At 69.1% G+C, this 110,993-nt stretch carries 108 protein-coding genes and 1 pseudogene (2 of these 109 running past the window's edge); 37 read left to right on the top strand and 72 right to left on the bottom strand.

Features of this window, described 5'->3' with window-relative positions:
- On the top strand, positions 1-105 hold the end of the coding sequence (locus tag KPL78_RS06025; protein ID WP_219762019.1) for a Bug family tripartite tricarboxylate transporter substrate binding protein. Its footprint begins 930 nt before the window's first position; the window shows 105 of its 1,035 coding nt (coding positions 931-1,035); the start codon falls outside the window, past its left edge; it ends in the stop codon at positions 103-105.
- A 156-nt stretch (positions 106-261) separates the two neighbouring features.
- Here KPL78_RS06025 and KPL78_RS06020 read toward each other — a convergent pair whose 3' ends face one another.
- Complete coding sequence (locus KPL78_RS06020; RefSeq protein ID WP_219762018.1) at positions 262-1,893, bottom strand: arylsulfatase; 1,632 nt, start codon at positions 1,891-1,893, stop codon at positions 262-264.
- 245 nt (positions 1,894-2,138) lie between these two features.
- On the opposite strand from KPL78_RS06020, the gene KPL78_RS06015 reads away from it, so the two are divergent.
- Positions 2,139-3,110, top strand: a complete 972-nt coding sequence (locus tag KPL78_RS06015; RefSeq protein ID WP_219762017.1) for a LysR family transcriptional regulator — start codon at positions 2,139-2,141, stop codon at positions 3,108-3,110.
- Positions 3,111-3,277: 167 nt separating this feature from the next.
- On the opposite strand, the gene KPL78_RS06010 is transcribed toward KPL78_RS06015, so the two are convergent.
- The 9 genes from KPL78_RS06010 to rpoZ all read right to left on the bottom strand — a co-directional run bounded on the left by KPL78_RS06010 (position 3,278) and on the right by rpoZ (position 13,550).
- Positions 3,278-4,405: an alpha/beta hydrolase gene (locus KPL78_RS06010; protein WP_219762016.1), complete on the bottom strand. Its 1,128-nt coding sequence runs from the start codon at positions 4,403-4,405 to the stop codon at positions 3,278-3,280.
- 68 nt (positions 4,406-4,473) lie between these two features.
- Positions 4,474-6,696, bottom strand: coding sequence for a DNA topoisomerase IV subunit A (gene parC, locus KPL78_RS06005; protein ID WP_219762015.1), 2,223 nt, complete (start codon positions 6,694-6,696; stop codon positions 4,474-4,476).
- 32 nt (positions 6,697-6,728) lie between these two features.
- Positions 6,729-7,466 carry a DNA repair protein RecO gene (recO, locus tag KPL78_RS06000; RefSeq protein ID WP_219762525.1) on the bottom strand — a complete coding sequence of 246 codons (738 nt, stop codon included), beginning with the start codon at positions 7,464-7,466 and terminating at the stop codon, positions 6,729-6,731.
- A gap of 54 nt (positions 7,467-7,520) precedes the next feature.
- Positions 7,521-8,411: a GTPase Era gene (era, locus tag KPL78_RS05995; RefSeq protein WP_255568670.1), complete on the bottom strand. Its 891-nt coding sequence runs from the start codon at positions 8,409-8,411 to the stop codon at positions 7,521-7,523.
- Positions 8,412-8,856: 445 nt separating this feature from the next.
- Positions 8,857-9,525, bottom strand: coding sequence for a ribonuclease III (gene rnc, locus KPL78_RS05990; protein ID WP_219762013.1), 669 nt, complete (start codon positions 9,523-9,525; stop codon positions 8,857-8,859).
- Entirely contained in the window at positions 9,522-10,274 is a 753-nt protein-coding gene (lepB, locus tag KPL78_RS05985; protein WP_219762012.1) for a signal peptidase I, read from the bottom strand. Before lepB ends, rnc begins: the two co-directional genes overlap by 4 nt.
- Before the next feature lie 89 nt (positions 10,275-10,363).
- Positions 10,364-10,771, bottom strand: a complete 408-nt coding sequence (acpS, locus tag KPL78_RS05980) for a holo-ACP synthase (protein ID WP_219762524.1) — start codon at positions 10,769-10,771, stop codon at positions 10,364-10,366.
- Between the two features lie 94 nt (positions 10,772-10,865).
- Positions 10,866-13,145: a RelA/SpoT family protein gene (locus KPL78_RS05975; protein WP_219762011.1), complete on the bottom strand. Its 2,280-nt coding sequence runs from the start codon at positions 13,143-13,145 to the stop codon at positions 10,866-10,868.
- Between the two features lie 12 nt (positions 13,146-13,157).
- Positions 13,158-13,550, bottom strand: a complete 393-nt coding sequence (rpoZ, locus tag KPL78_RS05970; RefSeq protein WP_219762010.1) for a DNA-directed RNA polymerase subunit omega — start codon at positions 13,548-13,550, stop codon at positions 13,158-13,160.
- Between the two features lie 445 nt (positions 13,551-13,995).
- Between rpoZ and KPL78_RS05965 the strand changes: the two genes are divergently transcribed.
- Entirely contained in the window at positions 13,996-15,648 is a 1,653-nt protein-coding gene (locus KPL78_RS05965; protein ID WP_219762009.1) for an arylsulfatase, read from the top strand.
- A 100-nt stretch (positions 15,649-15,748) separates the two neighbouring features.
- On the opposite strand, the gene folK is transcribed toward KPL78_RS05965, so the two are convergent.
- Entirely contained in the window at positions 15,749-16,258 is a 510-nt protein-coding gene (gene folK, locus KPL78_RS05960; RefSeq protein ID WP_219762008.1) for a 2-amino-4-hydroxy-6-hydroxymethyldihydropteridine diphosphokinase, read from the bottom strand.
- A gap of 72 nt (positions 16,259-16,330) precedes the next feature.
- Here folK and KPL78_RS05955 point away from each other — a divergent pair, with 72 nt between their 5' ends.
- Together KPL78_RS05955 and KPL78_RS05950 are read left to right on the top strand one after the other, a co-directional pair.
- Positions 16,331-16,984 (top strand): LabA-like NYN domain-containing protein, encoded by a 654-nt coding sequence (locus tag KPL78_RS05955; RefSeq protein WP_255568669.1) that lies wholly within the window; start codon positions 16,331-16,333, stop codon positions 16,982-16,984.
- Positions 16,981-17,613, top strand: a complete 633-nt coding sequence (locus KPL78_RS05950) for a uracil-DNA glycosylase (RefSeq protein ID WP_219762007.1) — start codon at positions 16,981-16,983, stop codon at positions 17,611-17,613. The genes KPL78_RS05955 and KPL78_RS05950 overlap by 4 nt, the downstream gene beginning before the upstream one ends.
- Before the next feature lie 4 nt (positions 17,614-17,617).
- Here the strand turns inward: KPL78_RS05950 and KPL78_RS05945 are convergent, their stop codons facing one another.
- Together KPL78_RS05945 and KPL78_RS05940 are read right to left on the bottom strand one after the other, a co-directional pair.
- Entirely contained in the window at positions 17,618-17,824 is a 207-nt protein-coding gene (locus tag KPL78_RS05945; RefSeq protein ID WP_219762006.1) for a hypothetical protein, read from the bottom strand.
- A gap of 163 nt (positions 17,825-17,987) precedes the next feature.
- The gene (locus tag KPL78_RS05940) at positions 17,988-19,181 is read right to left on the bottom strand and encodes a phosphoglycerate kinase (RefSeq protein ID WP_255568668.1); all 1,194 of its coding nucleotides are present in this window, start codon (positions 19,179-19,181) and stop codon (positions 17,988-17,990) included.
- 30 nt (positions 19,182-19,211) lie between these two features.
- On the opposite strand from KPL78_RS05940, the gene KPL78_RS05935 reads away from it, so the two are divergent.
- The 3 genes from KPL78_RS05935 (at position 19,212) to KPL78_RS05925 (ending at position 20,885) form a co-directional block, all read left to right on the top strand.
- On the top strand, positions 19,212-19,598 hold the full coding sequence (locus KPL78_RS05935) for a DUF6636 domain-containing protein (protein ID WP_219762005.1): 387 nt from the start codon (positions 19,212-19,214) through the stop codon (positions 19,596-19,598).
- Positions 19,599-19,718: 120 nt separating this feature from the next.
- A complete protein-coding gene (locus tag KPL78_RS05930; RefSeq protein WP_219762004.1) occupies positions 19,719-20,039 on the top strand; it encodes a hypothetical protein in 321 nt (106 codons plus the stop codon).
- Between the two features lie 192 nt (positions 20,040-20,231).
- Positions 20,232-20,885, top strand: coding sequence for a LysE family translocator (locus KPL78_RS05925; RefSeq protein ID WP_219762003.1), 654 nt, complete (start codon positions 20,232-20,234; stop codon positions 20,883-20,885).
- Between the two features lies 1 nt (position 20,886).
- Here the strand turns inward: KPL78_RS05925 and KPL78_RS05920 are convergent, their stop codons facing one another.
- The 14 genes from KPL78_RS05920 to KPL78_RS05855 all read right to left on the bottom strand — a co-directional run bounded on the left by KPL78_RS05920 (position 20,887) and on the right by KPL78_RS05855 (position 38,269).
- Entirely contained in the window at positions 20,887-21,423 is a 537-nt protein-coding gene (locus tag KPL78_RS05920) for a flavin reductase family protein (protein ID WP_219762002.1), read from the bottom strand.
- A gap of 265 nt (positions 21,424-21,688) precedes the next feature.
- The gene (locus tag KPL78_RS05915) at positions 21,689-22,480 is read right to left on the bottom strand and encodes an FAD binding domain-containing protein (protein WP_219762001.1); all 792 of its coding nucleotides are present in this window, start codon (positions 22,478-22,480) and stop codon (positions 21,689-21,691) included.
- Positions 22,481-22,566: 86 nt separating this feature from the next.
- Entirely contained in the window at positions 22,567-24,957 is a 2,391-nt protein-coding gene (locus tag KPL78_RS05910; RefSeq protein ID WP_219762000.1) for a xanthine dehydrogenase family protein molybdopterin-binding subunit, read from the bottom strand.
- Between the two features lie 102 nt (positions 24,958-25,059).
- On the bottom strand, positions 25,060-25,563 hold the full coding sequence (locus KPL78_RS05905; RefSeq protein ID WP_219761999.1) for a (2Fe-2S)-binding protein: 504 nt from the start codon (positions 25,561-25,563) through the stop codon (positions 25,060-25,062).
- A 97-nt stretch (positions 25,564-25,660) separates the two neighbouring features.
- Positions 25,661-25,897, bottom strand: coding sequence for a hypothetical protein (locus tag KPL78_RS05900; protein WP_219761998.1), 237 nt, complete (start codon positions 25,895-25,897; stop codon positions 25,661-25,663).
- A 34-nt stretch (positions 25,898-25,931) separates the two neighbouring features.
- A complete protein-coding gene (locus KPL78_RS05895) occupies positions 25,932-26,963 on the bottom strand; it encodes an ABC transporter ATP-binding protein (RefSeq protein ID WP_219761997.1) in 1,032 nt (343 codons plus the stop codon).
- Positions 26,960-27,949 (bottom strand): ABC transporter ATP-binding protein, encoded by a 990-nt coding sequence (locus KPL78_RS05890; protein WP_219761996.1) that lies wholly within the window; start codon positions 27,947-27,949, stop codon positions 26,960-26,962. Before KPL78_RS05890 ends, KPL78_RS05895 begins: the two co-directional genes overlap by 4 nt.
- 6 nt (positions 27,950-27,955) lie before the next feature.
- On the bottom strand, positions 27,956-28,885 hold the full coding sequence (locus KPL78_RS05885; protein WP_255568667.1) for an ABC transporter permease: 930 nt from the start codon (positions 28,883-28,885) through the stop codon (positions 27,956-27,958).
- On the bottom strand, positions 28,885-29,826 hold the full coding sequence (locus tag KPL78_RS05880) for an ABC transporter permease (protein WP_219761995.1): 942 nt from the start codon (positions 29,824-29,826) through the stop codon (positions 28,885-28,887). The genes KPL78_RS05885 and KPL78_RS05880 overlap by 1 nt, the downstream gene beginning before the upstream one ends.
- A gap of 23 nt (positions 29,827-29,849) precedes the next feature.
- Positions 29,850-31,454, bottom strand: a complete 1,605-nt coding sequence (locus KPL78_RS05875; RefSeq protein ID WP_219761994.1) for an ABC transporter substrate-binding protein — start codon at positions 31,452-31,454, stop codon at positions 29,850-29,852.
- Between the two features lie 170 nt (positions 31,455-31,624).
- A complete protein-coding gene (locus KPL78_RS05870) occupies positions 31,625-33,211 on the bottom strand; it encodes an ABC transporter substrate-binding protein (RefSeq protein WP_219761993.1) in 1,587 nt (528 codons plus the stop codon).
- Positions 33,212-33,225: 14 nt separating this feature from the next.
- Positions 33,226-34,818, bottom strand: coding sequence for an ABC transporter substrate-binding protein (locus KPL78_RS05865; RefSeq protein WP_219761992.1), 1,593 nt, complete (start codon positions 34,816-34,818; stop codon positions 33,226-33,228).
- A gap of 70 nt (positions 34,819-34,888) precedes the next feature.
- Complete coding sequence (locus KPL78_RS05860; protein WP_219761991.1) at positions 34,889-36,487, bottom strand: ABC transporter substrate-binding protein; 1,599 nt, start codon at positions 36,485-36,487, stop codon at positions 34,889-34,891.
- 189 nt (positions 36,488-36,676) lie between these two features.
- Positions 36,677-38,269, bottom strand: a complete 1,593-nt coding sequence (locus KPL78_RS05855; protein WP_219761990.1) for an ABC transporter substrate-binding protein — start codon at positions 38,267-38,269, stop codon at positions 36,677-36,679.
- Positions 38,270-38,532: 263 nt separating this feature from the next.
- Here KPL78_RS05855 and KPL78_RS05850 point away from each other — a divergent pair, with 263 nt between their 5' ends.
- Positions 38,533-38,979: a GtrA family protein gene (locus KPL78_RS05850; RefSeq protein WP_219761989.1), complete on the top strand. Its 447-nt coding sequence runs from the start codon at positions 38,533-38,535 to the stop codon at positions 38,977-38,979.
- 118 nt (positions 38,980-39,097) lie between these two features.
- Here KPL78_RS05850 and argC read toward each other — a convergent pair whose 3' ends face one another.
- Together argC and KPL78_RS05840 are read right to left on the bottom strand one after the other, a co-directional pair.
- Positions 39,098-40,075, bottom strand: a complete 978-nt coding sequence (gene argC / locus KPL78_RS05845) for an N-acetyl-gamma-glutamyl-phosphate reductase (protein ID WP_219761988.1) — start codon at positions 40,073-40,075, stop codon at positions 39,098-39,100.
- A 376-nt stretch (positions 40,076-40,451) separates the two neighbouring features.
- Positions 40,452-41,651 (bottom strand): glycosyltransferase family 2 protein, encoded by a 1,200-nt coding sequence (locus tag KPL78_RS05840; RefSeq protein WP_219761987.1) that lies wholly within the window; start codon positions 41,649-41,651, stop codon positions 40,452-40,454.
- Positions 41,652-41,914: 263 nt separating this feature from the next.
- On the opposite strand from KPL78_RS05840, the gene KPL78_RS05835 reads away from it, so the two are divergent.
- The 3 genes from KPL78_RS05835 to KPL78_RS05825 are packed head-to-tail and all read left to right on the top strand — an operon-like array spanning position 41,915 to position 45,382.
- Complete coding sequence (locus tag KPL78_RS05835; protein WP_219761986.1) at positions 41,915-43,678, top strand: type I secretion system permease/ATPase; 1,764 nt, start codon at positions 41,915-41,917, stop codon at positions 43,676-43,678.
- Positions 43,675-45,081 carry an HlyD family type I secretion periplasmic adaptor subunit gene (locus KPL78_RS05830; protein WP_219761985.1) on the top strand — a complete coding sequence of 469 codons (1,407 nt, stop codon included), beginning with the start codon at positions 43,675-43,677 and terminating at the stop codon, positions 45,079-45,081. The genes KPL78_RS05835 and KPL78_RS05830 overlap by 4 nt, the downstream gene beginning before the upstream one ends.
- A gap of 13 nt (positions 45,082-45,094) precedes the next feature.
- Positions 45,095-45,382, top strand: a complete 288-nt coding sequence (locus KPL78_RS05825) for a hypothetical protein (RefSeq protein WP_219761984.1) — start codon at positions 45,095-45,097, stop codon at positions 45,380-45,382.
- A 433-nt stretch (positions 45,383-45,815) separates the two neighbouring features.
- On the opposite strand, the gene KPL78_RS05820 is transcribed toward KPL78_RS05825, so the two are convergent.
- Genes KPL78_RS05820 through KPL78_RS05810 form a run of 3 tightly spaced genes read right to left on the bottom strand, consistent with a single transcriptional unit; the run spans position 45,816 to position 47,578 of the window.
- Complete coding sequence (locus KPL78_RS05820; RefSeq protein WP_219761983.1) at positions 45,816-46,448, bottom strand: hypothetical protein; 633 nt, start codon at positions 46,446-46,448, stop codon at positions 45,816-45,818.
- Positions 46,445-47,017 carry a hypothetical protein gene (locus KPL78_RS05815; protein WP_219761982.1) on the bottom strand — a complete coding sequence of 191 codons (573 nt, stop codon included), beginning with the start codon at positions 47,015-47,017 and terminating at the stop codon, positions 46,445-46,447. The genes KPL78_RS05820 and KPL78_RS05815 overlap by 4 nt, the downstream gene beginning before the upstream one ends.
- Positions 47,018-47,029: 12 nt before the next feature.
- Positions 47,030-47,578: a gamma carbonic anhydrase family protein gene (locus KPL78_RS05810; protein ID WP_219761981.1), complete on the bottom strand. Its 549-nt coding sequence runs from the start codon at positions 47,576-47,578 to the stop codon at positions 47,030-47,032.
- Between the two features lie 157 nt (positions 47,579-47,735).
- Here KPL78_RS05810 and KPL78_RS05805 point away from each other — a divergent pair, with 157 nt between their 5' ends.
- A complete protein-coding gene (locus KPL78_RS05805; protein ID WP_219761980.1) occupies positions 47,736-48,791 on the top strand; it encodes a TRAP transporter substrate-binding protein in 1,056 nt (351 codons plus the stop codon).
- 61 nt (positions 48,792-48,852) lie between these two features.
- Here KPL78_RS05805 and KPL78_RS05800 read toward each other — a convergent pair whose 3' ends face one another.
- Both KPL78_RS05800 and KPL78_RS05795 read right to left on the bottom strand, forming a co-directional pair.
- Entirely contained in the window at positions 48,853-50,163 is a 1,311-nt protein-coding gene (locus tag KPL78_RS05800; protein ID WP_219761979.1) for a TRAP transporter large permease, read from the bottom strand.
- The gene (locus KPL78_RS05795) at positions 50,160-50,765 is read right to left on the bottom strand and encodes a TRAP transporter small permease subunit (protein ID WP_219761978.1); all 606 of its coding nucleotides are present in this window, start codon (positions 50,763-50,765) and stop codon (positions 50,160-50,162) included. Before KPL78_RS05795 ends, KPL78_RS05800 begins: the two co-directional genes overlap by 4 nt.
- A 111-nt stretch (positions 50,766-50,876) precedes the next feature.
- Here KPL78_RS05795 and KPL78_RS05790 point away from each other — a divergent pair, with 111 nt between their 5' ends.
- Positions 50,877-51,359: a YaiI/YqxD family protein gene (locus KPL78_RS05790; RefSeq protein WP_219761977.1), complete on the top strand. Its 483-nt coding sequence runs from the start codon at positions 50,877-50,879 to the stop codon at positions 51,357-51,359.
- Between the two features lie 136 nt (positions 51,360-51,495).
- On the opposite strand, the gene KPL78_RS05785 is transcribed toward KPL78_RS05790, so the two are convergent.
- The 7 genes from KPL78_RS05785 to KPL78_RS05755 form a co-directional block, all read right to left on the bottom strand.
- Complete coding sequence (locus KPL78_RS05785; RefSeq protein ID WP_219761976.1) at positions 51,496-52,029, bottom strand: M23 family metallopeptidase; 534 nt, start codon at positions 52,027-52,029, stop codon at positions 51,496-51,498.
- 128 nt (positions 52,030-52,157) lie between these two features.
- A complete protein-coding gene (locus KPL78_RS05780) occupies positions 52,158-52,895 on the bottom strand; it encodes a thermonuclease family protein (protein ID WP_219761975.1) in 738 nt (245 codons plus the stop codon).
- A gap of 53 nt (positions 52,896-52,948) precedes the next feature.
- Positions 52,949-53,917, bottom strand: a complete 969-nt coding sequence (locus KPL78_RS05775) for a tripartite tricarboxylate transporter substrate binding protein (protein WP_219761974.1) — start codon at positions 53,915-53,917, stop codon at positions 52,949-52,951.
- Between the two features lie 90 nt (positions 53,918-54,007).
- Positions 54,008-54,841: a type VI secretion system protein TssA gene (locus tag KPL78_RS05770; RefSeq protein ID WP_219761973.1), complete on the bottom strand. Its 834-nt coding sequence runs from the start codon at positions 54,839-54,841 to the stop codon at positions 54,008-54,010.
- 94 nt (positions 54,842-54,935) lie between these two features.
- Positions 54,936-55,673 (bottom strand): proteasome-type protease, encoded by a 738-nt coding sequence (locus KPL78_RS05765; protein WP_219761972.1) that lies wholly within the window; start codon positions 55,671-55,673, stop codon positions 54,936-54,938.
- A 441-nt stretch (positions 55,674-56,114) separates the two neighbouring features.
- On the bottom strand, positions 56,115-57,056 hold the full coding sequence (locus tag KPL78_RS05760; protein ID WP_219761971.1) for an alpha-E domain-containing protein: 942 nt from the start codon (positions 57,054-57,056) through the stop codon (positions 56,115-56,117).
- Positions 57,050-58,525 carry a circularly permuted type 2 ATP-grasp protein gene (locus KPL78_RS05755; protein WP_432761274.1) on the bottom strand — a complete coding sequence of 492 codons (1,476 nt, stop codon included), beginning with the start codon at positions 58,523-58,525 and terminating at the stop codon, positions 57,050-57,052. The genes KPL78_RS05760 and KPL78_RS05755 overlap by 7 nt, the downstream gene beginning before the upstream one ends.
- 183 nt (positions 58,526-58,708) lie before the next feature.
- On the opposite strand from KPL78_RS05755, the gene KPL78_RS05750 reads away from it, so the two are divergent.
- On the top strand, positions 58,709-60,337 hold the full coding sequence (locus KPL78_RS05750; RefSeq protein ID WP_219761970.1) for a thiamine pyrophosphate-dependent enzyme: 1,629 nt from the start codon (positions 58,709-58,711) through the stop codon (positions 60,335-60,337).
- A complete protein-coding gene (locus tag KPL78_RS05745) occupies positions 60,334-61,020 on the top strand; it encodes a hypothetical protein (RefSeq protein ID WP_219761969.1) in 687 nt (228 codons plus the stop codon). Before KPL78_RS05750 ends, KPL78_RS05745 begins: the two co-directional genes overlap by 4 nt.
- A 354-nt stretch (positions 61,021-61,374) precedes the next feature.
- Here the strand turns inward: KPL78_RS05745 and KPL78_RS05740 are convergent, their stop codons facing one another.
- A complete protein-coding gene (locus tag KPL78_RS05740; protein WP_219761968.1) occupies positions 61,375-62,799 on the bottom strand; it encodes an amidase in 1,425 nt (474 codons plus the stop codon).
- Positions 62,796-63,002 carry a hypothetical protein gene (locus KPL78_RS05735; protein ID WP_219761967.1) on the bottom strand — a complete coding sequence of 69 codons (207 nt, stop codon included), beginning with the start codon at positions 63,000-63,002 and terminating at the stop codon, positions 62,796-62,798. The genes KPL78_RS05740 and KPL78_RS05735 overlap by 4 nt, the downstream gene beginning before the upstream one ends.
- Before the next feature lie 166 nt (positions 63,003-63,168).
- On the opposite strand from KPL78_RS05735, the gene KPL78_RS05730 reads away from it, so the two are divergent.
- Positions 63,169-64,305: a mandelate racemase/muconate lactonizing enzyme family protein gene (locus KPL78_RS05730; RefSeq protein ID WP_219761966.1), complete on the top strand. Its 1,137-nt coding sequence runs from the start codon at positions 63,169-63,171 to the stop codon at positions 64,303-64,305.
- Between the two features lie 13 nt (positions 64,306-64,318).
- Here KPL78_RS05730 and KPL78_RS05725 read toward each other — a convergent pair whose 3' ends face one another.
- Complete coding sequence (locus KPL78_RS05725; RefSeq protein WP_219761965.1) at positions 64,319-65,020, bottom strand: DUF1194 domain-containing protein; 702 nt, start codon at positions 65,018-65,020, stop codon at positions 64,319-64,321.
- A gap of 119 nt (positions 65,021-65,139) precedes the next feature.
- Complete coding sequence (locus tag KPL78_RS05720; protein WP_219761964.1) at positions 65,140-66,843, bottom strand: gamma-glutamyltransferase family protein; 1,704 nt, start codon at positions 66,841-66,843, stop codon at positions 65,140-65,142.
- A gap of 121 nt (positions 66,844-66,964) precedes the next feature.
- Here KPL78_RS05720 and KPL78_RS05715 point away from each other — a divergent pair, with 121 nt between their 5' ends.
- The 7 genes from KPL78_RS05715 (at position 66,965) to phoB (ending at position 73,213) form a co-directional block, all read left to right on the top strand.
- The gene (locus KPL78_RS05715; RefSeq protein WP_219761963.1) at positions 66,965-67,750 is read left to right on the top strand and encodes an enoyl-CoA hydratase-related protein; all 786 of its coding nucleotides are present in this window, start codon (positions 66,965-66,967) and stop codon (positions 67,748-67,750) included.
- A 190-nt stretch (positions 67,751-67,940) separates the two neighbouring features.
- Complete coding sequence (gene pstS, locus KPL78_RS05710; RefSeq protein ID WP_219761962.1) at positions 67,941-68,957, top strand: phosphate ABC transporter substrate-binding protein PstS; 1,017 nt, start codon at positions 67,941-67,943, stop codon at positions 68,955-68,957.
- A 63-nt stretch (positions 68,958-69,020) separates the two neighbouring features.
- Positions 69,021-69,989 (top strand): phosphate ABC transporter permease subunit PstC, encoded by a 969-nt coding sequence (gene pstC / locus KPL78_RS05705; RefSeq protein ID WP_219761961.1) that lies wholly within the window; start codon positions 69,021-69,023, stop codon positions 69,987-69,989.
- Positions 69,990-69,993: 4 nt separating this feature from the next.
- Positions 69,994-70,887, top strand: a complete 894-nt coding sequence (pstA, locus tag KPL78_RS05700) for a phosphate ABC transporter permease PstA (RefSeq protein ID WP_219761960.1) — start codon at positions 69,994-69,996, stop codon at positions 70,885-70,887.
- A gap of 17 nt (positions 70,888-70,904) precedes the next feature.
- On the top strand, positions 70,905-71,744 hold the full coding sequence (gene pstB, locus KPL78_RS05695; RefSeq protein WP_219761959.1) for a phosphate ABC transporter ATP-binding protein PstB: 840 nt from the start codon (positions 70,905-70,907) through the stop codon (positions 71,742-71,744).
- A 19-nt stretch (positions 71,745-71,763) separates the two neighbouring features.
- Entirely contained in the window at positions 71,764-72,480 is a 717-nt protein-coding gene (phoU, locus tag KPL78_RS05690; protein ID WP_219761958.1) for a phosphate signaling complex protein PhoU, read from the top strand.
- 16 nt (positions 72,481-72,496) lie between these two features.
- Positions 72,497-73,213 (top strand): phosphate regulon transcriptional regulator PhoB, encoded by a 717-nt coding sequence (gene phoB / locus KPL78_RS05685; RefSeq protein ID WP_219761957.1) that lies wholly within the window; start codon positions 72,497-72,499, stop codon positions 73,211-73,213.
- 282 nt (positions 73,214-73,495) lie between these two features.
- On the opposite strand, the gene KPL78_RS05680 is transcribed toward phoB, so the two are convergent.
- The 7 genes from KPL78_RS05680 to KPL78_RS05650 all read right to left on the bottom strand — a co-directional run bounded on the left by KPL78_RS05680 (position 73,496) and on the right by KPL78_RS05650 (position 79,377).
- Complete coding sequence (locus tag KPL78_RS05680; protein ID WP_219761956.1) at positions 73,496-73,939, bottom strand: cupin domain-containing protein; 444 nt, start codon at positions 73,937-73,939, stop codon at positions 73,496-73,498.
- An 11-nt stretch (positions 73,940-73,950) separates the two neighbouring features.
- On the bottom strand, positions 73,951-74,652 hold the full coding sequence (locus KPL78_RS05675) for an ABC transporter ATP-binding protein (protein WP_219761955.1): 702 nt from the start codon (positions 74,650-74,652) through the stop codon (positions 73,951-73,953).
- Complete coding sequence (locus KPL78_RS05670) at positions 74,652-75,404, bottom strand: ABC transporter ATP-binding protein (RefSeq protein ID WP_219761954.1); 753 nt, start codon at positions 75,402-75,404, stop codon at positions 74,652-74,654. The genes KPL78_RS05675 and KPL78_RS05670 overlap by 1 nt, the downstream gene beginning before the upstream one ends.
- Complete coding sequence (locus tag KPL78_RS05665; RefSeq protein ID WP_219761953.1) at positions 75,397-76,323, bottom strand: branched-chain amino acid ABC transporter permease; 927 nt, start codon at positions 76,321-76,323, stop codon at positions 75,397-75,399. The genes KPL78_RS05670 and KPL78_RS05665 overlap by 8 nt, the downstream gene beginning before the upstream one ends.
- Positions 76,320-77,240: a branched-chain amino acid ABC transporter permease gene (locus KPL78_RS05660; protein ID WP_219761952.1), complete on the bottom strand. Its 921-nt coding sequence runs from the start codon at positions 77,238-77,240 to the stop codon at positions 76,320-76,322. Before KPL78_RS05660 ends, KPL78_RS05665 begins: the two co-directional genes overlap by 4 nt.
- Positions 77,241-77,334: 94 nt before the next feature.
- The gene (locus KPL78_RS05655; RefSeq protein ID WP_219761951.1) at positions 77,335-78,516 is read right to left on the bottom strand and encodes an ABC transporter substrate-binding protein; all 1,182 of its coding nucleotides are present in this window, start codon (positions 78,514-78,516) and stop codon (positions 77,335-77,337) included.
- A 51-nt stretch (positions 78,517-78,567) separates the two neighbouring features.
- A complete protein-coding gene (locus KPL78_RS05650) occupies positions 78,568-79,377 on the bottom strand; it encodes an alpha/beta hydrolase (RefSeq protein WP_219761950.1) in 810 nt (269 codons plus the stop codon).
- 49 nt (positions 79,378-79,426) lie between these two features.
- Here KPL78_RS05650 and KPL78_RS05645 point away from each other — a divergent pair, with 49 nt between their 5' ends.
- Complete coding sequence (locus KPL78_RS05645) at positions 79,427-79,987, top strand: nucleoside 2-deoxyribosyltransferase (RefSeq protein ID WP_219761949.1); 561 nt, start codon at positions 79,427-79,429, stop codon at positions 79,985-79,987.
- A 47-nt stretch (positions 79,988-80,034) separates the two neighbouring features.
- Here KPL78_RS05645 and KPL78_RS05640 read toward each other — a convergent pair whose 3' ends face one another.
- From KPL78_RS05640 to KPL78_RS05625, 4 genes are all read right to left on the bottom strand, one after another.
- Positions 80,035-80,808 (bottom strand): enoyl-CoA hydratase, encoded by a 774-nt coding sequence (locus KPL78_RS05640; protein WP_219761948.1) that lies wholly within the window; start codon positions 80,806-80,808, stop codon positions 80,035-80,037.
- A 67-nt stretch (positions 80,809-80,875) separates the two neighbouring features.
- The gene (locus KPL78_RS05635; RefSeq protein ID WP_219761947.1) at positions 80,876-81,085 is read right to left on the bottom strand and encodes a DUF1127 domain-containing protein; all 210 of its coding nucleotides are present in this window, start codon (positions 81,083-81,085) and stop codon (positions 80,876-80,878) included.
- An 80-nt stretch (positions 81,086-81,165) separates the two neighbouring features.
- Positions 81,166-82,377 (bottom strand): flavin-dependent oxidoreductase, encoded by a 1,212-nt coding sequence (locus KPL78_RS05630; RefSeq protein WP_219761946.1) that lies wholly within the window; start codon positions 82,375-82,377, stop codon positions 81,166-81,168.
- A 172-nt stretch (positions 82,378-82,549) separates the two neighbouring features.
- Positions 82,550-82,720, bottom strand: coding sequence for a hypothetical protein (locus KPL78_RS05625; protein ID WP_219761945.1), 171 nt, complete (start codon positions 82,718-82,720; stop codon positions 82,550-82,552).
- Between the two features lie 139 nt (positions 82,721-82,859).
- Here KPL78_RS05625 and KPL78_RS05620 point away from each other — a divergent pair, with 139 nt between their 5' ends.
- The 5 genes from KPL78_RS05620 (at position 82,860) to KPL78_RS30105 (ending at position 88,275) form a co-directional block, all read left to right on the top strand.
- The gene (locus KPL78_RS05620) at positions 82,860-83,846 is read left to right on the top strand and encodes an MBL fold metallo-hydrolase (protein WP_219761944.1); all 987 of its coding nucleotides are present in this window, start codon (positions 82,860-82,862) and stop codon (positions 83,844-83,846) included.
- A gap of 558 nt (positions 83,847-84,404) precedes the next feature.
- Positions 84,405-85,619, top strand: a complete 1,215-nt coding sequence (locus KPL78_RS05615; RefSeq protein ID WP_219761943.1) for an NADP-dependent isocitrate dehydrogenase — start codon at positions 84,405-84,407, stop codon at positions 85,617-85,619.
- A gap of 415 nt (positions 85,620-86,034) precedes the next feature.
- A complete protein-coding gene (locus KPL78_RS05610) occupies positions 86,035-87,138 on the top strand; it encodes an NAD(P)/FAD-dependent oxidoreductase (RefSeq protein WP_219761942.1) in 1,104 nt (367 codons plus the stop codon).
- Entirely contained in the window at positions 87,119-87,595 is a 477-nt protein-coding gene (locus tag KPL78_RS05605; RefSeq protein ID WP_219761941.1) for a hypothetical protein, read from the top strand. The genes KPL78_RS05610 and KPL78_RS05605 overlap by 20 nt, the downstream gene beginning before the upstream one ends.
- On the top strand, positions 87,592-88,275 hold the full coding sequence (locus tag KPL78_RS30105; RefSeq protein WP_255568663.1) for a DUF599 domain-containing protein: 684 nt from the start codon (positions 87,592-87,594) through the stop codon (positions 88,273-88,275). Before KPL78_RS05605 ends, KPL78_RS30105 begins: the two co-directional genes overlap by 4 nt.
- A 67-nt stretch (positions 88,276-88,342) precedes the next feature.
- On the opposite strand, the pseudogene KPL78_RS05600 reads toward KPL78_RS30105, so the two are convergent.
- A pseudogene (locus tag KPL78_RS05600) lies at positions 88,343-89,194 on the bottom strand (LysR family transcriptional regulator); the annotation flags it as partial.
- Positions 89,195-89,321: 127 nt separating this feature from the next.
- Between KPL78_RS05600 and KPL78_RS05595 the strand changes: the two are divergent.
- Together KPL78_RS05595 and KPL78_RS05590 are read left to right on the top strand one after the other, a co-directional pair.
- Complete coding sequence (locus tag KPL78_RS05595) at positions 89,322-90,278, top strand: Bug family tripartite tricarboxylate transporter substrate binding protein (protein ID WP_219761939.1); 957 nt, start codon at positions 89,322-89,324, stop codon at positions 90,276-90,278.
- A gap of 26 nt (positions 90,279-90,304) precedes the next feature.
- A complete protein-coding gene (locus tag KPL78_RS05590; protein WP_219761938.1) occupies positions 90,305-91,780 on the top strand; it encodes a sulfatase family protein in 1,476 nt (491 codons plus the stop codon).
- Positions 91,781-91,961: 181 nt separating this feature from the next.
- Here the strand turns inward: KPL78_RS05590 and KPL78_RS05585 are convergent, their stop codons facing one another.
- The 3 genes from KPL78_RS05585 to alaS are packed head-to-tail and all read right to left on the bottom strand — an operon-like array spanning position 91,962 to position 96,327.
- Positions 91,962-92,579 carry a hypothetical protein gene (locus KPL78_RS05585; RefSeq protein WP_219761937.1) on the bottom strand — a complete coding sequence of 206 codons (618 nt, stop codon included), beginning with the start codon at positions 92,577-92,579 and terminating at the stop codon, positions 91,962-91,964.
- Positions 92,576-93,670, bottom strand: coding sequence for a DmpA family aminopeptidase (locus tag KPL78_RS05580; protein ID WP_219761936.1), 1,095 nt, complete (start codon positions 93,668-93,670; stop codon positions 92,576-92,578). Before KPL78_RS05580 ends, KPL78_RS05585 begins: the two co-directional genes overlap by 4 nt.
- On the bottom strand, positions 93,667-96,327 hold the full coding sequence (gene alaS / locus KPL78_RS05575; protein ID WP_219761935.1) for an alanine--tRNA ligase: 2,661 nt from the start codon (positions 96,325-96,327) through the stop codon (positions 93,667-93,669). The genes KPL78_RS05580 and alaS overlap by 4 nt, the downstream gene beginning before the upstream one ends.
- Before the next feature lie 173 nt (positions 96,328-96,500).
- Here alaS and KPL78_RS05570 point away from each other — a divergent pair, with 173 nt between their 5' ends.
- Positions 96,501-96,764, top strand: coding sequence for a PepSY domain-containing protein (locus KPL78_RS05570; protein WP_219761934.1), 264 nt, complete (start codon positions 96,501-96,503; stop codon positions 96,762-96,764).
- A 9-nt stretch (positions 96,765-96,773) separates the two neighbouring features.
- Here KPL78_RS05570 and KPL78_RS05565 read toward each other — a convergent pair whose 3' ends face one another.
- The 9 genes from KPL78_RS05565 to KPL78_RS05525 form a co-directional block, all read right to left on the bottom strand.
- Positions 96,774-96,953, bottom strand: a complete 180-nt coding sequence (locus tag KPL78_RS05565; RefSeq protein WP_219761933.1) for a hypothetical protein — start codon at positions 96,951-96,953, stop codon at positions 96,774-96,776.
- 187 nt (positions 96,954-97,140) lie between these two features.
- Positions 97,141-98,190 carry a recombinase RecA gene (gene recA, locus KPL78_RS05560; RefSeq protein ID WP_219761932.1) on the bottom strand — a complete coding sequence of 350 codons (1,050 nt, stop codon included), beginning with the start codon at positions 98,188-98,190 and terminating at the stop codon, positions 97,141-97,143.
- A gap of 182 nt (positions 98,191-98,372) precedes the next feature.
- The gene (locus KPL78_RS05555) at positions 98,373-99,896 is read right to left on the bottom strand and encodes an ATP-binding protein (RefSeq protein WP_219761931.1); all 1,524 of its coding nucleotides are present in this window, start codon (positions 99,894-99,896) and stop codon (positions 98,373-98,375) included.
- Positions 99,893-100,951 carry an EscU/YscU/HrcU family type III secretion system export apparatus switch protein gene (locus tag KPL78_RS05550; protein WP_219761930.1) on the bottom strand — a complete coding sequence of 353 codons (1,059 nt, stop codon included), beginning with the start codon at positions 100,949-100,951 and terminating at the stop codon, positions 99,893-99,895. The genes KPL78_RS05555 and KPL78_RS05550 overlap by 4 nt, the downstream gene beginning before the upstream one ends.
- A 3-nt stretch (positions 100,952-100,954) precedes the next feature.
- Positions 100,955-101,731 (bottom strand): flagellar biosynthetic protein FliR, encoded by a 777-nt coding sequence (gene fliR, locus KPL78_RS05545; protein ID WP_219761929.1) that lies wholly within the window; start codon positions 101,729-101,731, stop codon positions 100,955-100,957.
- The gene (locus KPL78_RS05540; RefSeq protein WP_219761928.1) at positions 101,731-102,000 is read right to left on the bottom strand and encodes a flagellar biosynthetic protein FliQ; all 270 of its coding nucleotides are present in this window, start codon (positions 101,998-102,000) and stop codon (positions 101,731-101,733) included. The genes fliR and KPL78_RS05540 overlap by 1 nt, the downstream gene beginning before the upstream one ends.
- A 39-nt stretch (positions 102,001-102,039) precedes the next feature.
- Positions 102,040-102,336: a flagellar hook-basal body complex protein FliE gene (gene fliE, locus KPL78_RS05535; RefSeq protein WP_219761927.1), complete on the bottom strand. Its 297-nt coding sequence runs from the start codon at positions 102,334-102,336 to the stop codon at positions 102,040-102,042.
- A complete protein-coding gene (flgC, locus tag KPL78_RS05530) occupies positions 102,336-102,743 on the bottom strand; it encodes a flagellar basal body rod protein FlgC (protein ID WP_219761926.1) in 408 nt (135 codons plus the stop codon). The genes fliE and flgC overlap by 1 nt, the downstream gene beginning before the upstream one ends.
- Before the next feature lie 12 nt (positions 102,744-102,755).
- On the bottom strand, positions 102,756-103,139 hold the full coding sequence (locus tag KPL78_RS05525; RefSeq protein WP_219761925.1) for a flagellar basal body rod protein FlgB: 384 nt from the start codon (positions 103,137-103,139) through the stop codon (positions 102,756-102,758).
- 87 nt (positions 103,140-103,226) lie between these two features.
- Here KPL78_RS05525 and KPL78_RS05520 point away from each other — a divergent pair, with 87 nt between their 5' ends.
- The 4 genes from KPL78_RS05520 (at position 103,227) to KPL78_RS05505 (ending at position 106,353) form a co-directional block, all read left to right on the top strand.
- Entirely contained in the window at positions 103,227-103,490 is a 264-nt protein-coding gene (locus KPL78_RS05520; RefSeq protein WP_219761924.1) for a hypothetical protein, read from the top strand.
- 37 nt (positions 103,491-103,527) lie between these two features.
- Entirely contained in the window at positions 103,528-103,788 is a 261-nt protein-coding gene (locus tag KPL78_RS05515) for a flagellar biosynthetic protein FliO (RefSeq protein ID WP_219761923.1), read from the top strand.
- A 353-nt stretch (positions 103,789-104,141) separates the two neighbouring features.
- Positions 104,142-104,906: a flagellar type III secretion system pore protein FliP gene (gene fliP, locus KPL78_RS05510; RefSeq protein ID WP_219761922.1), complete on the top strand. Its 765-nt coding sequence runs from the start codon at positions 104,142-104,144 to the stop codon at positions 104,904-104,906.
- Between the two features lie 67 nt (positions 104,907-104,973).
- Complete coding sequence (locus tag KPL78_RS05505; protein WP_219761921.1) at positions 104,974-106,353, top strand: hypothetical protein; 1,380 nt, start codon at positions 104,974-104,976, stop codon at positions 106,351-106,353.
- Between the two features lie 199 nt (positions 106,354-106,552).
- Here KPL78_RS05505 and speE read toward each other — a convergent pair whose 3' ends face one another.
- The 3 genes from speE to KPL78_RS05490 all read right to left on the bottom strand — a co-directional run.
- The gene (gene speE, locus KPL78_RS05500) at positions 106,553-107,425 is read right to left on the bottom strand and encodes a polyamine aminopropyltransferase (RefSeq protein ID WP_219761920.1); all 873 of its coding nucleotides are present in this window, start codon (positions 107,423-107,425) and stop codon (positions 106,553-106,555) included.
- Positions 107,426-107,504: 79 nt separating this feature from the next.
- Positions 107,505-107,963, bottom strand: a complete 459-nt coding sequence (gene speD, locus KPL78_RS05495; protein ID WP_219761919.1) for an adenosylmethionine decarboxylase — start codon at positions 107,961-107,963, stop codon at positions 107,505-107,507.
- 163 nt (positions 107,964-108,126) lie between these two features.
- Positions 108,127-110,993, bottom strand: partial view of a hypothetical protein gene (locus KPL78_RS05490; protein ID WP_219761918.1) — the 3' portion only. 4 nt of this gene lie beyond the right edge of the window; only the last 2,867 of its 2,871 coding nucleotides appear in the window; its start codon lies beyond the right edge, outside the window — the gene reads right to left on this strand; the stop codon is at positions 108,127-108,129.

Here is a 110,993-nt window from a genome sequence, read left to right as displayed (position 1 = left end):
GAGATTCTCGGCACCACGCCCGCCGCCTTTGCCGCACATCAGGCGCGGGAGGCGGCGCGCTGGAACGCGGTGGTCGCCAGGCTGGGGCTGCGGGTGACGGACTGATACCAGTCAGCCTTTCGGCTAACCGGGTTCAGCGTCTCGGATTTGCGCGCGGCCGCCCCACCAACCCCGCGCGCCACACCGTTCGCCTTGCCGATGACGAGGTCATCAGCAAGGCTCGACGGTATGACGCGGCGCCCGCCCGTCACCCACCAGGCATCACCCGCCGCCCGAGGCGGCTTCCTCCATCTGGCGCAGAATGCCTTCCAGGTTGAAGCTGTCCGGCCGCTGGCGCGGCGGGAAGTCGCGGAAGGTCTCGTAGAACTGCCGCGCCATCGCTTGCGCGGGCACCATCAGGTAGACGCGGTCCATGAACCAGTCATTGTAGGTGTTGCTCGCCGTATCGGCGCGCTCATAGGGGTCCATGCGCAGGTCGAACAGCTTCGGCACGCGAAGCTGCACGAAGGGTTCGCGCCACACGCCGAAGCCGACGCCGCGGTTCTCCAGGAAGACGACCTTCCAGCGCTCGTAGCGCATCGCCACCATCTGGCCGTCGTCATTGAAGTAGTAGAACTCCTTGCGCGGGCCTTCCTGCGTCTGCCCGGTCAGCAGCGGCAACTGGTTGTAGCCGTCCAGATGCACCTTGTAGCTGTGGCCCTGGGTGGTGAGGCCGGCCTTCAGCTTCTCCTTGATGTCGGCATCGCCGGCGGCGGCCACCAGGGTGGGGAACCAGTCGAGGTTGGAGACGATCTCGTTCGTCACGCTGCCCGGCGCGATGCGGCCCGGCCAGCGAATGGCGAAGGGCACGCGATAGGCGCCTTCCCAGTTCGAGTTCTTCTCGCTGCGGAAGGGCGTGATGCCGGCGTCGGGCCAGGAATTGTAGTGCGGGCCGTTGTCGGTGCCGTAGATGACGATGGTGTCGTTGGCGATGCCGAGATCGTCGATCTTCTTGAGGATCGTGCCCACCCAATCGTCGTGCTGGATCATGCCGTCGGCATATTCGTTGAGGCCCGAACGGCCGCGGTAGTTGGGCGGCACGTGCGTGCGGAAATGCATGCGTGTCGCGTTGCACCAGACGAACATCGGCGCGCCCGCGCGATGCGCGCGATCCATGAAGTCCAGCGCAGCGGCGCCGAATTCGTCATCCACCGTCTGCATGCGCTGGCGCGTCAGCGGCCCGGTATTCTCGATCCGCTGCGTGCCGTCGGCATTGGCCCAGGAATGGAGCACGCCGCGCGGGCCGAAGCGTTCGCGGAAGCGCGGGCTGCGCGGATAGTCCTCGTTCTCCGGCTCCTCCTCGGCATTGAGGTGGTAGAGATTGCCGAAGAACTCGTCGAAGCCGTGCAAGGTGGGCAGGTGCTCGTCGCGGTCGCCCAGATGGTTCTTGCCGAACTGCCCGGTGGCGTATCCCATGCCCTTCAGGATGCGCGCGATGGTCGGGTCCTGCGGCTTCATGCCGGCCTCGGCGCCCGGCAGGCCGACCTTGGACAGGCCGGTCCGCACTGTCGCCTGGCCGGTGATGAAGGCCGACCGTCCCGCGGTGCAGGACTGCTCCGCGTAGTAGTCGGTGAAGGTCATGCCTTCCTGGAAGATCCGGTCGATGTTGGGCGTGCGGAAGCCCATGCGGCCGCGGCTGTTGTAGCTGATGTTGTCGATGCCGACGTCGTCACCCCAGATGACGATGATGTTCGGCCTGCGCCCGCCAGCCGGCGTGGCTGCGGGCGCGGTGGTCGCCGCGGGCTGCTGCGCCTGGGCGAGGGTGAACCCGCCCGGCAGCGCGCCGGCGGCAAACCCGGCCGCGCCGCCAAGCAGCATGCCGCGTCGCGAGCGGCCCTGTGTTCCATCGGTCATGTGATCGGGTCTCCTTCGTCTCTTGGGCGCCAGCGCGGCCGGGGCAGTGAAAACCGTCAGGCCCGCCGCCGACCGGTGACGCGAGACGGACCGCCCGCCGGTTCGCCCCACGCCTCAGTCCCGGCCGCGCGGCCTCAGGGCCTGTCGCCGGCAGGTGCCTCCCCCGTCAGGCCGGCGGACGTTGCCATCGGCCCGGACGACACGGGTTATACTGATTTGGCAATCTTCACTTGCGGGCGAGGCATATGTACGAATTGCGCGACCTGCGGATGGTCCTGGCGATCCATGAACACGGCAGTCTCGCGCGTGCGGCGCGTGTCCTCGGCGTCGCGCAGCCGGCGCTGACCCGCCAGCTCGCCTCACTGGAGAGGCGGGTGCGCGGCCGGCTCTTCGAACGCGGCAAGCGCGGCACCGTGCCCACCGACCTGGGACGCACGGTCATCGACCAGGCGGAGGACATCGTCGAGCGCGTCGCGCTGCTCAATCGTCGTACCGCCGAGGTGCGCGGCGACCAGGTGCGCGACCTTGCCATCGCCGCGGGAGCCTACCTCGCCGAAACCCCCTGCCTGGTCGCGGCATCGCGCATGGTCCCGCTCCAGCCGCGCGTGCGGACGCGCGTCGTCTCGACGAACTGGTCCGAGGTTCCGCGCATGGTGATGGAACGCGAGGCGACGCTCGGCCTGTGCGACGTGCGCAACATGCGCGACGAGCCCGGCCTGGAGGTCGAGCGCCTGCGCCCGCACCCCGGGTTCTTCGCGGTCCGGCCCGGCCATCCGCTGCTCGGCCAGCCGGAGATCGGCCTGGCCGATATCCTCGCCTATCCAATCGCCTTCATCGGCAATGTCCCGACGGCACAGCGCGCGCCGATGGCGGAAGGCCGAACGCAGGCCCGGGAGAAGGGTTGGATCCACCCCGCTTTCCCCGCGATCATCGAGGAAAGCCCCACCGCAGCCCTCGCCACCTTGGCGCATTCGGACATCGTCAGCACGGTGACTCTGCCGATCGCCGCCACGGCCCTGCGCGCGGGGCAGGTCGCCATCCTGCCGTGGCGTGCGCCCTGGATGTCCCTGCACCCCTGCATCCTGCGCCTGCGCAACCGGCCGCTGGGCGAGGCGGAGACGGTGTTCCTCGAGCTGACGCGCGAGGTCGACCGCGAATGCGAGGAGACCGAAGCGCGTTGGTGCGCCGAGCACGGCTTTTCCCCAGACTGCGTCTGATACGAGCCAGCCTTTCGGCTGCCTCGGTATCAGAGTCTTGTGGTCTTGCGCGCGGCCGCCCCACCAACCCCGCGCGCCGTACCGTTCGCCTCGCCGATGACGAGGTCATCCACAAGGCTCGGCGGTATGAAGCCCGGTTATGGGGGGTGAGGCGCGCCGATCGGGTCCTATACCCCCGTGAAGGGGAGGATCATGTGGCGCGCCCGCTCATGGTCCACCTGCTCGCCGGGCGGCAACGGGATGCGCCCCGAAGGCTGGAGGCCGGCCAGCACCTGGGCGAGGTCGATGCGCGCCTTGCGGTCGTTGCGGTAGTACTGGTGCTCGACGATGTCCCATTCGGTGCCGCCGACCTGGAACAGCTCGGGCTTCGACTGCGGCGCCTGCAGGCCGAGGAAGTAGTCCACCACCGTCACGTTGGCCGGCAGCACCCGGAGCTGCGCCGGCCCGAAATGCCCCAGCCGCCGAGACCCGCCATTGGCGATTCGGCTGGCAATGGCCAACGTGTTGTCGCGGCTGATCACCACCGTCACCGCGCGCGCCAGATGCGCGATCTCGCTGAGCGGTTCCTGCGGATCGAGCGCCGTGTTCGGCACATCCGAGGCGACGAGGACCGCATGGTCGAAGGTCCCGGCCATATCCGCCGTCAGCAGCCCGTTGCGCATGACCGCGAGGCCCGCGGACAGCGCGAGATTCCCCATGCTGTGCGCCAGCAGCACCATGCGCGGCGGCGCGCCGAAGGCCTTCTTCGCGCGCAGCCGCGCGCGATGGACTTCCCGCAACAGCCGGGCCAGCGCGCCGCCGGCCCCCGTCGCATCCGTCTGGTCCGCCTTGTACTGGTCGATCGCCGCATCGGCCCCGGTCGCGATCTTCTGCGGATCGATCACCCGCCCATCCGAGGGCCAGGAAAAGGCGAAGGGCGCCAGCGCCACGGCTTGGCTGTAGAACTCGGTGACCTGTGCGGCGCGTTCCAGCGCCGAGCCGAAGCTGTTGGCGAAGCCGTGGACGAAGAAGAGCGCCACGGCCTGGCGGCTCACGGCGCCGTCCAGCCAGGCATCCAGCACCTGCGCCGCCGCGCCGGTATCCGGGTCCTCGAAATCGTCATCGCCCGGGATCTCGGGATGCGTCAGCAGGTGGCGGGGGGCCTCGGTCCTGTCGGGGTCGCCCAGCATCTCGACTGCCGCCTTGCCGAGCCAGAGCCGGCGGTTGTCCGGCACCTCCGCGCTGATGGCGTCGAACGCATCCGAGATGCGCCGGCGGTTGGTGGCGTAGAAGACCACGAGATCCTTGGCGGGCATGGTTTCGTTCCCTTATCGGAAGAAACCATGCGCCCGGGACGCCCGGGGGGGCAAATGAACTTGCGCGCCTACTCGAAACGGTTGGCGCGCGGGAAGCCGTTCGGCGGTGCCTTGCCCGCGCCCGCGCGGTTGCCGGCCCAGGACCGCAGATCCATCTCGGTCCGCGTCCGCCCGCCCAGCGTCCAGGTCAGGCCCTCGGCCTTCGCGAAGACCTTGGCGTCGGACAGCCCGCCATCGCGATAGGCCTGCAACTGCACGCCTCGGCCGCGGGTCATCTCCGGCACCTGTTCCAGCGGGAAGACCAGCAGCTTGCGATTGTCGCCGATCACCGCAACGCTGTCTCCCTCGGCCGGGGTGCAGATCGCGGCCTCGGTCGATCCATCGACGTTCAGTACCTGCTTGCCGGTGCGCTTCTCGGCCAGCAGGTCCTCGCCCTTCACGATGAAGCCCTTGCCGTCCGATGCCGCGACGAGGAAGCGCTTGCCGTCCTCATGCACGAACATGGTGACGACCGCGTCCTCGTTCGTCAGGTCGATCATCAGGCGCACCGGCTGGCCGTCGCCACGGCCGCGCGGGATGGTGTCGGCCTTGATGGTGTAGGCCTTGCCGTTGGTGGCGAAGATAACGATGCGGTCGGTGGTCTCCGCATGCATGGCGGCGAACAGCCCGTCCCCCTCCTTGAAGCGGATCTCGCCATCGAGGGGGATGTGCCCCTTCTGCGCGCGGATCCAGCCCTTCTCCGACAGGATGACGGTGATGTTCTCCTTCTCGACGAAGGCGGTCTCGTCCACCAGCACGGCCGGCAGTTGGCGGTCGGTCTCGGTACGGCGCTTGCCGAGCGCGCCGTCGCCGAACTTCGCGCGCGTCGCGGCGATCTCCTCGGCGATCGCCTTCCAGCGCCGGCCCTCGGACGCCATCAGCCCCTGCAGCCTCTTCTGTTCCGCGGTGAGCTTCTTGTGCTCCTTGCGGATCTCCATCTCCTCGAGCTTGCGCAGGGAGCGCAGGCGCATGTTGAGGATGGATTCCGCCTGGAGGTCCGTCAGGCCGAACGCCTTCATCAATTCCGGCTTCGGCTCGTCCTCCGTGCGGATGATGCGGATCACCTCGTCCAGATTCAGATAGGCGATCAGGTAGCCGTCGAGGATCTCGAGCCGCCGCGCGATGGCCGCGAGCCGATGCTCGGTCCGCCGCACCAGCACGACGTGGCGGTGATCGAGCCACGACCGCAGCACCTCCCGCAGGCCCATCACGCGCGGGGTGCGTTCGGCATCCAGCACGTTCATGTTCAGCGGGAAGCGGGATTCCAGCGCCGTGGCGCGGAACAGCGTCTCCATCAGCACCTTGTCGTCCACGGTGCGGGATTTCGGCTCCAGCACCAGGCGGACGACATCGGTGCTCTCGTCGCGCACATCGCCGAGCAGCGGGAGCTTCTTCTCCTCCAGCAACTGCGCGATCTGCTCGATCAGCTTGGCCTTCTGGACCTGGTAGGGGATCTCGGTGACGACGACCTGCCAGGTGCCGTTCTTGAGCTTCTCCGTCTCCCATTTCGCACGCACGCGGAAGCCACCGCGGCCGGTCTCATAGGCGTCGCGGATCGCCGCTTCCGGTTCCACCAGCACGCCGCCGGTCGGGAAGTCCGGGCCCTTGATATGCGCCATCAGGTCGGCGTTCGGGTCCTCGATCAGCGCGAGCGCGGCGTCACAGAGTTCCCCCGCATTGTGCGGCGGAATCGAGGTCGCCATGCCCACCGCGATGCCCGCCGCGCCATTGGCCAGCAGGTTCGGGAAGGCGGCGGGCAGGACGATCGGCTCGCGTTCCTCGCCGTCATAGGTGGCGCGGAAATCGACCGCGTTCTCCTCGATACCCTCGAGCATCGCCAGCGCGACCTCGGTCATGCGCGCTTCGGTGTAGCGCATGGCCGCGGCGTTATCGCCGTCGATATTGCCGAAATTCCCCTGGCCTTCGACCAGTGGGTAGCGCGCGGCGAATTCCTGCGCGAGGCGCACCATCGCCTCGTAGATCGAGCTGTCGCCATGCGGGTGATACTTGCCCATCACGTCGCCGACGATGCGCGCGCATTTCTTGAAGCCCGAGGCGGGGTCGAGCCGGAGCTGATGCATCGCCCAGAGCAGCCGGCGATGCACGGGCTTCAGCCCGTCGCGCACATCCGGCAGCGACCGCGCGGTGATCGTGGACAGGGCATAGGCGAGGTAGCGCTCGGACAGCGCATCGGCGAGGCGCGTCTCGCGCATCTCGCCGCCATCGGGGAAGTCCTTGATGTCGTCAGGCATATGATTCGCGCTTCGTTCTCGTCAGGCCCGGATTACACGGATGCGGCGAGCGCCGCCACCCGATCCGCCAGCCTGTGCCGCGCCTCCGGCACTGGCCTATGCCGCGCCCCGAAGGCATCGCGTTCCAGGAAATGCCCGGTCAGCCGCAGCCCGGCATCCCAATCGGCCGGCGTCCCGGGGTCCGCATCGTCCAGCAGGAAGGCCGGCAAGGGCAGCAGCCGGTCCCGATAGGGGGCGGCTGCCTCCGCGCACACCGCCCGGCCGGTCCGCGGCGAGACATGGGTCAGCCCCTCCCGCGCGCCCGTCACGGCGCAGGCGGACAGGTCGAGACCATAGCCCAGTTCCGTCAACACCAGCGCCTCCCAGCGGACGACATCGGCCATCACGCCCTCCGCCCCGCCGGCCAGGTGCCCGATCAGCGACACCAGCCCCCGAAAGGCTCTGGGACAGGGCTCGCGCTCCGGCAGGGCATCGGTCGCGATGGCGCAGGCCGAGGCGAGCACCGCCAGCGCCAGCGGATCGTCCATCGCGAGCGCCGCCGCCGGATGCACCATCTCCCCCGTCAGTGCGCCGAGCTGATCCGGCAATCGGGCGAACCAGCGCACCTCGGCCAGGTTCCCCGGCAGCCACAGCCCGACCTGCGCCCGCGACGACCCGCCCTTGGCGAGGCCCGCATGGCGTCCATGCGCCTCGGTGAGCAGGGTGACGACGGCCCCGCCCTCGCCATGGGGGCGGACGTCGAGCACCACCGCCGGCGCCGTCCATTCGATGCTCATGATGCGTATATGGGCCGGTCCGGGGCGGCGCCGCCACCCCGGCAGGCGCTACCCCGCATCCTCCAGACCGATCGCCCGGATGCGCGCCCGTTCCTCGTCCCAGCCCTCGCGTTCCTTGACGTTCAGGAACAGATGGACGGGACGTTCCAGCAGCTTGGTCAGTTCGATCCGCGCGCTCTGCCCGATCGCGCGGATGCGCGACCCCTTGTCCCCGATCAGGATTGCCTTCTGCGTCGCACGCGAGACATAGATCGTGCAGTCCACCCGCACCGACCCGTCCTCGTTCTCCGTCCACTGCTCGGTCTCGACCGAGGCATGATGCGGCACTTCCTGATGCGTCTGGCGCAGGATCTGCTCGCGCACGATCTCGGCCGCCAGCATGCGGTTGGGCAGGTCGGTCAGCTCGTCCTCGGGGAAAAGGTAGGGGCCCTGCGGCATGGCCTCGGCCAGCTTGTCCTGCAGGCGATCCAGCCCCTCCCCCTTCTCGGCCGAGATCATGAAGGTCTCGGCGAAGGGCAGGATGGCGTTGAGTTCCGCCGTCAGCGGCAGCAGCCGCGGCGGCGGCACCAGGTCGATCTTGTTCAACGCCAGCCAGACCGGCCCACGGCCCTTGGCCAGCGCCTCTGCGATCTTGCGCACGGCATCGGTCAGCCCGGCCCGCGCATCGACCACCAGCAGCGTCAGGTCCGCATCCTGTGCCCCGCCCCAGGCCGCGGCCACCATGGCGCGGTCCAGCCGGCGCCGCGGCGCGAAGATGCCAGGCGTGTCCACCAGGATGATCTGCGCGCCCTGATGCATCACCACGGCCCGGATGCGGAATCGCGTCGTCTGCGGCTTCGGCGAGACGATCGTGACCTTCGTCCCGGCCAACTGATTGACCAGGGTGGACTTGCCGGCATTGGGGGCGCCGACGATGGCGACCAGGCCACAACGGGTCATGGCACGCATCCTTGGAGGGGCGCTGCAAACCGCCCGGTCACAGGCCGAAGCACCGTTCCGATGGCGCGCCGATTTCCGCTGTTACTGTTGGAGGGGCTCTGCCCCTCCAAGCCGCCCCGCCAAGTGCTTGGAGCACTTGGAACGCAATCTTCTGGCACCGAGCGCACCGTCCTGGCTGCCCCCTCCAAATGCCCTTGATGCGCAAGGGCGGGTCTCGGCGCCATTCCCGCAGCCGTGCCCAGCGCCCGGAAATCAACCCGGCTTTGAGGCGCGCGCAACCATGCCGCGAGGCGGGCAACCGCCGCGCTCGGCACCAAGTATCGGTTTCCAAAGGCCCTGTGGCCTAGGCGGGCTCCCATTGGCGTTGCGTCGCAACGCCAATGGGTACCCGTGGTGGGGTGAGGTCCGGAGACGGGCAAAGCCCCTCTCTGGTCGCCCGTCGCCATCATGCTTCCACCCCTGCGAGCCACGCTTCCGCCGCCGCCAGCTCCGCCGCCCGCTTGGAATCCCCCGTCCCTTCCGCCTCCCGCCCGGCGGCCAGCACGGCCACGACGAAGAATGGCGCATGGGACGGCCCTGCCGCGGACACCACACGATACACCGGCAGCCCCTGCCCCCGCCCCAGCGTGTATTCCTGCAACCGGTTCTTGGCCGAGACCGGCGGCTTCACATCCGCATCGAGCATCGCCGCCCAGTGCCGCCGGATCACGCCGCGCGCCGCCTCCAGCCCGCCATCGCGATAGACGGCGCCCAGCACCGCCTCCAACGCATCGGCCAGGACCGTCTGGCGGCCCCGCAGGCCGGCGCGGGCCTCGCCCGGTGGAATCCGGATCGCTTCGGCGAGCCCGACCGCCTCCCCCACCTTCGCGAGCGTCTCCCACGCCACCAGCGCGGACAGGCGCCGCGTCAGGTTGCCCTCGCGCTCGGCCGGGAATTTCTCGATCAGCCATTCGGCCATGACCAAGCCCAACACCCGGTCGCCAAGGAATTCCAGACGCTCGTTGGAATCGAGCTGCCCGCCCCGGGCATCCGCCGCGCTGCGATGCGTCAGTGCCTGGGCGAGCAGCGCCGGATCGGCAAAGACGTGGCCGAGGCGCTCCTCGATCCCGGTCATCGGACCGCGGAGAACAGCCGGCTCCAGCGGATGGCGAAGGGCCAGCCCCACACCTCCCACCAGGCGGCGGAGCCATCCACGGAGAAGAAGATGAACTCGGCGCGTCCGACCAGGTTCTCGACCGGGATGAAGCCGACGGCGTTCATCGCGCGCGAATCGAGGCTGTTGTCGCGGTTGTCGCCCATGGCGAAGACATGGTCCGCCGGCACCACGAATTCCTGCGTGTTGTCGAAAGGCCCGTCATCCGTCGATTCGAGGATGTTGTGCGTCACCGCCGCCGCGCCGGCCGAACCCGGCAGCGTCTCGCGATACAGGCGCACGGTGATACGCGGCCCGTCGCCCTCGACCGTATAGGGGCCGACCAATTCGCGCGGCACCTGCTCGCCATTGATGTAGAGCCGGCCGCCCCGCATCTGGATGCGGTCCCCCGGCAGACCGATGATGCGCTTGATGTAGTCGGTGGTGCCGTCACGCGGCAGCTTGAACACCGCGACATCGCCGCGATGCGGCAGCGACCCGAAGATGCGTCCCGAGAACAGATCCGGGCTGAACGGCATCGAATGCCGCGAATAGCCGTAGGAGAACTTCGAGACGAAGAGATAGTCGCCCACCAGCAGCGTCGGGATCATCGACCCCGACGGAATGTTGAAGGGTTCGAAGGCGATGGTGCGGATGCCGATCGCGATCAGCGCCGCATAGAGGATCGTCTTGACGCTTTCCAGCCAGCCGCCGGGCTTCTTCTTCAACATGGAGGGATTGCTTCGACGGCCTTGTTGCGGGGTGGCGCGGCGGCTGGATGCCGCGGGCGCGCGAGGGAAACCAGGGGGGCGCTGCGCTGTCAAGGAAGGGGTACCGCGGTGATGATGACCATGGCCTGGGCGTAAGGAAATTCGTCGGTCATGGTCAAGGCGACCTCGGCCCGGTGGCCCGGCGGCGTGATGGCCGCCAGGCGCTCCGCCGCGCCGCCGGTCATGTGCAGCGTCGGCTGCCCGGATGGCAGGTTCACCACGCCGAGATCGCGCCAGAACACCCCCGCCCGGAACCCGGTGCCCAGCGCCTTGGACGCCGCCTCCTTCGCCGCGAACCGCTTGGCATAGGTCGCCGTGCGGATGCGTTCCGCCCGCCGCTCCGCCTTTGACCGCTCCACCGCCGTGAAGATTCGGTCGAGAAACCGGTCCCCGTGCCGCTGGATGGTCTTCTCGAGCCTGCGGATATCGAGGATGTCCGACCCCACCCCGATGATCATGATGGGCGACCGCGCGGCGTCGAGACTGCCCTGCTGACAGTCAAAAAACGGAGGGGGCATGCGGGAGTTCTCTCCCCCATTTCTATCGCCTTTGTCATCCGACCGCCCGTTCCACCTGTGTCACCCCCGGGCACGCGCGCAGCGAGGCGAGGATGGCGGCCAGGTGCGCCGTATCGCGCACTTCGACATCCACCAGCACCTCGCACCAATCCCCCGCGCGGTTGACAATGCGCAGATTCGTCACCGCCCCTTCCTGCTTGGCGATCGCCGTGGTGAGGCCCGCCAGCGCATTCGAGTTGTTCTCGGCCGTCAATTCGATCCGCCCGACATGCGCCCCGCGCGCCCCGCCGTCATATTCCCAGCCCACGTCGATGAAACGCTCCGGCGTCGCGGAGAAGGCTTCAAGGCTGTGGCAATCGTTGCGATGGACCGTCACGCCGCGTCCGGTCGTGACGATGCCGACGATCCGATCGCCTGGCAGCGGATGGCAGCATCCCGCGAAATGCACCGCCATGCCGGCGACAAGGCCGGTGATGCCCATGGCGGAATCACGCCGCACGGTGGGCGCGCGTTCGACCTTGCCCTGGGTCAGCAACTGCCCCGCGCCGAGCCGCCCGCGCGGCCGCGTCACCTGCATCTGATCGGTGGACCGCGCCGGCGCGCGCAATTCCGGCACCGCCGCATGCAGCACGTCGCGCGCCGAGAGGTTGCCTGACGCTACTGCGATGCACAGCGTCTCGAAATCCGGCTGCTTCAGCGCCTTGACCGCGGGCTCCACGATGCGCTCGGAGAAGTCGAGGCCGGCGGCGCGGAAGATCTTGGCGATGGCCGCGCGGCCTTCCTCCTTCTGCGTCGCGCGCAGGCGGGCATGCACGAAGCGGCGGATGCGCGCGCGCGCCTTGCCGGTGACGACGAAGCGTTCCCAGGCGGGGTTCGGCGTGCCGCCGCGGGCCGTGATGATCTCGACCTGGTCGCCGTTCTCCAGCGGATGGCGCAGCGGCACGATCTTGCCGTTGACCTTCGCGCCCACCGTGTTGTCGCCGACCTGGGAATGCACCTGGTAGGCGAAGTCCACGGGTGTCGCGCCGCGCGGCAATTCGATCAGGTCGCCCTTGGGCGTGAAGCAGAAGACCTGGTCGCGATGCAGTTCGAGCTTGGTGTGTTCGAGGAATTCCTGCGGCTCGGCCGCGGATTCCAGGATCTCGAGCAGGTCGCGCACCCAGGGGTAGCGCTTGCGCGTCGGCGCCGGCCCCTCGCCCTGCTTGTAGATCCAGTGCGCGGCGACGCCGAACTCCGCGACCTCGTGCATCTCCCTCGTGCGGATCTGCACCTCGATCTTGGCGTTGCGCCGCTCCGGCACCGTCACGCCGGTGTGCAGCGACTGGTAGCCATTTGTCTTGGGCGTGGAGATCCAGTCCTTGAACCGCCCCGGCACGACGCGATAGGCGGAATGGATCGCCCCCAGCGCCGCGTAGCAATCGTGCTTGTCCTTCACGATGACGCGGAAGGCCATGATGTCCGAGAGCTGCTCGAACGCCACGTTCTTGCGCTGCATCTTGAGCCAGATGGAATAGGGTGCCTTCTCGCGGCCCTGCACCTCGGGGTTCTCGACGCCGTTCTCGCGCAGCACGCGGCGGAGGTCCTGCTCGATCTCCTCGATCAGGTCGGCTCCCTGCCCGCGCAGATAGGTCAGGCGCGCGGCGATGGTCTGCCAGGCATCGGCATTCATCTCGCGGAAGGCGAGCGTCTCGATCTCGGTCTTGAGCGCGTCCATGCCGATACGTTCGGCGAGCGGGGCGTAGATCTCGAGCGTCTCACGCGCCGTGCGCTGGCGGCTCTCCGGCTTCGCCTTCGACCCCAGCGTGCGCAGATTGTGCAGCCGATCGGCGAGCTTGACGATGAGGACGCGGATATCCTCGCTCATGGCGAGGACCAGCTTGCGGAAATTCTCCGCCTGCTTGGTGCGTTCGGATTGCAGTTCGAGGCGCGTCAGCTTGGTGACGCCGTCGACCAGCCGCGCGATGTCCTTGCCGAAGCGTTTCTCGAGCTCCGGCAGCGTGACGCCGGTATCCTCGACCGTGTCATGCAGCAGCGCGGTCGCGACCGTCGCCGCATCCAGCCGGTAGCCGGCCAGGATGTCAGCCACCGCCAGCGGATGGACGATATAGGGCTGGCCGTCCTCGCGCCGCTGCGGCGCATGCGCTTCGGCCGCCAGCGCATAGGCGGCTTCGATCAGCGCGCGGTCGGCGCGCGGATCATAGGCCGCGACCTTGGCCGCGAGCTCCGCGCCGGGGTTGGTCGCCTCCTGGGTGCGCAGGCCCTCGGGAGCCTGCGCCGGGCCGTTTCGTCGGGTGCCGCCGGCGCCCTGGCCCATGGGCATGAGGCCTTAGCGCTTCCCGCCCAGTTCCGCGGCGATCGCCGCCTCGATGTCGTCGGGCGACATGTCGTCGGTGGCAGCCTCGGGCAGGGGTTCCTCCTGCACTTCCATGATGCCGAAGATGTTCTCGTCGGTGGCGATGATGTCCATCACCTCCTCCTCGGCTGGCTCGGGCTCCGGCGCGCGGGACAGCGACTTGATCAGGTCGCCTTCGAGCGCACCCAGCTCGACCTTCTCCTCGGCGATCTCGCGCAGGGCGACGACGGGGTTCTTGTCGTTGTCGCGCTCGACCTCGATCGCCTCGCCACGGCTGATGTTGCGCGCGCGCTGGGCGGCGAGCAGGACCAGCTCGAAGCGGTTGGGGACCTTCTCGATGCAGTCTTCAACGGTAACGCGCGCCATGGAGGCTCCAAACACGATAGGGGCGCGCGGAAAGGGGATTCCGGGCGCCCGGAAAAGCCGGTGAACACTCCACATAGCCATGAGGGGATGCCGCGGCAAGGGGAAAGGCTGGCCGCTCGGACGCTGCGGCGGCCAGGACGCCATGCCGGTGGTCCCCCGGGTTCCATGGCCTGCTGCCAGCCTCCTAAGGCCCGGCGCCCGTCCGCCCGGCGACGGATCTGACAGCGCCCGGCAACCGGCTGCCCTCCCAATCGACGCGCCCGGATCCGGAACCGCGGCGTGGCCTGTTCCGGCCGGCCCGGGGCTCGCGACGCCATAGGCCTGGACGCCGCGCGCCCGCATGTTCTTTAGTCGGCCCACCGGCACCGTTCTGCGGCGCCTCGCAAGATGCTCCGGAGTGCGCAGACGCTTCCGCAACGGAGCCGTTTGGGAGGATGGCCAAAACATGAAGAACGATACATCACGCCGCGGCATGCTGCTCTCCGGCGCCGCGGGGCTCGCTGCGGGAACCGTTCCCTCCGGCATCGTGCTGGCCCAGGCGCCGGCGCCGCAGGCGACCTCCCCGGCACGGCCCGCCGGCGCCCGTCGCGCACCGAACTTCCTGCTGATCATGGGCGACGACATCGGCTACTGGAACATCAGCTACAACAGCGGCGGCATGATGGGCTTCCGCACGCCCGGCATCGACCGCGTCTTCGCCGAAGGCGTCCGGATGACGGACCACTATGCGGAGCAATCCTGCACGGCCGGCCGCGCCGCCTTCATCACCGGCCAGATGCCGGTGCGCACGGGCCTGACCAAGGTGGGGCTGCCCGGCGCCGATCTGGGTCTGCGGCCCGAGGATCCGACGCTCGCGCAGATGCTGAAGCCCCTGGGCTATGCGACCGGGCAGTTCGGCAAGAACCACCTGGGCGACCGCAACGAGTTCCTGCCGACCGTGCATGGCTTCGATGAGTTCTTCGGCAACCTCTATCACCTCAATGCCGAGGACACGCCCGAGAGCCCCTACTATCCCCGCAACCCGCAATTCCGCGAGCAGTTCGGGCCACGTGGCGTGCTGCGCAGCCGTGCCACCGACCGGGACGACCCCACCGAGGATCCGCGCTTCGGCCGCGTCGGCAAGCAGACCATCGAGGACACCGGCCCCCTCACCGCTGAGCGCCAGAAGAACGTCGACAGCGAATTCCGCGATGCGGCCCTGGATTTCATGGACCGGCAGCACCGGGCGGGAAAGCCATTCCTGTGCTGGTTCAACTCCTCCCGCATGCACTACCGCACTCATGTGGGCGAGCCCTGGGCGGGCCGATCGGGGCTGAACTTCTACGCCGACGGCATGCTGCAGCACGACAACGATGTCGGCATGCTGCTGCGCAAGCTCGATGACCTCGGCATCGCGAACGACACCATCGTCGTCTACACGACCGACAACGGGCCGCACTACAACATGTGGCCGGATGGCGGCGTCACGCCCTTCCGCAGCGAGAAGAACACGAACTGGGAAGGCGCCTATCGGGTGCCCTTCGCGATCCGCTGGCCGGGCCGCATCCCCGCCGGCGTGACGCTGAACGACATCTCCGCCCACAACGACATGGTGCCCACGATCATGGCCGCGGCCGGCGTGCCGGACATCAAGGAGAAGATGCTGCAGGGCTATCAGGCGGATGGGCGGACCTTCCGTGTTCACCTCGACGGCTACAACCTGCTGCCGAAGCTGACCGGCGGAGAGGGCGACTGGCCGCGACGCGAATTCTTCTACTGGAACGACGACGGCCAACTCGTGGCTGCCCGCTACGATCGCTGGAAGGCCGTGTTCATGGAACAGCGCGCGCGTCAGTTGGCAGTCTGGGTCGAACCCTTCGTCCGGCTGCGGGTCCCGAAGATATTCGACCTGCGCATGGATCCCTTCGAGCGGGCCGATACCGATTCCAACAACTACTGGACCTGGATGGAGGATATCGGCCAGATCATCGTGGTGCCGATGCAGCAATTCGTCGGCCGCATGGCCGCGACATTCCGGGAATTTCCGCCACGGCAACGGCCGTCCTCCTTCAGTGTGGACGACGTCATGCAGTCAACGAACAGCATGGGTGGCGGTTAGCCTCGCACGTGCGGCCGGCGCCCAGGCGTGGGCCACGGCCACCCCTGCGCCCGCGGGTCCGCGGGCGCAGGAGCCTAAGCGGATTGCACCCCGTCAGGCCTCATGATGCCAGGCGGGCGATCTGCTGTGCGGGAAGGTCGGCGATCAGCGTCTCCACGCTTTTCCCGAGAACCGGATGCACCCACCCTGGCGCCACCTCCGCCAGCGGCATCAGCACGAAGGCCCGCCCGGCCGCCCGCGGATGCGGCAGGATCGGCGCCGGCCCGTCCCGCACGACCCCGCCGAGGTCAATCAGATCCAGGTCCAGCACCCGCGGCGCGTTGACATAGGGCCGCACCCGCCCTGCCCGGTCCTCGATCGCATGCAGCGCCGCCAGCAGGGCTTCCGGACCCAGCGCGCCTTCCAGCAGCGCCGCGCCGTTCACATAAGGCGGAGATCGCGGATCGGGTGGAATGGGCGCGGACTCCCACCACGACGACACCGCCGCCACCCGCATCCCGGGGATGCGGCGCAACTGTTCCACGGCCCAGCGGCAGGTCTCTATCGCGGGGGTGCCGTCCGCCTGCGGCAGATTTGCCCCGATGGCGACGACCGCGGTGACGTCGCTCATGACAGACCCATGCAATCAGTGTAGCGGGGCCGCCACCGTGCGGGTCGGGACGTGGCGGCGGAGCATAACGGAATGGCGGGTAGCATGCGGCGGTCAGGCACTGCGGAACGGATCGGGCTCTTCGTGGATGGGGCGAACCTCTACCACACGACACGCGCCCTGGGCTTCGAGATCGATTTCGCCCGGATGCTCGACTATTTTCGCGGCGGCACCTACCTCGTCCGCGCCTTCTACTACACCGCCCTGGTCGAGACGGAGGATTACTCCCCGCTGCGCCCCCTGACCGATTGGCTCGCCTATAATGGCTGGCAAGTGGTGACCAAGCCGGCCAAGCAGCAGACCGATCCGTCCGGCCGCCCGCGACTCAAGGGCAACATGGATGTCGAGCTCGCAGTCGACATGCTCGAACTGGCCCCGCAGCTCGACCATGTCGTGCTGTTCTCCGGCGATGGAGATTTCCGCCGGCTGGTCGAGGCGGTGCAGCGCATGGGGGTGCGGGTCACGGTGGTCTCCTCGACCCGCGCCCAGCCGCCGATGATCGCCGATGAACTGCGGCGCCAGGCCGACAATTTCCTGGAGCTGGCCGATCTCGGCCCCGACATCGCCCGGCGCCAGCGCCCCGGCAGCACGCCGGCGGCCGCGACGACGGCACCGGCGCCACGTCCCGGCCGCGCCACCCCGGCCGACCCCTATGGCGATGTCGAGGTGCCGGAGCCCGAGGCGTGATCGCGGGACCCGATCGCGACTGTCCTCTCTGCCCGCGCCTCGTCGCCTACCGCACCGCCAATCGCGCGGCGAATCCCGGCTGGCATAACGGACCGGTGCCGTCCTGGGGGCCGGTGGATGCGCCGCTGCTGGTGCTCGGCCTCGCACCCGGCGTGCGCGGGGCGAACCGCACCGGGCGGCCCTTCACCGGCGACTTCGCCGGCAAGCTGCTCTACGCAACGCTGCTGAAATACGGCCTGGCCCAAGGTGACTATCGCGAAGACCCGAAGGACGGGATGGAACTGACCGGCTGCCGCATCGCCAATGCGGTGCGCTGTGTCCCGCCCGAGAATCTGCCCACCCCCGCCGAGATCCGCACGTGCAACGACTACGTGAAGGCGGAACTCGCCGGCATGCCGAAACTGCGCGCGGTGCTGGCACTGGGCACGGTGGCGCACAATGCCCTGCTGCGGGCGAAAGGCCTTCCGGCGTCGCGCGTTGCGTTCAGGCACGGCGCCATCAACGCCCTGCCCGATGGGCTGCTGCTGGCGGATTCCTACCACGTCAGCCGCTACAACACCTCGACGCGGCGGCTGACGACGGAGATGTTCGAGACGGCCGTGGAAGCGCTGCTCGCCCGCCTGGCCTGAACGGTCAGACCCTCAGGTCGAGCAGCGACCCGCGCGGCAGGTTGGCCCCGCCCGGCGGCGGATTGCCTGTCGGCGCGGATTGCAGCACGCGCTGCGTGGTGGCTGCCGTGCTGCGCGCGGCATCCGTCCGGTCCGTCCCGCGCGCCGGGGTGATCCCCGAATTGCGCGTGACCTCCTGCGTGAAGGCGGAGAGGGAGTTCAGGCTCAGCATGGACAGCATTGTCCAGCCGAGCCGTGAAGAATGGCTTAACCGGAACGGAATCCGGCTGATCCGCCGAACGGGGGCGATGCGCATGCCGCAGCCTGCGCCGCATTCCCATTAACCTTCCAGCAACCAGTGGCTGCAAGGCGGGCAGAACGCCCGCCCCCCAACCCTACGCCGGCGACAGCGCGGCCACGCCCGGCAGGGTCTTGCCTTCCAGCCATTCCAGGAAGGCGCCGCCCGCGGTCGAGACATAGGTCATCCGATCCGCCACCTCGGCATGGCGGAGCGCCGCGACCGTGTCGCCCCCGCCGCCGATCGACTTCAGCGCCCCCGAGGTCGTCAGCGCCGCCACGATCTCGGCCACCGCGACGGTCGCCACGTCGAAGGGCGGGATCTCGAAGGCGCCGAGCGGGCCGTTCCACACCAGGGTCGAGGCGGTGCGCAGCCGCGCCTCGATCGCATCCACCGATTTCGGCCCGACATCGAGGGCCATCGACCCCTCCGGCACCGCATCGGCCGCCACGGTACGGCTCGGCGCGTTGGCCTCGAACTTCTCGGCGACCACCAGGTCGACCGGCAGCAGGATCTCGCAGCCGCCGGCCTTCGCCTCGGCGAGGATGGCGCGCGCCGTGTCGTGCATCTCGGCTTCCTGCAGCGATTTGCCGAGGTTCAGGCCCTGCGCGGCGAGGAAGGTGTTCGCCATCGCGCCACCGATCACCAGCACATCGACCTTCTTCGACAGGTTCCCGAGCAGGTCCAGCTTGGTGGACACCTTCGCCCCGCCGACAATGGCCACGACCGGCCGCGCCGGGCTGCCGAGCGCCGCGTCGAGGGCCTTCAGCTCCGCCTCCATCAGCCGCCCCGCATAGGAGGGCAGCAGATGCGCGACACCCTCGGTCGAGGCATGCGCGCGATGCGCCGCCGAGAAGGCATCGTTCACATAGGCGTCGGCGAGCTTCGCCAGGCCCGCGGCCATGGCCGGGTCGTTCTTCTCCTCGCCGGCGTGGAAGCGGGTGTTCTCCAGCAGCAGGATCTCGCCATCCTGCAGCTTCGCCACCGCCGCCTCGGCCTCGGGCCCGATGCAGTCATCGGCGAAAGCGACCGGGCGCTTCAGCGCCTCGGACAGCGCCTCGGCCAGCGGCTTCAGCGACATTTCCGGTACGCGCTTGCCCTTCGGCCGGTCGAAATGGCTGCAGATCACGACGCGCGCGCCGGCATTGGCCAGTTCGGCGATGGTGGGGCAGAGCCGCTCGATGCGCGTGCGGTCGGTGATCCGCCCGTCCTTCATCGGCACGTTCAGGTCGGCGCGCAGCAGCACGCGCTTGCCCTTGGCGTCCAGCGCGTCGATGGTTCGATACGTCATCGCGTCAATGATCCTGGCAAGGGGTGTCAGATGATCCGCTGGGTCGCGGTCTGGGTGGTCCTGCCGGTCCTAGCATCGGCGCAGGAGGCGTTCCAGTTGCCCTCGGGCAACATCCACTGCATGGCCTTCGAGGGCACGCTGCGCTGCGACGTCGTGGCTTTCTCCTACCGCCGCCCTCCGCGTCCGCGCGATTGCGACCTCGACTATGGCGATTCGGTCGAGCTTGGCCCGCGCGGGCCGGCACGGATGGTCTGCCATGGCGACACGGTCCAGGACCCGAAATCGCCGGTGCTCGGCTATGGCCGCGCCTGGCAGGGCAGCGGCCTGTCCTGCACCGCCACCCAGGCGGGGCTGCGCTGCGTGAACGCCGAGGGGCGGGGCTTCGAGATGGCTCGGGCGCGGCTCACCCTGTTCTGAACAGGGTCGGCCCATACCGGCCGTCAGTCCTGCGCCGAACGAGATCCTGCCTCGTTGCGGCAACCGAGGCGGGATAATGGCGTTCACGAGGCAGTACCCCGCCGCAGCCAGGAAACCCGCATGACGCATGGCCGAACCCTGGGCTTCGTCGCCCTCACCCTTACGCTTGGCCTCGCGGGCTGGATGACGTTCGCCGCCGGCCGCCCGGCGATCGCGCCGGCCGCGGCCGCCGCCGCGCCGCCGGATCTTCAGGATCTGATCGGCGGCAGGGCCTCGGCGGGGGAAGGAGCGTTCCGACAGCGCGGCTTCGTCCTCGCCAGGCTGCGCGGGCTGACCGCCTATTGGTGGCAGCCCTCCTCGGAACGCTGCGTTCGCAGCGAGACGACGCAGGGGCTTTATCGAAGCCTCGACCCCGTGGCCGCCTCGACCTGTTGGAACTGAGAGGCCCCAATCCGGAACGCGCGCGTTCCTTCCCCCGGCCTGGGATTGGCGGCGCCATCGGTCCAGTCATGAAGAAACGCGCCGCCCGACAAGGCGGGCAACCGATCTGATTGCAGCAAGGGGGAGCGAAGTCCCCGTCGTGCGCGGCACGGCTCTTGCCTGTCTCCGGCCATCGCAACGGAGACCGCGCCCGTGGACTATCTGCCCAGCCTTCTCACCCTCGCCGGCATGCATATCCTGATGGCCATGCTGCCGGGACCCAACACGGTGGTCGTGACCTGGCTGTCCGCCACCACCTCGCGCGGTGCCGGCCTGCGCGCCACGGCCGGGATCGTGATCGCCTCCCTGGTCTGGGTCGTGCTGAGCCTGTTCGGCGTCGGCACGCTGCTGCTACAGGCCGGCGAGCTCTATGCCGCGCTGCGCCTGATCGGCGCCGCCTACCTGGTCTATGTCGGCGCCAAGATGCTGCGCGCGGGGATGCAGGCGCCGCCGGAAAGCGGTCCGGCCGCGCGCCCCGCCCTGGCCGGCCGCAGCCCCTTCATGGCCGGTCTGCTGACCACGCTGAGCAACCCGAAATCCGCGGTGTTCTGGACCAGCGCCTTCCTCGTCGCCGTGCCACCCCACGCGCCGGGCTGGCTCTATGGCGCCATCGTCGCGGTCATCGCGGTGCAGTCCACGCTGTGGTACGGCGCCGTCGCGATGCTGCTGTCCACCGAGGTGGCGAAGCGGTCCTATCTCCGCGTCGCGCGCTGGCTCGACCTCATCGCCGGCGGGGTAATGGTGGCGCTCGGGCTGCGCCTCGCAGAGGAAGTCCGCCGAGAGATCGCGGTCCGGGCAGCTTCCTGATCTACGCCTTGTCCGAAGGCAGGGTGATGGTGCGCCCATCCACCGCGAACTTGCCCCAGCCCTGGTGGTGGATGGTTTTCGCATGCTCCCGCTCCGGGTCGATCCAGGCCTGCACGACCTCCAGCACGAAGAGGCAATAGGCGCTGACCATCCGCGTATCGATCACGCGGCATTCGAGGTTCGCAAAACAGTCCAGCAGCAGCGGCGGCGCGACCTTCTTCGCCGGCTGAGTCGCCAGCTTGAAGCGCGCGAACTTGTCGGTATCGGCACCGGAGCAATTGCCGATCGCGACGACCTTCTTCGCGAAGCGCGCCGGCGGGATGGCGATGACGCATTCCTTCGTCCGCTTCAGCGCGGCGAAGGAATGGTTCCCGTTGCTGACGATGCAGGCGATCTGCGGCGGGGTGAACTCCATCATCATGTGCCAGGACATGGTCATGACGTTCGGCACACCGTCGCGACTGGTAACGAGCAGGACCACTGGGCCGGGCTCGATGAGCTGGTAGGCACGGTCGAGGGGCAGGCTGCGGATCGGCATGGGCGCAGCAGAGCATGGTTGGGGAAGAAATTGGAGGAGCTTTGCCCCTCCAAGCCACCCAACCAGAGGCCACAGGGCCTTTGGAAGCCGATGCCTGGGCCGGGCACCGCTGCCGGAATGGTGCCGAAACCCGCGCTGGCGCATCCGGCGCGCTTGATGGGGACGTGCGGCCGTCCTGCCCAACGCCGACAGCCTTCGGTCCAGGGGCTCCAAGCCCCTGGCGGGGATGTCCGGAGGGGCGGCGCCCCTCCGGTCTTACCCAGCCTCAGCCGGCGGCAACAACCGCCCGCTTGGCCATCACCGTCACGAGATGCGCCCGGTACTCGGCGCTGCCATGGATGTCCCCGTTCAGCCCATCCGGGTCCTGCTTGATGCCGGCCACGGCATCAGGCGACCAGTTGGCGGCCAGCGCCGCTTCCATTTCCGCCTGCCGGAACACGCAGGGGCCGGCGCCGTTCACCGCCACGCGCACGGCGCCGCCGGTCTTGCAGACAAAGACGCCGGCCATGACGTAGCGGCTCGCCGGGTTCTTCATCTTGGCGTAGCCGGCCTTCTCCGGGATCGGGAACTCGATCGCGGTCAGGATCTCGTCCTGCTCCAGCGCGGTGGTGAACATGCCCAGGAAGAACTCGTCCGCCGGGATCTTCCGCTTGGAGGTGACGATCGTCGCCCCGAGGCCGAGCACGGCGGCCGGATAGTCGGCCGCCGGGTCGTTGTTGGACACCGACCCGCCCATCGTGCCGCGGTTGCGCACCTGGTTGTCGCCGATATGGCTGGCGAGGTAGGCGAGCGCGGGAATCGCCGCCTTCACCTCGGCGCTGCCGGCCACCTCAGCATGGCGCGTCAGGGCGCCGATGACGATGCTGTTGCCGACCTTCCGGATGCCCTTCATCTCGGCGATACCGGACAGGTCCACCAGCGCCGACGGCTTGTTCAGACGGTGCTTCAGCGCCGGGATCAGCGTGTGCCCGCCCGAGACCGCCTTGGCATCGGGATCGGCCAGCAGCTTCACGGCGTCCGCGACGGTGGAGGGCTTGTGATACGCGAAATCATACATCTCGTTCTGCTCCTTCGTCGCAGGCCGGCCGATTCACGCCTCCGCGCCAACTTGGCGCTACGGCGATCGGACGGCCCGCGGGTTCCCTACTCCGCCGCCATGGCGCGGCCGCCATTGATGATGCCCCAGATCTTGGCCGGCGTTGCCGGCATGTCCAGGGTCCTCACGTTGAAGTCGCGCAGCGCATCCACCACGGCATTGATGACGGCGGGCGGTGAGCCGATCGCCCCCACCTCCCCGCAGCCCTTCACCCCCAGCGGATTGTGGGTGCAGAGCGTGGTGTGCGTCGCGACCGAGACCGGCGCGAGGTCATCCGCGCGCGGCATGGTGTAGTCCATCATCGACCCGGACAGGAGCTGCCCGTCCGCGTCATACACGCAGGTTTCAAGCAGCGCCTGGCCGATGCCCTGCGCGATGCCGCCCTGCACCTGGCCTTCCACGATCATCGGGTTGATGACGCGCCCCACATCGTCGACCGCGGTGAAGTTCACCATCGACACCTTGCCTGTCTCCGGGTCGATCTCGACCTCGGCGATATGGCAGCCGCCGGGATAGGTGAAGTTCTTGGGGTCGTAGAAGGCGGTTTCCTCCAGGCCCGGCTCGAGCTCCTCGATCGGGTAGTTGTGCGGCACATAGGCCGCGACCGAGATGTCCACCAGCGCCTTGGTCTTGTCGGTGCCGGCGACGCGGAAGGTGCCGCGCTCGAACTCGATGTCGTCGACATCGGCTTCCATCAGATGGGCGGCGATGCGCTTGCCCTTGGCGATGATCTTGTCCATCGCCTTCATCATCGCGGACCCGCCGACCGCCAACGACCGGGAACCATAGGTGCCCATGCCGAAGGGCACCTTGGCCGTGTCGCCATGGACGATGTCGACCTGCGCCGTCGGCACGCCGAGCTTGTCGGCAACGAGCTGGGCGAAGGTTGTCTCATGCCCCTGCCCGTGGCTGTGCGCGCCGGTCAGCACGGTGACGCTGCCCGTGGGATGCACGCGGATGGTGCCGACCTCATAAAGGCCGGCCCGCGCACCGAGTGACCCGACCACCGCCGATGGCGCGATGCCGCAGGCTTCGAGGTAGGTGGAGCAGCCAATGCCGCGCAGCTTGCCACGCTTCGCCGCTTCCGCGCGGCGGGCTTCGAACCCGGCCCAATCGGCGACCGCCAGCGCCTGGTCGAGCGTCGCGGTGTAGTTGCCGGAATCGTACTGCAGCGCCACGGGCGTCTGATAGGGGAAGGCATCATTGGGGATGAAGTTGCGCCGGCGCAGTTCGACGCGGTCGATGCCCGTCTCCTTCGCCGCGACATCCATCAGCCGTTCCAGCAGGAAGGTCGCCTCCGGCCGCCCTGCCCCGCGATAGGCATCGACCGGCACGGTGTTGGTGAAGACGGCCTTCACCTCGCAATAGATCACCGGCGTGGTGTAGGTGCCGGCGAGCAGCGTGGCGTAGAGATAGGTCGGCACGCAGGGCGCGAAGGTGGACAGATAGGCGCCCATATTCGCGTAGGTATGCACCTTCAGCCCGAGGATCTTCCCGTTCGCGTCCAGGGCGAGGTCCGCCTTCGAGACGTGGTCGCGCCCATGCGCATCCGACATGAAGGATTCGGTGCGGTCGGCCACCCACTTCACCGGCCGGCCGAGCTTGCCGGCCGACCAGGTGACGATGGCTTCCTCGGCATAGTGGTAGATCTTGGACCCGAAGCCGCCGCCGACATCGGGGGCGACGACACGCAGCTTCGATTCCGGGATGTGCAGGACATTCGCGCCCATCAGCAGCCGGATCACATGCGGGTTCTGGCTGGTGGTGTGCAGCGTGTAGTCGCCCGTGGTGCGATCGTATTCGCCGAGCGCAGCCCGCGGCTCCATCGCATTCGGGATGAGCCGGTTGTTCACCAGGTCCAGGGAGACGATCTTCGCGGCCTTGGCGAAGGCCGCATCCAGTACCGCCTTGTCGCCGATATGCCAGTCATAGCAGAGGTTGCCCGGCACATCGTCATGCACCGCGGGCGCACCGGGCTTCAGCGCGGCCGCCATGGTCGCCACCGCCGGCAGCACGTCGTACTCGACGACGATGGCCTCGGCCGCGTCGCGTGCCTGCTGGCGCGTCGCGGCGATGGCCACGGCCACCGGATCGCCGACATGGCGCACCTTCTCATGCGCGATGACGGGATGCGGCGGCTCGGCCATGGGCGAGCCGTCCTTGTTGTGGATCTGCCAGCCGCAGGGCAGCCCGCCCAGCGCGTCCTTCACCATGTCCGCACCGGTGAAGACCGCGACGACGCCGGGCATGCCCGCCGCGGCCGCGGTGTCGACCGACCTGATCCGTGCATGCGCATGCGGGCTGCGCAGGATCCACGCGTGAAGCTGGCCTTGCCGGTTGAAATCGTCCGTATAGGCGCCGTGGCCCTGGAGGAAGCGGAAATCCTCCTTGCGGCGCACGCTGGCGCCGATGCCCTCGAACGGTACCACCTCGTTCATGTCCGATCCCCTCCCCGGGGTTTTGTCTGTTCGGCCCGGGGTTGGCCCCCGTGGCCGGCGATGGCTTGGATTGGGGCGCGCGACCGCGCCCGGGGCGCGGCGTTACTCCGCCGCGCTCGCGATCTCGCTGCGCTTGCCGTGCATCACATCGGCCGCGGCGGCGATCGCCTTGACGATGTTGTGGTAGCCCGTGCAGCGGCAGAGATTCCCTTCGAGGCCCTCGCGGATCTCCTGCTCGCTCAGCCCCTCGGGGTGCTTCTCCACCAGGTCGATGGCGGACATCACCATCCCCGGCGTGCAGAAGCCGCACTGCAGCGCATGATATTCGCGGAAGGCTTCCTGCATCGGGTGCAGCGTGCCATCGGCCTTGGCGAGGCCCTCGATGGTCGTGACGCTCGCGCCATCCGCCATCACCGCGAGGGTGGTGCAGGACTTCACGCTCTCACCGTTCATATGCACCACGCAGGCGCCGCACTGGCTGGTATCGCAGCCGACATGCGTGCCGGTGAGGCGCAACGTCTCCCGCAGGAGCTCCACCAGGAGGGTCCGGCCCTCCACCTCCGCCGTATGGGTCTGGCCGTTCACGGTCAGCGTGACCTGCGGCATGCGCGTCTCCCTTGAGTCATCAAGATTGCCGGCCGGGCATGTGGTGCCCGGCGTCCGGGGCGCAAGCCTCGCGCTGGCGCCTATGTCGCGTCAAGCGTCAGCCGCCGGCGGATCGGCGGCTTCGCGTCAGCAGCATGAGAATCAGTAGCACGGGCGTGGCCACGACCCATACCGGCCCCAGCACGGGCAGCAGGCCGACCGGCAGGACCAGCACCTTCAGGATGGGGGCGCCGGGCGAGGCGTCCTCGATGACGAGGCCCACCACCACCATGGCGATGCCGAGCAGGACAAGCCCCTGCAGGGCCCAGAACAGCAGGCGTATCAGGCGCGCCACGCCGCCACGGGTGGACCGTGGCGGCGCGTCGGGATCAGTGGTGGGCGATGATGGCCGCACCGACCGCCCCGGCGAGCGGGTTCTCCGCATCCGGCCTGTCATGCAGGTGACATGCGGCGAAGTGTCCCTCCTCCGTCGGCCGCAGTTCCGGCTCTTCCTGGCTGCACCGATCGAAGGCATAGGGACAGCGCGTGTGGAAGCGGCAGCCCTTGGGCGGGTTGATCGGCGACGGCACATCGCCCCGGAGGATGATGCGCTCACGCGCGGCCCCCGGCTCGGGCACCGGTACGGCCGAGAGCAGCGCCTCGGTATAGGGATGCTTCGGCGCGGCGAAGAGCGAGCGCTTCGGCGCGACCTCCACGATCTTGCCGAGATACATGACCGCGACGCGATGCGTCATGTGCTCGACGATGGCGAGGTCGTGGCTGATGAACAGCATCGCCAGGCCGAGCTCCTTCTGCAGATCCTGCAGCAGGTTCACGATCTGCGCCTTCACCGACACGTCCAGCGCCGAGACCGCCTCGTCGCAAATGATCACGTCCGGCTCGCCGGCCAGCGCGCGGGCGATGCAGATGCGCTGGCGCTGCCCGCCCGAGAACTCATGCGGGAAGCGGTTGATGGCATCGCGCGGCAGCCGCACGCGGTCCATCAGCTCTCCGAGCCGACGATCGAGATCCGCCCCGTTCTTCGCCAGGCCGAAATTGCGGATGGGCTCGGCAAGGATGTCGCGCACCCGCATGCGCGGGTTCAGCGAGGAGAACGGATCCTGGAACACCACCTGCAAACGCCGGCGGATCGGCCGCAGCGTGGCCTGCGACATGTCGTCGATGCGCTGCCCGTCCAGCACCACCTGGCCGGAGGTGATGTCGAACAGCTTCAGGATGGCCTTGCCGACGGTGGACTTGCCGCAGCCGGATTCACCCACCAGCGACAGCGTCTCCCCCTTCTCGATCGAGAAGGAGACGCCGTCCACGGCATAGACGTAGCCGGTGGTGCCGCCGAAGAAGCCACCACGGATCGGAAAGTGCTTCTTGAGGTCGTTGACCTCGAGGACCGGGTGGCTCATGCGGCGACCGCTTCCTTGATGGCGTAGTGACAGGCGGCGATGTGGCCCTCGGCCTTGGTCTCCAGCGCCGGGGCGACCGTGCGGCAGAGATCCGTCGCATAGGCGCAGCGGGAGGCGAAGACGCAGCCCTCGATCTTGCGCTTCAGGCTCGGCACCAGGCCGGGGATCTCCTGCAGCCGTGTCTCCTCGCTGTCGAGCGAGGAACCGAGCTTCGGCATCGAGCCCAGCAGCCCCTGGGTATAGGGATGGCGCGGGGTCTTGAAGAGACGCTCGACCGAGGCCTCCTCGACCTTGCGCCCGGCATACATGACGATCACCCGCTCCGCGACCTCGGCCACCACGCCGAGGTCATGGGTGATGATGACGATCGCCGCGCCCACGGTGCGCTTCAGGTCGCGCATCAGGTCGAGGATCTGCGCCTGGATCGTCACGTCGAGCGCGGTGGTGGGCTCGTCCGCGATCAGCAGCTTCGGATTGCAGGCGAGCGCCATGGCGATCATCACGCGCTGGCGCATACCGCCCGAAAGCTGGTGCGGATATTCCCTCACCCGCCGTTCGGGCGCGGGGATGCCGACCAGCTTCAGCATTTCCACCGCCCGGGCCTCGGCCTGGGAGGCGGACATGCCCTGGTGCAGGCGCAGCGTCTCGCCGATCTGCTTGCCCACGGTCAGCACCGGGTTCAGCGAGGTCATCGGCTCCTGGAAGATCATGGAGATCTCGTTGCCGCGGACGGCCCGCATCTCCTTGTCCGACAGCTTCAGCAGGTCGCGCCCGTTGAAGCGGATGGACCCGGCGATCTTGCCCGGCGGCTCGGGGATGAGCCGCAGGATGGACATGGAGGTGACGGACTTGCCGCAACCGGATTCGCCCACGATCGCGACCGTCTCGCCGGCCTCGACATGGAAGGAGATGCCGTCGACGGCGCGGTTGATGCCGTCGGGCGTGCGGAAATGCGTCTGAAGATTCTCGACTTCGAGCAGGGCCATGTCAGGTCAGATCCTCTTGGCCATGCGCGGGTCGAGCGCATCGCGCAGCCCGTCGCCGAGCAGGTTCACCGCGAGCACGGCGACCGACAGGAAGACGGCGGGGAAGAACACGATGTAGGGCTTCACCTGCCACAGGGCCCGGCCCTCGGCCATGATGTTGCCCCAGGACGGGATGATCGGCGGCGTGCCGGCGCCGATGAAGGACAGGATCGATTCCACGATCATGGCCGAGGCGCAGACATAGGTCGCCTGCACCGTCATCGGCGCGATGGTGTTGGGCAGGATGTGACGCCAGATGATGACCGGCGCCTTGGTGCCCGACGCTACCGCCGCATCGACATAGGGCTGTTCGCGCAGCGACAGCACCACGCCGCGCACCAGGCGCGAGACGCGCGGAATCTCCGCGACCGTGATGGCCAGGATGACGTTGCCGACCGACCCGCGGGTCAGCGCCATCAGCGCGATGGCGAGCAGGATGGACGGGATCGACATCAGCCCGTCCATGACGCGCATGATGATGCCGTCGGCCCAGCGCACGAAGCCCGAGACCAGGCCGATGGCGAGCCCGACGATCGAGGCGAAGAAGGCGACCGCGAAGCCGACGATGAGCGAGACGCGCGCGCCGTAGATCACGCGCGAATAGACGTCGCGGCCCAGCATGTCGGTGCCGAACCAGTATTGCGCCGAAGGCTCGCGCGTGCGGCGCGCGGGCGCCAGCGCGGTCGGGTCCACCGTGCCCAGATAGGGCGCGAAGATCGCCATCAGGATCAGCAGCAGCACGATGGTTCCGCCCACCGCGATGGTGGGATGGCGGTAGGCGAAGCCCAGCAGGCCGCGACGAACCTTCACCGGCGGCATGATGTCCGGCATCGGCTTGGCGGCGGTGACCGTGGCCGGCGACACCTCGCCGGGGGTAAGGACGGAAGCGGAGGCCATCAGTACCGGATCCTCGGGTCGAAGAGGGTGTAGAGAAGGTCGATCACGAGATTGACCAGCACGTAGACGAAGCTGAACAGCAGCACCACGCCCTGGATGACCGGATAGTCGCGCCGCAGGATCGCGTCGACCGTCAGGCGGCCGAGGCCGGGGATCGCGAAGACGCTCTCGGTCACGACGGCGCCGCCGATCAGCAGCGCGACGCCGATGCCGATGACGGTCACGATCGGAACGGCCGCATTCTTCAGCGCGTGCAGGAACAGGATGGACCGTTGGCCCGCGCCCTTGGCGCGCGCCGTGCGGATGTAGTCCTGTTGCAGCACTTCCAGCATGCTCGCGCGGGTGATGCGCGCGATCAGCGCGATATAGACCGAACCCAGCGCGATGGCCGGCAGGATCAGGTTCTCGAGCCAGGGTCCGACGCCCTGCGATATGCTCGTATACCCCTGCACCGGCAGCCAATCGAGTTCGAGTGCGAAGATGTAGGCGAGCAGGTAGCCCACCACGAAGACCGGCACCGAGAAGCTCAGCACCGCGAAGCTCATCACAAAGTTGTCGACCCAGGTCCCGACCTTCCACGCCGCCACCACGCCCATCGGCACAGCGATGGTGATGGCGAGGATCAGCGTGACGACCATCAGCGACAGCGTCGGTTCGACGCGCTGCTGGATCATCGTCAGCACCGGCAGGTTGGTGAAGATCGACACGCCGAGATCGCCGCGCAGGATGTCGAAGACCCAGGACCCGAACCGCACCAGATAGGGGCGGTCGAGGCCGAGGCTCTGCCGGATGCGTTCGACATCCTCGGGGGTGGCTTGATCACCCGCGATCACCGCCGCCGGGTCGCCCGGCGCGATGTAGAGGAGACTAAAGACGAAAAGCGCAACGATGGCCATCACCGGGATGGTGGCCAGGACGCGCCGGACGACATAAGCGAACATGATCGCGGATACCTATCAGCTCATCAGGACTTCGAGACGCCCCAGAAGAAGGGCAATGGCCCCTTGGCAATACCACTGACGTTGCGGCGCCAGGCAGTGTAGCCGAGGAAGAAGCCGGTCGGCGCATAGACGACATCGTCCATCGCCGCCGCGTTGATCTTGTCCATCGCCGCCTTCTCGGCAGGCGCATCCGGCGCGGCGAACCATTCGTTCACGCCGGCCTCGACTGCCGGCGAATCGGGCCAGCCGAACCAGGCGGTCTGGCCGTTTGCGCGCAGCGCGTTGTAGGCGGCCGGGTTCACGCAGTCGGCGCCGGCGTGCCAGGTGTGGAACATGCTCCACCCGCCCTGGTCCGGCGGGTTCTTCATGGCGCGGCGCTGGCCGGTCGTGCCCCAGTCGGTCGCGATGAAGTCGACATTCATGCCCATGCGCTTGAGCAGGTCGGCCGTGATGTCGCCCTGCGCCTTGGTGATGGGCTGGTCCTGCGCGACGACGCAGATCACCGGCTGGCCCGAATACCCGCCTTCCGCCAGCAGCCGCTTCGCGAGGTCGAGGTTGCGCGGCCCCTTGAGGATGTCCCCGCCGGCCTCGGTGTAGCCCGGCGTACCGGGGGTGAAGAAGCCCGGCAGCGGCTTCCACAGCGCATCGTCATTGCCGACGATCGCGCGCATGTAGTCCTCCTGGCTCATCGCCGCGAGCACCGCCTGACGCACCTTCTTCGAGTTGAAGGGCGCGTGCAGGTGGTTCATCCGGAAGCTGCCGATGTTGCCCAGCGGGTCGGCGATGTCGACGGCGATGTTGCGATTGCGGCGCATCAGCGGGATCAGGTCGCTGATCGGGTTCTCCCACCAGTCGACCTCGCCGTTCTGCAGCGCGGCGGCGGCCGTCGCCGGGTCGGGCATCACCTTCCACTCGACGCGATCGACCAGGATGCGCTTGCCGCCGGACAGCCAGTTCGCCGCCTCCTGGCGCGGGACATACTGGTCGAACTTCGCGAAGACCGCGCTCGCGCCCGGCACCCATTCGCCCTGCACGAAGCGCATCGGGCCAGAGCCGACATATTCGGTGATCTGGGTGAAGGGATCGAACTTCGTCGCGATCCGTTCCGGCATGATGAAGCAGATCGGCGTGTTGGTCTTGCCGAGCGCATATTTCAGCTTCGGATAGGGGCGGCCGAGCACCCAGCGGAAGGTGGTGTCGTCGACCGCGACCAGTTCCTTCTGGATCGCGCGCAACATCTGACCCATCGGGTCGCGCGGCATCCAGCGCGTGATCGAGGCGACCACATCCTTCGCGAGCACCGGTTCGCCGTCATGGAACTTCAGGCCGGACCGCAGCTTGAAGGTCCAGGTCAGTCCATCCGGGGAGACCGTCTCCCCCTCGACCATCTGGGGCTTCGGATCGAGCTTGTCGTCGACGCCGTACAGCGTGTCCCACACCATCGCCGAGGCGTTGCGCACAACATACTGCGTGCCCCAGATCGGGTCGAAATTCGCGAGGTTCGCCTGCGGCACGAAGCGCAGGGTGCGCGCATTGGCACCCTGGCTCAGCGCCGGCGCGGCGACGCCGCCCGAAGCGCCTATCGCCGCGACCCCGGCACCCGCCCTGAGGAAACTCCTGCGGTCCATTCACCGTCTCCCTGCTTTCGATCCGGGCATCGCCTCGTTTGCCCGGTTCCAAGTCACATTGCATCAATTTTGGGCGCCGGAACAGCGCCTCGGGTCGGGTATTCCGGCCCGGCCTCGCGATCCCGCGCGCGGCCTGGCTGCAATGCAGCACAGGCCGTGCCAAAGCCGGGTCAGCTCTTGCCGATGTTCCAGAACACGGTCGCGGGGGCCCGGAAAACGCCGGTCACGTTCCGCGCCCAGGCCGATGGCTGCCAGTAGAAGCCGAGCGGGATGTAATACATCGACTGCATCGCCTCCCGGTTCAGCGCCTCGGCGATGCGCTTGCTCTCGGCCGGGTCGCCGCCCTTCTCCACCCATTCGGCGCGCAGACGCTCGACTTCCGGCACGTCCGGCCAGCCGAACCAGGCATTGGGCCCATTGGCCCGCAGGAACAGGTTGAACACCGGCAGCGACAGCGACTGGCCGGAGGAGGTGGTGTGGAAGATCGACCACCCGCCACGCTCGACAGGCTCCTTACTCGCGCGGCGCTGAATCACCGTACCCCAGTCGGCCGAGACGAATTCCAGGTTCATCCCCAGGCGCCGGATCACGTCGGCGGTGACGAGCGACAGCGTGTTGATCTGCGGATAGTCGCCCGGCGCGATCAGCACCACCTTCTCACCGTTGTAGCCGGCCGCGGCGAGTGCCTGCTTGGCGCGCTCGATGTTGTGGGTCTTGAGGGCGTCGCTGCCCACTTCGTTGGCGAGCGCCGTGCCGCAGGTGAAGACGCCCTCGCAGACGCCCCAGCCGGCGGGATCGTCACCGGCGACTGCGCGCAGATAGTCGCGCTGGTCGACCGCCATGGCCACGGCGCGGCGGATCGCCGGATTGTTGAAAGGCGGCTGCAGCGTATTGAACCGGCACACGCCATAGGTGCCGTCGAGCAGACGCTGTTCCACCACCACGCCACGCGAACGGCGCAGCATCGGCAACAGGTCGTGCAGCGGGTACTCCCAGTAATCCTGCTCGCCCTGTGCCATGGCGTTGCCGCTGGTGGCGGGGTCGGTGATGATCGTCCACTCGATGCGGTCGATCTTCGGCACCCGGCCGCCGGCCAGGCCATCGACGGCTTCCTGCCGCGGCACGTAGCGCTCGTTCTTCGCCCAGACGGCACGCTGGCCGGGGTTCCACTCGTCGCGGACGAACTTGAACGGGCCGGACCCGACGGTGTCGCGGATCTGCTGGAAGGCATCGGTCTGCGCGATGCGCTCGGGCATGATGAAGCAGGGGAACTGCGTCTGGCCCAGCGCCATCAGGATCAGCGGCGTCGGCTTGTGCAGGCGGAAGCGGAACTTGCGATCGTCCATCGCCTCGACCGCCGCGACATTCGGCCACAGCACCTGCATGAAGGGATCGCGTTTGCGCCAGCGGTCGATGGAGGCGACGCAATCCTTCGCCAGCACCTTCTCGCCGTCATGGAAGAACAGCCCGTCCCGCAGCGTGAAGATCCAGGTGAGGCCATCCTGCGACACATCCCAGCCTTCGGCCATCTGCGGCTTGATCTCGCCCGCGGCATCCTGCGCACAGAGCTGGTCGTAGATCATGAAGGCGTTGTTGCGGGTGACGACGGCCGTGGTCCAGACCGGATCGAGGCTCGTCAGGTTCGCCTGCGGGATGACGCGCAGCGTGCGCGCCACCGATCCCTGCGACAGCGCCGGCGCAGCAAAGCCAGCCGCGGCGGCGCCAGCGGCGCCGCCCAGAAAAGTCCTACGCTCCATGTGACATGCTCTCCTTACGACCGCCGGATGTTCCAGAAGATGGCGAGACCCGGCACACGCCCGGTCAGGTTCTTCTTGATCGCCGTCATCGACAGGTAGGCGCCGACCGGAACATAGGGCACTTCATCCATGGCGACGGTTTGCATCTCGCGTGCCAGACGCTGTTCGGTCGCAAGGTCTGGCGCGTCGAACCAGGCATCGCGCAATTCCTCGAGCTTCGGCACGGTCGGCCAACCGAACCACGCATTCGCCCCGTTGCCGCGCATCGGGAAATGCGCCGCGGGGTCGGAGAAATCGACCGAGGAGAAGGACGTGAACAGCATCGACCAGCCATTGCGGGCCACCGGCTCGCGCGAGGCGCGGCGCGTCACCGTCGTGCCCCAGTCCGACAGCGCGATATCGGCATTGAAGCCGAGCCGCCGCACCAGATCCGCACCGACCTGAGTCATCGCAGACGGCGCGAGGATGTCGGTCGGCCCGATCAGGCGCATGAGCTGGTTGGTATAGCCCGCCTCGCGCATCAGGGCCTTGGCGCGATCGATGCTGCGCGGACCGGTCAGGGCCTCCATCCCCGCATCGTTGGCGAGCGGCGTGCCCGGCGTGAACAGCCCGACGCCCGTGCGGTAGATCGAGGCATCGGTCCCGACCACCGCCTGCATGAAGTCCTCCTGACTGATCGCCGGAAGGATGGCCTGGCGCATCTTCTTGTCGTTGAAGGGCGCGTGCAGGTGGTTGAAGCGCATGATGCCGGTCAGCGGCAGCGGGTCGATCGCCTCGATCGAGATGCCGCGGTTGCGCTTCAGCAGCATCTGGATCTCGGGCGGGGGCTGCTCGTACCAGTCGATCTCGCCGGTCTGCAGCGCCGCCGCGGCGGTGGAGGCATCGGTGATGATGTTCCACTCGACGCGGTCGAAATGGACGATCTTGGGGCCCGCGGTCAGGCTTGGCGTGCCGTTGGGCGTGGGCACGTAGTCGGCGAACTTCTCATAGACGACGAGGCTGCCGGAGTTGAACTCGTCGGCCTTGAACTTGAAGGGGCCGGACCCGATCGCCTCGCGCACCTGCTGGAAGGGATCGGTCTCGGCGAGGCGCTGCGGCATGATGAAGGCCGGGCTGTTCGACACCTGCCCCAGCGCCTTGAACAGCAGCGGAAACGGCCTCTTCAGCGTGAAGCGCAGGCGGCGATCATCGACCACCGTGAGCGTCTCGACCACCGTGCCGAGCTTCTGTCCGAAGGGGTTGCGCTTCATCCAGCGATTGATCGAAGGCACCGCGTCCTGCGCGCGCACCGGTTCGCCGTCGTGGAACTTCAGCCCCTGGCGCAGCGTGATGGTGACGGTCTTGCCGTCATTCTCCACCACATGGCCCTCGGCCATCTGCGGCTGCGGCGCGAAGTTCGCGTCGAGGCCATAGAGGCTGTCGTAGATCATGTGCCCGTGGTTGCGGGTGATGTTCGCGGTCGTCCAGATCGGGTCCAGGCTCGTCAGATTCGCCTGGGGCACCATCTTCAGGACGCGATTCTGCGGGGCCTGGGCAGTCGCAAAACGCGGAAAGGCCGAGGCGGCCCCCGCGGCAGCGGTGGCCCTCAGCAGGTCACGGCGGTTCATGTCTAGTCTCCCGAGCCTCTTGATATGTGGCGCATCAGAACAGCCGGTGCGCCGATCGGCAAGCCATGGATCAGGCCTTGTGAATGTTCCAGAACAGCGGCAGCCCGCGAAGCATGCCGGAGATGCCGCGTCGATAGGCAGTAGCCTGAAAATACTGCCCAAGAGGTAGGTAGGGCGCCTCGCGCAGCGCCTCGGCCTGGATCTCGCGCGCCAGTTTCTTCTGCGCATCGAGGTCGGGTGCATCGAACCACTGACCGCGCAGTTCCTCGAGGCGCGGCAGGGTCGGCCAGCCGAACCAGGCGCGATCGCCGGTGCCGCGCAGCGCCTGGTTGACGCCAGGCGTCATGATGTCGATGCCGCTCCAGGTGGTGAAGAACATGCTCCAGCCGCCTTCGGCGGGCGGGGTGCGTCGTGCGCGGCGCTGGACGATCTCGTTCCATGGCGCCGCGACGGTCTCGACCTCCATGCCGACGCGGCGGAGCATCTCGGCCCCCGTCTCGGCCAGCGCGGCAAGCGTCGGGAAATCGGTGGCCGCGAGCAGCACCACCTTCTCCCCGGCATAGCCTGCCTCGGTGATCTCGCGCTTCACCTTGTCGTAGTCACGCGCGCCGTCCAGCACGCCCATGCCCTCGTCACTCGCGAAGGGCGTGCCGGGCGGGAAGATGCCGACATCGTCGCGCCACAGGCTGCGGTCGGCGCCGATCACCGCGGTCATGTACGCGGCCTGGTCCACCGCGCCCAGCAGGGCCCGCCGGATGGCGGGGTTGTTGAAGGGAGGATGCAGGGCATTGAAGCGCGCGATGCCGATCAACCCGGTGGGGTCGAGAATTTCCATCACCACGTTGCGGTTGCGCCGCAGGCTCGTCTGCAGCGCGACGGTCGGATTTTCCCACCAGTCGACATCGCCGGCTTCCAGCGATTCGGCCGCCGCCTGCGCGTCGGGCTTGATGTGCCACTCGACGCGGTCGAATTCCGCGCGCTTGGGTCCCGCCGTCCAGGTCGGCACGCCTTCGGGCCGAGGAAGGTAATCCGCGAACCGCTCATAGGCGACGCGCCGACCCGGGATTCGCTCGTCCGGCAGGAAGCGAAACGGTCCGCTGCCGATGATCTCGCTTACCGCCCGCGTCGGCTCGGTCTCGGCCAGGCGCTCGGGCATGATGAAGCAAACTGGTGCCGAAGGCTTGCCCAGCGCGTGGAACAGCAACGGAAAGGGCCTGGACAGCCGCAGCACGATGGTCCGGTCGTCGGCGGCCGACATCTCCTCGATGCGCGGCAGCAATTGCTGACCGATCGGATCGCGCGCCGCCCAACGACGGATCGAGGCGATGCAGTCCTGCGCGCGGACCGGCTCGCCATCGTGGAACTTCAGTCCCTCACGCAGACGGATCGAAACCCGCTTGCCATCGGTGTCGACATTGTGGCCCTCGGCCATCTGGGGCTCGGGCTCGAAATCCTGGTTGAAGCCGTAGAGCGTGTCCCACACCGCAAAGCCATGGTTGCGCGAGACATTGGCCGTGGTGACGATCGGATCGAGTGCAGCAAGATCCGCCTGCGGCACGAAGCGCAGCAGCTTCGAGGCATTCGCCGTCCCCTGCCCCAGCGCGGCCCTCCCCGGCAGACCGCCGAGTGCGCCGGTGGCAATGCCGGCGAGAAGGTGGCGTCGCTGCATGCGATCCTCCGGGCCATCGCGATCCGATGCCGCCTGCGCGAACGGCGACCGCTCCGGCAATCAGGGTAAGCGAGCCTCATCCCCTGCCCGGCTGGTTCCAGCCGGAAGGAATCTGCTCTGGCGCGGCCGGTGTTCTGGCCACATCGCCCGGTGCCGCGCAAGGGGCTGCCTCGCGCGGCGGCCCGCCGGTCAGCCCCGGCGGACGTTCCAGAACAGTGGCGGCTGGCCCTTCAGGATGCCCTCGAGCTTCCGGTGCGCTGTCGGCTGGTAGTACATGCCGGTCGGGACGTAGGGCACTTCGTCGAAGGCGATGCGCTGCATCTCGGTCGTCGCGGCCTTGGCTGCGGCTTCGTCGGGGGCATCGAACCAAGCGTTGCGCTGGGCCTCGAGGGCCGGAATGGTCGGCCAGCCGGGCCAGGCATTCGCGCCATTGCCGCGGATCGAGGCATGGCTCGCCGGGTTCCAGTGGTCGACGCCCGACCAAAAGGTAAAGAAGCCCGACCAGCCACCCTGTTCCAGCGGGTTCTTGCTCGCACGCCGCGCGACCACCGTGCCCCAGTCGGCCGCGACCATCTCCACGTTGAAGCCCATGCGGGTGAACAGGTCCGCGCCCACCTGCGCCGAGGCATTGATCGAGGCGAGGTCGGTCGCATTCAGCAGGACGAGCTTCGAGCCCATCGCACCGGCGGCCTGCAACTCGGCCCGCGCGGCGTCGATCGACTTCTTCAGCCGATCGAGCCCGACGGTGGAGGCAGACGGCGATTCCGGCGCGAAGTAGCCGATATTCTCCCGCCGCAGCGTCTGGTAGCCGGGGACGGTCGCTTCACCGATCACCGCGGTCATGAAGTCCATCTGATTGACCGCGGTGACGACCGCGCGGCGCACCGCGGGGTTGTCGAAGGGCTTGGTCAGGTGGTTCGGGCGGAAGATGCCGATCAGCCCCGTCGCGTTGATGACATCGACGGTGATGTTCCGGTTGCGCGCGACCAGCGGGAACAGGTCGGCGGTCGGCTGCTCCCACCAGTCGATCTCGCCCGATTGCAGGGCGGCCGCGGCGGTCGAGGCATCGGGGATGATCTTCCACTCGACGCGGTCGAAATGGACGATCTTCGGGCCGGCCGTCATGGACGGCGTGCCGTTCGGCACCGGCACATAGTCGGGATTCTTGACGTAGACGACGCTCGACCCCGGAACCCACTCATTCTGCACGAAGCGGTAGGGGCCGGATCCCACCGCCTCGGCGAGGTTGGTGAAGGGATCAACGTTCGCCAGCCGCTCCGGCATGATGAACAGGCAGGAGGTCGTGACCTTCGAGAAAGCCTCGATCATCTTGGCGAAGGGCTTGTTGAGCTTGATCGAGAAGACGCGGTCGCTCTCCTCGGTCATGTCGGCGACGCGGGCCATCAGCTCCTGCCCGAAGGCGTCACGGCGGCCCCACCGCTTGATCGAGGCGATGCAGTCCCGCCCGCGCACCGGGGAGCCATCATGGAACTTCAGTCCCTCGCGCAGGGTGAAGCGCCACAGCAGGCCGTCATTCTCCACGACATGGCCCTGGGCCATCTGCGGCACCGGCTCGAACTTGTCGTTCATGCCGTACAGCTGATCATAGACCAGGAAGGCATGGTCGCGGGCGATGAAGGCCGTGTTGGTGAAGGGGTCGATGTTCGGCAGGTTGGCGTGCGGCACGTAGCGCAGCGTGCGCGCGGCGGCCGGCTGCGCGATGGCGAAACGCGGCAGGGCCATGGCAGCGGCGGCGCCGGCCAGCAGGTCGCGTCGGAACATTCGGGACGTTCTCCGTTTGGTGAAGCTGACCGCAGCCTAACGCCCCGTCCATGCGCAATCCAGATACCGATCGGTAAGGGCCCGTTTGAGAATGCCGGCACCGGCCCGCACCCCCACCCGGCTACCCAACGGCAGTACCCTGGATAGATGGCCGGTTGGGGTGCGGGCCGGTGCCGGCATCGAGAATGCGCCGCATGGCGCATTCTCAAAGGGTCTCCAAGGGCGGCTGGGCAAGCCGCCCCGGGCGCCCTAAACCGCGCCGCATGGTGGACATCCCCCTCATCGGTCCGGTGCTCAGGCACCTGCTGGGCGCCGAACGCGCGGCCCTGGCGCAGGAATTTCTGCGCTTCGGCGTGGTCGGCACCATCGGTTTCCTGGTCGATTCCGGGGTGCTCTACGGTGCCATCGCGCTGGGTGCGGGGCTCTATCTCGGGCGCGCCATCTCCTATGTCGCCGCGGCGACGGCGACCTGGGCGCTGAACCGGGCCTGGACCTTCCGTGGAAAAGGCTCGGGGCCGGTACATCGACAATGGGCGCTGTTCGTGGTGGTGAACCTGATTGGCTTCGCGCTGAACTACGGTACCTACGCGGTGCTGGTCGCGACGGTCGCCACGGTCGCGGCGCATCCGATCCTGGGTGTCGCGGCCGGGTCGATCGCTGGCATGTTCACCAACTTCATCCTGTCGCGCCGGCTGGTCTTCCGGGGCTGACGGCGGATCGCAGCCCCCCCGAGGGGCCGGTCGGACCATACCGCCTCCTGCTGACGCTGAACCAGATCAGGCGGACCGCCGAAGCAGATTGCATGGCGGGCCTGGAAGCCCGCCCTCATCATGGCCAGACTGGGGCGCTGTCCAGCCCCGCGGTTTCCGGCAGGCCGCAGATCAGATTCGCATTCTGCACCGCCTGTCCGGCGGCTCCCTTGCCGAGATTGTCGACCACGCCCATCGCAATCACCAGGTTGCGCTCCGGATCGGCCGCATAGCTGACGAAGGCGAGGTTCGACCCGGTCGCCCATCTGGTCTGCGGCGGCCTGTCGGTCACCCGCACGAAGGCCCGCCCGGCATAGAAGCGCCGCGCCGCGTCCAGGCAGTGTTCCGTGGTCGCCCGGCCGCGGCAGTAGATCGTGGCCAGCACGCCGCGGGTCATCGGCACCAGATGCGGCGTGAACACCAGCCCATCCGCGCTGCCGCCGCTCAGCCGCTGGATGGTCGTGGCCATCTCGGGCATGTGGACATGTCTGAGCAGGCCGTAGGGCACCAGGTTCTCGTTGCTCTCGGCATAGCCGAACCGGCTGTCGCCGCCGCCCCGGCCGGCGCCGGAAATGCCGGTCTTGGCATCGATCACGATGTTGCCCGGCTCGACCAGCCCATTGGCCAGCAGCGGCGCCAGCGCGGTCAGCACCGCCGCGGGGAAGCAGCCGGGATTGGCAATGCGGCTCTGCCCCGCGATCCGGTCGGGCCAGACATCGGCCAGGCCGTAGGCCCAGCCTTCGACGTAGCGGTGGTCGCCGCCGATATCGACGATCTTCGTGCCCGCGGGGACGCGCGCCAGCGCCTCGGCCGAGGCGCCCGTGGGCAGTGAGGCGAATAGCAGGTCGAGCTTCGGCAGGGTGGCAGGGTCCCACTTCTCGATCACGAGGTCGGCCAGCCTGGCCGGCACGCCAGGGAAGCGGTCCGCCAGACGGCTGCCGGCGCTGCCCTCGCCCGCGGCGTAGACGAGCTCGAACGACGGATGGCTCGCGACGAGGCGCATCGCCTCGCCGCCGCCGAAACCGCTGATGCCGACAATGCCGACGCGGATGGTCATGATGGTTGTCCTTCTGGGGTTCGGGCAAAAGAAAACCCCCGGAGCCGGGGGCTGCGGGGGTTCAGGAAGGCGGGTCGAGGCCGCTCCGGCGCGTGGGACCTACAGTGAGGCTGACACCACGCGAAAGGACGCTGATCGACGCGCAGCCCGAAGAGCCGCCGCTGGGGTGCAGCGGCGTCGGTCACCAAGGCTCCGGTTCCTGAGCATCTCCTTCGACACTGTCGCTACCCACAGGGATCGTCAAGCGGAATGCCTGCCGGGCACCCATCCCGGAAGTTTCCGGCTGATAGGTTCACGAGCAGAACCTCGCGGCGCCCGGGCGGTGGATAACGCGGGATCGTCCCGACCAGCGGCAGAATCCTACGCGGTGCCGCCGTCACCCCCCTGCCCGCATCATCCCCAGAAGTGCCACGAAGAATGCCCCGAACGCCATCTGCAGGCCCAGCACCATGGATGTCACCGAGGCGATCGCCATGCGCATCGCGCCCATCCCTTCCAGCGGCCCGAAGCGCTGCGCCCCCCAGAGCGCCACCGCCGCCACGCCGAGCCCCAGCCCCGCCAGCACCAGCAGCCCGGCGACGATCAGCGCAGGCTCCAACCCGAAGCGCGCCAGCAGGGCGGTCAGCCGCTTCTCCTCCGGCACCACGCCTTGCTGGGCGCCATAGAGCTGCGCGAAGGCCCAGAACTGCACCGCCTGGAACCCCATGATCACCGCCCCCGCCCCATAGAGCAGCGTATGCACGTCGAAGGTCACCGACCCGACATGCAGCGGCCCCGGCAGCAGCAGCGCCGTGGCGACCAGCCCCGCCAGGAACAGCGCCCCGCCCGGATAGAGGAACAGCCAGCGCGGGCAGAACACCAGCAGGAAGCGCAGATGCCGCCAGCCGTCGCGCCAGGACCGCAGATGCGGCGGCCGCGAACGTCCGTCCGGGGACAGCGTCGTCGGCACCTCGGTGATGCGCAGCCCCTGCACCGTCGCCTTCACCACCATCTCCGAGGCGAATTCCATCCCCGGCGCGCGCAGGTCGAGCGCGCGGATCGCGTCGCGGTCGAAGCCGCGCAGCCCGCAATGGAAGTCGCGCACCGGGGCGCCGAAGAAGACCCGCCCAATGGTCGAGAGCACCGGATTGCCGAGGTAGCGGTGCAGCGCCGGCATCGCCCCCGGCCTGATCCCGCCCCGGAAGCGGTTGCCCATAACCAGCGCATACCCGTCCCGCAGCTTGGCGACGAAGGCATCGAGATCGGTGAAATCGTAGGAATCGTCGCTGTCGCCCATGATGACGAAGCGCCCGCGCGCCGCAGCGATGCCGGCGATCAGCGCGGCACCGTAGCCACGCGCCGGCACCGCGACCACTCGCGCGCCGAGCCCCTCGGCGATCGCCTGGCTGCCGTCGGTACTGCCGTTGTCGGCCACCAGAACTTCCCCGGCGATACCGCTGCGCGCCAGGTAACCCATGGCCTTGCGCACGCAGGTGCCAAGCGTCTCCGCCTCGTTCAGGCAGGGCATCAGGATGGTGAGTTCGAGGCCCGGCGGCGCGCCGCCCGCGTCATTGTCCCGCGTCTCCACCCGATCCATCGGTGACCAGTCCCCTTTTCGAACCCATCGAGAAACGGTTCCGCGTTACACTCCGGCAATAGCGCCGTGATAGCGTCACGAAATGGCGCTATCCCGCAACCGAACTTCATGGCTTGTCATCTTCTACCCGGCCCGGCCGGTTGGAATGCATGGAAATGTCCCTGGCCGGGATTTGCATTCCTTGGAGTATCGCGGCATCCCGATCGGGCATCTGCCGCACGGTAGGGGTGCGCCCATGGCAGCAGGAACGAAGGCACGAACCTATGGCGGTTGATCCCAGGGTCCTCCTTGGCGAGGGCAAGCCTGCCGACACGCCGCTCGCGCGCGCCGTCCGGGCCTGTCGGTCGCAATTCATGGCCGTCGGCGTCTTCTCGGGCGTCGTCAACGGGCTGCAGCTCACCGTCTCGCTCTACATGATGCAGGTCTTCGACCGCGTGCTCGCCACGCGGAACCTGAACACCCTGCTCTACCTGACACTGATCGCCATCGCCGCCGTCGGCCTGCTCGCGCTGCTCGAGGCCGCCCGCTCGCGCATCATGCAGCGCGTCGGCGCCTGGGTGGAGGAGACGGTCGCACCCGAAGGCTTCGCCCGCGCCGTCGAAAGCCAGCTCCGCGGCCGGCCCTACCGGATGGAGGCGCTGCGCGACCTCGCCACCTGCCGCGGCTTCATCGCCTCCCCCGGCGCGCTGTCGCTCTATGACGTCCCCTGGGTGCCAGTCTATCTGGCGGTCATCTTCCTGCTGCATCCGCTGCTCGGCGTCGTCGCGCTGGTCGGCGCGGCGCTGCTGCTGGGCCTGACCATCTTCAACGAATTCGCCACCTCGAAGCTGCTGCGGGAGGCCAATACGGCCGCCATGGGCAGCCAGCGCCGCGCGGAATCCATCGTCCGCAACGCCGAGGTGATCGACAGCATGGGCATGCTGCCCGCCGTCATGGCGCGCTGGCGCATGGGCGTGGTCGAGATGACCGGCCCGATGAACCGCGCCATGGACCGCGCCTCGCCGCTGCTCGCCTTCACCAAGTTCTGCCGGCTCGCGGTCCAGATCGCGATCCTCGGCATCGGCGCCTATCTCGTGCTCGGGCAGGAACTGACCTCGGGTGCCTCGATTGCCGCCTCCATCATCATGGGCCGGGCGCTGGCACCGGTCGAACAGATGATCGGCGGCTGGAAGCAGCTTGTGCAGGCTCGCCAGTCCTGGAAGCGGCTGCAGGCCTTCCTCACCCTGCCGCGCCTGCGCCCGCCCGGCATGCCCCTGCCCGATCCCATCGGCAAGCTGTCGGTCGAGCGCGTCACCTACGGGTTCCCCGGCACCAATGTCGCAGTGGTCAAGGCGGTCGCCTTCTCCCTCGAACCGGGTGAGAGCCTCGCGGTCATCGGCCCCTCGGCCGCCGGCAAAACCACACTGATCCGGCTGCTGACCGGCACGCTGGCGCCGACCACGGGCGCGGTGCGGCTGGACGGAGCCGACGTCCACACCTGGCAACGCGAGGATTTCGGCCGCCATGTCGGCTACCTCCCGCAGGATGTCGAACTCTTCGACGGCACGGTCTTCGATAACATCGCCCGCATGGCCGAAGCCCCGCCCGAGGCGGTCTATGAGGCAGCGAAGCTTGCCGGCGCGCACGACATGATCCTGCGCCTGCCCAAGGGCTATGAAACCGACATCGGCGAAGGCGGCCAGCACCTGTCGGGCGGCCAGCGCCAGCAGATCGGCCTGGCCCGCGCCATGTTCGGCAACCCGAAATTCATCGTGCTCGACGAGCCCAACTCCAACCTCGACGGCGATTCCGAGGCCGCGCTGCTGCGCGCGTTGCAGGACCTACGCCGCCGACAGGTGACGGTCGTGCTCGTTTCCCACCGCCCGGTGCTGGTGCAGGGCGTGGAGAAGGTGCTGCTGATGCGCGAGGGCGCCGTGGAGATGTTCGGCCCACGCGCCGAGGTGCTGAAGAAGATCATGAAGCCCGCCCAGCCCACGCCCATTCCCGCGCCCGCCGCGAAGATCGAACGCAGCGAGGCCCAGGCATGAGCGCGCCCGCCCCAGTCCCCGCGACCCCGCCACCCGCCGCGAACCAGGATCTGGTCCGGCAACCCGAGGAGCGCCTGCCCTCCCTGCGGCTGGCCCCGCCCAAGGCGCCCGACCTGCCGAAGCACCCGCGTACGCGCAGCACGACGCTGTTCGGTTTCGCGGTCATCGCTGTCTTCTTCGGCAGCTTCGCGGCCTGGTCCACCTTCGCCCCGCTCTCCGAGGCCGCGATCGCCCCCGGCATGATCAAGGTGGAAGGCACCCGCCGCACCATCCAGCACCTCGAAGGCGGCATCGTGCGCGAGATCATGGTGCGCGACGGCGACCGCGTTCGCGCCGGCCAGGTGCTGATGCGGCTGGACGACATCCGCGCCGGATCGGACCTCGAGACGCTGCGCAGCCAGCGATGGTCGCTGATGGCCCAGGATGCGCGCCTCGCCGCCGAGCTGGATGACGCGCGGGCCATCACCTTCCCCGAGGATCTGCGCAACGCGCATGAGCCCCGCGCCGAGGACGCCATGGCCGGCCAGTCCGCCGTCTTCGAGGCACGGCGCGCCTCGCTCCAGGGCCAGGTGGCGGTGCAGGAGGCCCGGATCGGCCAGCAGGAGGCAACCATCGCCGGCGCCAGCGGCCAGCTCCGCTCCCAGCGCTCGCAGCTCGAACTGATCCGCCAGGAAGAGCAGATGACGCGCGTTCTGGTGCAGCAGGGGTTGCAGCGCCTGCCGACGCTGCTCGCCCTGCAGCGCACCGCCGCGGCGCTGGAAGGCCAGGGCGAGGATCTGCAAGGCCAGCTCGAACGTGCCAACCAGGCGATCGAGGAAGCCCGCAGCACCATCGCGAGCATCGTCGGCCAGCGCCATCAGGAGGTCGCGACCGAACGGCGCGACGTCCGCACCCGCCTCGCCGAGGTCGAGGAGCGCCTGCGCGCCGCCCAGGACGTCGCGGTCCGCCGCGACATCGTGGCACCCGAGGACGGCACGGTGCTGAACCTGCGCATCTTCACCGTCGGTGCGGTGGTGCGTCCCGGCGATCCGGTGCTCGACCTCGTGCCCTCACACGACCGGCTGATCGCCGAGGTCAACGTCCAGCCCAATGACATCGACGTCGTGCATGTCGGATTGCAGGCCGAGGTGCGCCTGCCCGCCTTCAAGCAGCGCTTGGTCCCGTATCTTCACGGACACGTCACCTTCGTGGCACAGGACGTGACATTGGATGACCGTACCCGCCAGTCCTACTATCGGGCACACATCCTGATCGATCAGGAACAGCTCGCTAGGTTGCAGGGGGTCCAGCTGGTCCCCGGCATGCCGGTCGAGGCGATGATCCAGATCGGCGAACGCTCTTTCCTGCGTTACATCACGCAGCCCGTCCGCGACAGCTTCACCCGCGCATTCCGCGAGCAATAGGAAAAATCCTCACATGGCCGAGAACCGCCCCACCGTCTTCGCCGACGGCGTCATCGAAGCGCAGGTCGCGCACGGGGTCGCGCGCATCACGCTGGCGACGACCGGACCGGACGGCAAGGCGCAGCCCTGCGCGTTGCTCTGCGTGCCGGTGACCCAGCTTCCGTCGATGGTGAACGGCATGGGCAATCTGCTGAAGCAGATCGAGGATCGCGTCCGCGCGCAGGTCGCGCAGCAGCCGGGCACGGCCGCGGCGCCGGCCGCCGACGGCGTGGCACCCGGGGCGTTCCGGTTCCAGAGCTGAGGCGCGAAGGATTTCGCTTCCGCACGCAAGCCAAAGGTCCGGCCGGCGAACACCGCTGACGGATTGGAAAGGCAGGGCCTCTCCAATCACCCGACAGACCGTTCAGGGGATCAGGCGCCGCGCTGCGGGGCGCGTCTCCAGGCAGGGCTCGCATACTGGCGGCCCCAGTTCCTGACCAGCGGAACCGAAAGGGGCTTTGCCCCCTTTCGGGCTCACCCCAGCAAAGGCCGAAGAGCCTTTGCAAACCTCAACCTCGTATCGTGCGCCACTGTCAGAATGATGCCGAGGCGCACCTATAGCTTCGGGGGGATGTCACCTCTCGTGCCGGGCGCCAGAAGATTGCGTTCCAGGTACGCCAGGTACTTGGCGGGACAGTTTCGAGGGCCGCCCCTCCTATTCCGCCCTCATCGACCATCCCCAACGGCCGCCGGTCTCAATACCCGCGCCCCAATCCGTCCGTGATCGCCCCGGGCGCGCCGTTCTGCCACCACGGCCCTGCCCCGGCCCAGCCGGCATCGAGATCCAGCCGCCGCACTTCGCGGACCAGCGCCGCCATGGCCTGTTCGGCCGCCGGCAGGGGTCCGACCTCGCCGAGACGATCGAGCGTCACGTCCCCGCCCGGTTCGAAGGTCGGGGGCGGCAGCGCCGCGGCGGCACCGGCGCGGTCATTCGCGTGCAGCCGCTGCGACACGGTGCCGAGCGCCTGGATGACATTCGCCGCCGGCGCCTGCTGCGCGGCGCCGATCGCAGCGCGGTTCTCGTCGCGTGCCGTGCGCATGGCATAGCCGAGGGTCGGCGACAGGTTCGGCCAGGCGCGACGGTTGTCGACCTCCAGGGTGATGGCCTCGAAGCGCGCCAGGGCGAGCGCCGCCTCGGCAGGATGGCCAGCCAGGGCAGCGCCCTGGTTGGCGAAGGCGGCCGCCGTCGCCTCAACCGCGTCACGCAGCGGCGAGCCGCGGGTGGACCCGCTGGTCAGCACCGCCGGCGGAAGTTGCTGCGGGGTGCGCAATTCCGCGCAGGCCCCCACGGCGAGCGGCAGGACCAAAATGAGGGCACGACGATTCATTCCCAGTTATTCCCGACGGAGTTCTGGCGTTGAATGGCCCACATCTCCCGTTGCGCCAAGCTCGCCGCCCAGGCGGTCCGGGGCAGCGGCGGCAGGGCGGAAAGCCTCCGCAGCGCAGCCTCTCCGCCCGGGGTGAACAGGGGCGGCCGCAGCGCCGCCGCCGCGGCCGCCGGATTCTCCCCGCCATAGGCGTAGCGGACGGCCGTGAAGGCATCGATCACCGCCTGGGGTTCCGCCGACTGGTCGATGCCGAGGGCAGCGCGCCATTCAGGCCGCGCCTGCACGAAGGCGCCGGGCGAGAAGGTCATGCCGATCCAGCGCGGGCCGTAGGTCAGTTCGATGGTCAGGAACTCGGCCTGAGAGATGGCCTCCGCCGCCTCCCAGGGCCGGTCCGCCAGACTCGCCGGTGCGGCGAAGGCGTAGGCGGTGTGGATGATCGCCTGCCGCGCCGGGTCGGCGAAGCCGATCGACGGATCGTAGGGCATCCGCGCAATCGGGACCGGCGTGGTCGAGCATCCCGCCAGCAGGGCCGGCAGGGCAAGCAGCGCAGTGCGGCGGGACAGCGGCATGGGCAGGCGCGTTCAGCCGCCCAGGGAACGGCGATGACGGCCGGACAATTCCACGTAGTGCGGCGCAGTGGTGTCGAAACGTGCGCGCTGTTCGTCGGTCATCACCCTCACCAGCTTGGCCGGATTGCCCATCCACATCTCGTTGCGGCCGATGCGCTTGCCCGGCGGCAGCACGGAACCGGCGGCCAGCATGCCGCCTTCCTCGATCACTGCCTCGTCCAGCACGGTCGCTCCCATGCCGACGAAGGCACGGTTCATCAGGGTGCAGGCGTGGATGATGGCGGCATGGCCGACGGTGACGTCGTCGCCGATCGTCGTGCATTGCCGCCCGGCATTCACGTGAACGATGGTGCCGTCCTGGATGTTGGTGCCGCGGCCGATGGTGATGGTGTTGGTGTCGCCGCGCAGGACGCAGTGATACCAGACATTGGACCCCTCCCCGATCGTCACCTGGCCGATCACGGCCGCGGTCGGTGCAACCCAGGCGGCGGCGTGGACGATCGGCCGATGGCCCTCGAACACATAAAGTGGCGGCAGCGTGGTGGTCTGGTTCGTGTCCATGGGGGTTCCTCCGGTTCGGTCGGGCACAGGATGCGCCGCCGGCCCGCCGAGCGGAAGGCCGAGCGCAGCCGGCACCGATCTTGCTCGCCCGCCGAAGCAGCCGGATCGGGCGCGCGCCATGGTTCAACCGCACCCGCCGGACGGGAGAGCAGACTGCATGAATTTCCTACGTCCCTGCGCCGCCCTGCTGGCGCTCACCGCCGCCTGGGCCGCGCCGGCCTTCGCACAACAGGCGCCGACCTCCCTGCGCGTGGCCGGCCATTTCAGCGCCAACACCCATCACATCGCCGCGGAGCGGCCCTTCTACGAGGGGCTGCCGGGCGTGCTCGGCCTGCCGACCCTGCAGGTCTCCTACGCGCCGATGGACCAGGTTGGCGTGCAGGCGGCCGATGCGCTGCGGCTGCTCCGCTCGGGTGCCTTCGACATGATGTCGGTGACCATCGGCAATGTCGCGCGCGACGAGCCCTTCTTCGACGGGCTCGACCTGATCGGGGTCAGCACGACCCTCGACGAGCTCCGCAGCGCGGTGAATGCCGGGCGCGAATCCTTCGACCAGCGGCTGCAATCGCGCTTCGGGGCGAAGGTGATGACGCTGTGGCCCTTCGGCCCACAGATGTTCTTCTGTAACCACCCGGTCAATTCCATGGCCGATCTGCGCGGGCTGAAGATCCGGTCCTACACGCCGTCCATGTCGGCCCTGATCCAGGCGCTGGGCGGCACGCCCGTCTCGCTGCAGTTCAGCGAGGTCTATCCGGCGCTGCAGCGCGGCGTCGCGACCTGCGGCATCACCTCGCCGACCTCGGCGCATGTCGCCAACTGGGCGGAAGTGACGACGCATATCCTGCCGCTATCACTCGCCGGCGGGGTGCAGGGGCACTTCATGTCGCTCGCCACCTGGCGGCGCTTCACCCCGGCCCAGCAGGCCGCCCTGACCGCGGCCTTCCAGGGTCTGGAGGACCAGTTCTGGGAGCTCGCGCGAGTGAACAACCAGGTCGCGCTCGACTGCATGTCGGGCAAGCCGGAATGCAACGCGACACCGCGGGGGACGATGACCATCGCGACAGTCTCGCCGGCCGACCAGGCGCGACTGCGGGAGATCGTCTCGCAGTCGATCCTCCCGACCTTCCGTGACGCCTGCAATCGCGTGTGGAACCAGTGCACGACCACCTGGAACCAGACGGTCGGCACAGCGCGGGGCTATACGATCCCCTGATGCAAGCGGCCCGCCGACAGCAATGCCGGCGGGCCAACTGCCTACACAATAGGCAATTCAATCAATCGAACGCCAGGCGCGGTAACCAAAGCGCGATGTCCGGCAGGTACATCAGCAGCACCGTCAGCAGGAACATCATCGCCAGGAAGGGCAGCGATCCGGTGATGACCTCGACCACGCTGCCGCGCCCGCGCACCCCCTGCACGACATAGAGGTTCATCCCGACCGGCGGGGTGATCAGCGCCATCTCGCACATGATGACCAGGAAGATGCCGAAGAAGACCGGATCGATGCCGAGCGCGGTGACGATCGGGAAGATGATCGGAATGGTGCCGACCATCATCGAGAGCGTCTCCAGGAAGCATCCGAGGATCAGGTAGAAGACCAGCAGGATCCACAGGATGGCGATGGGCGAGGCGTTGAGTGCGGTGACAAAGCGCGCCAGCGCCTGCGGCACGCCGAGGATGCCGAGCACGAAGTTCAGGTAGAAGGCCGCCGCGACGATCAGGATGATCATCGCCGTGATGCTGACCGTCGACACGAAGCATTCGTGCAGCATGCGGATCGAGAAACGGCCATAGAGCGTCGAGAGCAGGAAGGCCGCCACTACCCCGACCGCCGCCGATTCCGTGGGCGTCGCCCAGCCGGCATAGATGCTGCCCATCACCACGACGAAAATGCCGATCGGCGGCAGCAGGCCGGCCAGCAAGCGGATGCGCTCGCTGATCGGCAGGCGCGGTTCCGGCTTGCCGGCCAGGGCCGGCCGCCACAGGCAGGCGACCAGCACCACGGCCATGAAGAGCAACGTCAGCAGGAGCCCCGGCACCACGCCCGCGGCATAGAGCCGCCCGACCGAGGTGTTGGTCATCGCCCCGTAGATGATCATGTTCACCGAGGGCGGGATCAGGATGCCGAGCGTCGCCCCGGCCGCGATCGACCCCAGCACCAGGCGCTCGTCATAGGCGCGCTGGCGAAAGGTGGGCAGCGCCACCGTGCCGATCGTCGCGGCGGTGGCGACCGAGGACCCCGAGACGGCGGCGAACATCGCGCTCGCCCCGATATTCGAATGCAGCAGACCGCCTGGGAAGACGCCCAGCCAGGCCGCCATCGCCTTGTACATGCGGTCCGTCGCCCCGCCGCGCACCAGCAGCTCGCCGAGCAGCACGAAGAGAGGCACGGCAAGCAGCACGAAGCTCTCCGTCGCGCCCCAGACCTGCGTGCCGACCGCGGCCACAATGGGCGGACCGAGATAGGCCGCTGCCCCGATCACCCCGAGCAGCAGGATCGTCGTCGCCACATGCAGCCCCAGGGCGAGCAGGGCCAGCATGAGGATGAAGCCCATCCCGGCATCGGCAAGGCCGAACCCGCTCATGGCCGCGCCTCGGTCGCCTGGGTGGCTTCGAGGCTTTCCTCGATCTCCTCCTCGATGGTCGGCGGCCCGTAGAGCCGGTTGAGCCGTGCCGGATCGCGCAGCATCAGCACCGCCTGGATGGCGAGCGCCACCGCGATCCCCGCGAAAAGGCCGAGCCCGACCACCCAGAGCCCCTGCGGTATCCACAGCGGGATCTGCAGCGGGGAATTGGAGACGGCCATGAACTCGATGCTCTCATCCAGCACCGACCAGCCACGCTCCAACAGGAAGACGGCCACCCCCGCGATGACGATCGCGGCGAGCAGGTTCAGCAACGCCGCGGGAATGCGCGGCAGGCGCTGGACGATGAGCTCGATGCGCGTGTGCCGGCCCGCGAGCAGCGTCTGCGCGAAGCCGAAGGCCGACGTGACGGCCAGGGTGTAGCCGCCGATCTCGTCCGTGCCCTGGAGGGTAAGGCCGAAGCGCGCCCGTCCGATGATGTCGAGCACGACAAGGAAGCAATAGCCGAGCAACCACCACCCGCACAGGATCGACGCGAAGCGCACCACCTGCCCCGCGTAGCGCGTGACGGGGTCGAGATCCCCGCCGCCACTGTCATGCATTCCCTGCCCCCTGGCCTGAATCGTGAGGCGCGCTAGCTCGCAAGAAGGGTGCCATAGGGGGCCACCTCGCCGGTCTCGCCAGGGAAGGCCCGAGGCGCTACGCCGTGGAGCATGGACCCCCTTCCCCGCTTCCTCGTCGATGCCGATGCCTGCCCCGTGCGCGAGGAGGTGGTGCGCGTCGCCGGACGCCTCGGCCTGCCGGTCGTCCTGGTGACGAACGGCTCACGCCCCATCCGTCCGCCGGCGGTTCCCTTCGTCCGTCTGGTCGTGGTGTCCGAGGGCGCGGACAAGGCCGATGACTGGATCGCCGAGGAGGCGCGACCCGTCGATGTCTGCCTGACGGCGGATATTCCGCTCGCGTCGCGCTGCCTCGAGAAGGGTGCCTTCGCGCTGTCCTTCAAGGGCAAGCCCTGGACGAGCGACAATATCGGCAGCGCCCTGGCGGGACGGGAATTGTCGCGCCATCTGCGGGAGGTCGGTGCGATCGCCGGTGGTCCGGCGCCGATGACGGCAGCGGACCGATCGCGCTTCCTCAGCGCACTCGACACCATGGCGCAGGCGGCGCTGCGGAAGGCCCGCGATGGCGCCGCCTGACAGTCCTCGGCCTTTCGGCTGACCTTGATATCAGGGTCCAAGTTTTGCGCGCGGCCGCCCCACCAACATCGCGCACCATAGCGTTCGCCTTGCCGATGACCGGGTCATGAGCAAGGCTCGGCGGCATGACGCGCGGTCAGCGCGGCGCCTCGGCGACCTGGCGGTCTTCGAGGCAGGCGGTCTGCGTCAGCCAGGGCCAGGGGTTCACCGGGCGGCCATGGATGCGCAGTTCGACATGCAGGTGGGCCCCCGTGGTGCGGCCCGTCCGACCCACCGCGCCGATAGCGCCATTGGGGCCGACCTGCGCGCCCACCGCCACGCCCGGCGCGATGCGCGACAGATGCGCATAGCGGGCGACCGTGCCGTCGGCGTGCTCGACATCCACGATCAGGCCATAGGCAAAGTAGCGCCCGGCATAGACCACCCGGCCCGGCCGCGCCGCCTGGATCGGGGCGCCATAGGGGGCGCGGATGTCGACGCCGGGGTGAAAGCCGCGCCCGCGGTATCCGAAGCCCGAGGAATACTCGCCGGCAACCGGCAGAAGGGTGTCGCAGGCCCCGGCAAAGGCTGCCGAGGGCGTGATGGCAAGGACCGCGCTGCAGGCGGCTCCCAATCCGGCGGCGAAAGCGATGCTGCGGGTCAGGCGCGTCTGAGGGCGCGTCTTGCGCATGCGGGGGATTCTCCCTGGTCGTGAAGCTGGACCAGCATAGGCCGTGCCAGGGATCACATCGTCAATGCGGCGGGCCTTGAAATCGGGGTAACTTGCGCTACCGGAATGTCCCGGTTCCGCGACGGGCTTCAGTATCCCTGGCGTTGGCGCCAGTCCCAGGGCGGTTCGAAGCGACCGGCCCAGATGCCGCGGCCATGGGCGCGGGCCTCATCCTCCTGCGGAACGTAGTCCACCGAGTAGCGGCGATAGGCCATGGCCCAGCCGGCAGCGACCATGGCGGCGGCAATGTCCTGGCCTTCGGCATTCACGCAGCGCACGACGCGGCGGTGGTAGCGGTCAGTGCCGATCGCCTCGCAGGTCAGGGCGCCGGAGCCGAGGATGCGGTTCAGCGCGGCGCGGGCCTGTTCGCCGCAATGGTAGCCGCCCCCCTGGCGTTCGCAGAGCTGGCCCATTTCGGGGGCGTCGATGCCATTGAGGCGGAGCCGCTCACCGCCATAGGCCAGCGTGTCGCCATCGACCACAGCCGCGCGCAGGGCGAAGGGGTCGGTCGGCGCCGCCACCTGAGCTGGGGCCGGCGCGCTGCCGCCATAGATCACCCGCGGCATCGCCGGCGGGCCGGACCGGGCTGCCGGCGGGGACGGGTCCGGCGCGGGCATGACGATGCGCCCCTGCCCTTCGGGCGGCACGGCCCCGCGGTCGCGCATCACGACCACGGCCAAGATGACCAGCAGGGACGGCACGAGCGCGCCCGGCAACAGCATGGCCAAGCGCCGGCGCCAGCGGCCACGCCGCGGCAGCGCGCGCCCGGCCCGCTCGGCAGCGCGTAGCGCGTCACGCAGGTCGGGCGGCAACCGGCGTCGGAACATCGCGGGTCAGGCTGTCGGCCATCCCCGCTTCTGCCGGCGCTGCCGATTCGGCGTCAATCGGCCGCGATGTGGTTCTCCCGCACCACGGCGCTCCACTTCGCCACCTCCCGCGTCAGGAAGGTCTGGAGGCCCTGCGGGTCGGACATGATGAGGCGCGCCTGCTGCGTCTCCTCCATCGTGCGCCGCACCTGCGGGTCCTGGAGCGAGTCCTTCAGGGCCGCATTCATGCGCATCACCGCGTCCTGCGGCGTGCCGTGCGGGGCGAAGACACCCCACCAGGCCTCGGCCTCGAGGCCCTGGAAGCCGGCCTCGGCCACCGTAGGCAGGGCCGACAGGGCGGGCAGGCGCTCTGCGCCGAACTGCGCGAAGATGCGCAGCGTGCCGCCGCGCACATGCGGATTCACCACCGCCGCCGAGCCGATCATCATGTCGGTGTGCCCGGCCACCGTGTCGTTCACCGCGAGCCCGCCGGACCGGTAGGGCAGATGCGTCATGCGCGTGCCGGTCCTGTTCTGCAGCAGCACCATGGTCAGGTGGCCGATCGTGCCATTGCCGGTGGAAGCGAAGGACACGCCGTCGGGCGTCCGCTTCGCGGCATCGACCACATCAGTGATGCTGCGGAAGGGCTTGTCCGGCTTGCAGGCGAGCACATAGGGCGCGCCGCCGATCAGCATGACGGGATCGAGGTCCTTCGCCGGATCGAAGGGAAGCTGCGGGCCGAGAAGGGCGGCAAGCGTGGCGTGGCTGTCGAAGGTCAGCAGCCAGGTCTGTCCGTCGGGACGCGCCTTGGCGACGACATCGGTGCCGATGGACCCGGCCGCGCCGCCGCGATTGTCCACCACCACCGGCACGCCGAGGCGTTGGGTCAGCCCCGGCGAGACGAGGCGCGCCACGGCGTCGGTGGACCCACCCGGCGCGAAGGGGACGACGATGCGGATGGCATTGGTTTGCGCCCGCAGGGCGGGTGCAGCGAGCGTCGCAACGGCGGCGCCAAGCGCCAGGCGACGGCTGATCTGTGTCATTTCCAGGACCTCCCGAGATGATCTGTTGGCCCATTGATGGACCGCAAGGACGGGTGCGGCAAGCACCCGCCGACATCCCGGGAAGGTCCGTCAGCAGTAGTGACGCTGCGGCGCTTCCGGCGCGCCAATGATCTCGGCGATGTCGCGCACCGCCTCGTCGAAATCAGCGATCTTCGGCATGACGGAAGCGGCGGTGGCCGGCAGGTGCCGGGCCAGGCGCGCTTCCAGCCTGCCGGCTGCGGCGCGCAGCATGGGGCTCTCCACCTGCAGCAGGGCGATGGCCGCGCGCGCCTCCTCGGTCGCATAGGAGGCGTCCGGCGCGGTCCTGCGCGCGGCAACGGGGGCATCGAGCTCGCGATAGGCGGGAAGACCCAGCTCGCGGCAGAGATGGTGCAGACTGACCGGGCCGGACGCGGCCTCGTAGAGCGGGCGCAGCCAGAGATGGCGCAGCACGGTACCCAGGCTCGCATCCCCGAACAGGTTGAGGATCGGGCTTTCGCGATCCTCCCACTCGGCGCCGCCGGTGGCTTCCTCGGGCGGCAGGGCGACGGGAAAGCCGGCGTCCCAGTAGCGGTCGCAGAGCCCCGTCAGCAGGTCGATCCCGGCGGCGAAGCCAGCGACGCCGTGCAGGCGGGACAAGGCCTCGGCGAGCCAGCAGGCGACGTCGAAATCGCGGCTGCGCGCGAAGCAGGCGAGCGAGGCCTCGACCACCGTGTTCCAATGCGTGGGCACGGCGGAGCGGATCCAGGGGTCCGTCGAATGATCGTTCTCGCGCTCGGCGCTGCGCGCATCGTTGCGGGCCGTGCGCAGGCGCTGGTACGGCGACGTCCAGTCGGCATCGTCGCGGAGATCGCAGCCGGCGCCGCCCCGGGTCCCCGGAATGGGGCGCAGCAATTCCCTGGCGTCGACAATCAGCCTGTGCATCGCCCGACCCTCCTGCCGCAGCGGGCCGGCCGATGGCCCGCGCGTGATCTCCTAGGGCCTGCTTCGCAGCGGGGCGATGAAGGGTTTCGCAGTGTCAGTTCGGCACCCAGTCCGGCACGGGCATGGCGCGGTATGCATCGCGCAGGCTGTTCGACCAGCCTTCGCGGACGGAGCGGAAATAGGGTTCGTCCTCGGTGATGCGCTTGCGCAGTGTCGCGCAGCAGCCGCCCTCCCGATAGACGAGCAGGTCAAGCGGCATCCCGACAGTGAGGTTGGAGCGCAACGTGGAATCCATGCTGATGAGGGCGAGCTTCACGCCGTCGATCAGCGTCGTCTCCGGCGTCACCACCCGGTCGAGGATGGGCTTGCCGTATTTGTGCTCGCCGATCTGGAGAAAGGGGGTGTCGCTGGTGGCCTCGATGAAATTACCGGCGGCATAGATCATGAACAGGCGCATCCCCTGCCCCATGATCTGGCCGCCGAGCAGCAGGGCGACATCGAAGCCAAAGCCCTGCGCATGGAGCGAGGGGCCATCGGCCTCGAAGACCGCTCGTACCGCGGCGCCGACGAGCTGAGCAGCACGGAACATGCTGGGCACGTCGCGCAGCGTGTGGCGTTCGCCGTCGAGCCAGATGCCTTCCTGCAACCGCGACCAGACCTGCTGGCTGATGGCGAGATTGCCGGAGGAGAGCATGGCGATCATGCGTTCGCCGTGGACTTCCTCGACATGCATCTTCGAGAAGGTCGAGATGTGGTCGACGCCCGCATTGGTGCGGGTGTCGGACAGCAGGACGAGCCCCTGGTTGAGATAGAGCCCGACGCAATAGGTCATGATGCGTGCCTCCGCTGGTCGGGAAAGACGGCGATAGGGGGCGGCGCGTCAAGCCTTCAGCGCGCGAATGCAGGCGCCGGCGATCGAGGTACGCAACGGCCTTCCCGATGACACGGCTGTTTCGGCTGATTGAGAGGGGCTTTGCCCCTCTCAAGCTCTCCCCAGCAAAGGCCGAAGGGCCTTTGAAAACCCCAACCTGGCGCCGTGCGCCAGTACCGGAATGGTGCCGAAACCCACCCTTGCGCATGACGGGCGTTTGGAGGAGGCAGCACGCGCGCTGCGCCCAACACCGGAAGACTGCGCTCCAAGTGCTCCAGGCACCAGGCGCACCCAATGACGTTGCCCTGCCACATCACCGGGAACCCGGCGGCGAGGTGGCCTGGAGGGGCAGCACCCCTCCAACTCCGGCAGCGGAAGCAGTCCGGATATCAGGAAGGCCTTTCAGGCCTGGAGGTAAAAATCCTGGATCTGTCTTCCGAGCTCCAGATTCCGGTCGATCGTTGCGGTCAGGAAGTTGTGCAGCCCGCCTTCCATGATATCGTCGATGCGGCCGAACCGCAGGCGGGCGTGCATCTCGCCGGCCAGGCGGTGGCATTCGCCACGACGCCCGCCATGGGCGGTCGCAATCCCCTCCAGCGTTTCCTCGATGCGGGCGTAGCAGGCGACGACGGAGCGTGGCAGCTCGGGGCGCAGGATCAGCAGTTCCGCGATTCGCTTCGGTTCCAGCCGTGCGTGGAAGACCCAGTGATAGGCGCGCAGCGCCGAAACCGACCGCAAGATCGCCTGCCACTGCACGAATGCGATGGTCCCGCCCTCCTCCGCGCCCATCAGCGCGTGGTGATGCACGTCAAGAACACGCGCGGTGTTGTCCGCGCGCTCGCACATCGTGCCCAGGCGCACGAAGCTCCAGGCCTCGTCGCGCAGCATGGTGTCGGCATAGGCGCCGTTGAACAGGATGGTGCGCGACTTCACCCAGTCGAGGAAGGCCGGCAGGTTGTCCGGGGCGAAGGTGTCGTCGGTGCTGCGGCGGCCTTCGGACCAGGTCTCGTTCACCGCCTCCCACATGTCGGTGGTTAGCGCGGTGCGGACGGTGCGGGCGTTGCGCCGCGCCGCCTCGATGCAGGACAGGATGGAGGACGGGTTGGCCGGCTCGGCGGCGAGGTAGCGGACCACCGCCTCGCGCGTCAGGGGCTCGCCCGTCGCGGCGAAGCCCGGCGCGCAGCCGGAGGCGGTGAGCAGCCCGCGCCAGGCATTGTCGCGCCGCGCGACGGCGCTGGTCACGCTGGTCAGGCGCAGCGCCACCTGCAGGCCGCGGGCGATGTTGCCGGCGCGCTCCATGTAGCGGCCGAGCCAATAGAGAGAGTCGGCGGTACGGCTCAGCATTGGGACTGGCCCTGCGTATCGGCCAAGGGTTTCACGATGTCGGCGGGATCGTCCTCCAGCACCCAGGTATCCTTGGTGCCGCCGCCCTGGGAGGAGTTCACCACCAGCGAGCCCTCACGCAGCGCGACGCGGGTCAGGCCGCCGGGGACGACGCGCACCTCCTTCCCGCAGAGCAGGAAGGGCCGCAGGTCGACATGGCGGGGCGCGATGCCCTTGTCGACCAGCGTCGGCACGGTGGAAAGCGCCAGCGTCGGCTGGGCGATGTACTCGGCGGGCTTCGCCCTGATGCGCGCGGCGAATTCGGCGCGCTGCTCGGCGGTGGAATGCGGGCCTACCAGCATGCCGTAGCCGCCCGACCCATGGGTCAGCTTCACCACCAGTTCATCGAGATGCTCGAGGACATAGGCGCGGTCCTCGTCCCGCTCGCAGAGATAGGTCGGCACGTTTGACAGCGTCGGCTCCTCGCCGAGGTAGAAGCGTACCATCTCCGGCACATAGGGGTAGATCGCCTTGTCGTCGGCGATGCCCGCACCGGGCGCATTGGCCAGCGCGACATTGCCGGCCTTGTAGGCCGCCATCAGCCCGGGGACGCCGAGCACACTCTCGGGACGGAAGACCAGCGGGTCGAGGTAATCATCGTCGATGCGGCGATAGATGACGTCGACGCGCTGCAGTCCCGTCGTGGTCTTCATGTAGACCACGTCGTCCTGCACGAAGAGGTCGGGTCCCTCGACCACCTCCACGCCCATCTCGTCGGCGAGGAAGCAGTGCTCATAATAGGCGCTGTTGAAGGACCCCGGCGTCAGGATCGCGACGCGCGGTGTGCCCTGGCAGTTGGGTGGCGCGACCGATTTCAGCGTCTCCAGCAATTCCTCGGGGTAGTGGCCGACCGAGGCGATGTGGTGGTTGGCGAACAGCCCGGGGAAGAGACGCAGCATCGCCTCCCGCCCCTCGAGCATGTAGGAGACGCCGGAGGGCGTTCGGCAATTATCTTCCAGCACCCAGAAATCGTTGGGCCCGGTGCGCACCACGTCGATGCCGGCGATGTGGGTATAGACGCCGCCGGGCGGGACGAAGCCCTTCATCTCGGGCCGGAAGGCCTCATTGTGGTTGACCAGTGCCGCGGGGATGCGGCCGGCCTTCACGATCTCCTGCTTGCCATAGACGTCGAGCAGGAAGAGGTTCAGCGCCTTCACCCTCTGCACCAGGCCGCGCGAGAGGTTGTCCCATTCGGACCGCGCGATGATGCGGGGGATGATGTCGAAGGGGATCAGGCGCTCGGGATCGCCGCCCTCGCCATAGACCGCGAAGGTGATGCCGATGCGCTTGAACAGCAGCTCGGCCTCGTGTCGTCGTCGTTCCAGCGATTCGCGGGGAGTGGCCGCCAGCCAGCGGGCGATCTCCGCATAGGGGCCGCGAATCTGGCCGTCGGCCGTCATCTCGTCGAAGGCAGGAATGATCCTGGTCACCAGCGCAAAGTCCTCCGTGACCGCAGCCTTGCCGGGCCGAGGGGGCGCGCGCAAGCCCGCGATGATAACGCGACTGTGCAGCGGCGACGCATTTGCTCAGGAAGCAGGCTTCGGCTGCCCTGGGATGGGCAGCGGCCGGGCCAGCCCGTATCCTGCCTGCAACCATGACGGGAGCCAGGATTGATGTCCGAGGAATCGATGTCGCCCAGCACAGCCGCCGATGCCATCGCGGCCGCCTTCGCGGCGGCGGGCACGCGGCGGATCTATGGGGTGCCGGGGGGCGGATCGAGCCTCGACCTGATCGCCGCGGCCAAGGTGCAGGGCGTGGAATTCGTGCTGGCGCGGCATGAGACCTCGGCCGTGATCATGGCGGCGACAGAGGCGGAACTGGCGGGCACGCCGGGTGTCGCGCTGTGCACGCGCGGGCCGGGGGTGGGCAATGCGGCCAACGGCATGGCACATGCGGCGCTGGACCGCGCCCCGGTGGTGCTGCTGGCGGACGGCTTTGCGCCGGCCGAGCGGGCCTTCGCGACGCATCAGTATTTCGACCATGCGGCGATGCTCGCCCCGGTGACCAAGGTGCAGCTTTCGGTCGGACAGATGGCCGCCGGCGAGGCGGCGGCGCGCGCCATCGACGCCGTTCTCGCCGCACCGCGCGGGGCGGCGCTGATCGAGCTGTCGGGCAGCGCGGCGCGCCAGCCGGCACCACTGCCGGCAACGGTCGCGCGCCCTGCCCCGCCCGGCCCGGATGCCGCTTCAGTCGCGGCGGCGCGGCGCGTGCTGGCCGCGGCGAAGCGTCCGGTGGTGGTCGCGGGGCTGGAAGCGGTGGAGGCCGCCCCGGAACTGCGCGCGTTGGTCACCGCGCTCGGCTGCCCGGCACTGGTGACCTACAAGGCCAAGGGCGTGATCCCCGATGCCGATCCGCATTTCGCCGGCATCTTCACCTGCGGTGCGGCGGAAGGCCCGGTGATGGACGCCGCGGACGCAGTGCTGATGGTCGGCGCCGACCCGATCGAGTTCATTCCCAAGCCCTGGCGCTGGCCGGTCCCGGTGATCGAAGTCGCGACCGCGCCGCGCGCCCTGCCCTATGCGAATCCCGCCGCGGCTCTGTCGGGGGCATTGGCGCCGGCGCTCACGGCGCTGACCGAGGGCGTGACCCGATCCACCTGGGACGACACGGCGATCGCGGCCTTCCGAGAAGGGTGGCTGGCGGCGCTGGCGAACGACCCCCGACGCGGCGCCGGCATCGGGCCGCAGAGCGTCGTGCAGATCGTCCAGGCCGCCTGCCGCAAGGCAGGCTTCGATCCGCGCATCGCGGTGGATGCCGGGGCCCACATGTTCCCCGCGACCACCTACTGGCAGTGCGACCGGCCGGGCGACCTGCTGATCTCCAATGGGCTCGCCACCATGGGCTTCGCGCTGCCGGCGGCGATCGCGGCCGCGCTGCACGATCCGCAGCGCGGAGCACTCGCCTTCACCGGCGATGGCGGGCTGCTGATGGGGCTCGGCGAGCTCGCCACGGCGGTGGTGCTGGGTGTGAGATTGATCGTCGTCGCCTTCAACGACGCCACGCTATCCCTCATCAACATCAAGAAGGACACGCGCGACCTGCCGGATGGCGCGCTGGGCTGGCCCCGCGCCGACCTGGCCGCGGCAATGCGCGCGATGGGCGGTGTGGGGCTGAGCGCATGCAACGAGGCGGAACTGGCGGAAGCGGTGGCGGCGGCCTGCACGGCGCAGGGCCCGGTGCTGATCGACGTGGCGGTCGATCCCTCCGGCTATCCGGCTCAGATCAAGGCGCTGCGGGGGTGATCGGGCGGCGCGGGCTGGCCGGCCTGGCCGCGCTGCTGCTGCCCGCCGGGGCCGCGCAGGCGCTGGAGCAAGCCGCCGCGACCCGCGCCCTCTTCGCCGGGACGGAGGATGGCCGGCGCGGCGTCTCCATGGCCTGCTCCGGCTTCGGTGCCTGGGGCCCCGAGGCGGATGGCCTCTCCGTCGTTGTCGTGCCCGATGACGACGATCTGCGCATCGCCCTGATGCGCAGCGGCGCCGACGGCGCGCCCGAGATCGTCGCCGGACCGGTGTCGATCGAACCCATCACCATCGATCCGCTCTGGAGCTGCCTTCTGGACGTGGACCGCCTCGCACCGGTGGGCGAACGACCGGTCATCGCGGTGCGGATCCGCAATTCCTATACGTCGACCGGGCGCAGCACCTCGACCGAGGCGCTGCACCTGCTGCTGCGGGACGGCACGACGCTGCGGCCGATCTTCGGCGGCCTGCTGTCCGCCGCGCACAGCGAGGCCGGGCCGCGCGGGCGGCGCACAAGCTGGCAACGTCGCTGGGTGGTGGTGACGGCGGGGCGCGGACGCGGCGGGATGCCTGACCTCGAAGTCCGCGACCGGCGCAACAATGCCGTGGTCAGCAGACACCGCTGGGGCGGCGAAGGCTATGTACCGCCGGTCTTCGACCGGACGCCGCCGCTCGGGCCGGGGTAGCCTCGTGCCTGCACTGGGGAGCCGAGAGGGGCTTTGCCCCTCCCGGACCCACCCCACCAAAGGCCGAAGGGCCTTTGGAAACCTCGACCTGGCACCGGGCGCCACTGACAGGACACGTGCCGCAACCCGCCCTTGCGCACCAAGCGCATTGGAACGGGACAGAACATCCCTGCCGCCCAAGGCCGAGAAGAACGATCGGGCACCATGCGCCGCGGACCTGCCGGCATCGCGAAACACACGCCTCGCCCAGCGCCAGGTATCGGTTTCCAAAGGCGCTGTGGCCTTTGGTGGGCTTGGCGGCACTGCCGCCAAGGTCCGGAGAGGGGCGAAGCCCCTCTCCGGTCCGCCCGGACTCTACAGAGTCGGCACCCGCGCGTGCCAATCGGTGTCGCGCTGATAGGCATCGGCGACCTTCAGCGCCTTCGCTTCCCCGAAGGGCCGTGCCGAAAGCTGCATGCCGACCGGCAGGCCGCGATCGTCGAAGCCGACCGGGATGCTGACTGTCGGCAGGCCGAGATAGTTGAAGGGCCGCGTATTGGCCGAGACCACCATGTGGCGCGCCCAGTTCGCCTCGGCGTCCTTGTCGATGTCGGTCTCGGCGAGCGTCGGCACGCGCATGCGCAGGGTTGGCGTGGCGACGATGTCGTAGTCCGCCATCGCCTCCTTGCAGAACTGACGGAGCAGCGGGCCGCGGCGCGACAGGGCTTCCAGGTAGTAGTGACCGGGGATCGCGTAGCCGCCGAAGAGACGACCCGAGAGATGGATGGCGTAGTCGCCCGGATGCTCGCGCATCCAGTTGGCGTGGATGGTGGCGCCTTCGACGCGGCTGATGACGGCGGTGTAGGTGCCGATGGCAGCGAGCGACGGCGCCGAGACGTAGTCCACCGTCGCGCCACGCGCCTTGAGCACCTCGAGCGCCGCCTCGAAGGTCTTCACGACGATGTCGTCGGCCTTGTAGAAGAACCATTCGCGCGGCACGGCGATGCGCAGGCCGCTGATGTCGCCGGTCAGCGCGGCCTCATAGTCCGGGACGGATTCCGGTGCAGCGGTCTGGTCGGTGCCATCGGCACCGGAGATCACCGTCATGACGCGCGCCGCATCGCGCGCGGTGCGCGTCAGCGGCCCGACATTGTCCATGGAGAAGGAGAGCGGCATCACGCCGGTGCGAGGCACGCGCGTCTGCGTGCCCTTGATGCCGGTCACGCCGCAGATGCCGGCCGGCAGGCGGATCGACCCGCCGGTATCGGAACCGAGCGCACAAGCGAAGAAGCGCGCTGCCACGCCGGCACCGGACCCGGAGGATGACCCGCCCGTGCAATAGGGCAGGCTCCACGGATTGTGACAATCGCCGTAATGCGCGTTGTGGCCGGTCGGGTTCTGCGCGAACTCCGCCATGTTCAACGTGCCCATGTCGATGGCACCGGCTGCATCCAGGCGTTGCAACACCGTCGCGGTGACGGAAGGCTTGAAGTCGCGGCGGATCTTCGACCCGCAGGTGCTGACCTTGCCCGCGCGGTAGTACATGTCCTTGTGCATCATCGGCACGCCGGCGAGCGGACCGGGCTTCTCCCCCGCAGCGCGCGCCTTATCGAGCGCCTGCGCCGCTTCCAGCGCGGCCTCGCGATCGAGGCGGATGACGCTGTTCACCTTCACGTCATGCGCGTCGATGCGCGCGAGGCAGGCGGAAACCAGCGCCTCGGCCTTGGCTTCGCCCTTCGCGAAGGCATCCGCGGCCCCGGTCACCGAGAGCAGCGCCAGGTCGTCGAGGATCGCGCTCATGCCTCGCTCTCCGCCTCGGCGCGCAGCGCGGCTTCGAAGGTGGAGGGTTCGTCCTCGAAGACCAGCGTGCCGCGCTGGGCCTCGAAATCCTTGATGAGGGCGCAGAAATCCTCGAGGCCGCGCTTGCCCGCCGCATTGGGGCAGGTCACGCCGGACCAGAGGCGGATCGCCTCCGCGATCTGGGGAACCGGATCCGTCGCCATGCTGTCGTTCGCTCCTGTGCTGCGCCGCGTCCTGCCGGCGCCGAGGGGCCGTGTTTGCAAACCCCGTGCCCCACTGGCAGCCTGAGAGCCCGCTCGGGATTGCACCGAACGGTGCCATCCGCCTTCGGCACCGGCCAGCACCTAAGAAGAACGAGGAAACGCAGCCATGAAGATCGTCGATGTCCGGGCCTTCCCGACCTCCTTCCCGCTGCCGCAGGGCGGTCCGCGCCTCGGCATCGGCCAAGCCGTGAAGCGCGACGCGGTGATGGTGAAGGTGACCACGGAGGACGGCATCGTCGGCTGGGGCGAGAGCCATCACGGCCGCGCGCACACCGCCATCGCGACGCTGATCCAGACGACGCTGCGTGGCCTGATCCTCGGCATGGACGCCTTCGACACCACCGGCATCAATGCGCGCATCTACCAGTACCAGCTCGCCAGCCACGGCATGGGCGCGGCCTGCGCCATGGCGATGTCGGGCATCGACATGGCGCTGTGGGATGCCAAGGCGAAGGCGCTGAACCTGCCACTCTACAAGCTGCTCGGCGGATCGGGCCGGGCGGTGCCGGCCTATGCGGGCGGCGTCGCGCTCGGCTACCAGGATCCGGCGGCGCTGATCGACGAGGCCTCGCCCCATATCGAGGCCGGCTACAAGGCGGTGAAGCTGCGCGTCGGCGACACGGTGAAGGACGACATCGCCCGGATGGAAGCGGTGCGCACCGCCTTCGGCGAGGATCTCGCCATCCTGACCGATGCCAATATCGGCTATTCCATCGAGCAGGTGCGGCAGGTGATGCCGGAAATGGACCGGCTGAACATCGGCTGGCTGGAAGAGCCCTTCCCCGCCCATGACCATCATCGCTATGCGCAGGCGCGGGGCTATGGCGTGACGCCACTCGCGGCGGGCGAGAACCACTTCACCCGCTTCGAGTTCACCCGCGTGCTGGAAGACGGCGTCATCACCATCTGGCAGCCCGACCTGTCGAAATGCGGCGGCATCACCGAGGCGCTGCGCATCGCCGGCATGGCCTCCGCCTTCAAGATCCCGATCCACCCGCATTCCTCGATGAGCGGGGTGAACCAGGCGGCGTCGATCCACTTCCTCGCCGCCATCGAGAATGGCGGGTATTTCGAGGCCGACATCTCCAGGGCTAACCGCTTCCGCGACGAGCTGGGCAGCACGCCCTGGGCGATCGGCGCCGACGGGACCGTCCGCCCCAACGAGGCACCGGGCATCGGCGTGGAGATCGACGAGGCCTTCCTCGCCGCCTATCCGGCGATCGAGGGCCCGGGCTACGTGTGAGGGGCGCGCCGCGTCAGGCGATCTCGCGCATCAGCTTGGCGCGGATGGCGCGGGCGAAATCGGCCCGCGTCTGCGCAACCATGACGAAGGCCCCGTCGCCGCCGATCACGTCGCGTTCGTAGTGCTCACTCAGCGGCACGCCGAAGCGGGTGACAGGCGAGACCTCGATGGCGAGCGCGTTCACCGTGATGTGCCGGGCGACCGCGCGGTCGCGCGCCTGCGGTGCCGGCAGCAGGGATCGCAGGTCCGGCCCGTCTCCTGCGACGTCGATGACGCGGTCCTCGCTGCGGAAGGGCGCGGTCTGGATGAGCGCCGTCGCATGGGCGATGGCATCGCCGATGGCATTGTAGGATTGCAGGGAGCGCGGCGCGGCGCGGATGGCCTGCGCGATGGTCGCGGCAGAGTCGGCATCCTGCAGCCGCATCCAGTTCAACGCCGTCATCGCCCCGCCTGGGCTGCCCCATTCCACCAGGGCGAGGGCGATGGATCGGTTGCGACCGGCCGTCGCCAACTGGATGATCGCCGGGTCGGTGAGCGCGGAGGCGAGGCCTTCGCGCTGCAGCCGGAATTCCTCCGTGTCGATGGAGCCCGAGGCGTCCATGGCGAGGACCAGCAGCAGGTCCACCTCGGGCATGGATTGCGCGGTGGCAAGGCTAGGGGCAAGTGCGGCCGGCAGTCCCAGCAGCGCCCGGCGGGGCGGATCATTCGGGTCCATGGGCGGTCCTTAACGCAAGGACCATGCCCGCGGAGGGGGCTGGGGCGTTGATCGCGGCAGAGTGATCGTCGGGATGGCGCGTTGGGGAAAGGCAAAGCCCCTCTCCAACGCATCCCTACTCACCCCGCGATGGCGTAGGCGGGACGCCGTGGATCCGCCCCGGCCCGCACCAGCCCAACCTTCGGATCGGACATCACCGCCTCGACGCTGCCGGCGAGCCAGGTCATCTCCGGCCATTCCTTCACCTCGTGCCCGCGCGCGGCGAGGTCGTCGCGCACCGATTGCGGGATTCGCGCCTCGACGGCGATGCGGCCCGGGAAATAGTCGAAGGGCGCGAAGGAGGACGGGAAGGCATAGGAGGCGAGGCGCGGTGCCTCGATCGCATCCTGCAGTTCCATGCCGAAATGGAAGACGTTCAGCATGACCTGCAGCATCGCCTGGATCTGCACATCGCCGCCCGGCGTGCCGAAGGGCATGACGCCGCCATCTTCCGTGACCAGCATGGCCGGGTTCGGCGTCAGCCGCGGCCGCTTGCCGGGCGCCACGCCCGAGGGATGCGCCGCGTCCGGCCGCGACTGGCTGCCGCGGTTGGACGGCACCAGGCCGAGCCCCGGCACCACCGGCGAGTTCCACGACCCGTCGGACGGCGTCGCGCTGAAGGCATTGCCCCAGCGATCGACCACCGCGACGTAGGAGGTATCGGCCTCGACCTTCGGCAGGTCGGTCCGCTGCGGCCCGTCCGCCGGCTTCCCTTGTCCGAGCAGCGGATCGTACATCGTCGGATGCGCCCGCTTCGGGTCGATCTGCGCGATCCGGGCATCAAGATGGTCCGTCGAGAGCAGCCCGTCGAGCGGCACCTGGGTGAAGAGCGGATCGCCGAAATGGTATTCGCGATCGGCCATGGCGATCTTCACGCATTCGGTCAGCAGGTGCAGGTAGTCCGCTGAGTTATGCGCCATGCCGGAGAAGCCGGCCCGTTCCATCAGCAGCAGCGCCTCGGCCAGCGCCGGGCCCTGGCACCAGGGGCCACAGGTCAGCAGGGTATGGCCGCGCCAGGGCTTCTGCACCGCGGGCTCGAGGCGGGAGCGGAAGCCTTCCATGTCCTCCATGGACAGGAAGCCGCCCTCGGCCTGGATGAACTTCACGATCTCCCGAGCGATGTCGCCACGGTAGAAGGCGGCATGGGCCGCGGCGAGGCCGGCCATGCGCCCGCCCTTGGCGGCGGCGCGCTTCTCCTCCGCGACCATGTAGGAGAGCGTGCGGGCCAGGTCGGACTGCACGAAGCGGGACCCGACCTCGGGGGGCTTGCCGCCCGGCAGGTAGATCGCCGCGTTGGAGGGATACTTCTGATAGTCGGCGAGGTGCAGCGCGACCGTCTCGGCAAGCAGGGGGAAGACGGCGAAGCCTTCGCCGGCATAGCGGATGGCGTATTGGGCGACATCGCCGAAGCCCATGGTGCCATGGCGTTCCAGCGCGGTAATCCAGGCATCCGGCGCGGCGGGGACGACGGTGCGGCGCACGCCGTTGGGGATCTTGCCGCCATGCTCGCGCATGAAGATGTCGGGCGGCAGTGACCGCGGCCAATGGCCGAGGCCGGCAATGGTCTCGACCGTACCGTCGGCCATGCGGATCAGGATGGGCGCGACGCCGCCCACATTCACCAGGTCCGGCAACACCACGCCGAGTGCGATGCCCGCCGCGCAGCCGGCATCCACGGCGTTGCCGCCCGCTTCCAGTACCGCGGCGCCGGCGGAGGCGGCCAGGTAATGACCCGCCGAGACGGCGTGACGCGGTCCGGAGAGGGTGGGACGGGTGCTGGCCATGGCATCGGCCTCCTTGTGCGCGGGCGAAGCCTCGGCGCGCCACGGCTATGCGTCAACGGTGGGTTGGCGCAGCACCTTCGGGCGGCAAGGATGCGCGGTGCCTTACAAAGGGAGAACCGCCATGGCCAAGCCCGTACTGCTGTCGGTCGACGATCGCGGCATCGCCACCGCGACGCTGAACAAACCCGCCAAGGGCAATGCCTATGACGAGGACCTGCTCGGCGCGCTGATCGAGGGGCTGGACTCGCTGCATGACGACGACTCGGTCCGGGCGCTGGTCATCCGCGGGGCGGGCAAGCATTTCCAGGCCGGGGCGGATCTCGACTGGCTGGCCAAGGCCGCGACCTATGGCCCGGAACAGGCCTATCTGGCGTCGATGGCCACCACCACGGCCATGCAGAAGCTCAACGAATTCCCTAAGCCGACCTTCGCCCTGGTGCATGGTGCCTGCTTCGGCGGCGGCTGCGGCGTAGTGTGCTGCGTCGATGTGGCGATCGCGACGCCGGCGGCGATCTTCGGCCTGACCGAGGTACGGGTCGGCGTGGCGCCGACGCCAATCAGCACCCACATGGTCCATGCCATGGGGCTGCGTCACACCCGCCGCTACGCCCTGACCGGGGAACGCTTCGATGCCGCCGAGGCGCTGCGAATCGGTCTCGTCCACGAGGTCGTCGATGCGGACAAGGCCGAGGCCCGTCTCGCCGAGATCATCGACCAGACCATGCTGTCCGCGCCGAGCGCGATCGCCATGACCAAGGATTCATTCCTGGGGGCGAATGGCCTGAAGCTCTCGGCCCGGGAGATGTCTCTGCTCGCCCATGAATCCTGGATGCAGCGGGCCTCCGCCGATGGGAAGGAAGGCCTTGCGGCCTTCCGTGAAAAGCGCCGGCCGGCATGGTATAAGTGAGTTCCAGCGGGTGGGGTCACAGCCCCGCCCGCGCGCACCGCAGAGCAGGGATGAGTGACACACTTGTCTCCCTTCCTGTCATCGAACCTTCACACAACTGCAATCGGGAGGTCTTTCGGCCAGCCTAGAAGCCCGGGCGTCGGCACCCGCGATCGGCGGTTGCCCGTGCAACTGACATGGAGAAGTCCCTGTGAACAGGCGGACCATCCTTCTCGGCGCCGGTGCGGCGCTGACCCTTCCCCTCGCCGCTCGCGCCCAGGGCGCACAGATCACGGGCGCCGGCGCGTCCTTTCCGAACCCGATCTACCAGAAGTGGGCCGAGGCTGCCCGCAGCGCGGTCGGCATCCAGCTCAACTACCAGTCGGTCGGCTCGGGTGCCGGCATCAACCAGATCAAGAACCGCACGGTCGATTTCGGCGCCACCGACGCGCCGCTGACCGAGGCTCAGCTAAACGAGGCGAGCCTGATGCAGTTCCCCTCGGTGATGGGCTCGGTCGTGCCGATCGTGAACATCCCGGGCGTCGAGGTCGACCAGCTCAAGCTGACCGGCGAGATCATCGCCGACATCTACCTCGGCAAGATCAACCGCTGGAACGACGCCCGCATCGCCGAGATGAACCGCGGCTTGACCCTCCCGGCGCTGGCGATCGCCCCGGTCTATCGCGCGGACGGGTCGGGCACGACCTTCATCTTCACCTCCTACCTCTCGGCGACGTCCGCCGAATGGAAGGACAAGGTCGGTGCGGCGACTTCGGTGCGCTGGTCGGCCGGCAACGGCGCCCGCGGCAATGAGGGTGTGGCCGGTGGCGTGCGCAACACGCGCGGCGGCATTGGCTATGTCGAGAACGCCTATGCGACGCGCAACAACCTGATCACGACGCAGCTGCGCAACAAGGCCGGCAACTTCGTGAAGCCGACCATGGAAAACTTCCTCGCCGCTGCCTCCAACGCGGACTGGAACGTGCCGGGCTTCGCGGCGAACATCATCGACCAGGCTGGCGCGACGTCCTGGCCTATCGTCTCGCCGACCTTCATCCTGCTGCCGAAGAACCCGTCGGATGCGGCGCGCAACGCCAATGTCCGCAAGTTCTTCGACTGGGCCTACAGCAACGGCGACGCGATGGCGCGCGAGCTCGAATACATTCCTCTGCCCGAGGCGACCAAGACGGCGATCCGCGCCGCCTGGGCGACCCAGTTCGGCGCCTGAAGCTGATCGGGGGTCTGGCCGCAGGGCCAGGCCCCTTCCCTTTCCTCCAGACGGGCAGATGACGTGAGCCAGGCAGCCACCGCCGCAACCCCAGTGCCTGCCGCCGCGCGCAGCGGCGGCAATCTGGGCGACACGATCTTCGAATGGGCCTGCAGGGGCTCAGGCATTCTCGTCCTGGCGCTGCTCGGCGCCATCATCGTCGAATTGTTCATCGCCGGCCTGCCGGCGTTTCGCGCCTTTGGGCTCCCGTTCCTGTGGTCCACCGAGTGGGATCCGGTGCAGGAGGTCTTCGGCGCCGGCGTGTCGATCTACGGCACCATCGTGACCGCGGTGCTCGCCATCCTGTTCGCCGTGCCGCTCGCCTTCGGCGTCGCCTTCTACCTGACGGAGCTCGCGCCCGCCTGGCTGCGCGGCCCGGTCGGCACGGCCATCGAGCTGCTCGCCGCTGTGCCGTCGATCATCTATGGCATGTGGGGCTTCTTCGTGATCGCGCCGGCCTTCGCGGCACATCTGCAGCCCTGGATCATCGACAATTTCGGGGCGCTGCCGCTGATCGGCTTCCTGTTCCAGGGCGCGCCCTTCGGCACGGGCATCTTCACCGCGGCCTTCATCCTCGCGATCATGATCCTGCCCTTCATCGCGGCGACCATGCGCGACGTCTTCCTGCAGGTGCCGCCGGTCTACAAGGAAAGCTCCTACGGCCTCGGCGCGACAACCTGGGAAGTGATGAAGGGCGTGGTGCTGCCCTACACTCGCGTCTCGGTGGTCGGCGGCATCATGCTCGGCCTCGGCCGCGCCCTCGGCGAGACGATGGCGGTCACCTTCGTCATCGGCAATGCGAACCGCATCACGACCAGCCTGTTCGGGCCTGGCAACACCATCGCCTCCCTCGTCGCGCTGGAATTCGGCGAGAGCGAGACCGGCAGCCTCAAGCTCGCCTCGCTGCTGGCCCTCGGCTTCATCCTCTTCGTGCTGTCCTTCATCGTCCTGGCAACCTCGCGCTACCTGCTGCGCTCGCGGCTGAAGGCCTGACCCGATGAGCATCTCCCTCTCCGCCGGGGCCGTGCCCGGCCCGCGCAAGGACCCGGAGGTCGCGGCCGCGCTCGGCCGCCGCCGCAAGCGGGTCGACATCATCATCCGCTCGCTCTGCGTCGGCGCGACGCTGGTCGGCCTCGCCTTCCTCGCCTCGATCCTGATCACCCTGACCTATCGCGGGTTCGAGGCGATGAACCTGCGGGTCTTCACCCAGGTGACCGCGCCGCCGGGCTCCGAGGGCGGCCTGCTCAACGCCATCGTGGGCAGCCTGATCCAGGCCTCGCTCGGCACACTGATCGGCACGCCGATCGGCATGCTGGTCGGCACCTACCTCGCCGAATACGCCCGCGGGTCGAAGTTCGGGGACCTGGTCCGCTTCGTCTCCGACATCCTGCTCTCCGCGCCCTCGATCCTGATCGGTCTGTTCGTCTACCAGATCCTCGTGCTGCCCTTCGGCGGCTTCTCGGGCTGGGCCGGCGTGGTCGCACTCGCGGTCATCGTCATCCCGGTGGTGGTCCGCACCACCGAGGACATGCTGACCCTGATCCCGAATACCCTGCGCGAGGCGGTGATCGGCCTCGGCTCGCCCAAGTGGAAGATGATCGTCTTCATCTGCTGGAAGTCGGCGCTGTCGGGCATCATCACCGGCATCCTGCTCGCCATCGCCCGCGTGGCCGGCGAGACGGCGCCGCTGCTCTTCACCTCGCTCGGCAACAATGCCTGGTCGATCGACCTGACCAAGCCGATGGCGAGCCTGCCCATCACCATCTACTCGATGGCAGGTTCGCCCTTCGAGGATTGGATCGCGCTGGCCTGGGCCGGCGCCCTGCTGATCACGCTCGGCGTGCTCAGCCTCAACGTCCTGGCGCGCACCCTGCTGCGCGGCCGCAAGTGAGCGCAAGGAAGAACCCCATGTCGAGCACGACCGAGACCGGCACCACCGAGACCGGCAACCAGAGCTTCGGGGGCGTCCAGGCGCGCTCCGAGGTCGCGCTGAATCCGCCGCGCATCGCCATCAAGAACCTCGATTTCTTCTACGGTGACAACCGCGCCCTGAAGAGCATCGACTTCAACATCCCCGAACGCCAGGTCACCGGCATGATCGGGCCGTCGGGCTGCGGCAAGTCGACCCTGCTGCGGGTGCTGAACCGGATGTACTCCCTGTACCCCGGCCAGCGCGCGACCGGCGAGGCGATGATCGACGGCATGAACATCGTCGGCCACGACACCGATCTCAACGCGCTGCGCGCCAAGATCGGCATGGTGTTCCAGAAGCCGACCCCCTTCCCGATGACGATCTACGAGAACATCGCCTTCGGCATCCGCCTCCATGAGAAGCTGTCCCGCGCCCAGATGGATGAACGCATCGAATGGGCGCTGTCCCGCGCGGCGATCTGGGACGAGGTGAAGGACCGGCTTGATGCCTCCGCCCTCGGCCTCTCGGGCGGCCAGCAGCAGCGCCTGTGCATCGCGCGCACCATCGCGGTGCGCCCGGAAGTCATCCTGTTCGACGAGCCGACCTCCGCACTCGACCCGATCTCGACCCTGAAGATCGAGGAGCTGATCGACGAGCTGAAGCGCGACTTCACCATCGTGATCGTCACGCACAACATGCAGCAGGCGGCGCGCTGCGCCGACCAGGTCGCCTTCTTCTACCTCGGCGAGCTGATCGAGGTGGCGCCGGCGGCGCAGATGTTCACCGCGCCGAAGCACGCCAAGACCCAGGAATACATCACCGGTCGCTTCGGCTGACCGGAGAGAGGACACGGACATGCCCACTGAACATATCGTCCGCAGCTACGACGAGGATCTCCGCAAGCTGCGCGACATGACCGCGCGCATGGGCGGCCTCGCCGAGCGCCAGGTGGCGGATGCGACCCGCGCGCTGGTGCGTCGCGACACCGAACTCGCCGCCGAGGTGGTGCAGCGCGACGTCCAGATCGACGCGCTGGAACGCGAGATCGAGGCCTTCTGCGTGAAGCTGCTTGCCCTGCGGCAGCCCATGGCCGCCGATCTGCGCGTCATCATCGCGGCCATGAAGGCGTCGAACGACCTGGAACGCATTGGCGACTATGCCGCCAACGGCGCGAAGCGGTCGATCGTACTGGCGTCCCAGACCTCCATCGGCAGCCTCAACGGCTTCGAGCGGATGGCACATCTGGTTCAGGAGAACCTGAAGGCCGCCATGGACGCCCTTGTGAACAACGACGCGGAGGCCGCCCGACGCGTGTGGGAAGCCGACGAGCCGGTGGACGCCATCTACAACGGCATCTTCCGCGAGCTGCTGACCTTCATGATGGAAGACCCGCGCAACATCACCGCGGCGACCCATATGCTGTTCATCGCGAAGAATCTGGAGCGGATCGGCGATCACACGACCAATATCGCCGAACGCATCTACTACGCGGTGCGCGGTGACAGCCTGCCTGACGAACGTCCGAAGGCCGATCAGTCGGCCTTCGCGGTGGTCAGGCCGGCCGGCGAATAACCCCGAGGGAGCGCCCATGGCCGAGGCCTATTCCACCCTCGCCAAGCCCACCATCCTGGTGGTCGAGGACGAGGCGCCGCTGATGACATTGCTGCGCTACAACCTTGAGAAGCAAGGCTTCAAGGTGGATGAGGCGGCCGATGGCCAGGAGGCGCTGCTGCGCGTCTCCGAGGCGCGACCCGACCTCGTGCTGCTCGACTGGATGCTGCCGGCGCTGTCGGGCATCGAGGTGTGCCGCCAGCTCCGCCGCCGCCCCGGAACGCGGGATCTGCCGATCATCATGGTGACCGCGCGCACCGAGGATCAGGATGCGGTGCGCGCGCTCGATACCGGCGCGGACGACTACATCGCGAAGCCCTTCGTGATGGACTCGCTGCTGGCCCGCATCCGGGCGCTGCTGCGACGGTCCGGCGGCGCCGCGGCGAAGGGGACGCTGACCTATCGCGACCTGACCATGGACCAGGACGCGCATCGCGTGAGCCGCGACGGGCGCGCGCTGCACCTGGGCCCGACGGAGTACCGGCTGCTGGAGTTCTTCCTGCAGCATCCGGGCCGGGTCTTCACCCGCGAGCAGCTTCTGGACGCGGTGTGGGGGCGCGACATCCATGTCGAGCCGCGCACGGTCGACGTGCATATCCGCCGGCTGCGCAAGGCGATCAACGGGGACCACGAGGCGGACCTGATCCGCACCGTGCGGTCGGCCGGATACGCGCTGGACGCGGAAGACCACTGAACGCGCATTGGAGAGGGGCTTTGCCCCTCTCCAGACCTCTCCCCGTCACAGGTCTGGCGTTGCTCCGCAGCGTCGATGGGCATTCGCAACGGCGAAGGCCGTTGGAGACCTCCGCTTGGCGCCGTCCTCCGCCGGCAGAATGGATGCCGGGACCCGCATTTGCGCCGGAAGCGCGTTACGGGGCGCTGGCGGTCGCTGCTGCCCGATGCCAGGTATCCGGCTTTCCAAATGATTCATCATTTGGCGAGGTGGTTTGGAGGGGCAGAGCCCCTCCAATTCCCATCAGCCGGGCGGTGGCAGGAACTCCACCTCATGCTCCGCCGCGATCCGCACCACCTCGGCCGGGTCCGCCACATTGTGGATGCGCGTGAACAGGGTGAAGAGGTCCCTCGCCGGCGACACCCAGAACAGCGCCCGCACCGGCGCGCCTGACTTGTTGAAGATGCCGTGCATGATGCCCATCGGCATGCGGATCAGGTCGCCCGCCGTCGCGGTCATCGCCTGACCGTCCAGCACCAGGTCGAAGCGGCCTTCCAGCACGCGGATGAATTCGTCCTGCGTGGCATGGATGTGCGGGGGGACGAAAGTGCCGTCGGGGAACAGCGTGTCGAAGGCGAAGCAGGACTCGCCATGGGCGACCGGCTTGTAGGTCTGGCCCAGGATGTTCCAGGTAATGCCGTCCAGGCCCTCGCCGGCCTTGGTCACCCCTGCGCTCAATACGGTCATGCTCGCCTCCCTCAGACGTGGAGATAGGTGTCGCGCACTTCCGGCGCGGCGGAAAGGGCTTCGCTGGCGCCGGTCCAGACCACCCTGCCCTTCTCGATCACCACATGGCGGTCGGCGAGCTTGAGGATGGCGGCGAGGTTCTTGTCGATCAGCAGGATGGCGAGGCCCTCGGCGCGCAGCGTCGCCAGCACGGCCCAGATCTCGGCGCGGATGATGGGGGCCAGGCCCTCGGTGGCTTCGTCGAGGATGAGCAGCTTCGGGTTGGTCATCAGCGCGCGGCCGATGGCGAGCATCTGCTGCTCGCCCCCCGACAGCCGCGCGCCGAGGTTGCGGCGGCGTTCCGCGAGGCGAGGGAACAGCGCCAGTGTCTCGGCCAGCGTCCAGCGCGGGGTACCACCCGAACGGTTGGCGGCGGTCGCGACCAGATTTTCCTCGACCGTCAGGGTCGGGAAAATCTGGCGGCCTTCAGGGACCAGGCCGATGCCGTGCCGGGCGATGCGATGGGGCCTGCGGCCCGTGATGTCCTCACCGTCGAAGGTCACGTGCCCGCCCTGTGGCGCGATGAGCCCCATGATGGCGCGCACCGTTGTCGTCTTGCCCATGCCGTTGCGGCCGAGCAGGGTCACCACTTCCCCCGCCCCGATGGCGAAGGAGACGCCGTGCAGCACGCGGCTTTCGCCATAGCCGGCGAGCAGGGTGTCGACCGCCAGCATCAGGCGTCGTCCTCGCCCAGATAAGCGGCGCGGACCTCGGCGTTGGCACGGATTTCGGCGACGGTCCCCGTCGCGATGACGCGGCCATAGACGAGGACGGAGATACGGTTGGCCAGCGCGAAGACCGCCTGCATGTCGTGCTCCACCAGCAGGATGGTGTAGGCGGCCTTCAGCCGGGTCAGCAGGGCGATGAGGCGCTCGGTCTCTTCCGGTCCCGCGCCGGCCAGCGGCTCGTCGAGCAGCAACAGCCGTGGCTGGGTGGCGAGTGCGATGGCGATCTCGAGGGCGCGCTTCTCGCCGTGGCTCAACGCGCCTGCCGGCACAGCGGCGCGGTCGGCCAGGCCCACTTCTGACAGAGCCGCCATCGCGGCCTCGTTCAGCGCACGTTCGCTGGCGGCGGGGCGGAAGAAGCGAAAGGACGACCCGGCGCGCGCCTGCGCCGCCAGCGCGACGTTCTCCAGCGCCGAGAACCCCGCCACCACGCTGGTGATCTGGAAGCTGCGCGCGAGGCCTGCCCGCGCCCGGCGCGGCAGGGACAGCCGCGTCACGTCGCGGCCCGCGAACACCACCTGCCCCGAATCCGGAGCGACAACGCCCGTGATCTCATGGATCAGCGTCGTCTTGCCCGCCCCGTTCGGGCCGATGATGGCGTGGATCTCGCCGGGCAGGACGTCGAGCGTCACGCCATCCGTCACGGCCAGGCCGCCGTAGTGCTTGCGGAGGTCACGCAGGGCGAGCAGCGACTCAGCCATGACGCGGCGCCACCAGCCCGGCCAGCCCGCCGCGCAGCGCGATGACCGATACCACCAGCAGCGGACCGAAGATCATCTTCCAATGCGGGGTCAGCTCGGCAAGCCAGGTCTCCAGCCCGACGAAGACCAGGGCGCCGAGGATCGCTCCCCACAACCGCCCCACCCCGCCCAGGATGACCATGAACAGCAGCTCGCCCGAACGCTGCCAGGACAGCATGGCGGGAGAGACGAACTCCGTCGCATTGACCAGCAATACGCCCGCCACGCCAGCCATCGCGCCGGCGATGCCATAACCGACCAAGCGATAGGGATAGGGGGTGAAGCCGACAGCCTCGGCGCGCTGGGCATTCTCGCGCGCCGCGCGCAGCACGCGGCCGAAGCGGGATGCGAGCAGCATCGACGCCACCGCCCAACTCGCCGCCAGCAGGCCCAGGCAGATGTAGTGGAAGGCGAGACGGTTCTCGAGCAGCCGCGCGCCGGCGACCTCGGTGCGGGAGTACAGAGTGTAGCCGTCATCCCCCCCATAAGCCGAAAGCGACGACGCCGTGAAGAAGGCCATCTGCCCGAAAGCCAGGGTAATCATGATGAAATGCACGCCGGAGGTGCGGATCGCGATGGCCCCGGTCAGCAATGCAAAGATCGCCGCGGCGCCGATCGCGACGGGCAGCACCTGCGCCGCATCGGTGAAGCCATTCGCGTCGAGGATCGCGACCGCATAGGCACCGACCCCGACGGATGCCGCATGTCCCAGGCTGACCAGCCCTGCCCCCCCCACCAGGAAGGACAGCGATACCGCCGCCATGGCGAGGATCATCGCACGCGCCATCAGCGTCATCTCATAGGACGCCGAGAACCCCGCCAGCGGTGCTATGGCCAGCGCGGCCAACGCCAGCAGCGGCAGCCAGACGCCGCGCATCATGCCCGGACCGGGAACAGCCCGGCGGGCCGGAAGGCGAGGATCGCCGCCATGGCGATGTAGACCAGCATCGAGGCCAGCGCCGCGCCCGTCTGCCGGGCCGCGGACGCATCGAGGAACAGTCGCATCAGATCCGGCATCAACGACTTGCCGAGCGTGTCGATCAGCCCCACCAGCAACGCGGCGATGAAGGCCCCGCGGATCGACCCGATCCCGCCGATCACGATCACCACGAAGGCAAGGATCAGCACATTGTCGCCCATGCCGGGTTCGACCGAGAAGATGGGCCCGGCCAGCACGCCGGCGAAGCCCGCCAGCATCGCGCCAAAGGCGAAGACCAGAGTGAACAGCCGCCCGATATCAACACCCAGGGCCGAGACCATCGGCGCATTGCTCGCGCCCGCGCGCACCAGCATGCCAGCGCGGGTGCGCTCGACCAGCCACCACAGCCCGCAGGCCGTCGCGACGCCGGCGACCAGCACCGCGATGCGATAGATGGGGTACTGCAGGCCGGGCATGATTTCCACGCCACCCTGCAACAGCGCCGGGATCGGGACCTGCAGCGGTGCGGCGCCCCAGACCAGCTTCACGCCCTCATTGAGGAACAGGATCACCCCGAAGGTCGCGAGCACCTGCGCCAGATGGTCCCGCGCATAGAGGTGCCGGAACACCAGCACCTCCAGCAGCAATCCGGCGAGCAGCGCCGCCGGCAGCGCCAGCACCAGCCCCCACCAGAAGGACCCTGTCGCGGCGGCCAGCGAGGCACCGAGATAGGCCCCCAGCATGTACTGCACGCCGTGGGCCAGGTTGATGAAGTCCATCACCCCGAAGACCAGCGTCAGCCCCGCCGCGACCAGGAACAGCAGGATGCCCAGTTGCAGGCCGTTCAGGGCCTGCACCAGCAGCAGTTGGGTCGTCACGCATCGCTCCTGACGCGCCTGCGCCGGTCAGGCGCTGCCAAGGTGCGGCGCGCTGCGGGCGCCGCACCATTCGCGCCGTGTCGCGCGAAGGGCATCACCGCATGCGGCATTCGGCGGCGTAGGGATCGACCGCGTCGGCGAAGATCTTGCGCTCGGTCTGCGTCTCCAGCTTGCCATCGGCGCGGCGGCCGACCTTGAGCAGCCAGAAATCCTGCACCGGATAGTGGTTCACGCCGAATTTAAACGGCCCGCGCACCGATCGGAAATCGGCCGCCTGGATCGCGGCGCGAAGGGCGTCCTTGCCGGCAAGGTTGCCGTTCACGCGACGGATCGCGCTGTCCAGCAGCATCGCCGCGTCATAGGCCTGCGCGGCATAGGTCGCCGGCACCGCATTGTGCGCGGCGACGTAGTCGTTCACGAACTTCACATTCTGCGGGTTGTCCATGTTCGGCGCCCAGGACGCCGCCGAATAGAAGCCCAGCGCCGCATCGCCCTGCGCGGGCAGCGTCGCCTCATCCACGGTGAAGGTCGACAGGAAGGGGATCGTCGCGAGCCCCGCCTGCCGATACTGCCGCACCAGGTTCACGCCCAGGCCACCCGGCATGAAGGTGAAGATCGCATCGGGCCGCGCGGCTGCGATCTTCGCGAGCTCGGCCGAGAAATCGAGCTGGGTCAGCGGGACGAACACCTCGTCCACCACCTCGCCCTGGAACTTCGACTTGAAGCCGGCGACCGCGTCACGCCCGGCCTGGTAGTTCGGCACCATGACGAAGACGCGCTTGTAGCCCGCATCCTGCGCCGCCTGGCCCATCACCGAATGGACCTGGTCGTTGTTGTAGGAGGTGGTGAAGAAGTTCGGATTGCAGCCTCGGCCGGCGAAGGTGGACGGGCCGGCATTGGTGCTGATCAGGATGGTGCCGCTCTCGGTCACCGGGCGGATGATCGCCTGCAGGATGTTCGAAAAGACGACGCCCACCACGAAGTCGACCTTGTCGCGCTCCAGCGCGGCGCGGACCTTGGTCACGGCCACATCGGGCTTCAGCTCGTCGTCGATCAGGACGGTCTCAGCGGTCAGGCCGCCGAGCTTGCCGTCCAGATGGCGCAGGCCGAGGGCGAAGCCCTCCTTCAACTGGTTCCCGAGCGCGGCCTGCGGGCCGGTCTGCACGGCGACCACGCCGATCTTCACGCCGCCCGCCGGCTGCGCATGCAGGATGGCGGGTGCCGCCAGCAGCGCCGTGGTTCCGCCCAGAAGTCCGCGACGTCCGATCCCGACCATGGAAGTTCCCCTGCGATTGCCCGGTTTCACATCCCTGTTAAGCGCGATCCGTCAGCCGGGCGCAAGCCGCCCCGCCATGTCGGCGGCGAAGGACACCAGGGCATGGGCCGGATCGGGGAAGGGTTCGAGCACGGTGAAGTGGTTGGCGTCGGGGATTTCCTCCGCGCTGCCGCGCCACGCGGCGGCGAAGTCGATGGTCTGCCGGATGAACTCGGCACTTTCGGCCCCGCCCACTACGGCGTGTAGCTCCCCGATCGCCGGGCGCATCCAGCGCGGCGACAAGGCGCGGGCTTCCTCGGGCGTCAGGTTCAGGCCACGGCCGACGCTGGTGCCCATCACCGGTTCCAGCTCGAACACCCCGGAGACCGGCAGCGCCGCGCCCACCAGCCGGGGCGGCAGGGACGGGTCGATCGCCGCCCAGTCGGTCGCCATCAGCATCGCGGCCAAGTGCCCGCCCGCCGAATGCCCCACCACCAGCAGCCGACGCTCCGTCCGCCGGTGCAGGGTGATGCAGGCGGCGCGCATCTGCTCGACGATCCGCCGCAGCGGCACGTTGGGGCAGAGATCATAGGAGGGCACCGCGACGGTCACGCCGCGCATCGCCAGCCCGCGCGCCCAATGGCTGCCGAAGGACTTGTCCAGCGCCTGCCAGTAGCCGCCATGGATGAACATGGCGACCGGTCCGGGCACCTCGGCTTCGAACAGGTCGAATCGCTCCCGCGGCCCCTCCCCGTAGGGGATGTCGAGCGTGCTGCGCGACCAGTCCGCACGGAAGGCTGCCGCGTCGCGGGCCCAGGTGCCGATGATGGCAGCGCTGTCGGGCACGCGGGCGCGGTTATTGTATTCGGCTTCGAGGTCCATGGCCTGCATTCCCATGGCATGGGGGCGGCCGGCAAGGCAGGATGGGGCCATGCGCGTCTACCTCGCCGGTCCCGAAGTCTTCCTGCCCGACGCGCTCGACATCGCGGCGGAGAAGAAGCGCATCTGCGCCGCCCATGGGCTGGAAGGGGTCTTTCCCTTCGACACCCCGCCCCAGGCGCCGCCGGCCCACCACCCCTATTGGATGCGCATCTATCTGGGCAATGAGGCGCATATCCGGTCCTGCGCCGCGCTGATCGCCAACCTCACGCCCTTCCGCGGACCGTCGGCCGATGCCGGGACGGTCTATGAGCTCGGCTTCATGAAGGCGCTGGGCCGGCCGGTCATGGGCTACAGCAACGCACCGGCGGATTTCCTGGATCGCACGCGGTCCTTCCTCGGGGGCGAGGCGCGGCCGCGCGACGATGGCGGCTGGGAAGACGCGGAGGCCATGGGCCTCGAGGATTTCGGCCTGGCCGACAACCTGATGATCGATGGCGGCATCGCCGCCGCCGGCGGCGCCTTCGAACGAATCGACCCGGCAGAAGGGCGGCGCTGGCACGACCTGACGGCCTTCGAACGCTGCTGCGCGAGGCTCGCAGCGCTGAAGTAGCGGCGCCCCTGCCCCGCCAGGCGGACTCCGGGCCAGGATATCCGGCGCTACGCCTTCTTCTTTCGTGCCATGAAGCCGCCGAGCATCCGCGTCGGCTCATCGGTATGCCAGGACGCCGCGAAGGCTCCGATTCCGGCTTCGATGGCCTGGGTGTGGGTCAGATCCTCCCAGCGGCGGATCAGAGCCTTCTGGGACCGGATGGCCTCGGCGCCGGCTTCCAGCAGCAGGTCGATCCAGGATTCCACGGCACCATCCAGCGCATCGGGGGCGACGACCTTTTCGACCAGGCCCCATTCCGCGGCCTCGGCGGCGTCGATGGTCTCGGCCAGCAGCAGCAGCCGGCGGGTGCGGCCCCAGCCGATCAGGCCGGGCAGCAAGGCGGCCTCGACTACCGAGGGGATGCCGACGCGGACCTCCGGCATGCCGAACTTCGCGACATCGGAGGCGATGCGCAGGTCGCAGGCAGCCGCAATCTCCAGCCCCGCGCCAAGGCACCAGCCATTCACCCGCGCGATCACCGGCACCGGGCAGTCCCGCACGGCCCGGCAGCAACCATGGACCAGACTGATGAAGGCGCCGCCCTCCGCCGGGTCCTGCACCGCCGCCATCACGCCGATATCCGCGCCGCCGATGAAGGCCCGCGGCCCGGCGCCGGTCAGCACCACGGCGCGAAGCGAATCCTCCTCGCCCAGCGTCGCGAAGGTCCGCGCGAAGTCGCGCATCAGATCCGGGTTCAGCGTGTTGAGCTTCGCGTCGTGATCCACCGCCACATGCGCAACGCGTCCGTCATGCGAGCGCCGCACATCCATCTGTCCTGCCATGCCGTTTCCTCCGTCGGTGCGCGCATGCTGCGCGCTGACCGATCGGTCGGAAAGAGGGGCCGTGCGGTCAGCGGCGCCAGCAGGGCTTGCTGGCCTCGCGCTGGGCCTCGTCCAGGGTTGCGCCGATGTCGCGCAGCAGGCGGGGTTCCAGCGTGGCGAGGCGCGCCCGCTGGCGGTGCCGTTCCATGGCCGCCGCCACCGCCGCGAGCAGCGTCTCGAGGACGCCCGCCTTTCGCGGCGCGTACGGGACAGTCCAGCCTTCGCTTCGTGTGATCATCCGGCGCTCCTGTTCCTCTGTTCGGGGACAGGATGCGTCGTCGCGCCCGGCAATGGTGCGGGCGGGGCCGAAGCGTGGCGCTATCGCGGCGTGGCGAATCCGGCCATGCGCGCATAGCCGCCGGCGATCGCGGCGAGATCCTCCCGCGCGATCACGTCCTCGATGCGATCGAAGCCATCGGGCGCGCGTTCGGAGACGACATCGACCACCCGTTCCGGCCCGCCCTTGCGGTTGCTGCGGACGATCTCGGCGGTCTTGGGCAGGCGTTCGGCCTCATAGGCGGCCAGGGCCGCGACCGGATCACCCCCGCCGAGCAGGGCCGCCAGGCAACGTGCATCCAGCACGGCCTGGGAGGCACCATTCGACCCCACCGGATACATCGGATGCGCCGCATCCCCGAGCAGCGTCACCCGCCCCTGTGTCCAGAAGGGCAACGGGTCGCGGTCGCACATCGGGTATTCCCAGAATTCCGGCGTGGCGCGAACCAGGGCCTCGACATCGAGGAAAGGGATGCGGAAGCGCGCGACATGCGGCAGCACCTCGGCAAGCGTCCCGGGCCGGGACCAATCCTCGCGCCGCGGCGGCGGGCGGGTGGGGTCGCCGATCTGGGCGCAGACGACCCAGTTGGTCAGCCGCGTGCCCGGCGTCGCGCCGGGCGCAATGGGGTAGAGGACCAGCTTTTCGGTCATGTCGCCGGCGACGATCATGGTGTCGCCGCCCTCATAGGCGGGCCAGTCGATGGCGCCGCGCCACATCTGGATGCCGTTCCAGCGGATGCCGCCATCATCGGGATGCAAGGCGGACCGCAGCACGGAATGGATGCCGTCGGCGCCGATCAGCACATCGCCACGCGCGATGCGGCCGTCCGCGAAGGTCGCGGTGACGCCGGCCTCATCCTGGGCGAAGCCGGCGAGACGCGCACCGGTCACGACCGCCGCTGCGCCGAGGCGCTCGCGCGCCGCCTGCCACAGCACCTCATGCAGATGGCCGCGATGGATGGAGAATTGCGGGACGTCGTGGCCGGCCCAGGTGCCGCGCGGTTCGACCCAGATCTCCTGGCCGAAGCGGTTCAGATAGCGCAGTTCGCGCGTCCGCACGGCGACGGCGTCGAGGGCCGGGAGCAGCCCCAGAGCGGCGAGTTCCCGGATGGCATGCGGCAGGGTGTTGATACCGACGCCGAGGGGGCGGATCTCCTGCGCGGCCTCGAAGACGGTGCAGGCGATGCCGCGTTCCTGCAGCGAGAGGGCCAGGGTGAGCCCGCCGACCCCGCCGCCCGCGATCAGAACCTGCATACTGGCCTCTCCCCCGCTGTGCCGATGGTGTCTTTACCGGCTGCATGCCGCCCAGGGGAGGCCCTTGCGGCGCAGGCGCACCCGTCGCGCCCGGCACCAGGTATCGGTTTCCAAAGGCCCTGCGGCCTTTGGTGAGGTGGGGTTTCGGGGAGGGGCAAAGCCCCTCCCCGCCTCACCCTTCGGCCGTCTTGCTCTCCTCCGGCCAGGCCGTCCGTGCCTTGGCCCGCCGGCGCACGACGCAGGCCCCCGCGGCGGCCCCGACCAGGGCGGCGCTCGTCAGCGCGGCTGTTGCGGTCATCAGCGCGAGCCCGGCGAGGCCCATTCCAGCGATGCGCAGCAACATGCGAAACTCCTTATCCTCTCACGCGAGCATGACCAGATCGGGCACACGCCGCGCTGGCGTTCCCGCGTCGCGTGACGATAGCCTGCCGCCGCGGCGTCGCCCACCGGCATGACGGCGAACCGCAAGGGAGAAACGATCCATGAGCATCAACCGCCGCGCCCTTCTCGGCGCAGGGCTCGCTGCTGCGACCCTGCCCCTGATCCGTGCCGAAGCCGCCGCACCCATGATCGGACGCGGCGCGCCCGCCTGGTACCGCTTCAAGTTCGGCGACTACGAGGCGACGGTCGTGTCGGACGGCTCGCTGCCGCTCGGCAAGGCCGAGGATGCCTTCGTCGGGGCCCGCCCGGGCGAGATCAACGCCATGATGCGCGCGAATTTCCTCGACCCCGCCAACGCGGTGCTTGAGCAGAACGCGCTGATCCTCAACACCGGACGGCAGCTCATCCTGTTCGACACCGGCATGGGCGACAGCATGGGCGCCGACAGCCAGATGTTCGGCCCGACCACCGGACGGCTGATCCGCAACATGCGGGCGGCAGGGATCGAGCCGTCGCAGATCGACCTCGTCATCCTCTCCCACGCCCATTGCGACCATTGCTGGGCACTGGTGGATGCGAACGGCAACCGCAACTTCCCCAATGCCCAGGTCGCCGTCACCGAAGCTGACCTGAAGTATTGGACGGATGAGGGCAATATCCGCGGCCCGGCCTTCATGGGGCCCTTCATCCGCGGGGCGACGAAGAACCTGAACGCCTATCGGGACCGCATGATGATGGTTCAGGACGGTCGGGAAGTCGTGCCGGGCATCACCGCCATTTCCGCACCCGGGCATACGGTGGGGCATGCCATCTACGCCATCACCCAGGGCAACAACACGATGGTCTATACGGGCGACCTAGCGCACCATCAGGTGCTTCTGCTGCGCCGGCCGTTGCTGGAATTCTCCTTCGACACGGACCCGAAGCAGTCAGCCCAGACCCGGGCGCGGGCGCTGGAGCGCTTCGCAACCGATCGGACCATGCTGCTCTCCTATCACTTCCCCTGGCCCGGCCTGGGACGGGTGTCGAAGGAGGGCGAGGGCTATGCCTGGATGCCCGCGCCGATGGATGTGACCAGCCTCGGCTGATCCTGCCTTCGGGGCTGCGCTACCCTCCTGCGCAACCCCGGATGGGCACCGGTCCGCTGCCGACCATCCGGCGACGACATCCCGGACGGGTGGCCGGGCGGGGGCGCGGGCCGGTGCCGGCACTACCTTTCGCTGCCGGACATCGGAGGGGCGCTGCCCCTCCGAACCACCCCGGCAGGATACTGGGCATCCTGGACCGCAGTCTTCTGGCGCCGGGCACAGTGGGCACTCTGCAACCGTCAGGCGCGCGTCTTGCGCAAATGCGGGTTTCGGCACCCGTTCCGCCAATGGCACACGACACCCAGTTGAGGTTTGCAGAGGCCTTTCGGCCTTTGCTGAGGTGATTTGGAAGGGCAAGGCCCCACCAACGTCCACTGCGGACATATCGGGGCAGTCAGCTCGCCCTTAGAAAGGCCCCGACCCATCCCCCGGGCGCGCGTCACGGCCTTTCCCGCCGGCCGGGCTTGCCCGCCTTGTCGCGGCGGTGCAATTTCCGCCCGCATCGGCCGCCCTCTCCGGGGCGCGACCCGCATCCGTTTGCCCGGCAGAGGACAGCTCATGGCCAAGATCAAGGTGAAGAACCCCGTCGTCGAGATGGACGGGGACGAGATGACCCGCATCATCTGGGGGTTCATCAAGGAGAAGCTGATCCTCCCCTATCTCGACATCGACCTGAAGTATTACGACCTCGGCATCCAGAAGCGCGACGAGACGGACGACCAGATCACGGTCGACTCCGCCAACGCCACCAAGCAGTACGGCGTCGCCGTGAAGTGCGCGACCATCACGCCGGACGAGGCCCGCGTGAAGGAATTCGGCCTCAAGAAGATGTGGCGGTCGCCCAACGGCACGATCCGCAACATCCTCGACGGCACCATCTTCCGTGAGCCGATCATCTGCCAGAACGTGCCGCGCCTGGTGCCGCACTGGTCGAAGCCGATCGTCGTCGGCCGCCACGCCTATGGCGACATCTACCGCTCGGTCGAGATGAAGGTCCCCGGCGCCGGCACGGTGAAGATGACCTACACGCCCGAAGGCGGCGCCCCGCAGGAGATCGGCGAGTTCCCCTTCCCCGCCACCGGCGGCGTGGCGATGATGATCCACAACCTCAACAAGTCGATCGAGGGCTTCGCCCGCGCGTCGTTCAACTACGGTCTGGCGCGCAACTTCTCGGTCTACTTCAGCCACAAGAACACGATCCTCAAGGCCTATGACGGCCAGTTCAAGGACATCTTCCGCGGCATCTACGACGCCGAGTTCAAGGCGGAATACGAGAAGCGCGGCCTGACCTATGAGGACCGCCTGATCGACGACATGGTCGCCTCCGCGCTGAAGTGGGAAGGCGGCTACATCTGGGCCTGCAAGAACTACGATGGCGACGTGCAGTCCGACATCGTGGCGCAGGGCTTCGGCTCGCTCGGCCTGATGACCTCGGTGCTGCTGTCTCCGGACGGGCAGACCGTTGAGTCGGAAGCGGCCCACGGCACGGTGACCCGCCACTACCGCGAGCACCAGAAGGGCCGCGAGACCTCGACCAACCCGATCGCGTCCATCTTCGCCTGGACCCGCGGCCTCGCCTATCGCGGCAAGTTCGACGGCACGCCGGACGTGACCGCCTTCGCCGAGACGCTGGAGAAGGTCTGCGTCAGCACGGTCGAGAGCGGCTACATGACGAAGGACCTCGCCATCCTGATCGGCAAGGACCAGCCCTGGCTGAACACCCAGGCGTTCCTCGCGAAGATCGACGAGAACCTGAAGAAGGCGATGGCCTGATTCGCAAGGGGCGGCCCGCCAGGGCCGTCCCGTGTCGAGGGCCATTCGCGAATGGCCGCTGCGGGCGGAAGGTTGGAGGGGCTCCGCCCCTCCAAGCCACCCCGCCAAAGGCCACAGGGCCTTTGGAAACCGTGACTTGGCGCCGGGCAGTACGGGCGCCCTATTGCCTCCTGCAATCCGTTTGGTGCGCCGGTGCCGGCTTCGACGCCTGTCCTGACAGCGGCGCCCGGTGCCAGGTATCGGTTTCCGAAGGCCTTGTGGCCTTTGCTGGGCGCAAAGCACTGCTTCGCGGTGAGGGAGGGGCAAAGCCACTCTCGACCCCCAAGAGCCAGCACATCCCACGCACCGGCCGTCCGGCCGCTTCCCTTGCGGCGCGCTTCGGCGCTCAATCGCCAGAACAGCGTCGGAGGCGTCGATGCGTGTCGTGGTCATCGGTGGCGGAATCCTCGGGTCGATCGCCGCCTATTCCCTGCTGCGCGCCAAGGCCGCGGTCGTGCTGATCGACGCCGCGCATGACGGCCGCGCCACCCAGGCCGGGGCGGGCATCGTCTCCCCCTGGACCACGCGGCATGAGGGCGAGGCGCTCTACGCCATGCTGGAAGGCGGGGCGACCGCCTATCCCGACTTGGTTGCGAGCCTCGCCGAGGATGGCGAGACCGACCTCGGCTATGCCCGCATCGGCACGCTCAGCGCACCGGCGGACCCGGCCGTGCTGGACGCGGTGGAACCGCTGGTACGGGCGCGGGCGGCGGCCTGCCCGCTCGCCGGCGCGGTGTCGCGCCTGACGGCGGCCGAGGCGCAGCGCCTGTTTCCCGCCATGGCACCACGGGCCGCGCTGCATCTCACCGGAGGCGCCCGGGTGGATGGCCGGCGGATCGGCGCCGCGCTGCGCCGTGCCATCACCCGGCGCGGTGGCGTGGTGCGGCAGGGCAAGGCGTCCCTGCTGATGGAGGGCGATCGGCTGCGCGGCGCACGCATGGGCGGCGAGGCGATCACCGGCGATGCGGTGATCCTCGCCGGCGGGGCCTGGGCGCCGGAGGTGCTGGCTCCGCTCGGCCTGCGCCTGGCGGTCGAGCCGCAACGCGGACAGATCCTGCATCTGCGGCTGGAGGGGACGGAGACGGCGTCCTGGCCGGTGCTCTACCCGATGACCTCGCACTACCTCCTGACCTTCGAGGAAGGGCGCGTCGTGGTCGGCGCGACGCGGGAGACCGGGTCGGGCTTCGACCGCCGCGTGACCGCCGCCGGGTTGGCGGAGGTGCTCGGCACCGCGCTGTCAGTCGCCCCGGGCCTGGCGCAGGCGACGCATCTCGAGACTCGCATCGGATTCCGGCCGATGTCGCCCGATGGCTGCCCGCTGCTCGGTGTGGTGCCGGGGCTCGCGAACCTCGTCATCGCCAATGGGCTGGGGCCGAGCGGGCTGACGATCTCGCCCTTCGCCGGGGCCATCGCCGCAGGGCTGGCGCTGGGTGAGGCGCCGCCGCTGGACCTCGCACCCTATGATCCGCTGCGCCGCTAGCCTTCTCGCCGCCACGCTGCTGGCGGCCTCGCCCGGCCGGGCCGACTGCTTCGACTGGGACCTGGCTGCAACGACCGACCGGGGCACGCTGAGCGGCCTGCCCTCCGGCCCCTTGCGTTGGCGCATCGGCCTGAGCGCGGCCGGCGGCATCCACCAGGCCACCTCCGTGGAAATCGCTTGGACGGGTCCGGACGGCGTGACTTGGCGCCAGACCCTGTTCGAGGAGATCCAGGACGGCCGCCCTGCCCTGCGCGCCCGCCGTGGCCGGCTGGAACTGCGCGTGACCTATTGCGCGGCGGGCGGCGCCTGCCGCGACACCACCCTGCCCTATGCCTGGGACGCCAGAGCTCGGCGCTTCGTCGGCACCGACAGGAAGACGCGCGAATCCCTTGCCGCCGCCTGCGGATCACTGCCAGAGCGGGTGCCCACCACCCCCTCCGAGCCCGCCGTGCCATGACCCTGCCGCTCACCGTCCTCGACTGGATCGCCCTGGCCGTCTTCATCGTCTGCTGGGTGATCTACGCCTTGCTGGTGGATCGCATCCCGAGCATCCGCCGGCGCAGCGTCATCGCCGCCATGGACGAGCATCGCCGGCGCTGGATGCGCGCGGCCATGATGCGGGACAACCGCATCGCCGACATCGCGGCCATCGGCAACCTCATGTCGTCCACCTCGTTTCTCGCCACCACCTCGATCCTCGTGCTGGGCGGCCTGGTGGCCATGCTGTCGGCGCCCGATCCGGCGCGGCACATCGTCGCGGTCCTGCCCTGGAGCGCCGTGCCGGACGAGGTGATGTGGGAGATCAAGATCGGCCTGCTGCTGGTGATCTTCGTGAACACCTTCTTCGAGTTCACCTGGGCATTGCGGCAGTTCAACTACACATCGACCTTGGTGATGGGCATGCCGCTGGACCCCGGCGCGACACACCATGCCGAGATGGCGGCACGCGTGGCGAACCGCGGCGCACGGCATTTCAACACGGGGCTGCGGTCCTACTATTTCGGGCTCGCGGCGCTGGCCTGGATCGTCCATCCACTGGCGCTGATCCTGGCGAGCCTGTTGGTCCTGCGGGAGTTGCACCGCCGGGAATTCCGCTCGGCGGCGCGGGATGCGGTGGCGACACGAGAGGTGGCGTGAAGGTCGCCCCACCTGGCCAGGCCGCGAGAAGATCGCGCGCTTCGGCGAGGATCGCCGCCCGCAGCGGCGCCGCCCAAGGCTGCTGGGCGCGCAGCATCAGGCAGTAGCTCAGCCGCGGGCCATCCTTGATCGGCCGGAACACGACGCCCGCCTCTCGCCGGAAACGACTGGCCAGGAACGGATCGGTCAGGGCGAGCCCCAGCCCTTCCGCGGCCAGTTGCACGGCAGAGAGGACTGAGCCGGTCTCGCACACGATGCGCGGCCGCCGCGCGAAGCCCTTCATCATTTCCTGCAGCCAGTCCCGCGTCGACAGCCCGGGGCGCACGGTGATGAGATCCTCGCCGGCGAGATCGGCCGGCGCGATGTGGTCCTGCCGCGCCAGCGGATGACCCGCCGGGATCGCGAGCCCGTAGCTGGTCTCGAGCAGGATCTCACGGCGCGGAAAGACGAGTTCGAGCGGCCAGGCCGCAAGCACCACGTCCGGATCCGCCCGCCCGGCCCAGCCGGTCAGCCGGTTGCGCTGCCGGATGTCGAGGTCGATGCGCAGCCCCGGCGCGCTCACCGCCAGCCGGCGCAGCACGCCCGGCATGAGCCCATGCGCAAGATGCGACTGGACGAGCAGGCGGACCGGCGCCCGGCGGTTTGCCGCGATGTCGCGCGCCGTCTCGGCCAGACGGTCGATGCCCGACAGGGTGCGGTCTACTTCCTCGAGGAAGAGCAGACCGGCCTCGGTCGGGACCAGCCGCCGCCCGCTGCGGATCAGCAGGGACAGGCCGAGCCGCCGCTGCAACCGGGCGAGCAATCGGCTCGCATGCGGCTGGCCGATGCCCTGGCGGAGGGCGGCGGCGGTCACCGAGCCTTCCCGCACCGCATCGCGGAACAGGTTCAGGGTCAGAAGGTCGAGTGCGCCGCCAATCATGCCTGACAGGCATGATACATCGCCGAGACTGCATTGGAAGCCATGCCGGAATGGGCGTTAGCCTGCGTCCAGCCTGGAGCACACGGGCACGGAACCCAGCGCGGCCCACCCGCATCCGGAGAATCCCATGCGCCGGCGCGCTCTTGGCCTCTCTCTTCTCGGCACGCTTGCCACCCCTGCCCTCGCGCTCGAGCAGCGCCCGCTGCGCCTCGTCGTTCCCTTCGCACCGGGTGGCGGCAACGACATCTTCGCCCGGCTCTATGCCGAACCGCTGGGCCAGCGCCTGCAGCGCGCCGTGGTGGTGGAAAACCGCTCCGGGGCCAGCGGCAACATCGGGGCGGAGGCTGTGGTGCGCTCGCCGCCCGATGGCACCGCCATGCTCTATGCCTCGGCGACCATCGCCATCAATCCTTCCATCATGGCGAACATGCCCTTCGACACGGAGCGGGACCTGCTGCCGGTCAGCCTGGTCGTCTCACAGCCCTATGTCGCCGTCGCGCGGGCGGATACGGGCGTACGGAACGTTGCCGCGCTGCGCGCCGCCCTGCAGAACGGCCGGCCCGATTGGAACTACGGCTCGGCCGGGTCGGGCTCGATCTCGAACATCGTCCCGGCCCTGCTCTTCCGCCAGGCCGGGCTGAACGTCACCCATGTGCCCTATCGCGGCGCCGGACAGGTAGTCACCGCGCTGCTGACGGGGGAAGTACAGTTCGCCTTCCTGATCTATCCGGTCGCCAAGCCCTTCCTCGAACGCGGCGACCTGCTGCCCTTCGGCGTCACAGGCACGGAGGAGATGCCGCAGCTCCCGGGCATCGCCCCCTTCGTGGCGCAAGGTTTCCCCGATCTCGTCGCCGACCAGTGGCACGCCCTCTTCGCACCGCGCGAGACACCGATGGCCATGGCAGAGGAGGTGCAGCGCGGCCTCGCCGAGACGATCCGCACCGGCAGCATCGCCGAACGCCTGCGGGCCGAGGGCGCCACGCCCGTCGGCAGCACACCGCAGGACTTCGCGCCCTTCTTCCGAACCGAGCTGGTGCGCTGGCGCCGCATCGTCGAGGCCGCCGGCGTCGCCCAGGCCGGTTGATCAGCCCTACCAGAAGGAACCGCCCCATGGTCCTGTCCCCGGCCAATCTCATCGTCTTCCTGTCCGACAACCATGCCCGCGACGTCATGGGCTGCGCCGGCCATCCCTGGGTGAAGACCCCGGCGATGGACGCGCTCGCCGCCGAGGGGGTGCTTTTCGAGCAGGGTTACACGGCAAGCCCGGTCTGCTGCCCCGCCCGTGCCGCCCTCGCCACCGGCCGCTATCCCAGCGAGACGCATTACTGGGACAACGCCCTTGCCTATGATGGGCGGGTGCCGTCCTGGATGCGGCGCGTGCGCGAGCAGGGCCATGAGGTCGTCTCGATCGGCAAGCTGCATTTCCGCGGCGGCGACGATTACGGCTTCTCGGAAGAGATCCTGCCGATGCACCTCCATGCCGGCAAAGGGGCGGTGCGCCAGCTCCTGCGCGGCTACGACGCCGAACAGGCGCGGGAGAGTTCGGCCTTCTACGACCTCTATGCAAAGCGTTCGGGCGAAGGGCACACCGCCTATCAGGACTACGACGCCGACATCACCCGCGCTGCGCAGGACTGGCTCGGCGCGCACAGCGCCCCGGGCGGCAAGCCCTGGGTCCTCTTCGTGTCCTGGATCAGCCCGCACCCGCCCTTCACCGTGCCGAAGCGGTTGCTCGACCTCTATCCGGTCGAGCAGATGCCCTTGCCGCCGGGCTGGCAGGGCGAAGGCTGGGCGGCGCACCCCGCCTATCGCCACCTGCGCCGGCTCGAAAGACTGCCGGACGAGATGGATCCCGACATGCTGCGCCAGGTCGCGGCCGGATACTTTGGGCTGATCTCCCATCTCGATGAACAACTCGGCAAGGTGATGGAGACGGTCCGGACCCTCGGCCTCGATCGCACCACGCGGCTGCTCTACACGAGCGACCATGGCGAACTGTTCGGTGCCCATGGGCTGTTCGGCAAGAAGGTGCTCTACGATGCCTCGGCCGGGGTGCCGATGATCGTCGCCGGGCCGGGGCTGCCCAAGGGTGCAAGGCGGGCCGCGCCGGTGTCCCATGTCGATCTCTTTCCCACCGTGCTCGAAGCGGTCGGCGCGACGCCGGCGGCGGAGGATGCGAGCCTGCACGGGCGCAGCCTCTGGGGCCCCGCCGCGGGGGCGGAGAATGCGGATCGCCCGGTTTTCGCCGAATACCACGCGCATGGATCGCCGGCCGGTGCCTTCATGCTGCGCCAGGGGCGCTGGAAGCTGATCCATTACGTCGGCCTGCCACCGCAGCTTTTTGACATCGTCGCGGATCCGCAGGAACTGCACGACCTTGCCGGACAGCCGCAGCATACGGCGCTGACAGCCTCCCTGCAGGAAGCCCTGCGGCGCTTCTGCGACCCGGAAGCGGCGGATGCGGCCGCCAAGGCGGATCAGCGGGCGCGGGTCGAGGAACTCGGCGGACGCGACGCGGTGCTGGCGGAACAGCTCATCCTCTTCTCGCCGCCGCCGGGGCAGGAACTGGAGAAGACGCCGAACTGAACAGCGGCCTCGGTCGCCTCGGGGAGGGGGTCTGTCCCTCCCCGAGCCCCGCCCGCCAAAGGCGAAATCTTGATCTGGCACGATGCGCGACGGTCAGCCCGAGCGGCTGAACCGACTCTTCTGCCCCCGCGGCACTTCGAGGGTCCTGGGGCAAGACCCCTCGCCGCTCCGCCGTCGTCGCTTACGGCACCCGCAACACTGTCCCGGGCATGGCACCGGGCCGCAGCCGGCAAAGACCCGTCACCGCATCGGCCGGCGGGCTGATGGCGATCGCCGAGGGCTCGCAACTGCCGCGGCCGAGATCATCGAGCCGCCTTTCCACGCCGAAGAGTTCGCGCAACTGCCCCTCAGGCGTGATGTCGTGGAAGGTATAGGAGACGGCGCAGCAGCCGTCGCGGCCCAGCGACACGAGCCGGCCCCTGGCGTCGCGCGAGAAGGACAGGCCGCTGATCTCCCCCGCCCGGCGGAAGCGCGCACGGGCCGGGTCCATGATCCACAGGTCCCAGGCGGTGTTGGCGTTGCCGCCGATCACCGGAATCCAGAGGTCCGCCGCACCGTCGCCATTGGCGTCGCCGAGATCCGGCGCGACGTCCGGGAGGTCGGTCTGCACCTCGATGCGTTGGCTGGGGACGCCGCCTTCGAGGACATCGATGACCCAATGCTCGGCGGTGGAATTCGCGCGGAGCTCGAGTGGCGTGGCGCCGCCGGGGCGGGCGGCGCGCAGCGTGGCGCGGGCGGCCTCGGCGGCCGGCAGCGCGAGGGCGAGTGCAGCGCCGGCCGCGAACAGCGCGCGCCTCATCGCCCGTATCGCTTCAGCACGGCGCGCAGCGCGTCGAGGTCGATGGCATGGCCGGTCGCGCGGCGACCCGTGCGGCCGTCGCGGCCGATGATGGTGGTGGCCATGGTCAGGGCGTTGAGCACGGCTTCCTCCACGGCCTCCGCGGCCGCGACGAAGAGGGGCGACATCCGGTCATTCGGCCAGTCTGCGATGATCGCCTGGTGCGCGCGACGTTCCGGATCACGCCGCACGCCGGGATGCGTCGAAAAGGCGATGGCATAGTCGCCGGAACCATCGCTGAAGGCTGCGCCGGTGCGCGCCAGGCCGGCCATGGCGCGCGTGGCGAGGCGCGTGAGGTTGCGGTCGGACAGCGGCGCGTCGGTCGCGATGACGACCATCACGGACCCATCGGCATCGCCGCGGTCGGTGTGTTCCTTCAGGTACCACTTGCCGAGCTCGCGTCCGACCGGGATGCCGTCCATGGTCAGCACGCCGCCGTAATTCGCCTGCACCAGCGCGCCGATGGTCCAGGCGCCAAGGGCTTCGGGCAGCAGGCGCGAGGAGGTGCCGATGCCGCCCTTCCACCCGAAGGCCATGGTGCCGGTGCCCGCGCCGACGCATCCCTCGGCGACGGGGCCGGGTGCGGCGGCATCCAGAGCGGCGAGGACATGATCGCGTGTCACGCCGCGGTTTCGGATGTCGTTCAGCCGGCCGTCATTGGTTTCGCCCACCACGGCGTTGACGCTGACGGCATCGGGCGTGCGGGCAAGGGTCCAGTCGACCAATGCCTCGACCGCACGGCCGACGGCGAGCGTGTTGGTGAGCACGATCGGCGTTTCGAGTTCGCCCAGTTCGGCGAGTTGCGTCGCACCCGCGAGCTTGCCGAAGCCATTGATGACGGCGAGGCCGGCCGGGACGCGCTCGACGAAGGGATTGTCCGCATGCGGCAGGATGGCGGTGACGCCGGTGCGGGTGGCATCGCCCTCGACCAGCGTGACATGGCCGATGGCGACGCCGGCCACATCAGTGATCGTATTGTGCACGCCGGGACGGAAGATCCCGGGGGCAAGACCAAGGTCGCGGGCGCGGCAACGCGCGCCCTCCGATGTCATGCCGCGACGCCGTGGGTCAGCGTCTCCCGCACCGCGGCCAACGCATCGGCAGCCTTGGTCGCGTCGGGGCCGCCGGCCTGGGCCATGTCGGGACGGCCACCGCCGCCCTTCCCGCCCACCGCGGCCGAGGCGGCACGCACCAGGGCCACGGCGTCGGTCCTGCCCTTCGCCGCCTCCCCGGTCGCGACGACGATGGACGCCTTGCCCTCGGCCGTGGAGACCAGCGCCACGACATCAGCCGTGCCGCCCTTCAGGATGGCCTCGGCCAAGCCCTTCAGGTCGCGCGGCGGGACCTCGCCGAGGTCGCGGAGAGCAAGGCGCAGACCGGCCACCTGCTCGACCTCAGCCCCGCCACCACCGGTCGCGAGCTTCTTGCGCAGATCGGCGACGTCGCGCTCGAGCTTGCGGCGTTCCTCGACCAGCGCGGTGATGCGGGAGGCGAGTTCGCCCGGCTGGGCCTTCAACACGGCGGCGGCGGCCAGCAGGCTTTCCTGCATGCCCGCGACATAGGCGAGCGCGGCATCGCCGGTCACTGCCTCGACCCGGCGGATGCCGGCGGAGACAGCGCCCTCCGACACGATCTTGAACAGGCCGATATCGCCGGTGCGGCGGACATGCGTGCCGCCGCAGAGTTCCAGCGAATAGACGCCGTGCTTCTCGACCGCCGCCGGGTCATGGGCCATGCCGACGACGCGGACCTCATCGCCGTACTTCTCGCCGAACAGGGCCATGGCACCCGCCTCGACGGCAGCTTCGGGCGTCATCAGGCGGGTGACGACCTCGGCATTCTCGCGGATGCGGGCGTTCACCTCGCCCTCCACCCATTCGAGGTCTTCCTCGGTCATCGGCGTGGGCTGGGAGACGTCGAAGCGCAGCCGGTCCGGCGCGTTCAGCGAGCCCTTCTGCGCGACATGCGTGCCGAGCCGGCGGCGCAGCGCTTCATGCAACAGATGCGTCGCGGAGTGATGAGCGCGGATCGCCGAACGGCGGGCGTGATCGACCTCGGCCTGCACGCCGAGGCCGAGCTTGGCCTCGCCCGCGACCACCGTGCCGAGATGGACGTAGAGCCCGTGCAGCTTCTTCTGGGTGTCGCGCACCTCGATGCGCAGCGCGTCACCGGCCTGGATGATGCCGGTGTCGCCGACCTGGCCGCCGGATTCCGCGTAGAAGGGCGTCTGGTTCAGCAGCACCGCGACCTCGGCGCCGACCGGCGCACTGTCGACCGGCTTGCCGTCCTGGACGATGGCGACGATCTCGCCTTCAGCGGTTTCGGTGGTGTAGCCGAGGAATTCGGAGGCCCCGACCTTCTCCTTCAGGTCGAACCACACGCCTTCCGTCGCGGCCTCGCCCGAGCCCGCCCAGGCGGCGCGGGCGCGCTTGCGCTGCTCGGTCATGGCGGCGTTGAAGCCCTCGACATCGACCGGACGGCCTTCGGCGCGCAGCGCGTCCTGCGTCAGGTCGAGCGGGAAGCCATAGGTGTCATACAGGCGGAAGGCGACCTCGCCCGGCAGGGTCTGACCGGTGCCGAGCTTCCCGGTCTCCTCCGCCAGCAGCCCCAGGCCGCGCTCCAGCAGGGAGCGGAAGCGGGTCTCTTCCAGGCGCAGCGTCTCGGAGATCAGCGCCTCGGCGCGCACGAGTTCGGGGTAGGCAGCACCCATTTGGCGCACCAGGGCGGGCAGCAGGCGGTGCATCAGCGGCTCGCGCGAGCCCATCATGTGCGCGTGGCGCATCGCGCGGCGCAGGATGCGGCGCAGGACGTAGCCGCGGCCCTCGTTCGACGGCAGCACGCCATCGGCGATCAGGAAGGCGCCGGCGCGCAGATGGTCGGCGACGACGCGGTGGCTGATGCGGAAGGGGCCGTCGGGCTCCTGCCCCGTCGCCTCGGCGGAAGCCAGGATCAGCGCGCGCAGCGTGTCGGTGTCGTAGTTGTCGTGCTTGCCCTGCAGGATGGCGGCGAAGCGTTCCAGGCCCATGCCGGTGTCGATGGACGGGCGCGGCAGCGGGTTGCGCGTGCCGGCCGGCTCCTCGAGGAACTGCATGAAGACCAGGTTCCAGATTTCGATGAAGCGGTCGCCATCCTCATCGGGGGAACCGGGCGGGCCGCCGGGGATCTTGTCGCCATGGTCGTAGAAGATCTCGGAGCACGGGCCGCAGGGGCCGGTATCGCCCATGCGCCAGAAATTGTCCGAGGTGCTGATGCGGATGATGCGGCTGTCGGGCAGGCCGGCGACCTTGCGCCAGATGGCGGCCGCATCCTCGTCCTCGGAATAGACGGTGACCAGCAGCTTGTCCTTCGGCAGGGCGAAGTCCTTGGTCAGCAATTCCCAGGCATAGGGGATCGCCTGTTCCTTGAAATAGTCGCCGAAGGAGAAGTTCCCCAGCATCTCGAAGAAGGTGTGGTGGCGAGCGGTGTAGCCGACATTGTCGAGGTCGTTGTGCTTGCCGCCGGCGCGTACCGATTTCTGGGCCGTGGTGGCACGCTTGTAGGGTCGCGTCTCCTGCCCGGTGAAGACATTCTTGAACTGCACCATGCCCGAATTGGCGAACATGAGCGTCGGGTCGTTGCGCGGCACCAATGGCGAGCTTTCCACCACTTCGTGCCCGTTGCGGCGGAAGTAGTCGAGAAAGGTTGCCCGGATATCGTTGCTGCTGGTCATGTCCCGCCCGTCGCGTCGCCCGGGAAAAGCCCGTCCCGGCAAGGTGTTGGCCCAAAGGACGCGACAGGTAGCGCGCGCGGCGCAAGGCGTGAAGGGGCAGCACGCCGGATCGACGGCCGCCGCGCCATGATCGAGGCCCTGGATCAACCGTTTTTCTGTTCAGAGAGGCAATCTTGAAGCGACACCTTCCGATCACCGCGCTGTCCCTGACCCTGCTGGCCGCCCCGGCCCTGGCCGACAGCACGGCCTGCCGCAGCGGCATCACCGCCGAGGAGGCCATCCGCATCGCACGCGAGGCCGGCATCGCCTGGCTGGCAAAGGTGGAATGCGACGACGGCCGGTGGGAAGTCGAAGGCCGGGATGCGTCCGATCGCCGCATCGAAGTCAAGGTGAACCCTGTCGATGGCCGGGTCGTGCAGGTTGAGCGGGGGCGCTGAGGCGGCGGGTCAGTTCTCCGCCTCGGCGTCCCGCTCCGTCTGGCGGTGGTTTTCCTGCTGCTTTTTGGCCTTGCCGTAATCTGGCCCGCCCTCCTTGCGCTCATCCGGGCGATGCAGGGGGTGCGGTCCCGGCGCGGAGGTCGCCTCGGGCGTGATGCGGGGCAGCCGGGGCTGACGTGGTTCGGGCATGGGCGTGTCTCCTCTGTCAGTGAGGAAACACGCGCTGCCGGGTAGGGTTGCCTGCCTTCGGATATGACGATTGGAGGGGCTCTGCCTCTCCAAACTACTCCGCCACAGGCCCGAGGCCTTTGGTGGGGTGAGCCCGAGAGGGGCAAAGCCCCTCTCGGTTCCACAGTTCAGAAAAAAGCGCCCCGCTTCACTCCGCCGCCAGCGCCTCGTCGTCATCCTCGCTGGTCTCGCCGGACAGCATCTGGTCGGCGAGCAGCCCGGCCTGGCCGCGGATGCGCTGTTCGATGGAATTCGCCATGTCGGCGTGATCGCGCAGGAACTGCTTGGCGTTCTCGCGCCCCTGGCCGATGCGCTGGCTGTCGCAGGAGAACCAGGCGCCTGACTTCTCGACGACATTGGCCTTCACGCCGAGGTCGATCAGTTCGCCGACCTTGGAGATGCCTTCGCCATACATGATGTCGAACTCGACCTCGCGGAACGGCGGGGCCATCTTGTTCTTCACCACCTTCACGCGGGTGTGGTTGCCGGTGACCTCGTCGCGGTCCTTGATCGCGCCGATGCGGCGGATTTCCATGCGGACGGAGGCGTAGAACTTCAGCGCATTGCCGCCCGTGGTGGTTTCCGGGTTGCCGAACATCACGCCGATCTTCAGGCGGATCTGGTTCAGGAAGATCAGCAGCGTGTTGGACCGCGAGACCGAGCCGGTCAGCTTGCGCAGCGCCTGGGACATCAGGCGGGCATGCAGGCCGACATGGCTGTCGCCCATCTCGCCTTCCAGTTCCGCACGCGGCACCAGGGCGGCGACGGAATCCACCACCAGCACATCGACCGCGCCGGAACGCACCAGCGTATCGGCGATCTCGAGCGCCTGCTCGCCCGCATCGGGCTGGCTGATCAGCAGGTTGTCGACATCGACGCCGAGCTTCTTGGCGTAGCCGGGGTCAAGGGCATGTTCCGCGTCCACAAAGGCGCAGGTCCCACCCTTCTTCTGGGCTTCCGCGATGACATGCAGGGCGAGCGTCGTCTTGCCCGAGGATTCCGGTCCGTAGATCTCGACGATACGGCCCTTGGGCAGCCCGCCGATGCCGAGCGCGAGGTCGAGGCCGAGCGAACCCGAGGACACCACCTCGATCGCGCCGTCCTGCGCCTGCCGCGCGCCGAGGCGCATGATCGAGCCCTTGCCGAAGGCCCGCTCGATCTGGCTCAGCGCGGCGTCGAGCGCCTTTCCCTTATCCATGCCCTTCCCCCGATCATGCGGCGTCTTCTCAACCATAGGGCGATAACTCCTTCCCGTCTATCGCCCATTCGTAGCGGGTCGTTCACGGACCCGACCCGCCGGGCCTGCTCGCACCGGCACATGACGGCACGATTCGGCGCAAGGGAAAGATGCTCCGATACGAGGCGGACAGCAAGAACAAACTAAGAACTGGAACCGGCCACCGCCCCCAGCAGCGCGGCCATGCGGAAGGGCTTCTCCAGAAAGGCGAAACCGCGCTCCGCGACACCTTCCCCCACCGCCCGCTCGGCGTAGCCGGACGCCAGCACGACGCTCATCGCGGGCAGCCGTTCCCGCAGCATCTCGGCCAAGGTAAAGCCGTCCATCTCCCCCGGCATGGTGATGTCGGTGACGAGGACATCCGGCGCGAAACCGCCCTCCACAGCCTCCAACGCCGTCTCGGCATCCTCGGCCTCCTGCACCTCATGCCCAGCCGCCTTCAGCGCATGGGCGGCGAGGCGGCGCAGCGGCGCCTCGTCCTCCACCAGCAGCACGCGGCGCGGCCCGCTGGACCTGGCCGCGACGGACGGCGGTGCCGGCGCGGCCTCGGCCGTCGCCCCCACCTCGGGGAACCAGAGATGGAAGGTGGTCCCCTCCCCCAGCCGCGTCGCCACCGTCACATGCCCACCCGACTGCCGTAGGATGCCGAGCACGGTTGGCAGGCCGAGCCCCGTCCCGCCCGTATCGCGGCGCGTGGTGAAGAAGGGCTCGAAGATACGCGGCAGGTCGGTCGGCGTGATGCCGCGCCCGGCATCGGCGACGGAGAGCACCACCCAATCCCCCGCCGGCACCACCGCCCCCGGTGCCACGAGGTCGTCGTCGAGGTGCCGCGTCTCGACCGCGATGCGGATGCGGCCTCCGGCCGGCATGGCGTCGCGCGCATTCACCACCAGGTTCAGCAGCACCTGGTCGAGCTGCGAGGCATCGACCCGCACCAGCGGTCCAGGTGCTGGCGGCGGCGCGTATTCCGGCACGTGCCGCCCGCCCAGCAGCCGGCGCAGCAGGGGCAGCATCGCCTCCACCACGCCCGAGAGCGGAACCACGCGCGGGGCCAGTGCCTGCCGGCTGGCGAAGGCGAGGAGCTGCTTCACCAACCGGGCCCCGCGCGCCGCGCTGTCGAGGATCTGGCGCAGATCCTCGACTGTCGCGGCATCGGGGTGGCGGGCCAGCGCGGATTCCGCCGCCCCCGAGATGGCGGCGAGCAGGTTGTTGAAATCGTGTGCCACGCCGCCGGCCAGGCGCCCGACCGATTGCAGCCGCGCGCCTTCCTCCATCTGCGCCTGCATGCGGCGGCGCGCGGTAACGTCGGCGACGCGCAGCAGCGCGCCCGGCTCGCCACGCAGGGGGCGGCAGGTGACCTCGACCTGGGAATCCTCGGGCAGGGAGGGATCGGCCAGGCGCGCCAGCACCACGGGCGGCGCCGGCGGCCCGGCCAGGGCGGCGCGAATGGCCTCGGCAACCCCTTCAGCCGTGTCGGCGGCGAACAGGCAGGCGGCGGCACGACCATGCTGGGGGCCTGGCCCGTCGCCGCACAGCCGCCCCAGCGCGGCATTGGCGAAGCGGATCCGGCCCTCCGTGTCCAGCACGGCAAGACCCACCGCATCCTCGGCCTCGAACAGCTTGCGGAAGGCTGCCTCGTCCGGCACCCGCCTACGTGATTGACTCACCCTGCCTGTCCTCGTCCGCCAAGCCGCCAGACATAGGCGATGATCTCGGCCACCGCCTGATAGTGCTCCGGCGGAATTTCCGTATCCAGTTCCAGCTTGAACAGCGCCCGCGCGAGCGGCGGGTTGGACACGATGGGCACGCCGGAATCCGTCGCGACCTCGCGGATGCGGGCGGCGACCTCGTCGGCGCCCTTGGCGACCAGGCGCGGCGCCGACTCGCCACCCTGCTCATAGGACAGGGCGACGGCGAAGTGCGTCGGGTTGGTGACGACGACGGCCGCCTTGGGCACCGCGGCCATCATGCGCGTGCGGGCGCGCTGCTGGCGGATCTGGCGCTGGCGGGCCTTCACATGCGGGTCGCCCTCGCTTTCCTTCATCTCGTCCTTCTGGTCCTGGCGGGACATGCGCAGCTTGCGCAGGTGGCGCTGATGGACCAGCAGCCAGTCGGCCGCGGCGATGAGGGCGAAGGCGAGCAGCGCCGCGGCCGCAAGATCCCAGGCCGCCTGCCCCATCTGCCCGAGCAGCACGCCCGCCGGCATCACCAGCAGCCGCGGCAACGCGGCCGGGTCGCCGATCGCGTACCACAGCGCGGCACCCACCAGGCCGAGCTTCAGCAGCGTGCGCAGAAATTCGATGACGCCGTCCATCCCGAGGATGCGCTTCAGCGCCGACGCCGGATTGAGGCGCGAGAGCTGCGGCACCAGCCCCTTCCCCGAAATGAGGAAGCGCGTCTGCAACAGGGTCGCCACCACCGCGCCGGTCGCCGCCAGGGCCGCGACCGGCAGCGCGACCATCAGGCCGAGCCGGGCCATGGCGACGGCGGCCTCGATCGGCGGGATCTCGTGCGCGCGCCCCATGGCGCCGCGGAAGCCCTGCACCATTTGCCCGCCCAGCGGCACGGCGACGATCAGCCCGAGCAGGCCGCCCCCGAGCGCGCCCAGCCCGGAGAGCTCCTTGGACAGCGCGACCTGCCCTTCCTCGCGCGCCTTTTCGAGGCGCCGGGGCGATGCGGCTTCTGTCTTGTCCTCGGCATCGGCGTCGTCCTCGCCCGCCATGGGTCAGCGCAGACCCGGCAGGGCGAGGAAGGCGTCGCGCGCCGCTTCCTCGAAGGCGCCGAGCAGCGCCGGCATGATCAGGCCGAGTAGCGCGAGCCCGGCCAGCACTTGGCCGGGCACGGCGATGAAATAGACCTGCACCTGCGGCGCGATGCGCGTCAGCAGGCCGAGCGCGACATTGATGACGACCGCCGCCAGCACGAAGGGCGCGGCGAGGCGGAGCGCCAGCGCGAGGCTGTCGGCCGCCGCGCCGGCCATAGCCTCCGCGCCCGCACCGGCAGGAAAGCCCTCGCCCACCGGCAGCACGCCGTAGGATTCGACCAGGGCCCGCAGGGGAATGACATAGAGCCCGCTGCCCAGGATCAGGACCGCCGCGGCGAGCGCCAGCAGCCGCCCCGTCGCCGTGCCCTGCCCGCCCAGTTCCGGGTCCGGCACCAACGCCTGGGCGAGGCCAAGCAGCAGCGCGATCGCCTGCCCCGCCACCGCCATCGCCATGACCACCAGCCGCGCCAGCCCGCCGAGCCAGAGGCCGATGACGACCTCAAGGCCAATCAGCCGCGCCGATTCCCCCACGGCATCCGGTGCTTCCGGCAGATTGGGCGCGAGCACCGGCATCATCAGCAGCGTCACCGCGAGGCCGAACCCGAGACGCACCGGCGCCGGCACCTCGGCCTCCCCGAGCCCCGGCAGCACCATCACGGCGGCACCGAGCCGTGCAAAGACCAGCACGGCCTGGAAGGCCAGCGCGGGCAGCGTGGCGAGGAAGCCCGCCTCGTCCATCAGCCCCTCTGGCCCAGATCCACCATGGCCTGGAACAGCCCGCCGGCGTAGCCGCGCAGCACGCCGATGAAAAAGGGCCCGAGCACCAGCAGCGCACCGGCCAGGACCACCACCTTGGGCAGGAAGGCGAGCGTCGCCTCATTCACCTGCGTCAGCGCCTGGAGCAGGGCAATGACGAGGCCGACTGCCAGCATCAGGACCAACAGCGGCCCGCCGATCTGCAGCGAGATCCAAAGCGCCTCACGCGCTGCGAGCGCTGTCTCGTTCATGACCGCGATCTTCCCAGGCCGGGCATGGCTTGCGATCCTTCAGATCGGCATCCGCATGACGTCCTGATAGGCGGCGACGACGCGGTCGCGCACCGCCACGGCGGTCTGCAAGGTGACCTCGGCGCGCCCCACGGCGAGCACCACATCGGTGACGCTGCCCTGCCCCGCCAGCGCGCTGGTCGAGGCCGCATCGGCCTGGTGGCCGACATCGACGGCCTGTTCCATCGCGCGGGTCAGCGCCGCCCCGAAACCCGCCCCGCCGGACGCCGCCTGGGGCAATGCGTCCGCGACGCGATAGGCGGCCGCGACCCCGGCGGCGGCGAGCGGCGGCGGCATCAGCGCAGCGCCTCGATGGTGCGGGTCAGCATGCCGCGGGTGACTTCGAGGACCTGGAGATTGGCGGCGTAGGAACGCTGTGCCTCCCGCATGTCCATCGTCTCCATCATGCTGTCGACATTCGGCGTGCGGACATAGCCGCGCGCATCGGCGGCCGGGTGGGACGGGTCGTAGCGCAGCGGGAAGTCGCCCTGCTGCGTGCCGACGCGCGAAACGCGCACCGTCTCGGCGCCGAGTTCGCGATCCATGCGGTTGCGGAAGGTGACCGTCTTGCGGCGGTATGGGTCGGCGCCCTGCGTGCTGCCGGTGCTGTCCCGGTTGGCGAGGTTTTCCGCCACCACCCGTAGCCGCGTGGCCTGGGCCTGCATGCCGGCGGCCGAAATGCGCAGCGCGCGATCGAGGTCCATGCCCCTGCCCCCTTACTGGTTGCGCCCGATCGCGGTGCGGAACAGCCCGAGGTATCGGCGGTGCAGCCCCACCGCGAGAGCGTGCGCGGTTTCGGTATCGGCGATGCGCATGGCCTCGCGGTCGAGGGCGACGCCGTTGCCGTCGATGCTGCGTTCCAGCGGATGCCGTTCCCGCTGTACGCGGCCGTCATGGCGTGGCGCGAGGTGACGCGGATCGGTCCGCGCCATCACGCCCTGCGCCCCGGCCAGCGCCTGCGCGAAGGGTTGCAGGTCCGAGGCGCGGTAGCCCGGCGTATCGGCATTGGCGACGTTCTGCGACAGCACGCGCTGGCGCGCATCCAGCCAGCGGATGCGGGCCTCGGCGAGCGCGATCGGGCCGGTGCGGGTCGGGTCCATGCCGCATTCCGTGGCATGGGGCCGGCGAAGGATCAGTTAACGGCGCCGACAACCAGCCGGTAACCAGCCGCGGTGTTGGATGCGGTGATGGACGACACCGGCATCGCAGAGGCTCGCCAGACCGCCGCACTCCTCGCCGCCATCGAGGCGATGGAGGCGACGCTCGCCGTCGCCGAAGCGCTGGTCGTCGAACGCCGCCGCATCGACCTCGAAGGGCTCGAAGCGGAGGTCGAGCGACTTTGCATGGCCTGTCTTGCCGTGCCGGCCCGTTCGGCGCCGACGGTGCGCGGGCGGCTCGGCGGGCTGCTCGTGCAGGTCGATCGCCTGCAGGGCGCGCTGACCCCGTCCTGACGTCCCCCTCCCCGAACCGCCGGCAGGAGGCCGCGGCATGACCATCGACCCCACAAGCTGGATCGCCGCCGCCGGCGCGCTCGCCGCGGTGATCGCGCTGATCCTGCTGGTCGGCAGGCTGGCGCGGCGCGCCGGTCTCGCCCCACAATCCGGCGCCCGGCTGCGCGTCGAGGAGACGGTCGCTCTGGATACCCGGCGCCGGCTGGTGCTGGTGCGGTGCGATGGGCGGTCCCTGCTGCTGCTGACGGGCGGGACGCAGGACCAGGTGGTCGGCTGGCTGCCGGAAGGAGGCGCGTGATGCGCGACGCCTCTTCGCCAGCGGCGCCCGGCGCCAAGGGGGGCTTGGCTCCGGCCTTCCCGGTCGCCCTGATGCGTCCGCTGTTGCCGTTGGAGGGGATCTGCCCCTCCAAACCACCCCGCCAACGGCCCGGGGCCTTTGGAAACCGTCACTTGGCACCTTGCACCACGGTCAGAATGAGGGCCGAGACCCGCTCTTGCGCACAGCAGGCGTTGGGCGGGAGTGGCATGCACGCCGCGCCCGGCACCAAGTGCCGGCAGTCCAGGCCACACTGTGGCCTGGCGGGGTGGTCCGGAGGGGCGGCGCCCCTCCGGCTCCGTCCCAGCAGAATTGTCGGAGCCATCGGGAAGGCCATGCGGCCTTTGCCGGGGTGGCTCGGGGGGGCGATCCCTTTCTACCTCCTGGTCCTCGCCATCCTGCTCCTGCCCGGGACCGCCTTCGCGCAATCCGTCGCCATCGACCTCGGCCAGACCGGCCAGCCCGGTGCGACCGCGCGGCTGGTGCAGCTCACCGCGCTGATCGGCATGCTGTCGCTCGCGCCGTCGCTGCTGGTGATGGCAACGGCCTTCGCACGCATCGTCATCGTGCTGGCACTGCTGCGCAGTGCGATCGGTGCGCAGGGCATTCCGCCCAATCCGGTGATCGTCGGCCTCTCACTGTTCCTGACCTTCTTCGTCATGCAGCCGGTCTTCGAGGCATCCTGGACCCAGGGCATCGTGCCAATGACCGAGGGGCGGATCGGAGAGATCGCCGGCCTCGAAGCGGCGGCGGAGCCCTTCCGCCGCTTCATGGCGGCCAATGTGCGGGACGACGATCTCAGCCACTTCATCGAGCTCGCGAACCTGCCGCAGCCGGACAGCGCGGAGGCGGCGCCCTACCGCGCCCTGGTGCCGGCCTTCATGGTCAGCGAGCTGCGCCGAGGCTTTGAGATCGGCTTCCTGCTGTTCCTGCCCTTCCTCGTCATCGACATGGTCGTGGCCTCGGTGCTCATGTCGCTCGGCATGATGATGCTGCCGCCCTCGGTGGTGGCGCTGCCCTTCAAGCTCATCTTCTTCGTGCTGGTAGATGGGTGGCGGCTGGTCTCGGCGTCCCTGGTCCAGGGTTTCGTCGGCATGTGACGTGCGGGACGGCGGACAGCGCCGATCCATGCCACAATCAGCGATGTCCGGAGGAAGGGTCGTCGCCATGCGGATCGCTCTCATCTGCCTGCTGGCGCTGCTGTCGCTGCCGGCTGCCGCGCAGCGATCCCAGCCCTGGGAAGGCATCTGCCAAAGCCCCCAAGGCACGGCCACCGCACCCGGCCAGGCCGGTTCCGGCCGCACAGCGGCACTCTGGGCCGAATGGATACGCTTCCGTGGCCTTGGCACGCTGCGCATCGAGCGCGACCTGACGCAGCAGACCTCGAACGCGCGGGCCACGCTGAAGATCAACCTGCGTCAGCCCGAGGGCGTCGACGAGAAGGACTGGCGCGCCACGTTCTTCGCCGCCATCGCCTATCCCGCCGCCTCCGGCCTGCTGCCCCCGCAGGACGCCGCGCCCATCCTCGCCATGGTGCATCCGCCGACGCCCGAGGCGGGCATCACGCCGCTGCGCGTCGAATTCACTCCACCCGAGACGTGGTGGCGCTCCACCTGGCAGGTCGCGGTCATCGCCTGCATCCCCAACCCGCCAAGCCCGGAGCCCTCGGCCTTCGGTATCACCGAAGTCACGGTCTCCAGCTACTACCTTTCGGTGGTGATCGGGATCGGGGCGGCGGCGCTGCTCTATCTCGTCATCGCCTTCACGGCGTTGCGGGTGCATGGCCAGCAGCTCGAAACCCAGGCGGTGAGGCAGCGGGGTGAAGGGCGTCGCGCCTCACCCGCCTTCTGGCGTGCGCTGAACCCGGTGGTGATCTGTCAGGACGCCTTCGGCGCGGCGAGCCTGTCACGCTTCCAGGTGCTGCTGTTCACGCTGACCGTCGTGGGCGTCTATGCCTATGTCTTCGCGCGGACAGGGTATCTGTCGGCGCTGTCGAGCACGGTGCTGATGCTCCTCGGCATCACCCTCGCCGGTTCGACCCTCGCCGGCATCGCCGAGGGCCAGCCACTGTCCACGGCGAACCGCGTGTGGCTGATGGCGACGGGCATCCTCGATACGCGCCAGCGCACGCCGCGCTGGGAGGACCTGCTCGGGGCCGAAGGCGAGGTGGACGTGACGCGCGTGCAGGCTCTCGCCTTCAGCGTCTTCGCCGCGGTTGCACTGGTGGTGAACGGGGCGACGGACCTCGAGAATTTCGCCATCCCCGATCAGCTCAACACGCTGATCGGCATCAGCCAGGCGGTCTATGTCGCGGGCAAGGCCTTGCCGCGGGAAGCGGCGAAGCGACTGAACGACGAAGTCCGCGCGCTGCGGGACGCCGAACAGGCCGTGCTGCGCAATCCGGGCGACGAGCCGGGCCGGCTGGAATTCGACAGGCTGCGCGCGGCCCTCTACGGCTCGCTGGCCGATGTCTTTGGCGAGCGGTTCAAGCCGGAGCGCCTGCGGACGCTGCAGCCGGGGATGATTGCGCCGCCGCCTCCGGCCTAGAGCAGATCCTGTCAGGATGGACTCATCCGGGCAGGTGAACGGAAGTTCGCCGGAAATGCTCTAGCGGCGCCGCACGGAAGACCATGACGCTCCGCGCCGGCCGCGCGGCGGGCATCCGGGATGCCCATGCGTGGCGGGACGTCCCGACCGGCACCGGCGACGTGGACCAATGCAGCCCTCGCGCCGGTCACCCGGCACGTCAACCGCCCTGCGGCAGGTGCTCCGCGATATAGGGCGGCAGGTGAAAGGCGCCGACATGGATCTCCGGCGTCCAGTAGCGTGTCGTGCCGAGTATGCCGGCAGCGTCCGCCCGCCTGCGGATTTCCTCGACCGGCACGGCGCGGCAGCCGGCATCCTTGCCCGACCAGCCCAGCGTCATGAAGCCGCCGACATAGGTCGGCACGGCCGCCAGATAGGCCCAGATGTCCGGGAAGGCCTTGCCGCGGCGGATCGACGTCTCGCGCAGTTCATCCGCCTGCATCGCCGGCACGCCGCACTGGTTCACGATCAGCCCGCGCGGCGTCAGCAGACGCGCGCAATTCGCGTAGAACTCGTCGGTGAACAGGACCTCGCCGACACCGATCGGATCGGTGCTGTCCACGATCACCACGTCGAAGGACGCATCCGGCGCGTTGCGAACATAGTCGATGCCGTCCGCGACCAGCACCTGCGCGCGAGGGTCGTTCCACGCATCGCCGGCGATGCCGGGCAGGAATTCCTTGGCGAGTCGGATCACCTCGCCGTCGATCTCGACCATCACGGCGCGCTCGACGCCCTTGTGCTGCAACACGCGCCGCAGCACGCCGCCATCGCCGGCACCGATGATCAGGACGTTCTTCGCCGCGCCATGCGCGAGCAACGGCACATGCGCGATCATCTCCTGATAGGAGAATTCATCGGCCTCGGTGATCTGCACCACGCCGTCGAGCATCATGACGCGGCCATGCGTCTCGCTCTCGAAGATCATGATGTCCTGGAAAGCGGACGTCACGCGGGCGAGTTCGCGCTTCACGCGGAAGCGCTGGCCCCAGGCTTCGTACAGCGTCTCGTTCACCCAGAGATCGAAGGCCATGTGCAGCATTCCCCATGGTCAAACAAAGGGGCCGGACGCTGCCGCCCGGCCCCGTTTCAGATCGCCCTGGCCGAGCGCGTCAGCCGATCAGGCCGCGCTTGTGCTCGGAAAGCTGCACGCGCTCCGGCAGGAAGCCACGCTTCAGGGCCGGGATCGCCTTGTACGGATCGCATTCGCCGCAGACGAAGATGTCGAGCGCGGCGTAGTCACGCTCCGGCCAGGAATGGATCGAGACATGGCTTTCGGCCAGCACCAGCACGCCCGACACACCGCCATTGGGCGAGAAGTGGTGGAAATGCCCATGCAGGATGGTCGCGCCCGTGGCGAGCGCGGCCTCACGCAGCGTCGCATCGATATGGTCGGGATCGTCGAGATTCGTCGCGCCCCACAGATCGATGATCAGATGCGTGCCGGCGTAGCGAATGCCATTACGCGCAATAAAGTAGTCCTTCTCGGGTGTCGCCGAGCAGTTATCGTCGGTGTTCCGGGTGTCGCTCGGCAGATCCGAGACCATCCCCGGTTGGACGAGAGCATCCATGTTAAGGGCTCCTTCCAGCCAGCAGATGACCAGGGCGATCGGGGAAGTCCGATCATTTGGGTCAACGGCCGCGCGATATGCGGCAAGGGGTCCGGGGGTGCAAGTGAAATTGCGCCGATCGGACCGGAAAAATTGCAGAACTCCCCCCCGGGGGACGCGCATCTCAGCGCGCAACCTGCACGCCTGTCCGCAAGGCATCCAGCCGCGTGGGCAGAAGCCGCATCATGCCGAGTTCCCGCTGCAGGCGCGGCAGGTCGGCGACGCCGCGCAGCGGATCGGAGGTGAGCACGCTGAAAGCCTCGGCGAGCGGTCCACCTTCCATGCGCGCGCCCTGCGCCGCGCGCAGCGTGGCGAGGCCCGGTTCGTCGCCGGCAAGCGCAAGATACGCCGCGGTGCGCGCGATGGCGGCGCGATCCTCAGCGCCCAGCGGCGCCGGTGCGGCAGGCAGGGTGGCGGCGAGATGAACGCCCATCGCGGCCGCCGCGCCGGCCCAATCCTGCGCCTCGGCGCGCAGCTCCGCACGCGCCGCGGCGCCCGGCGCGCCGAGTGTCGCGAGCAGCGCATCCGCCTCGCCGCGCGCACCTCGGCGCGCCAGCGCGCGTGCGCGCAACAGCGTGCGTCGCGTCGCCAGCGCGGATTCAAGCGCATCCGATTCGCTGTCATCGAGTGCGGCGAGCGTGCCCGCGGCATCACCTTCGGCGGCACGCAGTGCGGCGAGCCGCGCACCGATCGCCGCGCGTGCCGCGCCCGGTTCGGCCGAGGTCATGGCGCGCCGCAACAGCGCCGCGGCGCGGTCCGGCAGATCGAGGCCCGCCAGCCGGTCGGCGAGAACCTGTATGGCGGTCTCTCCGCGCCGACCGGCCGGAAGCATGTCCGGATTCGTATCGAACAGGGTGGCCGCGACCAGCGGCGGCGCGGTTTCCAGGGCCGCGGCGAAGGCGTCCTGCAGATCGGGCCGCAGCGTGGCGGCCTGATCGGGGAACAGCCGCCCGGTCTCATCGAGAAGGGTGAAGGCCTGGACACCTTGCCCCGCCGCAACACGCAGCGCGGCGATGCGGCGGCGCAGCGCGATATCCTCCGCCCCGCCGCGCCAGGCAAAGAGGGATTGCTCCAGCGCCTCGGCCGCCCCGGCCTGGTCGATGGCGCCGGCGGCGAGGCGCAGCTCCGCCGCGCGGCGCATCGCCACCGCGCGCTGGCGGCGGTCGCGGCCGGCGATCAATGTGGCATAGGCCGCGATGGCGGCGTCGCGATCACCCTGCACCTCGAGCACCATGGCGCGGGCGAGGCCAAGGCCCGCCGCCTCCCCCGCCTGGGCTATCAGGGCAGCGGCCGCGGCGGGCTCCCCGCCCTGCGCCAGCGCCTCGGCGGCCATGGGCAGGCTGCGTTCGCGCAGGGCCTCCGGATAGCTCAGCAGCAGCGGTGCGGCAGCGAGCAGCGCCGTTGCGGCAGGTTCGCCGCGCGCGAGGCCGAACAGTGCCCGCCACAGCGCCACCTCGTCGCGCGCCGGCAGGCGCGGATCGTCGATGCCACGCGCATCGGCGACGCGCCCGGACAGCAGCGCCGCCACGCCGTGGGCGAGCAGCAGGCGCGGATCCTCGCGCGACTGGGGATCCTCCTGGAAGGCGATGGCCGCCATGGCCTGCGCCTCCTGCGGCATGCCGAGCGCCAACAGCGTTTCCGCCGCATCGCGGCGCGCCGGCCCGCGCGACAGCGGCGGCGCGGCCTGCACGGCGAGCAGCAGGTTGCGCAGCCGTTCAAGCAGGGTCGGTACCGGGCCGTCCGGCATCTCCAGCACCCGCGTCATGGCGCGGGCCGCGGCCGGCGTCTCGCGCCCCGCCGGCGTCCCCAGGCCGAGCGGGTCCCCGCCCGCCGTCTGCAAGGCGAAGCGGTCCTCAGTCGTCGGCCGCAGCACCAGCCGGTCGGAGCGCGCGAGGATGGCGGTGCCCAGCATGGTCGGCAGCAGGTCGAATTCCGGCAGGCGTCGCGCCACCAGCACGGCCGGGCCGGGCCGGCGCAAGGTGCCGACCAGCAGGGTCTCCCCCGTCGCCGGGTCGGTCAGGGTCACGGAGCCGCCGGGTGCGCCGCCCTGCAACAGCAGCCGCGCCGGCGGGCCGGGATCGGGATCGGTGCGCAGGATGGCGGCATCGGCGGGCATGGCGTCGCGCACCGCCTCCAGCACCCAGGCCTCGCCATCGCGCCGCGCCGACAGGCGCGCCGGCGCCGGCAGAGGCAGGCGCAGGGCGGTGGCTTCCCCGGCCGGCAGGATCTCAAGGCCACCAAAGACCGGATGGCCGCGCAGGGGGGCAAGGTCGATCTCGACCGGCCGATCGAGCACCACATGGACCCAGTCCCCCCGCCGGAAGACCGCGAGACCGGCATCGGCCCCGGCATCCAGCGCGAAGGCCGGCGGCGCGCCGCTGCGCAGCCGCAGGCGGGAGGGACCCGGCAGCGCCACGGGGATCGGCGCAGCGGCCGGGGCCGGAGCCGACACGCGCGCGGACGGAACCGGGGGTGCGGCGGGCGCCGCCGGGGCCGCAGGCACCGGCACGGCCGCCGGCGCCGGGCGCGCGGCCAACGGGGCCGGTTCGGCTGGGCGGGGCGGCGGTTCGGCGCGCGGTGCCGGCGCGGCGTTGCGCGGGGCGCGCGCCGGACGCGCCTCGGCGGTGGCCGCCGGTGCGGCGCGTTCCGCATCGCGCACATCCAGCACGATGCGGTTGTCCAGGCGGAAATGCCGTGGCCGCGCACCCGGTGCGATGCGGATGACGATCGCGGCGCCATCCTGCTCCACCGCGATAATGTTGCGCGGCGGACGGCGCGCGGCGGACAGATCGATCCGGGCCGGCGCGTCGAAGCGGATGACCAGGCGGCCCTCCCCTTCCTCGACGCGATAGCCGACCCGCGACGGCCAATCGAAAACCAGGCGGCCGAGATCGGAATGCGTGCCGACCCGCATCGCCACGCGCGGCGCCTCCTGCCCCCGTGCGGCGGGGGCCAGGACCATCAGCGCGAGCAGCAGCAGTGTCGGCAGGC

It is taken from the genome of Roseomonas alba (assembly GCF_019430885.1).
Classification (GTDB): Bacteria; Pseudomonadota; Alphaproteobacteria; order Acetobacterales; family Acetobacteraceae; genus Neoroseomonas; species Neoroseomonas alba.
Note: the sequence above shows the minus strand (reverse complement) of the source record. Positions and strands in the feature narration are given on the sequence as shown.

Excerpts from the sequence above, each read along its gene's own strand:
- KPL78_RS05780 (WP_219761975.1), bottom strand. The coding sequence starts at position 52,895 with ATGTTCCGACGCCGGTTGCCGCCCGACCTGCGTGACGCGCTACGCGCT.
- KPL78_RS05625 (WP_219761945.1), bottom strand. The coding sequence starts at position 82,720 with ATGTTGCTGCGCATCGCTGGAATGGGCCTCGCCGGGCTCGCGCTGATG.
- KPL78_RS05520 (WP_219761924.1), top strand. The coding sequence starts at position 103,227 with ATGGACGACACCGGCATCGCAGAGGCTCGCCAGACCGCCGCACTCCTC.
- KPL78_RS06020 (WP_219762018.1), bottom strand. The coding sequence starts at position 1,893 with ATGACCGATGGAACACAGGGCCGCTCGCGACGCGGCATGCTGCTTGGC.
- KPL78_RS05955 (WP_255568669.1), top strand. The coding sequence starts at position 16,331 with ATGGCGGGTAGCATGCGGCGGTCAGGCACTGCGGAACGGATCGGGCTC.
- KPL78_RS05835 (WP_219761986.1), top strand. The coding sequence starts at position 41,915 with ATGGCGGTTGATCCCAGGGTCCTCCTTGGCGAGGGCAAGCCTGCCGAC.
- parC (WP_219762015.1), bottom strand. The coding sequence starts at position 6,696 with ATGCCTGACGACATCAAGGACTTCCCCGATGGCGGCGAGATGCGCGAG.
- KPL78_RS05850 (WP_219761989.1), top strand. The coding sequence starts at position 38,533 with ATGGTGGACATCCCCCTCATCGGTCCGGTGCTCAGGCACCTGCTGGGC.
- KPL78_RS05820 (WP_219761983.1), bottom strand. The coding sequence starts at position 46,448 with ATGAATCGTCGTGCCCTCATTTTGGTCCTGCCGCTCGCCGTGGGGGCC.
- KPL78_RS05640 (WP_219761948.1), bottom strand. The coding sequence starts at position 80,808 with ATGGCAGGACAGATGGATGTGCGGCGCTCGCATGACGGACGCGTTGCG.
- KPL78_RS05585 (WP_219761937.1), bottom strand. The coding sequence starts at position 92,579 with ATGAGGCGCGCGCTGTTCGCGGCCGGCGCTGCACTCGCCCTCGCGCTG.
- KPL78_RS05670 (WP_219761954.1), bottom strand. The coding sequence starts at position 75,404 with ATGGCTGAGTCGCTGCTCGCCCTGCGTGACCTCCGCAAGCACTACGGC.
- KPL78_RS05975 (WP_219762011.1), bottom strand. The coding sequence starts at position 13,145 with ATGGGCCAGGGCGCCGGCGGCACCCGACGAAACGGCCCGGCGCAGGCT.
- KPL78_RS05895 (WP_219761997.1), bottom strand. The coding sequence starts at position 26,963 with ATGAGCCACCCGGTCCTCGAGGTCAACGACCTCAAGAAGCACTTTCCG.
- KPL78_RS05525 (WP_219761925.1), bottom strand. The coding sequence starts at position 103,139 with ATGGACCCGACCCGCACCGGCCCGATCGCGCTCGCCGAGGCCCGCATC.
- KPL78_RS05865 (WP_219761992.1), bottom strand. The coding sequence starts at position 34,818 with ATGAACCGCCGTGACCTGCTGAGGGCCACCGCTGCCGCGGGGGCCGCC.
- rpoZ (WP_219762010.1), bottom strand. The coding sequence starts at position 13,550 with ATGGCGCGCGTTACCGTTGAAGACTGCATCGAGAAGGTCCCCAACCGC.
- KPL78_RS05935 (WP_219762005.1), top strand. The coding sequence starts at position 19,212 with ATGATCCGCTGGGTCGCGGTCTGGGTGGTCCTGCCGGTCCTAGCATCG.
- KPL78_RS05580 (WP_219761936.1), bottom strand. The coding sequence starts at position 93,670 with ATGACATCGGAGGGCGCGCGTTGCCGCGCCCGCGACCTTGGTCTTGCC.
- KPL78_RS05645 (WP_219761949.1), top strand. The coding sequence starts at position 79,427 with ATGCGCGTCTACCTCGCCGGTCCCGAAGTCTTCCTGCCCGACGCGCTC.
- KPL78_RS05860 (WP_219761991.1), bottom strand. The coding sequence starts at position 36,487 with ATGCAGCGACGCCACCTTCTCGCCGGCATTGCCACCGGCGCACTCGGC.
- KPL78_RS05940 (WP_255568668.1), bottom strand. The coding sequence starts at position 19,181 with ATGACGTATCGAACCATCGACGCGCTGGACGCCAAGGGCAAGCGCGTG.
- KPL78_RS05855 (WP_219761990.1), bottom strand. The coding sequence starts at position 38,269 with ATGTTCCGACGCGACCTGCTGGCCGGCGCCGCCGCTGCCATGGCCCTG.
- era (WP_255568670.1), bottom strand. The coding sequence starts at position 8,411 with ATGACCCGTTGTGGCCTGGTCGCCATCGTCGGCGCCCCCAATGCCGGC.
- KPL78_RS05595 (WP_219761939.1), top strand. The coding sequence starts at position 89,322 with ATGCGCCGGCGCGCTCTTGGCCTCTCTCTTCTCGGCACGCTTGCCACC.
- pstB (WP_219761959.1), top strand. The coding sequence starts at position 70,905 with ATGTCGAGCACGACCGAGACCGGCACCACCGAGACCGGCAACCAGAGC.
- rnc (WP_219762013.1), bottom strand. The coding sequence starts at position 9,525 with ATGACCGGGATCGAGGAGCGCCTCGGCCACGTCTTTGCCGATCCGGCG.
- KPL78_RS05725 (WP_219761965.1), bottom strand. The coding sequence starts at position 65,020 with ATGGACCCGAATGATCCGCCCCGCCGGGCGCTGCTGGGACTGCCGGCC.
- KPL78_RS05655 (WP_219761951.1), bottom strand. The coding sequence starts at position 78,516 with ATGGTCGGGATCGGACGTCGCGGACTTCTGGGCGGAACCACGGCGCTG.
- acpS (WP_219762524.1), bottom strand. The coding sequence starts at position 10,771 with ATGATCATCGGGGTGGGGTCGGACATCCTCGATATCCGCAGGCTCGAG.
- phoB (WP_219761957.1), top strand. The coding sequence starts at position 72,497 with ATGGCCGAGGCCTATTCCACCCTCGCCAAGCCCACCATCCTGGTGGTC.
- KPL78_RS05765 (WP_219761972.1), bottom strand. The coding sequence starts at position 55,673 with ATGACCTATTGCGTCGGGCTCTATCTCAACCAGGGGCTCGTCCTGCTG.
- KPL78_RS05735 (WP_219761967.1), bottom strand. The coding sequence starts at position 63,002 with ATGGCGACGGATCCGGTTCCCCAGATCGCGGAGGCGATCCGCCTCTGG.
- KPL78_RS05880 (WP_219761995.1), bottom strand. The coding sequence starts at position 29,826 with ATGTTCGCTTATGTCGTCCGGCGCGTCCTGGCCACCATCCCGGTGATG.
- lepB (WP_219762012.1), bottom strand. The coding sequence starts at position 10,274 with ATGTTGAAGAAGAAGCCCGGCGGCTGGCTGGAAAGCGTCAAGACGATC.
- KPL78_RS05590 (WP_219761938.1), top strand. The coding sequence starts at position 90,305 with ATGGTCCTGTCCCCGGCCAATCTCATCGTCTTCCTGTCCGACAACCAT.
- KPL78_RS05550 (WP_219761930.1), bottom strand. The coding sequence starts at position 100,951 with ATGGCGGGCGAGGACGACGCCGATGCCGAGGACAAGACAGAAGCCGCA.
- KPL78_RS05505 (WP_219761921.1), top strand. The coding sequence starts at position 104,974 with ATGCGGATCGCTCTCATCTGCCTGCTGGCGCTGCTGTCGCTGCCGGCT.
- fliE (WP_219761927.1), bottom strand. The coding sequence starts at position 102,336 with ATGCCGCCGCCGCTCGCCGCCGCCGGGGTCGCGGCCGCCTATCGCGTC.
- KPL78_RS05740 (WP_219761968.1), bottom strand. The coding sequence starts at position 62,799 with ATGAGCGCGATCCTCGACGACCTGGCGCTGCTCTCGGTGACCGGGGCC.
- recA (WP_219761932.1), bottom strand. The coding sequence starts at position 98,190 with ATGGATAAGGGAAAGGCGCTCGACGCCGCGCTGAGCCAGATCGAGCGG.
- KPL78_RS05930 (WP_219762004.1), top strand. The coding sequence starts at position 19,719 with ATGACGCATGGCCGAACCCTGGGCTTCGTCGCCCTCACCCTTACGCTT.
- KPL78_RS05540 (WP_219761928.1), bottom strand. The coding sequence starts at position 102,000 with ATGAACGAGACAGCGCTCGCAGCGCGTGAGGCGCTTTGGATCTCGCTG.
- KPL78_RS05830 (WP_219761985.1), top strand. The coding sequence starts at position 43,675 with ATGAGCGCGCCCGCCCCAGTCCCCGCGACCCCGCCACCCGCCGCGAAC.
- KPL78_RS05650 (WP_219761950.1), bottom strand. The coding sequence starts at position 79,377 with ATGGACCTCGAAGCCGAATACAATAACCGCGCCCGCGTGCCCGACAGC.
- KPL78_RS05750 (WP_219761970.1), top strand. The coding sequence starts at position 58,709 with ATGTCCGAGGAATCGATGTCGCCCAGCACAGCCGCCGATGCCATCGCG.
- KPL78_RS05770 (WP_219761973.1), bottom strand. The coding sequence starts at position 54,841 with ATGCACAGGCTGATTGTCGACGCCAGGGAATTGCTGCGCCCCATTCCG.
- KPL78_RS05965 (WP_219762009.1), top strand. The coding sequence starts at position 13,996 with ATGAAGAACGATACATCACGCCGCGGCATGCTGCTCTCCGGCGCCGCG.
- KPL78_RS05675 (WP_219761955.1), bottom strand. The coding sequence starts at position 74,652 with ATGCTGGCGGTCGACACCCTGCTCGCCGGCTATGGCGAAAGCCGCGTG.
- KPL78_RS06010 (WP_219762016.1), bottom strand. The coding sequence starts at position 4,405 with ATGCCCGCCAAGGATCTCGTGGTCTTCTACGCCACCAACCGCCGGCGC.
- KPL78_RS05615 (WP_219761943.1), top strand. The coding sequence starts at position 84,405 with ATGGCCAAGATCAAGGTGAAGAACCCCGTCGTCGAGATGGACGGGGAC.
- KPL78_RS05785 (WP_219761976.1), bottom strand. The coding sequence starts at position 52,029 with ATGCGCAAGACGCGCCCTCAGACGCGCCTGACCCGCAGCATCGCTTTC.
- KPL78_RS06015 (WP_219762017.1), top strand. The coding sequence starts at position 2,139 with ATGTACGAATTGCGCGACCTGCGGATGGTCCTGGCGATCCATGAACAC.
- KPL78_RS05815 (WP_219761982.1), bottom strand. The coding sequence starts at position 47,017 with ATGCCGCTGTCCCGCCGCACTGCGCTGCTTGCCCTGCCGGCCCTGCTG.
- KPL78_RS05810 (WP_219761981.1), bottom strand. The coding sequence starts at position 47,578 with ATGGACACGAACCAGACCACCACGCTGCCGCCACTTTATGTGTTCGAG.
- KPL78_RS05620 (WP_219761944.1), top strand. The coding sequence starts at position 82,860 with ATGAGCATCAACCGCCGCGCCCTTCTCGGCGCAGGGCTCGCTGCTGCG.
- phoU (WP_219761958.1), top strand. The coding sequence starts at position 71,764 with ATGCCCACTGAACATATCGTCCGCAGCTACGACGAGGATCTCCGCAAG.
- KPL78_RS05875 (WP_219761994.1), bottom strand. The coding sequence starts at position 31,454 with ATGGACCGCAGGAGTTTCCTCAGGGCGGGTGCCGGGGTCGCGGCGATA.
- KPL78_RS05870 (WP_219761993.1), bottom strand. The coding sequence starts at position 33,211 with ATGGAGCGTAGGACTTTTCTGGGCGGCGCCGCTGGCGCCGCCGCGGCT.
- flgC (WP_219761926.1), bottom strand. The coding sequence starts at position 102,743 with ATGGACCTCGATCGCGCGCTGCGCATTTCGGCCGCCGGCATGCAGGCC.
- KPL78_RS05795 (WP_219761978.1), bottom strand. The coding sequence starts at position 50,765 with ATGCATGACAGTGGCGGCGGGGATCTCGACCCCGTCACGCGCTACGCG.
- KPL78_RS05920 (WP_219762002.1), bottom strand. The coding sequence starts at position 21,423 with ATGCCGATCCGCAGCCTGCCCCTCGACCGTGCCTACCAGCTCATCGAG.
- speE (WP_219761920.1), bottom strand. The coding sequence starts at position 107,425 with ATGGCCTTCGATCTCTGGGTGAACGAGACGCTGTACGAAGCCTGGGGC.
- argC (WP_219761988.1), bottom strand. The coding sequence starts at position 40,075 with ATGACCATCCGCGTCGGCATTGTCGGCATCAGCGGTTTCGGCGGCGGC.
- folK (WP_219762008.1), bottom strand. The coding sequence starts at position 16,258 with ATGAGCGACGTCACCGCGGTCGTCGCCATCGGGGCAAATCTGCCGCAG.
- KPL78_RS30105 (WP_255568663.1), top strand. The coding sequence starts at position 87,592 with ATGACCCTGCCGCTCACCGTCCTCGACTGGATCGCCCTGGCCGTCTTC.
- KPL78_RS05665 (WP_219761953.1), bottom strand. The coding sequence starts at position 76,323 with ATGATGCGCGGCGTCTGGCTGCCGCTGCTGGCGTTGGCCGCGCTGGCC.
- KPL78_RS05790 (WP_219761977.1), top strand. The coding sequence starts at position 50,877 with ATGGACCCCCTTCCCCGCTTCCTCGTCGATGCCGATGCCTGCCCCGTG.
- pstA (WP_219761960.1), top strand. The coding sequence starts at position 69,994 with ATGAGCATCTCCCTCTCCGCCGGGGCCGTGCCCGGCCCGCGCAAGGAC.
- KPL78_RS05715 (WP_219761963.1), top strand. The coding sequence starts at position 66,965 with ATGGCCAAGCCCGTACTGCTGTCGGTCGACGATCGCGGCATCGCCACC.
- KPL78_RS05680 (WP_219761956.1), bottom strand. The coding sequence starts at position 73,939 with ATGACCGTATTGAGCGCAGGGGTGACCAAGGCCGGCGAGGGCCTGGAC.
- KPL78_RS05945 (WP_219762006.1), bottom strand. The coding sequence starts at position 17,824 with ATGCTGAGCCTGAACTCCCTCTCCGCCTTCACGCAGGAGGTCACGCGC.
- fliP (WP_219761922.1), top strand. The coding sequence starts at position 104,142 with ATGCGGCCTTTGCCGGGGTGGCTCGGGGGGGCGATCCCTTTCTACCTC.
- KPL78_RS05800 (WP_219761979.1), bottom strand. The coding sequence starts at position 50,163 with ATGAGCGGGTTCGGCCTTGCCGATGCCGGGATGGGCTTCATCCTCATG.
- KPL78_RS05840 (WP_219761987.1), bottom strand. The coding sequence starts at position 41,651 with ATGGATCGGGTGGAGACGCGGGACAATGACGCGGGCGGCGCGCCGCCG.
- KPL78_RS05915 (WP_219762001.1), bottom strand. The coding sequence starts at position 22,480 with ATGTATGATTTCGCGTATCACAAGCCCTCCACCGTCGCGGACGCCGTG.
- alaS (WP_219761935.1), bottom strand. The coding sequence starts at position 96,327 with ATGACCAGCAGCAACGATATCCGGGCAACCTTTCTCGACTACTTCCGC.
- KPL78_RS05565 (WP_219761933.1), bottom strand. The coding sequence starts at position 96,953 with ATGCCCGAACCACGTCAGCCCCGGCTGCCCCGCATCACGCCCGAGGCG.
- KPL78_RS05760 (WP_219761971.1), bottom strand. The coding sequence starts at position 57,056 with ATGCTGAGCCGTACCGCCGACTCTCTCTATTGGCTCGGCCGCTACATG.
- KPL78_RS05885 (WP_255568667.1), bottom strand. The coding sequence starts at position 28,885 with ATGGCCTCCGCTTCCGTCCTTACCCCCGGCGAGGTGTCGCCGGCCACG.
- KPL78_RS05610 (WP_219761942.1), top strand. The coding sequence starts at position 86,035 with ATGCGTGTCGTGGTCATCGGTGGCGGAATCCTCGGGTCGATCGCCGCC.
- KPL78_RS05905 (WP_219761999.1), bottom strand. The coding sequence starts at position 25,563 with ATGCCGCAGGTCACGCTGACCGTGAACGGCCAGACCCATACGGCGGAG.
- KPL78_RS05630 (WP_219761946.1), bottom strand. The coding sequence starts at position 82,377 with ATGCAGGTTCTGATCGCGGGCGGCGGGGTCGGCGGGCTCACCCTGGCC.
- KPL78_RS05605 (WP_219761941.1), top strand. The coding sequence starts at position 87,119 with ATGATCCGCTGCGCCGCTAGCCTTCTCGCCGCCACGCTGCTGGCGGCC.
- KPL78_RS05730 (WP_219761966.1), top strand. The coding sequence starts at position 63,169 with ATGAAGATCGTCGATGTCCGGGCCTTCCCGACCTCCTTCCCGCTGCCG.
- KPL78_RS05515 (WP_219761923.1), top strand. The coding sequence starts at position 103,528 with ATGACCATCGACCCCACAAGCTGGATCGCCGCCGCCGGCGCGCTCGCC.
- KPL78_RS05825 (WP_219761984.1), top strand. The coding sequence starts at position 45,095 with ATGGCCGAGAACCGCCCCACCGTCTTCGCCGACGGCGTCATCGAAGCG.
- KPL78_RS05910 (WP_219762000.1), bottom strand. The coding sequence starts at position 24,957 with ATGAACGAGGTGGTACCGTTCGAGGGCATCGGCGCCAGCGTGCGCCGC.
- KPL78_RS05890 (WP_219761996.1), bottom strand. The coding sequence starts at position 27,949 with ATGGCCCTGCTCGAAGTCGAGAATCTTCAGACGCATTTCCGCACGCCC.
- fliR (WP_219761929.1), bottom strand. The coding sequence starts at position 101,731 with ATGGACGAGGCGGGCTTCCTCGCCACGCTGCCCGCGCTGGCCTTCCAG.
- KPL78_RS05775 (WP_219761974.1), bottom strand. The coding sequence starts at position 53,917 with ATGACACAGATCAGCCGTCGCCTGGCGCTTGGCGCCGCCGTTGCGACG.
- speD (WP_219761919.1), bottom strand. The coding sequence starts at position 107,963 with ATGGATGCTCTCGTCCAACCGGGGATGGTCTCGGATCTGCCGAGCGAC.
- KPL78_RS05635 (WP_219761947.1), bottom strand. The coding sequence starts at position 81,085 with ATGATCACACGAAGCGAAGGCTGGACTGTCCCGTACGCGCCGCGAAAG.
- KPL78_RS05805 (WP_219761980.1), top strand. The coding sequence starts at position 47,736 with ATGAATTTCCTACGTCCCTGCGCCGCCCTGCTGGCGCTCACCGCCGCC.
- KPL78_RS05720 (WP_219761964.1), bottom strand. The coding sequence starts at position 66,843 with ATGGCCAGCACCCGTCCCACCCTCTCCGGACCGCGTCACGCCGTCTCG.